The sequence below is a fragment of the Chryseobacterium gregarium DSM 19109 genome (assembly GCF_000430845.1).
GTDB lineage: Bacteria > Bacteroidota > Bacteroidia > Flavobacteriales > Weeksellaceae > Chryseobacterium > Chryseobacterium gregarium.
In genome coordinates this window covers 173,015-258,863 of record NZ_AUMU01000008.1, presented here as the reverse complement: position 1 = coordinate 258,863, position 85,849 = coordinate 173,015, and the positions used below count along the sequence as shown (strand labels likewise).

Here is an 85,849-nt window from a genome sequence, read left to right as displayed (position 1 = left end):
GCTCTGACTTTCGCTGATGAAACCTGGAAATATTGATTCAAACTGTTTTCCTTTGGCTGAATCCTTATGGCAGAACCCAACAGTTTTTTTGTTGATATAGTACATACTTCTCCCGGAATTATTTTTAAACCCAGATATGATCTCGGTGAAATGATGTAATCTTTTTTATTTAAAGCTATTTTCTGATCTTTATCTGAAGAGGCAAATATATAGAGGTACCCATTCTGATCAGTCAATTTTTCTTTTGGCAGATAATACAGGCTTAATTTATAATTCGCAGGATTAAAATTCTGATCCGGGCCATCAATATTTTCAAAAGGTTTTAACGAAAATGTATTGGCTCCTATTTCCTTTGCTTTCTTGTAGATCAGTGAAAATACTTCGGCATCTTCTTTTGAAAATCCCTGGACCTCTATTTCACCCAGATATTCTGCACCTTCCGCTTCTTGATTGATCTTATAGAGGAATTTGTCTGTATTGTCATGTGTTTTTTCAACTTTCGTAAGATATACATTCTGTGCATTCAAACAGTGAATCAGAAAAATGAAAATGAAAGTGATAAGATTCTTCATACTATATTATATTACTGCGTGAGTATACCGATACATTCTTCCAGACTGTTTTCCCAATATTTGGGTTCTATTTTATAAACTTCTTCAATTTTATCAAGACACATGGTGCTTCTCCTAGGCCTTTTTGCCGGAGTAGGATATTGTTCCGTCGTTAATTCATTTAATTTCACGGAAGATTTTGAAAATTCGGCGATTTTCTGCGCAAACTCAAACCAGGTAGTTTCCGGATAATTCGAGAAATGAAAGATCCCATAGGCTTTCTTTGGGTTCACGATGATTTCCATAATAGCTTCTGCCAAATCATTTGCATTGGTAGGCTGACCGAACTGGTCTGCCACGATTCCCATTTCTTCTTTTTGTGAAAACAGGTTCAACATGGTTTTAACAAAGTTTTTATTAAATTCAGAATACAGCCAGGACGTTCTCAGAATAATGGTTTCATCGTGAGCGTCTAAAGCTAATTCTTCCCCTTTTAATTTTGAGGCTCCGTATACTCCCATTGGATTTGTAAAATCATCTTCGGAATAGCATAAGTTGGTATTGCCATCGAAAACGTAATCGGTAGAAATATGGATCAGAGTTGTCTGATGTTCTTTACAGGCCGTGGCAAGATGAGCGACCCCTCCGGCATTGACTGCAAATGCCTTATCTTTTTCTGTTTCTGCAAGGTCTACCGCAGTATAGGCTGAAGCATTGATGCAAAAATCGGGTTTATGATCATCAAATAAGTCATTGACAAGGTTTGCATTGGTAATATCTAAAGTCTGCGAATCGGTAAAGATAAATTCATAATCAAGCTCAAAATCCGGAGCGATCTTTCTGATGCAGTTTCCTAATTGTCCGTTTCCTCCTGTTATTATTATTTTTTTCATTATGAATTTTTTGCGTTCTGTGACCTTAAAAACTTAACTCTGGACTGGAAATCTTTCTGTTCCAAATCTACATAAAATGTATTAAAGGTTTCTTTGATCTCTTCCGGATGCACTTCCGACTTTCTTGTTTTAACATTAAAATAAATTACCGTCACCCACAATACGGCATGAACGGTTTTCTCATCCAGGCTTTTCATTAAGATCTCCACTTTGGACGTCCTGTCCTGAATATCGATGGTCTTGCTGCTGATTACCACCGAGGTATTATATCTTACTTCTTTTATGTAGGCAATTTCGTTCTGAATGGCAATCCATGTGCATCCTGTAAGTTTGGTATATTCCTCATAGGTAAAGCCATAAAATGTTTCCACATGATCTTCTCTGGCATTGAACATATAGTCAAGATATTTCACATTGTTCAGATGGCCGATCGGATCGCAGTCACTGAATCTGACCTTTACCGTGGTTGATACTTCTTTTTCCATTCTGCAAAAATAAAAAAACCACCCCGATGAGAGGTGGTTAGTTGTATAAATGTTTGTTAATTTCTAAAATTATTGAACACCTAGTTCTTTTTTAACTGCCGGAGTAGCATCTGCCCCTCCTTTAAATACGAAAGCTGAAGAATTTGCATCCATGATATACTCATATCCGTTTGCTTTAGCCACTTTAGAAACAGCTTCGTTCAGCTTTTTCTCAATCGGTTCGTAAGCTGCATCCTGCTTAGCTACAAAATCTTTCTGCGCCTTGTCATTCATCTGCTGAATTTCTTCCTGCATTTTAGCCAATTCGCCTTCTCTTGCTTTATTTTCTTCAGCAGTTTTCTTAGGAGCTTCCTCAGAATACAGCTTTAGTTTAGCCTGACCGGCATCTGCTTTCTTTTTGATTTCGGCTTGTTTAGTATCTAAGTAAGCTTTAAGATCAGTATCTGCTTTTTTCTTTTCAGGCATTGCATTCAGAACACCTATAACATCTAAAGTAGCAATTTTTTGAGCTTTTGCCATACCTACTGATACAACTATCATTACCGCTGCAAATAATACACTTAATTTTTTCATAATGGGTAAATAAATAATTTAATTTGTTTTTAGATCTGTAAATTTAATAAAAGTTAAACTTTTATTTTTTGGTTTTTGTTTTTTCTTTCTTGTCGGTATCTTTTAATAGAATATCCAGTACTTTATCTGAGTAATCAAATCTTTTCTGAAGAAAAATCACATTGTTGCTCGTTTTATCGAGAACCATACCTAAACCGTTTTTTTCAGACATTGTTTTTATCGCTCCCCAAATCTGATCCTGAAAAGGCTGTACCAGATTGGTTCTCAGTTTTTTTATCTCTCCTGTCGCTCCGAAACGTAAGCTTGTAGTGGTCTTGATATTTTTTTCCAGATCCATCACTTCTTTTTCTCTCAGCTTCAGCTGATCACCGATTAAAAGAACTTTTTCACTTTCGAAAGCTGATCTCTTACGCTCGTATTCAGACTGTAAATTCTGAAGTTCAGACTGCCATGTATCTATCTGTGCGTTTAATCTTGCTTCAGCCTCTTTGTACTGCGGCATTTTATTCAATATATATTCAGTATCCACAACGCCGACTTTCTGGGCATTGCTTAAACCGAAAAGCAGGAATAATACGAATGATAAAACAATTCTAAAATTTTTCATACTACGAATTATAATGATTGGTTCATCAAGAAGTGGGTCTTCCATCCGGAAGGCTCAGTTCCAGTAACTGTTTTGTCGAATCCGTAAGCGAAGTCGAACCCAATAAGACCAAATGCTCCCATGTATACTCTTACCCCGACACCGATTGATCTTTTCAGCTGGAAAGGATTATAAGTTCCCCAGGAATTCCAGACATTCCCTCCTTCAGCAAACGTCAGTGCATAAATTTTTGCCGTCTGGTTCAATGAAATCGGGTATCTTAATTCCAACGTAAATCTGTTATAGATAGTACCTCCACCTGTAGGCGTAATATCTTCAGAAGTTCCTCCGTAAGTAGATGCATTTTCATAACCTCTCAACGGAATCAATTCTCTACCGTCATATCGTCCTCCGAAAAGTCCGGTACCTCCTACATAGAATCTTTCAAAAGGCGGAGCTCCCAATTTCTGGTTATATCCATCCATGAATCCCATTTCAGCAGAAGATCTTAAGACCAGTTTACCAACAATCTCGTTGTAAACATCTGCTTTGAACTTCACTTTATAGAATTCCATCCATTTGTATTTTTCCGTAGGGCTCATTGTAGAATAATCTTTATTACTAAACAATGAATACGGCGGTGTGAATTTTACCGAGAGGTCTAAGTTGGAACCTGTCGTCGGAAAAATCGGATCAATACCCGCAGAGTTTCTGCTTAAGCCTATGTTAACACTTAAGTTGTTTGCCGTACCGTAATATTCTGTTGTTCCTCCGAAATCGAAAGGATAATTTTTAAAATCGTACTTCTGAAACTGGAGCCCGGTATACAATGAGAAATAATCATCCGGCCATTTCAGCAATCTGTTTAATCCTACTGTTGCAGAGAAAATATTCAGCTTCTGAGAAGACCCGAACTGATCGGAATATTTTACTCTGGAATTGTTCAAACTTACAGAAAGCGCCGTAGGTCTTGTTCCGAACAGCCAAGGTTCAGTAAATGAAACCCCGTAGTTTTGGAAATATTGTCCGGCCTGTGCCTGAAGGGATAAAGTTTGTCCGTCACCCTGAGGAACCGGCTTAAAGTCTTTAAATTTCAGGAAGTTCTTTAATGAGAAATTGTTGAATGTCAGTCCTAATGTTCCGATAAAGCTGTTCCCTCCGTAACCGGCCTGCAACTGTACCTGGGAAGATCCTTTCTCTACCAGCTTCCAGTTGATGTCCACGGTATTATCCTGCTGGTTAGGCTGGATGTCCTGCCCTACCTGCTGTGGATCAAAGAACTGCATCCCTGCCAGATCAAAATAGGTTCTTTTAATATCGCTTTTAGCAAAAAGATTTCCCGGTTTGGTTCTCAAGGCTCTGAGGATTACATGGTCATGGGTGGTGGTATTCCCTTCCCATGTCACTTTGTTCCATGTTGCTTTTTCCCCTTCATTGATACGGATCTCAAGATTGATCTTGTCACCGTTTACCGATTTTTCCACCGGTGTTACATTGGAGAAAAGATAACCGTTGTTCATATACATCGACTTGATGTCTGAGTCATCTTCTTTTCCACCGTCTTCCCCTACTTTTTTATTGAATCCTACGGCATCGTAAATATCTCCTTTTTTATACCCTAATAATCTCTGAAGATAATCTGTAGGGTATACCGTGTTACCGGTAAAGGTAATGTCACCGATGTAATACTGCTTTCCTTCGTTAAGCTTTACATTGATTTCGTAGTTGTTTCTTTTATTCCTCCATACCGAGTCTGAAACAATAGCAGCATCCCTGTATCCTAAAGAGTTATAATAGTTGATCAGGTTTTGTTTATCTTCCTGATATTTGCCTTCAATAAATTTTGAAGATTTCAAAATACCTCCGATGCCGAATCTTTTCTGCTTGGTTTCCTTAAAAGCTTTATTTCTGAGCTTTCTGTCGGTTACCGCTTGATTTCCTTCGAATTCGATATGGTCTATTTTAATCCTTTTCCCTTTATCGACGTTAATCGTCCAGTCTACCAGATTAGGATCGCCTGCGTTTACTTTATCCTGAATGGTAATTTTAGCATCGGCAAATCCTTTTTTGATATAATCTTTAGGAATATTTGTTTTAAGACTCGAAACCAAGTTTTGAGTAATTTTAGTCCCCGGCTTCAGATTGTTGTCTTTCGCCAATTTCTCATTCTTCGATTTGCTGATCCCTTTCCCGGTGAATTTCACTTCACCAAGATCTTTGAGATCCTGCAGGTAAAACCGTAAAATAACCGTTTCGCCTTCAATACTCTGTACGTACACTTCCACCTCAGAAAAAGACTGGGTGTCCCAGAGTTTTTTAACAGCATTGCTGATTTTCTGTCCCGGGATATCTACCGTTTCACCTTTTGTTAATCCTGTAAACCTCAGAATCTGAGCCGGCGTATATTTTTTAACCCCATCTACAACGATGTCTTTCAGAGTGTAAGTTCCTGCCTGGTTTTCTGCGCGTACAGAATTGCTCACCTGTGTGCTGTCCTGTGGAGTTACCTGTCCATAAAAATGTGCAGAAGCAACAAACATAATGATGGGTAATAGTCTAAACTTCATTTTTTATCGTAGTCTTTCTTGTCTTAATTTACTGAATTTTTATTTGTTCACCGGTCATTCCGAATCTTCTTTCTTTGTTTTGATAATTCACAATACACTGGAAGAAAATATCTTTTGTAAAGTCCGGCCACAGAACATCTAAAAACTGCAGCTCTGCATAGGCGATCTGCCAAAGGAGGAAATTACTGATTCTGATTTCACCGCTGGTTCTTATTAAGAGGTCTACAGGCGGAAAATCTTTTGTATAGAGGTAACTTTCGAATAATTTCTCATCAATGCTTTCTACATCAACCCTACCTTCTTTTACGTCTTGGCTTATATTTTTTATGGCATTCAGTATTTCATTCTGCGAACCATAGCTGATCGCCAATACCAAATTGCCTTTTGTGTTTTCTTTTGTCAGTTCCATTACCCGGAGAAGCTGGTCTTTCACAAGTGGCGGTAGTTTTTCCAGATTCCCGATAACGTGCATCCTTAATCCTTTACTGAAGATTTCTTCTGCTTCCAGCAACAGTGTTTCTACAAGCAAATTCATTAAAGTACTCACTTCTTCTGCAGGGCGGCTCCAGTTTTCAGAGGAAAAGGTGTACAGCGTTAAATAGGGAATATTTACTTCATTGCATGCATTAATGGCATTTCTTACCGCATCAATGGCATTCCGGTGGCCGAAAGTTCTTTCTTCGCCACGTGACTTTGCCCATCTTCCATTACCATCCATGATGATTGCAACATGCTGCGGTAAATTTTCAGGATCTATTTTATCTTTTATCAACGACATATTAATCACAATAACACGGAGGTCTTCCGAATGAATAGGTAAGTCCTAAACTTACGGTGTTCATCCAGTCCTTAGACTTAAGATCTCCTATATTTCTTTCTCTTATAAATGCTGCTTCTCTTTCTTTGGATACTACATAATAAGCATCAGTCTGAAGCAATGATCCTCCGGTAGCAGGGTTTAAAATATCCCCGTTATAAGTAGCCACCACATCTTTGTTCAAAATCTGGTTGTAATCCAGCTGATCCGTCATTGTATATCTTAATGTGGCTTCAGCAAAGATAGCCCAGTTATAATTGAACTTATATTTCAAACCTACTCCAAAAGGAATATGCATGGTTGCTTTTGTTCCGGTGGAATATACCGGCGTTGTGGTAAAATCCAGTTCGTTAATCGGAGCCAGAGCCACACCGTCTGAATCTCTCCTGAAATCATTTACCAATGTCGCTTTCGGAGCATTAAACATTAAGGCACCCACCCCACCGAAAATATATGGACTTACCATGCTTTTCTGCTCATTGTTGACCGGGAAAAAATTATATTCGAAAATCAAACTCGCTTCATAAACATTATTTTTCCCGAATGAATTTCTGTTCTTTCTGTATTCTTCTTTTGCTACTTTATCATTAAACTGAATCTGGTTATATCCCAGATCCAATCTTACGGTCTGATGAGGATTAAAATTAAATCTGTATAAAATTCCCCCATAAAACGGAACTCCCCAATCCGACGCTTTACTTAAATCCAATGGCTTTTGTAAAAGATAATTCGTTCTCCCTATATCCCCAACTAGGTTACTCATACCTAGACGAACTCCAAGTTCGTTTCTTTGAGCTTTAACACTTACCACTGTTCCTAGAGCGGCAAGGAAGCTAAACAATAATTTTCTATTCATAAAAGAATATGGATTTATGGTTATTTTAAAATTTAATTTTTGCAAATATAAAACATTTTTATATTAAAGATAATCTTAATGCTTAGTTAAAAATAAACAAAAAAACATAATTTGTTATAAAGTAAACGACAAACTCGCTAAATTATTCTTTTTTTAATAGATTCAATATGACTGTTATCCCAATAAACCCCATTAAATAAGGGCTCAAAAGTATTATTTTTTATCGGATATCTGCTGACTTTATTTTTAATTCTTCCTAATAGTACTTCTACATACTATCTGGCGTTATGATGATTACCTTGACCATCATTCTACCATTATCCATAATATTGATATTGTGATTATTACATTCGATTTTCATATGAGCACTCCTTCCTTTTATGGTATTGTGAATATCTACTTCAGTATATATTTTACGGCGTACCACACAGATATTCACATCTAAATATTCATAAGCCTTGTAGAGGCCTCCCCAAATCTATACGTGGAGAACCTATAATGAAGTCATAGCTGTAAAGTCCTTTATAAATTTATATTTTGGTTCTTATAAGTTCAGAAGAACCGGTCTGAAAGCTGTCGATTGGATTTGAATTTTGTCTTACATTTTTGTAAACCGTGCCCCGAGCCAGCCTTTTTTGGCTTCCTCAAAATCTTTTCTGGAACAGGGAATACAGTTTTCAATATTTTCATCATCCCCGAAATACCAGAGATTGCTGAACGTATCACGTTTAAAAGCATACTGGCAGTCATCAACCAAAACATAAAACAGTTCATAATGCCTTTCTTTAGGATGGGATCTCTGGATATTGATTCCCTCCGTGAGATACCAGATCATCTGTGCGAGAAGCTGGTGATTCAGCTGGTTTCCTGAATAAATATTATAATTGAAGATCCCGACAGACTTCAGGTTTTCACTCAGCCCGATTTCTTTCATATAGGCGCAGATTTCCCTTCTGTTTAGGCCGTTTACCTGTGGATTCATGGAAAAAGGCTCACTGACACTTTCAACAGCATCACAATTTACGGTCACTAAATCAGCCTTTCTGAAAAAAGGTTCTGTTTTCTCCGTAGAATTCATCATTTCTGCCAACCGCACGATATCAAATTCAACTTCCTTGATCAGCCGTACAGAATCTGCTTCATTTAAATGTTTCTGATAGCCTAAATGATGGTAATTTTTAATAGAGAAATTCTTCGATCCTAAAATTTTGCCTAAAAAGGTGTATTCATTGATTATTTCTCCTTGGTTTAGGGAAATAATATTGCTGATCTGGGTATAATTAATGTGTTTGACCTGAAGATTAAGGGCTGAAAAAAGCGAAAAAGCAAAATCATTTGAACCTCCGATAATTACCGGGACTGCTCTTTTAAAATGACAGGCCGATAATACTTCCTGAAGGATATAGTGGGAATCCTGAACGGATTTCCCGGAAATTAGGTCTCCCAGGTCCACAATAGGAATATCAAAATCCATCTGTGACAATTTGTAAAATTCTTTCCTGATCCCGGTAAAATCCTGTACTTCCGCATTCCCGTCTGCCCCTCGGTAATCTGAAACGAAAAGAAGTACGATGCTGTCTTCCTTTATGTTTTTCGTTATCCGGTTGCCAATCTGCCAGGTTTCCGTTTTGAAATTTCTCGGGGATATAATAAAATCTTCAAAATTCATTCTCTTGTTGCAATCTTAATTTAGGGTCAAAAGTATTAAAATTAAATTATTTGCCCACCATAAAAAGCCATTAACACTATTTGTTAACGGCTTATATGATGATTTAATATTATTTCCTTTTTACGGTTTTAAAATCTCAAAAACAAAAGTAGTAGAAGTTTCAAATACTCCACCCTGTGTAGCCCCGAATAAAAATTGCGGTGTTTTCCCGTCTTTACTCATTAAAAGCATCGGGCGTTCCAGTCTTCCGAACCTGTTTAAATGTTTGGGAGGAGCAGGCTCACTGATGTAATGCTTCATTTCCAGATAAGCAATTTCCGGTTTCGTCCAGTGCATCCCATTCTTTGTGGTTAAATGCAGGCCGTATTCGTGATTATAGAATCCCATATCTCTGGCCACCATATGGAATTTCCCATGCTGCTCCCAGACAAAAGCATCTTCCAGCTGGGCATTATCAGGCAACGATGAAAAATCAATAACCGGGTTTGCAGACACTTTCCGGTAAGGTCCTGCCGGAGAATCTGCCTTTGCCAGTCCATATTTCCGGTTTCCTCTTATGGAACCTTTCTGGTTTTCATATTCTTCGGTGTTCCAGGATTTGTAAAACAGCCAGTATTTCCCGTCGTTTCCTTTTACAAAAGCCGGATTTGTTGTGCAATGATCATCCCAGGAGCCTTTTTCTCCGGGAAGAAGCAAGGGTTCTTCGGGTCTCTTCCACTCTCCGTCAAGGCTTTTTGAAGTGGCCAGTCCGATTCGTTTAGTATTGGTTTTCCCATTGGAATTCCCCATGAAGAACAGATAATACTGACCTTCCACTTTTTTGATTAAGGGATTGTGACAGGTCGTCGCATCCCAAAATTCGCCACCTCTCGGTGAAAGAATCACCTGTTTATGCTCAAATTGATGAAAAGGTGAATCCGCTTCCGCACGGCAGATTTCAGAACCGTTGAGCCACCCACCCATTCCTTTTTCTTTTTTCCACCGTGAATAGAAAAGATGAACTTTCCCGTCTTCACCCCAGATCGGGGAACTGCACCAAATGTAATAGCCCTCCAAAGAAAACTGCCGCCCGATTGGTTTTACATTGAAATACGGTTTGTCTTGTGAAGATAATAAAGTGGTAAATGAAGAACCAAGAATTACCGCACCCATTCCCAGGGCTGAAATTTTTAGAAAATCTTTGCGGGTGAATAGCCTGTCCTTACTCATATCATCTATTTGACAGCTAATTTATTGTAAGTAAACAGACAGAGTATCCTGTACTTTGGGGTTTGGTGCATGAGAAATAAGTATATTTGAATAGCTGATAATTACAGAACAAAAATTCGTAAAGCCTTTACTTTAATATAAATAGAATTTTGCCTTATTAATACATCAATTATTCAGTATATGAACAAGATCGCTGAAAAAATATTAAATAACAAATCTGATTATAAAAGAAATTTAGATTATTTAGATTTAAAGTATAATGGCATATTCTCTAAGAAATTAATGAAAGAGAAAAAATTCAAACTAAATTGAAATTGGAAAACCTGGATAAAATATGGGAGTTACTTGAAATGTGTTACTATGATCATATAGATCAAGTTAAACGATTATTGGAAGAAGGAGTTGATGTCAATGGAATTGGTCATAATGGTATGTCACCATTAGATGCAGCTAAGGCAGGAGAAAATGATGATATAGTTGAATATCTTTTAAGAATGGGAGCCAAAGAAAACTTAAATTCTTTGGATTAAATAATCCTCACCATCAAATAAAAAGCACAGACTAAAAATCTGTGCTTTTCTATATTAAAAAATAATTTACTTTTTTGCTGCTGGTTTTTTAGCCGGAGCTTTTTTAGCAGTTGTTGTTGCTTTTTTGGCGGCAGGTTTCTTAGCCGCCGGCTTTTTCTTCTCCGCAAAAGCTTTCGGATCCTGATCGGTGATCCATTTTTTAACCTCATCAAGAGAAATCTCTTTCAGTTCTTCCCCTTCATATTTGGTATCATCCGCTTTTTTCGGGATTTTAAACATGGCTTTACCGAATTTGATGAAGGGTCCCCATCTTCCGTTTTCAATGGAAATTTTTTCTTTTTCCCACTGCTGGATATAGCGGTTGGCTTCTTTTTCCAGTTTGGCATCAATCAATTCATTGATATCACCTTGGGAAAGATTTTCAAAATCATATTTCTTGGGAACATTCACGAAAATACTCTTGTATTTGATGAAAGGCCCGAACCGTCCTGTTCCTTTGGTTACCGGCTCGCCTTTATAGCTGGCAATCGGCGCATCGGCTATTTTCTTTTCACTGATAATTTCCTCCGCACGTTTCTGGTCTACAGACAGCGGATCTTCACCTTTCGGAATACTGATGTACGTTTCGCCCCATTTCACATAGGGACCGAATCTTCCGACTCCGACTGAAACCGGCTGTCCGTCTACCTCATTCAGGTCAAAAGGTAATTTGAACAGCTCCATAGCATCTTCAAAAGTGATCGTTGCAATATTCTGGCCGGTCATTAAAGAAGCAAAAATCGGCTTTTCCTCGTCATCCGTCTCCCCGACCTGGATCATTGGACCGAACCTTCCGATTCTGGCATGGACATTTTTACCGGTTTTAGGGTCCGTACCCAAAAGCCGCTCTCCTGTAGCGCGGTCTGCATTTTCTTCAACATCTTCAATCCGCGGATGGAATTTCGAATAGAAATCGTTCATCATCTGCTTCCATTTCTGGTCGCCGCTTGCAATTTCGTCGAAACTTTCTTCCACTCTGGCCGTAAAGCCGTAGTCCAGGATTTCTTTAAAATGATCGGTGAGGAAATCATTAACCACTTCACCGATATCCGTCGGAATGAATTTATTTTTGTCGCCCCCGAATTTTTCTTCAAGGACTTCTTTTTTAATATTGTTTTTTGTTAAAGAAATTTTAACCACCTCACGGGTCTGAGGTTCAATTTCTCTCTTATCAACATACTCACGGTTCTGAATCGTCTGAATGGTCGGCGCGTATGTTGACGGCCGGCCGATTCCCAGTTCTTCCAGTTTCCTTACCAGACCGGCTTCCGTATACCGTGCGCTCGGTCTTGTGAACTTTTCTGTTGCCGTAATTCTTTTATAGTCTAAAACTTCCCCTACTTTTACTTTCGGAAGCAGCTTTTCGTTGTTTTCTTCATCATCGTCTTCTGCTTTTACAATCCCGTAGGCTTTCAGGAACCCGTCAAAGATAATTACTTCCCCCTGTGCCTCGAAATTTTGGGGCAATTGGGCATTCCCGATTTCAATAACGGTTTTTTCAATTTTGGCATTGGCCATCTGGGATGCCAGCGTCCTTCTGTAGATCAGCTGGTACAATTTATTCAGCTGGGCATCACCCACACTTTTTACGCTGAAATCCGTCGGACGGATTGCTTCGTGAGCCTCCTGCGCAGATGAAGATTTCGTAGTATAGTTTCTCGGTGCGGAATATTCTGTCCCGTATTCTGAAGTAATCTGTTTTTTTGCACCTTCAATAGCTTCCTGAGAAAGGTTTACCGAGTCTGTTCTCATATAGGTAATGTACCCTTCTTCATATAACCTCTGTGCAATACGCATGGTATTGGTCACATTATAACCCAGTCTGGATGAAGCTTCCTGCTGTAAAGTCGATGTTGTAAACGGAGCGGAAGCAGAACGGGTTCCCGGTTTTGTCTCAACATTCAATACTTTGAATTCCGTTGCTTTTGCCTGTTCCAGGAATTTTTCAGCCTCTTCTTCTTTACTGAAGTCTTTTTTAAGTTTAGCGGCAATTTCCTGATGCGCCTGATTTAAAAAGACACCATCCAGTTTGAAACTCGCTTTCGGAACAAATTCGCGGATTTCTTTTTCTCTTTCAACAATTAACCTTACGGCAACCGACTGCACCCTTCCTGCCGATAATCCGGGTTTTATTTTTTTCCAGAGTACAGGGGACATTTCAAAACCTACGATCCTGTCCAGCACCCTTCTCGCCTGTTGGGCATTCACCAGGTTCTGGTCAATATCTCTCGGGTTGTCAATGGCTTTCAGAATGGCGTTTTTGGTAATCTCGTGGAAAACGATTCTTTTCCGGTTTTCCGGTTTCAATTTTAATTCATCTGATAAATGCCAGGCAATAGCCTCTCCTTCACGGTCTTCATCGGAAGCCAGCCATACCATTTCCGCTTTCTTCACAGCGGCTTTCAGTTCCGTTACCAATTTCTTTTTGTCTGCGGAAACTTCGTAATCCGGACTGAAGGTAGCCAGGTCTATTCCCATTCCTTTTTTAGGCAGATCCCTGATGTGTCCGAAACTGGATTTCACATCAAAATCTTTCCCTAAATACTTCTGAATAGTTTTTGCCTTGGCCGGTGACTCTACGATTACTAAATTTTTCGACATCCTAAAATTTTTGCAAAAGTATAGTTTTTTTATCAGATAGATTTTTTTATTACATGGATTTAGCAATTCCGGGCGCACAATAAATACTCTGTGCATGACTTTTGTGAAAATGAAATACCTTCATTCCCCTTTGTCATTCTATATAATATTGAGAAATAATAATGATAATATAAGAAACTGCTTTATTTATTATAGTCATTCAAATCTATATACAGAACCGTTTAATCTGATAATAAATTAAAAAGTCAGATGATTAGTATCATATTATGTAATTAATTAATATTCTCCTAATCATTAGTCATATCAAACGGATAAGATAAATTTTTGAACAAAATAGATAATGCCTTTCAGATACATAGTAATTTCAAATAATACAATCTTTAAAAGTGTTAAATTATTAAATAGAAGTCGTAAATGCTTATAAATATTAAACAGAATTCCCTTCAATTAACGCAAAAGTATGCTTAAAGTATTACTCAATACTATATTTTAGAAGCCATGAATCAAATGCAACTGATTTTCATCTAAATATTTTATTGATTTTCAGTTAAAACTTTTTGAACTCATCATGAAAAAATTAAATTTGCAGCTTGATTTACCATGAGATGCATCGTTTCTTTATTTATTTATATTATCTGATCTCCGGAAACAAGCTTCTCTCTGCATTTTTTGCAGCAGGGATAATAATTTTGTGTGTGTTTTTTGCTTCAAAAATCAATTTTGAAGAAGACATCAACCAGATCATTCCCAAAAGTGAAAAATCGGACCTTACTGCAAAGGTCCTGAAACAGCTTAATTTTTCAGATAAAATCATTGTCATTATCGAAAATAAGTCGGCGCAGAGCAATTTTCAGTTATCTGAAACGGCGGATGCATTTTTAAATCAGATAGAACCTTTGAAACCATATATCGGTTCGGTTCAGGGGAAAGTAAATGACAATGAAATTTCAGAAACCTTTGATTTTGTCAATCAGAATCTCCCTTTATTTTTAAATGAAGATGACTATCAGGAGATTGAAAGGAAACTTCAGGCCGACAGTATCGCCAAACAGGTAGAAAACAATTATATCTCTTTGTCTTCACCGACAAGCCTGGTAACGAAAGAATTTATCAAGAAAGACCCGCTGGGAATTACTTTCTTAGGTATTAAAAAGCTCAACGCTTTGAATATCAGTAAAGATTTCAAACTTGAAGACAGCTATATTGTTACCAAAGACGGGAAAAATCTCCTTCTTTTCATTGATCCGAAAAACAAAAGCAACGATACCAAAAACAATGAAGGTTTTGTCAATCAGCTAAATGAAATAAAAAACCATCTTAACCAGGAGTTCAAAGGAAAAACAGAGATCAGCTATTTCGGTTCGCCGGTGATTGCCGTGGCAAATGCCCAACAGATCAAAAAAGACATTCAGAATACGGTAATTATTTCAATGACGGTCCTTTTGATTCTTCTGATCTATTATTTCAGGAATATCTTTACGCCTATTATTGTTTTTCTTCCTACTGTTTTTTCCGTTTTGCTGGCTTTGATGATCCTGTACTTTATTAAGGATAAAATTTCAGCCATTTCACTCAGTGTAGGAGCCATCCTCATCGGCATTACCATTGATTATGCCCTGCATATCCTCACCCATTACAAGCACAATAACAATATTGAAGAGCTGTACAAAGAAATTACTCAACCCATTATATTAAGCAGCGCCACAACGGCTGTTTCATTTCTGTGCCTGGTTTTTGTACGCTCTGAAGCACTGAAAGACCTCGGACTTTTTGCAGCAATCACGGTGATCCTGTCAGCCGTCAGTGCTTTAATTATAGTCCCTCAGCTTTACAAGCCGAAAACGCATGAAAAGAAAACCGGCACCAATTTTATTGACAAAATCGGAGCTTACCCGTATGAGAAAAACAAACCGTTAATTATTAGCTGCTCCGTTATTATCATCGCATGTCTTTTCGGATTCAGGCACGTGGGCTTCAATGAAGATATCAGTGACTTGAATTATATCCCAAAGGATTTAAAAATAAGCGAAGCTAAACTGCAGAAGCTGTCGGATATCACTTCAAAATCTATTTACACGATTTCTTACGGAAATTCCGGAGAGGAAGCCCTGACAAGAAACTCCCAGCTGAGCCGCTTTCTGGAAAAAGAAAAAAAAGAAGGAAAGATTTTAAGCTACAATTCTTTGGGAAATGTTGTTTTATCAGAAAAAGACCAGCAAAAAAGAATCGAAGCCTGGCAAAGATTCTGGGATGCGAATAAAAAAAACCGGACCCTTTCCGAATTAATAAATAATGGCCATACGTTCGGGTTCAACAGTTCAGCGTTTGATCAGTTTACCGAAAATTTAAATAAACCCTACACGACTTTAAGCCTGAAAGACTATTCAACAGTAAAAGCCTTACAGATTTCAGAATTTTTAAGCCAGGAAAATGGTTTTTACACCGTTTCAAATGTCGTAAAAGTAGATGAAACCAAAAGAGATGCTTTCATCAGTGATGTTGAAAAGAATCATGATGCACTGGCAATTGACCGGCAGCAGATGAACGAAAATTTTTTAGGCCTTTTAAAAAGAGATTTTAATACACTGATCAACTATTCCCTTCTGGCCATTGTCCTAACGATCGTTGTGTTCTTCAGAAACTTCGAACTGACTGTTCTTACCATGTTTCCGATTGTCTTAACAGGAGTGGTAACCGCAGGAATCCTCTATTTTCTGGGATTGGAACTGAATATTTTCAGCACCGTGGTCTGTACGCTGGTTTTCGGGGTAGGGGATGATTTCAGTATCTTCCTGACACAGGCCATGCAGAAGGAACACACCACCGGGAAAAATGAGCTTCCCACCTATAGAACTTCTATCATTCTGGCAGTCTTCACCACGATTTTATCAATCGGCTCACTGATTTTCGCAAAACATCCGGCTTTGCATTCTTTGGCCCTGGTAGCCTTGATAGGCATGTTTTCCGTGATCATCATTACCTCTACCTTATATCCGTTCTGGTTCAGGCTGCTAATTACCAACAGAGCGAAGAAAGGGCTTTCCCCTATTACGTTCAGGCTGTTTTTACAGGCTGTGGTTTCTTTTTTATATTACGGCTTGGGCGGCCTGTTTTTTTCCCTGTTCATAAGCCCTTTCACCAGGAGTTCCGGAGGCGGAACCTTAAACTTTATAAAATTAATTTTAGCCCGGTTTTTAACTTCTGTCCTATTTACGAATCCATTTGTAAAGAAGAAGGTCATTAAAAATACGAAAGAAGATTTCACCAGGCCGGCTGTGATCATTGCCAACCACACTTCTTTTCTGGATACGTTAGCCATCTCTATGGTTACCCATAAAATAATTTACCTGGTCAATGACTGGGTATACCAATCACCGGTTTTCGGAAGAATAGTGAGAGCATTAGGATTTTATCCTGTTTCGCAGGGCATTGAAAACGGGATGGATCAACTCAGGGAAAAAATAGCCCAGGGATATTCTCTGGTTGTTTTTCCGGAGGCGGAACGTTCTTATACCAGCAACGTGAGGAGGTTCCATAAAGGTGCTTTCTATCTGGCTGAACAGTTTGGGCTTGATATTCTGCCGCTTTACATTCATGGGAATTCTGAGGTGTTGCCGAAAGGGGATTTTATCATTTATGACGGAGCCATTACCGTAAAAGTCGGTGACAGGATCAGCAAAGATGATGCTGGTTTCGGCAGGAATTATTCTGAAAGGACAAAGACCATCAATGCTTATTTCAGGGATGAATTTGCAAAGATGAGAACAGAGACTGAAGATGAGAATTATTTTAAGAAGAGTCTGTTCCTAAGCTTCCTGTATAAAGATGCAGAAGTTGTGAAAGAGGTAAAAAGGGATTTCAATGAAAACAAATCTGTTTACTTCGAACTGAATAAACACATTCCGAAGGATGCCAATATTTTGCATATAGCAGATGATCTCGGACAAAAAGACGTTTTGCTGACCCTTCAGCAGCCGGGAAGAACTGTTTTCAGCTTTATCAAGAATAATGAGAAGCGGCAGATTGCCGGACAGAACTATCTGGTGAAGAGAAGGAAAATCAATTATATAGAAGCGACGGATGAAATTATGAAAAGAATTGATGTCCTGCTGATTTCCGATCATCAGTTCAATATCAGCGGAATAGCGGAAATTCCTGAAACGGTCATCTTTTTTAATACACAAAATAACACAGTAAGCCCTGATGGTTACAGGCTTAAATTTGATTCGGGGCCTTTAAAAGTATTTAGTTCTGAATAATAAATATGAAAATCATATTTTTGTAACCGGATAAAAAGAATTAATGAAAAAGAATATACTTGTAGTCTATTATACACAGTCGGGACAATTAGAAGATATTGTAAAAAATATTGCCCGGCCGTTTGAAAATAAAGACAGCGAATATGAGGTAACTTATTACAATATCAGACTGAAGAAAGATTTTCCTTTCCCTTGGTCCGGCGATGTATTTTTCAACACCTTTCCGGAATCGTACCTGCAGATCCCGAGCGAGATCCTTCCGCCTGCGGATGAGGTACTGAACAAGAAGTTCGATCTGATTATTTTTGGATACCAGGTCTGGTATTTAACACCTTCTATCCCTGTTATTTCATTCCTGAAAAGTAAATATGCAGAAGGAATTCTGAAAGGCACGCCTGTGGTAACCGTTTCAGGAACAAGAAATATGTGGATGCTTTCTCAGGAAAAATTAAAAGTATATTTAAAAAACCTGAAAGCACCGTTAGTAGGGAACATCGCCCTGGTAGACAGACATGATAATTACACCAGTGTATTAACGATCCTCCGATGGATGACGACCGGGAAAAAAGAAAAATCAGGGGTCCTTCCGGCTGCAGGAGTTTCAGATGAAGAAATTGCCGGTTCGGTAAAATACGGAACGATTATAGAAAAACATTTTTCTGAAAATAATTTAGGAAATCTACAGCCCGAACTGGTAAAAAACGGAGCCGTGGAGATCAGGGCATTCCTGGTACGGGTGGAAAAAGTAGGAAACAAAATTTTCACCGTATGGTCTAACCTGATCATCAGGAAAAAAGAAAAGCGCCCATTGCTTATCAAATTCTTTAAGGTATATTTGATGGCTGCGATCTGGGTTATTTCACCAATCGTATTGGTTTTTCACTTGCTGACAACCCCTGTTTTTTGGTTTAAAAGAAAGAAACAAAGAGAATATTTACAAGGAATTAATTTAAAATAGAATGTACGACGTATTTATAACAAAAGCATCCACATACTTACCCAATGAACCGGTTTCAAATGACGAAATGGAAACGTATCTTGGTTATATAAATGGCGCAAAATCTAAAGCCAAGTCAATTATTTTAAGAAATAATAAAATTGTTACAAGGTATTACGCTTTAGACAAAGAAGGAAACCCTACTCACACCAATGCACAGATTGCCGCAAATGCCGTAGAGGGCCTTTTTGATGATCAGTTCAAGAAAGAAGATATGGAACTGCTTTCTGCAGGGACTTCTTCTCCGGATCAGATCCAGCCTTCACATGCGTCCATGATTCACGGCGAACTCAATATGAATAAATCTCTGGCTGTTAATACCGCATCCGGACTGTGTAATTCCGGGATGAATGCACTGAACTATGGTTTTCTGTCGGTAAAAGCCGGAGTTAACAAAAATGCAGTCTGTGTAGGTTCAGAAAGAATGTCTGCATGGATGACGGCTGATAAATTCAACCATGAAGCAGAAAACCTGTTGTTACTGGAAGAAAGGCCGATTATCGCTTTCAAGAGAGAATTTCTAAGATGGATGCTTTCCGACGGAGCCGGAGCTTTCCTGCTGGAAGATAAACCGAGGGAAAATGAAGTTTCTTTAAAAATAGAATTTATTGATTTTTATTCTTACGCCCACGAAATAGAAGCGTGTATGTATGCAGGAACCGAAAAGCAGGAAGACGGAAGCCTGAAATCATGGGCAGATTACCCTTCTGATGAATGGCTGAAACAGTCCATTTTTGCTTTAAAGCAGGATACCAAACTGCTGGATCAGTATATTTTAGTGAAAGGAGCTGAAAGTTTAAGATCTTCTTTTGACAAACATAACCTGGATCCTGATACGGTAGACCATGTATTGGCGCATATCTCTTCCGGGTATTTTAAAGAAGGGCTGAAAAATGAATTTGCCAATGTAGGGCTTGATTTCCCTTGGGAAAAATGGTTCTATAACTTATCTGAAGTAGGAAACATCGGAGCAGGCTCGATCTTTATTGCCTTAGAGCAGCTGATGAATTCCGGAAAACTGAAAAAAGGGGAAAAAGTACTTCTCTGTGTTCCGGAAAGCGGAAGGTTTTCCTATTCCTGTGCCCTGTTAACCGTTTGTTGATGAAAAACAAATTGCCTACTTCCGACCGTAACTTTGTGGAAAGCCTGATTCCTCAGCGATTCCCTTTTGTTATGGTCAGCAGCATTGCCGGTTACACTGAAGATCAGCTGATTTCAGGATTTCAAATAGAGCAGGAAAATATTTTTGTCCAAAACGGAGTTTTCCAGGCATCGGGGCTGATTGAGCATCAGGCACAAAGCGTAGCTTTACACACCGGCTATAAATATTACCTGCTTGGAAAAGAAGCTCCGACAGGTTATATCGGTGCCATCAAGTCTTTTGAAGCGCATGCATTACCGAAAGCCGGAGATATATTAAGAACCGAAGTGAAAATCCTGAATGAAATCATGGGCGTAACATTGGTAGATGCTGTTACCACATTGAATGATAAGGTTATTGCAAGTTCCCAGATGAAAACAGTGGTAAAATAAATCTTAAAAGTTTAATCCGGTGCTGATTGAACCTGTATGTTGTGAGATCAACGAGCTTTAGAAAAAACTTTTCGGTCTTTATGATTAAAAAATAAAAATGGAAATCAAGGAAGAAAACATCGTCAACATCCATAATTTTCTCCCGCATCGGGAACCGATGCTGATGACAGATTATATCCTGGAATTAACCCAAGAAAAAGTGGTGACTTCCTTTGAAATCTCAGAAGACAATATTTTTGTCCACCATAATGAGTTTGTTGAAGCGGGCTTAATTGAAAACCTAGCCCAGACCTGTTCTGCAATTCTGGGGCAAAGTTTCTTTGAAAATCCTGAAGCCGACACGAAGGTGATCGGTTTTATTACCAATATCAAAAAGATTGAAGTTTTTGCATTGCCTAAAGTAGGTGACAAGATTATTTCAAAAGCATCATTGATTTCTCAATTCGAAAATATATGTCACATTTTCTGTGAGACCTTTAATCATGATGAGCTGTTAATCCGGGCCGACATTAACCTGTTCATCCAAGAAGTAAAGCACTGATAAACAATGAAAAAACAAGATCTACCTCAGGATGAGAGCAATCTGAAGTCAGCCAACATGACAGAAGTTTTGTATGTGACTGATGAAAATGATAATTATACAACAGCTCAAAGCATCGGCTGGGACGCCAAAAAGGCAGCATTGGATGAGTCAATGGAGCTGATCAGTGAAAGAATCGAGGAAGCAAAACAAAATGTCGCCAACAATACAGTAAGTCCGATTATCTATTTCATGGAACTCAACAAAATGGACCTGCAGGTTCTGGCAGCTTATGTCGGAATGTGGCAATGGCGTGTCAAAAGGCATACAAAACCCAAAATATTTAATACACTAAGCGAATCCGTACTGAAAAAATATGCTGATACATTCGGAATTTCAGTAGATGAATTAAAAAACTTCAGCGGTAAATAAATAAAAGATGCTTTAAACCATTCTTAATTGTCATTTGTTCTGACAAAAGAATTCTCTGAAGCAGATTTTAAGATGATTAACCGTACAAGAAGATAAAGCTATGAATGAAATGAATAAAATTCATTCGGCTTATAAAACCAAGAGTTACGAATGAAAATTAATTTTGAACACCACCAGACCGCACATTGCGAAAACGGGGTTGCCTCTAATTTACTGCTCAACAAAGGCCTAAAGCTCAGCGAGCCTATGATTTTCGGAATCGGTTCCGGGCTGTTCTTTGTATACCTTCCTTTTTTAAAAGTAAATTTTGCTCCCGGATTCAGTTACCGCCCTATGCCGGGTGCTATTTTCAGCAAAGCGGCAAAGCGGCTGGGAATTAAAATAAAAAGGGTAAAATTCGCCAATCCCCAGGAGGCTCAGAAAGCCCTGGAAAAAAATCTGGAAAACAATATACCGACAGGACTTCAGGTCGGCGTTTTTAATCTTACGTATTTTCCTGAAGAATATAAATTCCATTTCAATGCCCATAATCTGGTAGTGTACGGAAAAGAAGACGGTAAATTTTTAATCAGTGACCCCGTCATGGATTATGTAACGACCCTTTCCGAAGCAGAACTAGAAAAAGTAAGATATGCCAAAGGGGCACTTCCGCCGAAAGGCCATATGTACTACCCTACCTATATTCCGGAACACGCAAACCTTGAGGAAGCCATTAAAAAGGGAATTAAAGATACCTGCAAGAATATGCTGGCTCCCGTTCCTATCATCGGGATAAAAGCGATGCGTTGGGTGGCCAGAAATATCCCGAAATGGGCTGAAAAGAGAGGGCCTAAAACAACCAACCATTATCTGGGACAGCTGATCAGGATGCAGGAAGAAATCGGGACCGGCGGCGGCGGCTTCAGATTTATTTATGGTGCATTTTTACAGGAAGCTGCAGTGATCCTCAAAAATGACCAGCTGAAAGAACTTTCTAAGGAAATCACGGCAATCGGTGATCTTTGGAGGGATTTTGCCGTAGATATTGCAAGAGTTTATAAAAACCGGAACTCAAAAAGCGACATCTACAATAAGCTTTCAAAATCAATGCTTCATATTGCGGATCTGGAAGAAGCTTTTTACAAAAAACTGAGAAAAGCAATCTGATTATGGAAGAACAAAGTATTGAGATTAAAAATTTATATAAAAAATATAAAAATGCAGAAGATTTTTCTGTCAATGACATCTCTCTGAAAATTGACAAAAATGAAATTTATGGAATCCTCGGGCCTAATGGAGCCGGGAAAACAACCTTAATTTCAATGCTTTCCGGATTGATAAAACCGACTTCAGGAAGTTTCACAATCAACAGGCTATCACCGCAGAAGGACGGTTTTAAACTAAGACAGATCATCGGTATTGTTCCGCAGGAGTATTCACTATACCCTACCCTCACCGCCAAGGAAAACCTGATGTTTTTCGGGAGCCTTTACGGGTTAGGCCATAAAAAATTAAGAAATGCGATTGATGAATCTTTAGAAATTATGGGTTTGTCAAAGTTCGCTGATAAAAAAATAGAACAGTTCTCCGGAGGAATGAAACGGCGGTGTAATTTAATTGCTGGAACCCTGCACAATCCAAAAGTTCTGTTTCTGGACGAACCCACTGTAGGCGTTGACGTTCAGTCTAAAAAAGTAATCATCGATTACCTTCAGGACCTGAACAAAAAAGGGACATGCATTATTTATACGTCACACCACCTTTCGGAAGCAGAGGAATTCTGTACCCGGATTGCCATTATTGACCACGGAAAAATCCATGCCACCGGAACACCGGAAGAACTGGTGACCCGGGTTTCCGCTGCAGAAAATCTGGAAGACGTTTTTATTTCATTAACCGGAAAAGAATTAAGAGATGTTGTTGTATAAATTGTGGAGAAGTTTCATTAAGGAAATCCTGTTGCTGAAAAGGGATATCGGCGGAATTGTCATTATTTTCGTGATGCCTTTACTGCTTATTGTAACCATTACTTTGATTCAGGATTCCACTTTTAAAAACCTGGAAGGCTCAAAAATCCCGATCATCTTTATTGATAAAGATCAATCTGAAGTTTCAAAAAGCATACGGCAGGAACTCGAAAACAGTAAAACATTTGAGCTGTTGACGGATTATAATGAAAAATCTGCCCAGAATGCCGTCTTTTCAGGAGATTACCAGATGGCCATTGTCATTCCTGAAAATTTAACGAAAGATTTAAATTTAAATATTGATTCCAAGGTACAGACTATTGTAAGCTCTTTCGGACTTGAACCTGATTCAGCTTCTGCAAAAAAAAATGTAGAGATAAAGGCCAAAGACATTCATTTATACTTTGATCCCGCAACCAATATCGGTTTCAAAAACAATGTGATGAATTCGGTGAATAAAATGGTTTTTGAAATCGAAAACAAAAAAATTTACAAAGCATTCCAGGACCAGCTCGGTACCACCGAAAATCTTGAAGAAAACAAAAATTTAATCAGTTTTAAAGAAATCACTCCTAAAAAAGGCAAAATGGATGTGATGCCGAATTCAGTTCAGCATAATGTTCCGGCCTGGGCACTGTTCGCTATCTTCTTTATCGTTGTCCCGTTATCGATTAATTTGGTTAAAGAAAAAAGCCAGGGGACAAGTGTGAGAGCGAGAATTAGTCCGACCCCTTATTTTGTGCATATTTTAGGGAAAACATTTACCTATCTGATCATTTGTGTCATCCAGTTTCTACTGATGGTTGCCGTAGGGATTTATCTTTTCCCTTACATGGATTTACCGCAGTTTGACGTAACCGGAAAGATGTTTCACCTGATTGTAGTCACTATTTTTGCAGGTTTGGCAGCAATCGGCTTTGGGGTTTTGTTAGGGACCATTGCTGACACCCAGGAACAGTCGGCCCCGTTTGGAGCGACTTCAGTGGTTGTTCTGGCGGCTATCGGCGGAATTTGGGTTCCTGTATTTTTAATGCCTGAATTCATGCAGAATATTGCAAAATTCTCTCCGATGAACTGGGGGCTGAACGCTTATTACGACATCATTTTAAGAAACAGCGGCATCAGCGGAATAGCTAAGGAACTGATTTTCTTATTTTTATTTTATATAGCCACGGTTGCTATTTCATTATTTTATGAAAGGAAACAAAATGCAGTCTAAAGAAAACATATTAAGTTGTACTGAAGAAGTCCGTGTACGCTTTAACGAGACAGATCCTCTGGGAATTGTCTGGCACGGGCATTACATCGTCTATTTCGAAGACGGAAGAGAAGCTTTTGGGAGACAGCACGGCCTGACGTATCTTGATATTCAGAAAGCCGGATATGTCACCCCGATTGTGAAAAGCACATGTGAACATTTTCTTCCTTTAAAATATGGAGAAACGTTCCGTGTGGTGACGACATTTGTGAATTCAACCGCCGCAAAATTGATTTACAGATACGAACTTTTTAATGAGGATAATCAATTGGTCTGTAGCGGGGAAACGATTCAGGTTTTCCTGGATTCTGAAAACAATCTATGCCTGTATAATCCTGATTTTTTTCAGACCTGGAAAAATACAATGGGATTGTCATGATGAAGGATATTTATATTACCGGTTACAATTGTGTCACGCCTTTGGGCTTTGATGTTCAGTCCAATTGGAATGCTCTTTTGGAAGGAAAATCAGGCGTGGCCTTACATAAAATCATAGAAAGCCAGGAAGCTTTTTACGCTTCGGTAATCGATACTGCAAGCCTTGAAAAAGAATTTGACAAAAACTTTACAAACCGGGATTTTACGAGGCTGGAAAAAATGTTCCTGCTGAGCCTGAAGCCGCTGGTTGAAAGATATTCTATTACAGAGGAAACGGCATTAATTTTATCAACAACAAAAGGGAATATCAGTTTATTAAAAAACCAGACCAATCTGCCGGAAGGTGCTTACCTTTCGAATTTGGCTCAAAAAATAGCTGATTTTTTCGGATTCAAAACAAAGCCTATTGTAATTTCCAATGCCTGCGTTTCAGGAGTGATGGCCATTGCCGTAGCTAAAAATATGATCCGGACCGGAAAGTATAAAGATGCTTTTATCATCGCCGGAGACGAGATTTCAGAATTTGTGGTTTCAGGGTTTAATTCCTTCCAGGCGATCGGCACCGGGCCCTGCAGACCCTATGACAAAAACCGTAATGGAATTAATTTGGGTGAAGCGACGGCTGCAATTCATATCACTTCTATTCCATCAGAAAACGAAAAACTTAGGTTTAAAGTTTTAGGAGACTCAGCAATTAATGATGCCAACCATATTTCCGGCCCTTCAAGAACCGGGGACGGATTATTTGCCAGTATTCAAAATGCAATGAAGGAAGCGAACGCTTCCGCAGAACAGATCGATTATATTTCAGCCCACGGAACGGCAACATTATATAACGACGAAATGGAAGCCGTTGCGTTTAACAGAATGAACCTGCAACATGCTCCGCTTAATAGTATGAAAGGGTATTACGGCCACTGCCTGGGTGCTTCCGGCTTACTGGAAAGCATCATTTCAATGGAAAGCGCTATTCACGGAACATTAATTCCGTCTAAAAACTTTGAAGAAATGGGTACTTCCCAACCTTTGAATATCATTAAAAACAACCAACCTGCAGAAATCAAATATATTTTGAAAACGGCTTCAGGTTTTGGCGGATGTAATGCGGCGGTAGTTTTGGAAAAATGTTAACGATGAAGAAAACAGACATTTGTACTATAGAAAATTCAAAAATAATTGTTAATGGACAAATTGTTTTTGAAACCCCAACCGAAACATTTTCAGAATTTGCGAAAGAAACTTATAAAAGTTTGGAACTAAATTATCCTAAATTTCATAAAATGGATCATTTGAGCAAGCTCGCTTTTCTGGCTTCCGAAATGATTCTGAAAAATGACAGCCACAATAAAACCGCATTGGTTTTTGCCAACAAATCATCCAGTTTAGATACCGATTTCAAATATCAGGAAAGCATCAATTCTCAGGAAAACTACTTTCCGAGCCCTGCTGTTTTTGTGTATACTTTACCTAATATCTGTGTGGGCGAAATCAGCATCAGGCATAAAATGCAGACGGAAAATGCTTTTTTTGTAATGGATAAATTCGATGAAGAATTTTTAAATGAATATGCAGCACAGATATTGCAGTCCGGAAAGGCTGAAAAGGTATTATGCGGCTGGGTAGAATTGTATCGGGAAAGTTACAAAGCTTTTGTATATTTGCTGACTATGTAATCTGACAATATAAAATGTACCCGTTTACCGATTTCTAAGTAATGCTAGAACCATTGTTATATGGCTAAACTGATACATTGATATCTTATAAATGAAATTTATTTTATGGAAAACCTAAGAGAAGAATTAAAGCACAAAATCATTGAAGTCCTTAATCTTGAAGATGTTGCAGTAGAAGAAATCAAAGATACGGATCCGTTATTCGGAGGTGGCCTTGGTTTGGATTCTATCGACGCCCTTGAATTGATTGTTCTTCTTGACAAAGAATACGGAATCAAACTGGCTGATCCTAAAAAAGGAAAGGAGATTTTCACTTCGATCGATACGATGGCGAAGTTTATTGAAGACAACAGAACGAAATAATTTAATCTAACAATGTAACAATATTGGTAAATTGCTAAACTGATACATTGCTACATTATAAAATAAGATGGGTCAAAAAATTGCCATAACAGGAATGGGCATTATTTCCTCCATTGGTAACAATGTAGAGGAGAATCTGAGTTCATTAATAAGCGGAAAACACGGGATCTCAGACATTGAACTGTTTGAAACCCGTCACGCAGGCCAAATTAAAACAGGCGAAATAAAATATTCCAATAAGGAGCTGGTGCAGAAGCTTCAGTTAGATGAAGACCATAATGCGACACGAACGGCTTTATTAGGAATGATGGCCGCAAAAGAAGCCGTGGAAAGTGCTGCGATTTCAGATATTAATCAATACAGAACCGGTCTGATTTCCTCTACCAGTGTTGGCGGAATGGATATTACCGAAAAATATTTCTATACCTACGAAGATTTTCCTGAGAAACAGAAGTATATTGATGCTCATGATGCAGGCAACTCGTCATTGATCATTGCTGACTACCTGGGATTAAAAGGGATGGTTTCCACCATCAGTACGGCTTGTTCTTCAGCGGCAAATGCCATTATGATGGGAGCAAAACTCATTAAAAACGGTGTTTTGGACCGGGTGATTGTCGGTGGTACAGATTCTCTTTCAAAATTTACACTGAATGGTTTTAATACCTTGATGATTCTTACGGATTCTTATAACACCCCTTTCGATAATGACAGAAAAGGCCTGAATCTAGGTGAAGCAGCCGCTTTTATCGTTTTGGAATCTGATGAAGTCGTGAAAAAAGAAAACAAAGAAGTATTAGGCTATCTTTCCGGATATGGAAATGCAAATGATGCACATCATCAGACCGCTTCTTCGGAAAATGGCCAGGGCGCATTTTTAGCGATGGAAAAAGCCCTGAAGGTCTCAGGCCTGGACAAAGAAAACATAGATTACATCAACGTACACGGAACGGCAACTCCGAATAATGATTTATCGGAAGGCATTGCGATGATCAGAATTTTCGGAGAGCACAAGGTTCCGGAATTCAGTTCTACCAAAGCGTTTACCGGCCATACGCTGGCAGCAGCAGCAGGAATTGAAGCGGTATATTCATTACTGGCCATCCGGAACAATATCATCTTTCCGAATCTGAATTTCAAAACAAAAATGCAGGAATTTGACCTGACCCCTGTCACTGAACTTAAAGAGAAGACCATCAACCACGTTTTATCCAATTCATTCGGTTTTGGAGGAAACTGTTCAACTTTAATTTTCTCAAAATCATGAGCGGAGTATACATCAACAGTGCCGCCTGTATCTCAGTTCAGGACACTTTAAATGATCATTTTTTCCAAAATTTAAAGCCCCAATATTCACCTCAGGTTTTAAAAGCCATAGAGCCAAATTATAAAGAATTCATTCCGCCGGCAATGATCAGGAGAATGTCTAAAACCGTGAAGATGAGCTCCGTTGCTTCCCATTATGCTTTGAAAGAAGCAGGAATCGACAATCCCGGTGCGATCATCGTAGGAACAGGAATAGGCTGCTCACAGGACTCTGAAAAATTCCTTAAAAATGTATTGAATAATAATGAAGAGTTTCTGACTCCCACATTCTTCATTCAGTCCACGCATAACACGGTTGCCGGACAAATTGCTTTAGGTCTTCAATGCCATGCCTACAATTTCACATATGTGAATCCCTCTTCTTCCCTGGAGTTTTCATTTTTAGATGCAAAGCTGCAGATCAATGACGGCGAGGCTTCAACGGTTCTGGCTGGTTCCACTGATGAACAAACCGACAGGACAATGGAGCTGTACCAATTAAACAAAACCATTAAGAAAGAAGAACATCTTCCCGTTGATTATTTACACTCAACAACAGATGGCGTCATTTGGGGCGAAGGTGCCAGCTTTTTTGTTTTGGGGAAAGACCGAACAGGACAATCTTATGCGCAGTTAAAGGATATTCAGATCATCAATCAATTGGATATAGAAGATGTCCAAGGGCTTATCACAGATTTTTTAACTAAAAATGATTTAACAAATAACGATATTGATTGTGTTATTTTAGGCTTTAGCGGAGACGTACGGTCTGATGTTTATTATACGAAAGCTCTGGATTTATTTGAAAATTCGGCATTATTGTATTACAAGCATTTGAGTGGAGAATTCAATACGGCAAGCGGCTTTTCAACGTTTATGGCCTGCCACATTCTTAAAAAACAGGAAATTCCGGAAGTGATGATGATTAATGCAGTGAAGAAAGAGGATATTAAAAACATTCTTCTGTACAATCATTTAGGCGGAAGTGATCACAGTTTGGTTTTGCTGGAAAAGGCTTAAGTTTTTAATGCCGTAATATAAGGCCTGAAATCTTGAAAGTATTTCGTCGAAGGCATTTCATTCATCAAAGCAACCAAACCCTGTAATTGTCATTCTGATGAAAGAAGAATTTCAACATTCATATTAGATTCTTCATTTCACTCCGATACTTTCAGAATGACAAAAAGGAATCTCAATTAAATTAAACAAGATGAAGCATTATCCGTTTATCATATTTTATATTTTCTGTAACCTTTTTATTTATGCGTTTCAGGGAAGCTTCTGGGTATATCTGTTTTGCTTTCTTATTTTCTGTCTGGTGGTAGTCTGGGGCTCTTTTTATATTCAGCTGGGATACTTTGTCAACAGCATTACCCATAAAAGAACAAAGCTCAGGGAAGTTGCGCTCACTTTTGATGACGGACCGACTGAACTGACTCCTAAATTTTTAGATCTGTTAAAAGAATACGAGGTAAAAGCTACTTTTTTCTGCATCGGAAAACAGATTGAACAGCATCCTGAAACCTTCCGGAGAATTATTGCTGAAGGCCACAGCATCGGAAATCATACATTTTCCCACTCCAGCAATACCGGGTTTTTATCCGCTTCAAAAATGATCAAAGAAATTGAGGCGTGTGATGAAATAATATTCAAAACCGGAAACATGAAGACGAATCTGTACAGGCCGCCGTTTGGGGTCACCAACCCTAATATTGCCAAAGCCATAAAAAAGACCGGTAAAGTAAGCATCGGCTGGAATATCCGCTCCCTAGATACCGTTACGGGAGATGAGAAAAAAATTTATCACAAAATAACCAAACGCTTAAAAAAAGGAAGCATCATCCTCCTTCATGATACTTCAGAAAAAACATATAACGTCCTGGTCAATTTATTGCTATTTTTGAAGGATAAAAAGTATTCAACCTTTACGGTTGATTCAATGATTAAATCTAAAAATAATGATTAAACGTATTGCATTCGCTGCATTTTTATTAATATCAGGCTTATTTCTTGCCCAGAACACAGCCATGTCCGCTGCTGAAGCTAAAGCATTCGTTGCAAGGGTTTCATCCGAAAGTAAAGAAATAAAGACCCTGCAAAGTGATTTCACCCAGACCAAAAAAATGGATTTTCTGGATAAAAGCATTGTAACCTACGGAAAGATGACCTTAAAAACTCCGAATATGCTGAGCTGGAAATACACAAAGCCGTATCAGTACAGCATTGTTTTCAGGGACAATAAAATTTTCATTAATGATCAGGGGAAAAAGTCATCGGTTGATGCAAAAAGCAAAACGTTTGAAAAGATCAATAAGTTAATTGTCGGAAGCTCAAACGGCCAGATGTTCAATGATCCGGAGTTTTCCGTAGCTTATTTTAAGAACGGGACTTCCAACATGGCGAAATTTACTCCGAAATCTTCTCAGTTGCTGAAATACATCAAGCAGATCGAACTTCATTTTCCAAAAAATCAGGCTACTGTTTCTCAGGTAAATATGACAGAAGCTTCAGGAGATACAACTAATATTGTTTTCAAAAACACCAAAATCAATGCGCCGGTTTCTGCTTCAGATTTCAGTTTATAGCCTGGTTTTCTTCCTGTTTGTTTCATGCAGAACCTATAAGCTTACAGATATAAAACCTGTTTCCACTTCTGAAAAAACAGTTGAGAATTTATACTTTTCCTCCCGTGAAGATTACGTTTATAAATGCCAAATGGATATTTATAAGAATCATGTCAGCGGAATACTGATCATCAAAAAACTTAATGAAAAGACCCATCGTGTAGTCTTGACTTCAGATTTCGGAAATACCATGATTGATTTTGAAATCTCCGGCAATGACTTTAAGCTCAATTATGTCCTTCCCGATCTGGACAAAAAAATCGTTATCAATTTTCTTAAGAATGATTTCCTACAGCTTTTAAAAAGAAAATACCCTGTCAGTGAAAGTTTTGAAAATGAGAATTTTAATGTTTACCTTTCGAAAACAGGTAAAGATGTCCATTATCTGTTCTTCAATAAAGAAAACGGCCTGCTAAAACAGATCATCTATACAAAAAATAAGAAGGAAAAAATCGATTTTACTTTTGAGGCAAAAAAACATATCTTCGCGGACAGTTTAAGTCTTGAGCATAAGGATTTCAACATTCAGATAAAACTATTTCAAATAACCGAAAATCAATAATCCAGCATGAAAAAAATTATTTCTTTACTTACGATCATTATTTCAGGATTGTCTTTTGCACAGGTAACTTTTAATCCCGGAATCAGGACCGGAGCTAATTTTTCGCATTTTACCAATCAGGAAGATTATGCCTATTACTGGGCAGATAATTCTTATTATCCCGAAGCCAGTGTCAATATGGATTTCAAAACAAAAACTGATTTTTATATCGGTCTGTTCGGGAACATCCGTTTTGCCAAATTTTATGCTTTGCAGCCGGAAATTAATTATTCAAGACAGGGAACCAAGCTTGAAACCAATGTCAATAACTGGGACGGAAGGATGCTTACAGCCAGTTATGTGGGTATTCAGCTGGTAAATAAATTTTATTTCAACAAATTCAATATCCATTTTGGGCCAACTCTGGAATTTTTGGTAGAGGAGAAAAATTTTGAGGCCGACAATGAAATCGATTTGGGGATAACAGCAGGTTTAGGATTCGATATTACTAAAAACTTTGGCATTGAAGCCCGGGTGAAAAAAGGATTTGTTCCGGTGTATTATTTTAATGCCAACCATTCCAACATCACTTTCCAGGCAGGTGTTTATTATATGTTTAACATGAAAAAATAGTTTTATGCAGTCCATTCTTACAGACTTTTACCATTTGAATTCATACGAAAAAACAGAAAGCGGAAATTTCATCGCAAATATTTCGCTGAACAAAGATCATGACATCTTTAAAGGCCATTTTCCGGGGAACCCTGTAACGCCGGGAGTCTGTATGATGCAGATCGTAAAGGAACTGACGGAAGAATGTACCGGTAAAAAATTGTTTTTAAAATCTGCTTCGAATGTAAAGTTCATGGCGATTATCAATCCTTACGAAACTCCTGAGCTGGAACTTCAACTGGATATTAATGAAGATGAAGATCATGTTAAGGTAAAAAATACCACCTCTTTTGGCGGGACTATTGCACTAAAGATGTCAGTTAACTATCAAAAAGTAACATCATGAAGCTTATTTTCTCATTATTTACGGCTTTCTTCCTTTTCTTTCAGTCGGGTATTGAATCCTTACGAAACAGTTATGCCAAAGCCAATTCATCAAATGCCAACACAGAGGCTTTCATTGCTATGGCAGAAAAAGCTTCCGGTTCCGATCCTGTAATACAAGGCTATAAAGCTGCTGCACAGATTATGGAAGCAAAAATTACCAAAACCAACAGGAAGGCGATGGTAAAATCCGGTGCAACAAACCTGGAAACTCTTATCAAGAGCAATCCAAACAATGCCGAGTTGAGGGTAATAAGAATGAGCGTTCAGGAAAATATCCCGAAAATTGTAGGATACCGCGGAAGCCTTAAAGAAGATAAAACCTATCTCCTTGCCAACTACGGAAAACAAAATACGACGCTGAAAAATTATATCAAAAGATTTGCTGCCCAGTCGAAGACGATTATGCCTGAAGAAAGAGCTGCACTAAAATAGAATAATGACCCGTGCTGAAGTACAACAGGTGATTTCTGAAAAGAAAATCTGTGTTTTAATTCCTACCTACAACAACGGAAAAACCCTGAACAGGGTAATTGACGGTATATTGGATTATACGGATCAAATCATTGTTGTGAACGACGGGTCAACGGATTCAACACCTCAGCTTTTAGCCCGTTATTCCCAGGTTACCATTGTGACCATACCGGAAAACAAGGGAAAAGGAAACGGTCTGAAAACCGGCTTCAGAAAGGCGAAGGAATTGGGATACCGCTATGCCATAACGATTGATTCGGACGGACAGCATTATCCTGATGACATTCCGGTTTTTGCAGAGGCTTTGCTGAATGAAAAAGAAGATGTTCTGCTTATCGGAAACAGAAACATGTCGCAAGAGGGAATTCCAAAAAAAAGCAGCTTCGGCAACAGATTCTCCAATTTCTGGTTCTGGTTTGAAACAGGAATCAAGCTTGAAGACACCCAATCCGGTTATCGGTTATACCCGCTTCACAAAATTCCGAAAAAATATTTTACTCCGAAATTTGAATTTGAGATTGAAATTATCGTAAGAACCGCATGGAGACATGTTCCGGTAAAAAATGTTCCGATCAAAGTTTTATATGATCCTGCGGAGCGGGTCTCCCATTTCAGGCCGTTCAAAGATTTTACGAGGATCAGCATTCTCAATACAATATTGGTCATCATCACTTTATTGTACATTATTCCGAGGAATTTCATTAATAATTTCAAAAAAAAAAGCTTTAAGAGGTTCATCAAAGAAGATGTATTGGAAAGCGACGGAAGCAACCGTACCAAAGCCTTTTCCATTGCGCTTGGCGTATTTATCGGCTTTTCTCCTTTCTGGGGATTCCATACGCTGCTGGTCATTTCTCTTTCGGTACTTTTCAAGCTGAATAAGGTTCTGGCTTTTGTAGCATCCAATGTAAGCCTGCCGCCTTTTATCCCTTTTATTATTGCGGCCTCGTTATTTTTAGGCTCTCCTTTCGTTGACGACAACAGCAATATTCTGAGCCAGGATCTGAATTTTGAACTGATAAAGAATAATCTGGTCCAGTACATTATCGGGAGTATGATTTTAGCAACTGTGATGTCTGCCGTTTCATGGATTGCCGTTCTTCTTTTCCTGAACAGGATCAACCCTGAAAATACTTAATCCATTAAATAAAAACTGCAAAGCCTTTCGGCTCTGCAGCATGATCATTCTTTTATCTATTAAACTATTTTTTCGTTATTTTCTGAGAATAGCTCTTACTGTTCTTATCAGTTACCACCAATACATAATTCCCTGAATTTAATTCCTTAATTGAAATTAAATCCCTTTCAACTTTGGTTTGCAGGATCATCCTTCCGCTCATTTCATAGATTTTAGCATTTACCGGAACAAAATCTTTTTGAACTTTAAAATGGATAATGTCATCGGTTGGATTCGGATACACCGTAAATGCCTCCTGAGTGTTCTGAACTTCTCTGGTATTCAGGAACGAGCCTTCAACCACATTTAAAGTTGTATTGGGAGTTACATTTAAAATAGTATCAACAGTACCTGAAGGCCATCTCACCACAACTTTTGTGATTGCCGCAGCCTGGCCGATTCCGAAATGGGCATTCAGCGTATTCATATTTCCGAATCCGGTACCACTCTGTACATCACGGATCTGTTTTCCCCATGCTCCGTAAATCTCGACTCTTGCGCCGATCCCATTTTTGTTGCTTTGAACTCCTTTTAACGTTACCTTCAGCCATTTATTTGTATTTCCGGCATTCATCAGAATGGTATTCCCGTTCTGAATATCCAGAAACCCGTCATTATTAAGATCGCCGACCGGACGTTTTGTTGAGTTTAAACTGTAAGATGTGGAATTCGGGATAAAGGTAAAATCACCATTTCCGAACATTATCGTATTTCCGGCACCCAAAACATCCAGAAATCCGTCATTATCAAAATCATAAGCAACATATTCCCTGCTCAAAGCATTGACCGTATCATAACCTGAACCTGTTGATTTATCTGTAAATGTTCCATCGCCGTTATTTTTCATTACCTTACTCAAGCCATTGTTGGTAGAATTGATTCCCACTACCGCATCCATCCATCCGTCGTTATTGAAATCTCCCCAGGCGGAAGACCAGGTCTGCACAGGATTTGCCATATTGGCTGCGGTGGCAACATTGGTAAAGGTCCCGTTTCCGTTGTTTCGGTGCAGCTCATCGATGTTCCCTCCGGGGCCGGAACCTCCGCCGCTACATTTTGCAATGAAAAGGTCCATATCCCCGTCATTATCATAATCAATCCAGATCGAACCGTAATTTCCGCCGGAAGGGAAATCTCCCATGCCGCCCTGGTTGTGGTTCATATTGGTGCCGTCATTCATATAATATCGGTTCGGAGCATTGTCATCACAGATGAAAGCATCCAGTTTCCCGTCATTATTGATATCGATAAAATTGGTTCTCTGGACTAAAAAAGATTGTGTTTTTCTGTCAGAAGTATACGCTGTCCCGTCTGCATTAGCTTTTACAAAAGCAATTCCGCTTCCTGAACCGTATACCAGGTCATTGAAACCATTATTATCATAATCTCCTGCGGCAATACTCCAAGATGGAGTTATGATGGTAGAAGGAACCGTATACGCAACATTATTAAACCCTCCACCGGGCTGCTGATAAGAAATGACCATCTGTGTTGTACTCACCACGGAAACAATATCATCGAGATAATCTCCGTTCATATCCACCACACAATTGTTAAAAGATCCGGCAGCATTGACGGGCTGGGAATTGAAAGACAGTCTACCCGGAACAACGGTTACTTCAGAAAGATTAATATTAAATCCCAAAGATGAATACTTATTGTCAAATACGATATAATAAGTCATTCCGGCAGATGAATCAAAAGTTACCTGAGAAAATTCTCCTGTATAATCATCATTGGCAGCAAGGCAGCTTAGGGCACCACAGCTTCCTGTAAATACCATCATACGGGTATCTGCATTCTGTCCTGCGGAAGACGTGGAAACCGTCACTGCTTTATTTGCCGTTGCAGTATATTTATACCATAAGCCTTTTGTACCCAAGGTGCCCAGCAGGCAGGCTATTGTAGGAGCATCTCCCGTAACAGCCGGAGCCACGACCGTTCCCGGAGCAAGGCTGACTGCGGTGGCGCAGGTTAATTGAGCGGTTCCCCATGTGATATTGAGCATAACCACGAAAAGTGATAATTTTTTTTTCATTTAAGCTACTGGTTATTAAGTTGTTATTTTTTACGGACAATTTTGATTTAAAGTATTGATCCACTGTTTTAAAAGTTCTACGCCTTCATCATGAACGATTCTTCTTCCCAATAAAGGCATCCTGTTGCTTTCCTCTGTAGAGTTGAGTCTGAAATGCATCACCGATTTGGCAGGGTTACCCGGCGTAACAATTCTCTCCAGCGAAGGGTCTATAGGCTCATCTGCCATGACACAAACACCCATTTTCGACAGGTTCGCTGTCTGGCTGAAGCTCAGGCGGATCGCCCGGTAATCACAGCGCGCATTTTCCTGGTGGCAGTGGGCACAATTGATATCAAGATAAGAACGCAGACGTATATCCACAGGTTTACCTGTATCTTTATAATTTACCGTAGAAACAATATTGGAAGGGTAACTTTGGAGATAGCCTTCATCAACGAGCTTCTGTAACTGATTTTTCAGACCGTTCGGATAATTGTATGCAACATTTAAGTTTTGCGGCTTTACCCCGATCGGAACAGGTTTGTTATCGAGTTTATGGCATGCCAGGCATTCGGTTTCCGAAGGAATTCTGTAGTCTATATTCATTACCTCGCTATTCTCTTTTCTGAAAGTGATATTCTTGGAACTCCCGCTGGTAAAATCAGTTCCGGTTACCAGTTCTGCCTCGGTCTGGTCATCATTCCATAAATATTCAGCGAAGATCCAGCCGCTTGATTTTTTAATCATTAATCGCGTCTCGATTATTTTTGTTGTATTGCCCGGCTGTATGGTATTATAATAAAAGTTTTTAATTAAAACCGTGCCTACAGGAAAATTTAATGATTGATCATCTCCGTTATAGCTTGCTTTCACTCCGTTCGGCATCCATATAAATCTTTTCTTCAATGCATAGTCCGTAAAAAGAGAACTTGCCGGTTCGTAAGGAAGTACTTTTGAATTGGGGGCCAGGTTTTTAAGCGCTCCCTTAAAAAATGCATAGGTTGATAATTTTGAATACGGAACCGCATCAATATTAAAATTTACGAACAAGCTTTCAGGTTCAACACTTTCAATTTTTTCATCATTTTTACAGGAATAAATAAACAGGAAACAAAGAATACACAAGAGGTAGATTTTTTTCATCCATTAACGATTTAAGAAAGCGAATATAATAATAAATTTACTTTAAATAAAAACAATCCATCAATAAAACAGCAATTCATTTAAAATAATATAAAATATAGCCATAATTAAAATACAATTTTCAAAAAAAGAATAAAAATACTAGCAAATTAGAAATTAAGATTGTTGGAAAAACACCAGCGTGCATACATTCAAAAATGTCCTTAAGCCATCTGATTATTTCAGTTTTTTTAAGGTCTTCTTTACATATTTTTCAATATTCTCTCTGTCCGGCACTGTAGTAATTTCCTTATTTAACGCTTTTTCAAATAAGGGCAGGGCTTTCAGGTAATCTTTTCTGCTGAAGTAAAACTTCCCCGCCAGAAAATAAACATACCAGAAATCGGGATTCAAGTCTATATAATGATTGATATATTCTTCTGAAAGCGTTTCTTCTTTATCATTAACTGCCTCTTCAATTTGAGAGCTCAATTTTTTATATTCTTCGTAATTTTTAAATTCCTGAGAATCTGCAAAAGGGTCTTTGGCAATATTGAGATCCGATTTTGAAAACCCACCGCTTTTTAATCTTTTGTCAGAAAAAATTTCATTCAGATCATAACAGACAAATTCACCGAGCTGGTAAGGGCTTGATGAAACCCAGACTAATTTTTTCTGAGGTGAAAAGATGACGGCGTGATGTGCCAACAGCTGATTGATCGCTTTCTCATTTCCATAGCCTATCTTCTCTCCTTTCAGGCCTGATGTATTTCTTAAAACTGAAGCCATTTTCTCAGGATCCAGCTTTTTATTTTCCTCTAAAAGTTCCTGAAGCTTTTCATAACGGTATTCCGAATGGCTTTCTGCTTTATGCTTCTGATTCCTTTTATCATATTTATAAGCGTCGGATTGAAAATGGTTCGTACAGAAAACCCTGCTTGTGTTTTCAACTTTATAGACTCCGAAATTATCCGGGGAAACTTCAATAATCACCGCATTTTTATCATGTGCACTTCCCACCAGGATGGACTCGGATACAAAAACTTTTCTCTTTCGGGCAATGGCAACCGCTTCATCAATTGTTGCAGCATATTGCAGAATTTCCCTTGTTACCAAAGAAATCGGGGTCCTGGCGGTTAACGGGATCTTTGATTTTCCGGCATTGATCGTCACCGTAATGCCTTCTTTATTCATTCCTGAAACCACACCGATCATTCCCGGCCAGCTTACCGACAGATAAGGGATTCCGTCTTCGGGTTCTACAAATTCAATGACTTTATTTCTGGCAAAATCATCACCTACATAAAAATCGAAATTACGCCCAATCAGCAAATCACCGTCTTCCGTATTTTCGTTCCATACCGCAAGTGACGTACAGCCTACCACCATCAGGTCCTGCATGGCATGACCGATATCGTGGGCCCCGTGAAGATATAAAGTCCGGAGGTATTCCGGAGCAATAAAATTGTACCGATCTGAGGAATACCGCGACAGTCCGTATAATTCTACCTGAAAATCTTCACGGACATTTAAATACATTTTCCGGTTATACCATTTCAGGAAGCCTCTCAGTACTTTCTGCTTAAACTTCGACGGCACAAAACCCTCCACTTTTGAGAAAAAGATTTCCTCCTGTTGCTGCATTAAATTCTGTGTCAGGGCACCGTTATTGTAACCCAGCTGCAAAGGGTTTCCCTTAATGTACAGCTCCCAAAGCTGCTGTTTATTTTTTGTCAGGTAATTCTGATTAAAACGGAAAGTGGAATCATTGATTTTATCGACCTTCGGAACTTCCAATGAGTATTGTTTTACATCAGGAATATGCTGTATTGATTTTCTTATCCCACACGAGGTAAGATGAATGATGATCAATACATACAATAAAGCTTTTATTTTTCCGTACTGACGATTCTGACGACGGAAAGAAATTCCTTTTACAATCGGAGATTCCGGGCCTAGCTTATGGACGGTATCCACAGAACAGCGGTTTGTATCCAGAATGACAGGTTGACTTTTATTATTGTTCACGTTTATTTGCATTACTCATTTGTATTAATCGGTCATCCATCACTTCTTTTCCTAAGATTTCAGCGCAGGTATTGAAAGCACCGATGGTGCATCCCAAAATGCCGTGCATGTTGACTGACTGACCCGTCAGGAACAGATTATCAATCTTTGTCCGCGGTGAAACCATTGTTTTTAAAGGATTTTCCGAGCTTTTGATGTAACCGTACATATTTCCTTCAAAGCTTCCGATATAATCCCGGTAAGACAAAGGTGAAGAAGTATAAACGCTTTTAACAGACTTCCGTAAATCCGGGATTTTCTTCTCTAAAGCATCCATCATTTTATCTGCTTTTTCCGCTTTAAATTTTTCGTACAATGCTCCCCTTTGCTGTTCATCCGTTACCGTATTGAAGGTTTCTTCCCATTCTTTAACCTCATCAAAATCCATATAAGAAATAGCTGTCAGGCTTTCCGCAAACCCGGGATGAAGTTTTGAGGGTGCAGAAGACAGCATATAGGTTTCCGGCCAGGCATCTTTGCTGTATCGGTAGGCATTCCAAACCAGTTCATCTGTTGAGAAATGATATATATTATAATTAAAATTCGGAATGGTATGAGGCGTTAATACAAAATAAACGCTGAAACATGAAGAGACGGGCTCCCAACTCAGAATCCTGTTCAGAAAGGATTTCTTCAGGCGATCCTCACCAATCATCCGGATCATGGAGCGGATTTCAATATTGGAAATAAACTGTTTCGCAGAATAGTTTTTCCCTGTTTTCGTTTCAACTCCTGTTATGTGATGATGCGCATCAAAAATCAATTGGGAAACTTCAGAATGCTTGTGAATTTCCGCACCGTACTGACGGAGTTTTCTGATCAGCAATTTAGAAATCTGGCTTCCGCCTCTCAAGCATTTATAAGCACTCTGAATATAAGAGTTTACCGTCAGCGCATGCACGTAAAACGGGACATTTTCAGAATTGCCTGCGTATAGAAAATTGGACCCCAGCAGCACTGCCTGCAGTTTTTTATCTGAAGTAAGCGAGTCAATAAACCTTTTGGTATTCAGATGGAGAATTTCTTCTTTATAATGGTCTTTCCCTATTACATTATATCTTGGGAACTGACTGCAGACCCTTTGTATTTCTTCACAGTAATTCTTTAAATTATCTTTTTCTTCAGGAAAATATTGCGATAACTGCTCAACAAAATTTTCATAGCCCTGGGCGTGGGGATATTCAATCTCATCATCTCCGAAAGTAATTTTATCATATCCGTCCTCATCCATTTTCTGAAGCTCCAGTTTATCCATGATTTCCAGATAGGAAAAAAACCGGTGGAGGTTCTGGCCTTCCGAAAGCCCGCCCAGATAATGAACACCGGTATCGAAAATAAGCTTGTCCCGGGAAAAGGTTTGCAGATTTCCGCCGTACTGGTTGTTTTTCTCCAGGACGCAGACTTTCAGGCCTTCTTTCGCCAAAATAAGAGCCGAAACAAGCCCGCCCAATCCGCTGCCGATTACCAGTATATCAAATTCTTTTTTCAAGGAGCAGTGTGTTTTCTTTTAAAATTGAGAATTAAAATTATATCGTCCTTTTATACTATTTGGAACGTACCGACAGCACTCAGGTTTCAGTAAAATGATAAAAACTATTTGGATGGCAGTAAAATACATCTGTAAATCTGACCGTTCATTTTAAATCAATCCTGATGTTATAAGTTTAAATATTAGTTTTTCTGCAAGTAAAAGTAGGAAATTTAATCAATATCATCCCAAAAATCAAAGTAATTGAACCATTGAAGAGGATATTTCCTGATCATGGATCCAAGATTTTGGGTATAGGAATGGAGAAGTCCCTGCGCATCCCGCTTTTTAACACTCTGTGCTACTCTTGCATATAAGTGATAATGAAGATTTTTTTCCTTCATCACATATACATAGACTACGGGAACGCCTAGCCTGGAAGCAATAAGAAAAGGGCCGGCAGGAAATTTCGCGCTTTCACCAAGCAAATCTCCTTCAAGATACTTTGAGCCTTCAAAATAGCGGTCACCGGTGAAACAGATCAGTTCATTGTTAGACAGTGCCTCATTGATATCGAAAATATGGGACATGTCATCTTTCACATAAATGAATTTGATATTGCTTTTCTTAACCGAAACGCTTTCCAGATATTCTTTGATCACCGTAACTTCCTGGTCTGTAGTCACCAGATTGATCTGGCAGTCAAAATCGATATCTGCAAAAAAGTGTTCCGCTATTTCAAAATTTCCGATGTGGGCACTGATCAGGACACCGCCTTTTTTTTCAGCCAATAGGTTTCTGAGGTTTTCAATACCGTCAAACTCATAGGTATATTTTTCTCTCAGCCCAGCAGAAATGGCCGTTTTATCGATCAGGACTTTACCGAAAGTAAAATAGCTCCTGAATACTGAGATTTTTGTTTTCCAATATGAATAGCCCAGCCGTCTTTTAAAATAATAGGAAATGTACTGATTGCTTTTTTTCTCGAATAGGAAATAGTAGGCAGCCACAAAGTAAAGCACTATATATGAACTCCGGATCCCGATATTTCTAATGCACCATACGAATATCTTATATCCTAAGATAGTGCCTTTAGATTTCCCTTTCCATTTGTTCATAGTATCAATGAGCAATGTATCAATTTAACAGTCTGACAAGTGATCTTGACTTAAAAAGTATTGGTCAACTGTTAAATTGGTATACTGTTATATTTAATTTAAAGTAAATTTTTGTCGATAGTTATGCGTTTTTTTCAGCGAGTTTGTTTTCGATCGTTGAATAAAAGTCTTCGAAAGTAATGATCTGTTTGAAATCCGCCTCGCCCAATTTTACTCCGAAATTAGATTCGATCACCACGACCAGATCAATATAATCCAAGCTGTCTAAGCCCAGTGTCTTTTTAAAATTAGCTTCATTGCTGATTTCATCGCCATCGACTTCAAATTCATTAATCAAAAAGTCGTTGACAACCGCAACAATTTTTTCCCTTTCCATGTTTTTATTTAAATTTTTTAACGATTAATGCGGAATTGGTTCCCCCAAATCCGAAAGAATTCGACAAAAATACATCAATTTTTTGACTTTTTGTTTCAGCGACCAGATTTATCTTTTGAGCCTCATCATCAGGATTTTCCAGATTGATATTTGGTGCCACGAAATTGTTCTGCATCATCAGAATGGAATAGATCACTTCACTGGCTCCTGCCATCCAGCATTCATGGCCGGTCATCGATTTGGTGGAGCTTACCGGAACCCCGCTGCCGAAGATTTCGTAAATCGCCCTGGCTTCATTGGCATCGCCAATCGGCGTGGAGGTTGCATGTGCATTAATATAATCGATATCTTCAGCCGTTAAGCCGGACTGCTTCAAAGCACGATCCATAGCCAAAGCAGGACCGTCCACATTGGGAGTAGAGATATGGCCTCCGTTTGAAGAAAATCCGTAACCGACAATTTCGGCAATAATATTTGCTTCCCTCTTTTGTGCTGACTCCAGGCTCTCAACAATTAGTGATGCCGCCCCGCCGCTTGGAATCAGACCGTCCCGTTCTGAATCGAAAGGCCTTGAAGCTTTCTGAGGTTCATCTTCCCTTACGGAAAAAACGCCCAGACCGTCAAAGCTTGCCATTGAATATTTATTGGTTTCCTGAGCCCCACCACAGACAATGATATCCTGGAAGCCATTTTTGATCATCATATAAGCCAGTCCCAAAGAATGAGAACCGCTGGCGCATGCCGCACTGATGGTGAGATTAATCCCTCTCAGTTTAAAAATGGTGGAGAGATTCATGGTAACGGTAGAGTTCATGGATTTAAAAATAGCGCCGGACCCTATTAAAGTCGTATCTTTTTTTTCTCTTGCTATGTCAATAGATTCTACCACCGCCTGGGAAACGCTGTCGTTTCCGTATAAAATTCCGACTTCGTTATGATCCAGGAAATCCTGATCAATATTTGCCTGTTTTAGGGCATCCAGGGTAGCAATATAAGCATATTCGCTTTCTTCGCCCATGCTTATGCGCTGCCTTCTGTTCAGAAGATTTTTTAAGTCCGGTTTCGGAACTACGCCGCTAAGCCCTGACCTGAAACCGAATTCCTTTCTTTCATTCACTAAAACAATTCCGGATTTCCCCTGATAGAGAGATTCTTTTACTTCCTGCAAAGAAGTTCCGATGCAGGAATAAATTCCCATTCCGGTAATGACAACCCTGTTTTCCATGTTAAATAAATGTAACAATTTATCAATTTAACAGTGTAACAATTTTAAATATGTGACAATTATAACCTCTGTCATTCTGAATGAAATGAAGAATCCATTGGTACATTGTTAAATCATTACATTGTTAGATTATTACGAATAGATTCCTCCGTTGATATTAATCACTTCTCCCGTAATGTACGAAGATTTTCCTGAAGCTAAGAATGCTACGAGATCCGCTACTTCTTCAGCTTCTCCGAACCTGTTCGCAGGAATCATTGCTTTTAATTCATTTTCATTGAATTCCTGGGTCATATCGGTCCTGATGAAGCCGGGTGCCACGGCGTTCACCGTAATGTTTCTTTTGGCTACTTCCTGTGCCAGCGCTTTTGTAGCGCCTACCAATGCGCCTTTTGCCGCAGAATAATTGGTCTGGCCCGCTGTCCCTTTCACTCCGGAAACAGAAACCATATTGATAATTCTGCCGTATTTGTTACGCAACAGTTTTTGAATAAAAAAATTGGTCACATTGAAAAACCCGTTTAAGCTGGTATTGATCACCGAGTTCCAGTCTTCGATCGGCATCCACATAAATAAGCCGTCCCGTGTAATTCCGGCATTATTTACAATCACTTCAACAATATCCTCAAGGTGAGCCTCCTGCCATTCTGTTAGAACATTTTGGGTTTCCTCCGCATTTCCTACATCAAATTTAAGAATTTCCCCGGTAGATCCCAACTCTTCGACCTGAGCCAAGGTTTCTCTTGCTGCAGCTTCATTTGAAGTGTAGTTGATTAAGATATGATATTTTTTTTCTTCTGCCAGTTTTATACAGATGGCTCTTCCGATACCTCTTGAGCCTCCTGTTATGATTGCACATTTCATGTGTTCTGTCTGTTTTTAGTTTTTACTTTTCCCTAACCTTAGTTAAGACCATTCATTATATGAAATGGTTACAAAGCTTTTAAATAATTTTTTACTTCTTCCAGATAAGGATACATCACCATATCATCCGAAAAAGCCGGAATAATCTTCCTGATTTCATCATACAATTCCTTTGTTGCCGATGAAATTTTATCCTGGTACCCCAGATATTCAATAGCCTGAACAACAGTAATCGCCTCTACCGTTAATACATCAAAAGCATTTTCAATTACTTTTCGGCAGATTACGGCAGCATTGGTTCCCATGCTTACAATATCCTGGTTGTCATTATTGTTGGGAATACTGTGAACATACATCGGATTGGAAAGCATCTGGCTTTCGGCCGTAGTAGAAGTCGCAGTGAACTGTACGCCCTGCATTCCGAAATTGAACCCCAATTTACCTAAATTGACAAAAGGAGGGAAAATTTCATTGATCTTGGCATTTAAAAGATAATTCAACTGCCTTTCTGCCAGCATGGTTAATTTCGTTACCACGATTTTCAGCTTGTCCATTTCCAGAGAAACATAATCTCCGTGGAAATTCCCGCCATGGTAAACATGCCGGTCTTCAACGTTGATGATCGGGTTGTCATTCGCTGAATTGATTTCATTCTCAAGCACTTTCTCTGTATATTCCAGCGTATCCAGAACAGGCCCCAGAATCTGCGGAACACACCGCAAAGAATAATATTCCTGAACTTTTTCTTTAAATACTTTTTCCTGCTCTTCAAAACGGGTATATAGATGATCGGCCCTTTTTCTGATCAGCTGGCTGTCAGATAAATGTTCGCGCATCTTTGCCGCAATTTTCTGCTGTCCTTCATGAAGCTTGGTACCGTTGAGCACTTCAGAAAAATGATCATCATAAGCCTGAACGATTTCATTGATGGCACAGGACAATTTAACAGAAATATCCGTCAGCTGATTGGCTTTATGAGCATTGACTATACCGATCCCCGACATTACGGATGTTCCGTTCATTAATGCAAGCCCCTCACGGATTTCTACCTGAATCGGCTGCAGGTTTTCCACTTCAAAAACCGCTTTCGCAGATTTTCTTTCTCCTTTATAAAATACTTCTCCTTCACCGATTAACACCAAAGCCAAATGGGCCAGCTGAACCAGATCCCCGCTGGCTCCTACCCCGCCGTGTTCAAAGATCAACGGCGCAATATCCCTGTTGATTAATTCTTTAAGCAGAACAACCACTGACGGATGTACCCCTGAATTCCCAAGGGACAATGTATTTAACCTTGCCAGCATAGAAGCCTTTACTTCAGCTGCAGGAAGAGGGTTTCCCATTCCGGAGGAATGGCTCCTTATCAGGTTATACTGAAGCTGATGCGTATCTTCGTCACTGATTTTGAACTGAGCCATGGGCCCGAAACCTGTATTTACACCATATATCACTTTATTTTTCGAAAATTCCTTTAAAAACTGAAAACTTTTATCCACCCGGTCCAAAAGCATTTCATGCAGTTCTATTTTCTCATTTTCAATGATGACCCTTTTGAAGTCGCTCAGTTCTAAAAAGTTATTTATTCTCATTAATTAAAAGTAATAGTAAGATAATTTTGTAATTATTAATTAATTGTCATTAATTTTGCGGCAAAGATAGAAGTTATTATTAAAATAAAAAACCAAAGATGAGCAAAGAATTTGTTGATGTTCTCGTAATCGGGGCTGGGCCTTCCGGATGCGTATCTTCTTCATACTTAAAGAAGAACAATATCAACGTGAAAGTTGTCGAAAAAACAAAATTCCCGAGATTGGTGGTAGGTGAAAGCTTAATTCCGAGAGTGATGGACCATTTTGAAGAAGCCGGACTTTTTCCTGCTTTGGATAAGATGGGCTTTGAGAAAAAGCTGGGAGCACGTTTTTTGCGCGGCAATGAAGTCTGCATTTTTGATTTCAGCAATAAATTCGGAGAAGGCTGGGACTGGACCTGGCAGGTTCCGAGAGCTGATTTTGATAATACACTCGCTCAGGAAGTGATTAAAAAGGGCATTGATCTTGAGTTTGAAACTGAAGTTACCGATATCCGGTTTAACGGAACAGATTCCGTCACTACCGTAAAAAATAAAAATGGGGAAACGAAGGAAATCCATGCCAAATTCGTCATTGATTCGAGCGGTTACGGAAGGGTTTTACCGAGATTACTGGATTTAGAAAAACCTTCAAAACTGTCTCCGCATTCAGCAATTTTTGCCCACCTAGAAGATATCAACAGAGAAGAAGGAACAGAAGGAACTTTAATCTCCTTTGATATTATCGAAACTGAAGTCTGGCTTTGGGTCATTCCTTTTTCTAACGGAAATACAAGTGTGGGAATCGTCGGCCCCACTGAATATATTGAAAAACTGTCTGAAAACGGTGACACGGCAGAAGCCTTGAGAAAAGCCATTTCCCTTTCCGATTATTATGTAAAACGTTTCGGAGATGTGGATTTTCTTTTTGAGCCGAAACACCTGAAAGATTATTCATGCTCAGTAAAAAGTTTATTCGGGGACGGATTTGCACTCACAGGCAACGCTTCTGAATTCCTGGACCCTGTTTTCTCTTCGGGAATGGCTTTTGCCACGGAATCCGGGATGCTGGCTGCAAAACTGGCTTTACGGCAGCTGAACGGTGAGAAAGTAGACTGGCAGACGGAGTACTCTGATTATATTTTATACGGTGTTGATGTATTTACCACCTATGTAAAAGAATGGTATACCGGAAATTTACAGGAACTGTTTTTCCATCAGCCGGAAAACCCGGATGTCAAAAGAAAAATATGTGCTGTACTGGCAGGTTATGTCTGGGATAAAAAGAATACATTCGTACGGATACATGACACTGCAATAAAGAATCTTGCCGATTTCATCAGAACGGAAAAAATGCAATTATAAAAAAGCGGTCTGAAATTTTCAGACCGCTTTTTTTTACTTTAAAGCTTTTTTGATTTCTTTTCCAAGATATTTTCCGATAGATTCATATGCCCCGGCAATTCTGCCATATTCCATAACAAACTCTTTATTATTTACATACTTATCAAATTTATTAAGCCTTACTTCAGCTAAGGTAACCGATGGATTATCCGTCTCTACCAATTTTATCTTACCGGTTATTTCTGCTGTCATGCCAATCATTCCTGCATGCCATCCGGGGAAAACCCATTCTGTTTCCAGCAGGAGTGTGTATTTTGATGGACTGTCTTTTTTAAAACTGATGTTTTTATAGGATTTATTTAAGCCTTTTGCAAAATAATTAATGTACTCCTCATTTTTATATCTCTGCCATTCTCCATTCCATTTTTGCCATCCTTCTTCCCCTCTCTTAGGATTTGCTAAAAGATCTTTCCTTCTGTTTTCAAGATACTGCGCTTCTGTGAAATTTTCTTTCATAAGCAGTACATTTTCAAAATTCAGCGCTACGTTTACTTCAGTCTGGTCCTTCAAAGCACTAAAACTCCCGGCAATAAGCGTCATTTTCTGCTCCTGAGCATTGATCATCATAACAATACTGAACAACAGCATTGAAAATAGTTTTTTCATAGTTTATAATTTTAAATTTAAGCGTGCAAATATATTAAAAAACAGTTCTTTTGAACTGCTGTATTCTGTTTTATACAAACTTCCCACAAATTATCTCAGATCTATAAACGTGATCGGTTTTCTGCTGTTCGGATTAAATACGGCTTTAGATAAGATATCAAAATCGATCATTTCAATTTTCGGGCTTACCCTTAATTTTGCCCTGAAATGATCCCGGACTTCATTGACAAAATTTTCAGATCTGCTGTCTGTGCTTATTTTAATGACAATTTCATCCAACCCGATTTCATTCGACTGAATAACGATCTGATAGCACAAAATCGTATTAAAATCATTCAGAATATCATTCATTGCAGGCGGATACAAGGTCGTGCCTTTATATTTGATCATCTGCTGTTTTCTTCCGACAACCGGCCCCAGCCGCATCGTGTTTCTTCCACATCGGCAAGGTTCATTATGCGCTCTTACGATATCGCCTGTTTTGAATCGCAATAAAGGAAGGGCTTCTACACCTAAAGTGGTAATCGTCAGTTCCCCGTTTTCACCTTCCTTAACAAGATTCCCATTGTCATCAAGAATTTCCGTAATGATAAGTTCAGGGTGCTGATGGCCACCGATCTGATATTCACATTCTGTGAAAGCAGTACTCATTTCCGTAGACGCATAAGTCGAAAACAATTTAATATCCCACTTTTCCTTGATTTTTTGCGAAAGAATATTATCCGTAAAATCCTGGTTTTTGATACTTTCCCCGATGCAAACAGCACCGTAGACGCTGGAATTCTGGTAATCCAGTCCATGTTTCTCGGCATAATCAATCATTTTCAGCAAAAATGACGGAACGGTAATCAAATATTTAGGTTTATATCTGAATATAGAATCCCACTGCAGTTCGGGGATTCCGGGGCCCATCCTGACAACACTCGCGCCCATTTTTCTTAATCCTAAAAAATAAGCCAGACCGGCCATAAACCGTTTATCGATCGTGGTAATCATTTGCACCACATCTCCTTTCCGGATTCCGGCACAGGCGAAAGAAACAGCTTCGTTATAAGCCAGCCTTTCGAGATCGTTATCTGACAATCCGAAGGTTACCGGATCGCCCAAGGTTCCCGAAGTGGTACTGTAATCGACAATTTTATCAGACGGGATGCAGAAAAAATCATTATTATTCTGCTGAATATCATTCTTGGTCGTCGTCGGAATCTTCTGCAGATCTTCCAATGTCCGGATATCAGCAACAGCAATATTGTTTTCTTTGAACAGCTTCTGATAAAAAGGCGAATGGGTTTCAAGATAAATCAGAAACTCCTGAAGTTTTTGCTCCTGAAACTTTTTTATTTCGTGAATATCGGACTGTTCGATGGACGGATGGAATTCCAATGGTTTTTATTTTAAGGGACAAATTTATTTAATTAAAATTAAAAGATCAGGTTTCGTGTATGATTTTGTTTGGAAGGTAATTTCCCACAGATTTTCACAGATGATTGTGCTTTAAAAGAATTTATTATGCAGGGAATAAGGTCCTGAAAATCGCTTATTCAACATCAACAATTCACAAATAGCCTATTTTGAAATTTCCATTCCTGAAACAAATTTTTAATCCAAACCGTCAAAATAAAACATATCTTATAAACCGGTAAATTTTAGTAAATTTGCCAACTTAATGAATCAACGATATTGATAGATTACCATGAGCCAATTTAAAGAATACAAAAACCTTAACCTTATTGACGTAGCCGAGAATGTAGCCGAATTCTGGAAACAGAATAAAACGTTTAATAAAAGTGTTGAGATTCGTGATGGGCAGCCTGAGTTTGTTTTTTATGAAGGTCCGCCTTCCGCAAACGGTATGCCCGGAATTCACCACGTTATGGCCAGAGCATTAAAGGATATTTTCTGTCGTTACCAGACCCAGAACGGGAAGCAGGTTTTCCGTAAAGCGGGCTGGGATACCCACGGGCTTCCTGTAGAGCTGGGTGTGGAAAAAGAATTAGGAATTACGAAAGAAGATATTGGCAAAAAGATTTCTATTGAAGATTACAATAAAGCCTGCCGTGAAGCGGTAATGCGTTACACTGACGTCTGGAATAACCTGACCGAGAAAATCGGGTATTGGGTAGACCTTGAAGATCCGTATATCACGTACAAGTCAAAATATATGGAGACCGTCTGGTGGCTTCTGAAACAGCTGTACGATAAAGGATTACTGTACAAAGGGTACACGATCCAGCCGTATTCTCCCAAAGCGGGAACCGGACTTTCTTCACACGAAGTCAACCAGCCCGGAGCGTACCGTGATGTTTCTGACACAACCATTGTTGCTCAGTTCAAGACATTACCGGAAACACTGCCTTCATTTTTACAAGGGTTTGGCGACGTCCATTTCTTAGCCTGGACGACCACCCCGTGGACCTTGCCATCCAACACGGCTTTAACCGTCGGTCCGAAAATCGATTATGTTTTAGTAAAAACGTTCAACCAGTATACTTTTGAACCGATTAATATTGTTTTGGCTAAACCTTTGGTCGGAAAACAGTTTGGAAAAAAATTCACTGAAGGAACAGATGAAGATTTCGCCAATTATACATCAGAAAGCAAAGTCATTCCTTACCGAATCCTTGCAGAATTCAAAGGTGCTGATCTTGTTGGAATCAGATACGAGCAGTTACTGCCGTATGCTTTACCTTATCAAAACCCGGAACATGCATTCAGGGTAATTTCAGGGGATTTCGTGACTACAGAAGACGGAACAGGAATTGTTCACACCGCACCGACTTTTGGTGCTGATGATGCGAAAGTAGCGAAAGAAGCTACTCCTGAAGTTCCGCCCATGCTGGTATTAAACGAAAATGGCAACCCGGTTCCATTGGTAGATTTACAGGGAAAATTCACCACTCATATGGGAGATTTTGCCGGTAAATATGTTAAAAACGAATATTACGATGCCGGAACAGCGCCTGAAAAGTCTGTGGATGTTGAAATTGCGATCCGTTTAAAAGAAGAGAACAAGGCTTTCAAAGTAGAGAAATATGTCCACAGTTATCCGCACAGCTGGAGGACTGATGAACCGTTATTATATTATCCGCTGGATTCATGGTTTGTGAAAATGACCGCTGTAAAAGAAAATCTGGTCAATTTAAACAAAGAGATTAACTGGAAGCCAAAATCTACAGGAGAAGGCCGTTTCGCCAACTGGCTGGAAAATGTAAACGACTGGAATCTTTCCCGTTCAAGATACTGGGGAATCCCGTTGCCGATCTGGAGGACAGAGGATCTGAAAGAAGAAGTCATCATCGGTTCTGTAGAAGAATTATACAACGAGATCGAAAAATCTGTTAAAACAGGATTCATGAAAGAAAATCCGTTCAAAGATTTCATTATCGGGGATATGTCTGAGCAGAATTATGCTTTGGTAGATTTACACAAAAATATAATCGACAAAGTAATCCTGGTTTCGGATTCAGGAAGGGAAATGAAACGTGAAAGTGATCTGATCGATGTTTGGTTTGATTCAGGTTCCATGCCATATGCGCAGCTGCATTATCCTTTTGAGAACAAAGAGTTAATTGATAACCATAAGGCTTTTCCGGCAGATTTTATCGCGGAAGGAGTTGACCAGACCCGTGGATGGTTTTATACACTCCACGCGATCGGTACCGCGGTTTTTGATTCGGTGGCTTATAAAAACGTGATGAGTAACGGACTTGTTCTGGATAAAAATGGTTTGAAGATGTCGAAATCCAAAGGAAATGGGATTGATCCGTTTGAAACATTAGCCGTGTACGGCCCGGATGCCACACGCTGGTATATGGTTTCCAATGCAAATCCATGGGAAAACCTGAAATTCGATATTGAAGGAATTGATGAGGTAAGAAGAAAATTCTTCGGAACGCTTTATAATACTTATTCATTCTTTGCTCTGTATGCGAATGTTGACGGATTCAGCTATTCTGAAAAAGAGGTGGAGAACCGTCCGGAAATCGACCGCTGGATTCTTTCCGAACTGAATCTGCTGATCAAAGAAGTCAAAGCATTCTATGAAGATTACGAACCGACAAGAGTGGCAAGAGCCATCAACACATTTGTCAATGATAACTTAAGCAACTGGTACGTAAGATTGTGCAGAAGACGTTTCTGGAAAGGAGATTATTCTGAAGATAAAATCTCTGCTTACCAGACTTTATACACCTGCCTGGAAACGGTTGCCAAATTGTCTGCCCCTATCGCTCCATTCTTTATGGATCAGCTGTATCAGGATTTAAATAAAGTGACCGGGAAAGAAAGTCATGAATCTATTCACTTAACGGATTTCCCGGTGGCTGATGAAACCTTAATCGACCAGCATCTGGTTGAAAAAACGCATCTGGCCCAGAATATCACCAGTATGGTTTTCTCCTTAAGAAAGAAAGAAAACATAAAAGTACGCCAGCCCTTACAGAAAGTACTGATCCCTGTTTTAGATTCCAAAACAGAAGAACAGATTTTAGCCGTTTCAGAATTAATTAAACAGGAAGTTAATGTTAAGGAACTGCAGCTGATCAATGCTGAAGAAGCGTCGCATTTAATTATTAAGCAGATAAAACCAAACTTTAAAACTCTGGGTTCAAGGCTTGGCAAAGACATGAAAACGGTTGGCAGTGAAATCACTAAACTTTCTGCAGAGCAGATTTCATCGTTGGAAAAAGAAGGAAGTGTGGTGATCCAGGGATATGACATTACCATGAACGATGTGGAAATCTCAACAAAAGACATCCCGGGATGGACGGTAACATCTGACGGTAAAACGACTGTGGCACTAGATTTGACGCTGACAGATGAGTTAAAATCTGAAGGGATTGCAAGAGAATTTATCAACAGAATTCAGAACCTTAGAAAAGAAAAAGATTTTGAATTAACCGATCGGATAATGATTTCTGTTGAGGAAAATTCCCCTTTCCTGAATGACATTAAGAAAAATGAAGAATATATTTCATCCGAGGTCTTGTCAAATAAAATAGAAATTGTATCTTCACTTTCAAATTTTAACAAAATCGAGATTGATGAGGTTAATTTTAAGATAAATGTTGAAAAAATTAACATATAGTTGGTATTTTTAACGCCCCATTTCATAATTTTATTAAAAAATAGAAACGAATATGTCAGACGAAAGAGTAAGATACAACGACACTGATTTACAGGAATTTAAGGCTATTATTAAAGAAAAAATAGAAAAAGCGGAAAATGATCTGAAACTGATCAGAGAAAGTTTCATCAATGACCAGAATAACGGAACTGATGATACCTCTCCTACCTTTAAAGCATTTGAAGAAGGAGCCGAAACGTTGAGCAAAGAGCAGAATTCTATTTTAGCAGGAAGACAGGAGAAATTTGTACGTGATCTGAAAAATGCTTTAATAAGAATTGAAAATAAAACATACGGTGTCTGCAGAGTAACCGGTAAGCTGATTCCTAAAGAAAGATTACTGGCTGTCCCTCATGCCACACTGAGCATTGAAGCGAAAAACATGCAGAAATAACCTTTAGGTTACTTACAATAGATTGGGTTTATATCGTATTTTTTCATGGAATACTTTATAAACCTGATTTTTAATATATACCCATGATCGAATTTTTGGTTTTAGCGGTTATTATTGTTGCAGTACTGGCATTTTTTAACAGGGAACAGCTGAAAAACAGATTCTTCCCGGATAAAAAGAAAAATTATACCCTGGATGACCGGTTTAATGAGAATAAACGGGAACGGGAAAAAGAAATTGACAAGCTCCTCAGCAAAATGGGCAAAAACGGAATACATGATTTGTCTTCAAAAGACCGCAAAAGGCTTGATGAACTGTCTAAACAATAAAAACTTAAAGTAAAATACAATGGAATCAATAATAGTCCACACCAAAAATGCAATGGAATTGAATGCTTTGAAAAGTGTTTTAAAAGACATGAACATTGAGTTCGAGAAATTCCATACCAAGATGCATCATAACAACAAGACGATTAAGAAAGTGATCGATAAGAAAAACGAAAAAATAGGGAAACCTTATAAACCAAAAGGACTGTAATAAAGTCGCATGGCGGTTTCATATGACCATTAAATAATCCAGCTATTCTTATGAAAAAGATATTATTTGTAACCTTTCTTATCTTATTGATTGATCAGGCTTCAAAAATTTACATCAAAACCCATTTCAGCCTTGGAGAAAGCGTGTCTGTTTTACCTGGCTTCAGGTTTACCTTTGTAGAAAATCCGGGGATGGCTTACGGCCTTCATTTCGGCGGGGTTATCGGAAAGTATTTTCTGGTAATCGTCAGGATTTTCCTGATCGGGGGAATGGTTTATTTATTTAAGAAATGGCTTGAAAAGGGCGAATCCAATTATCTGCTGATCCCTATGGCAATGATCTTTGCAGGAGCCATCGGCAACCTGATTGACGGAATGTTTTACGGACTGATTTTCGACAGCGGAACTGTTTACGATTCGAGTATTGACCGGTGGATTGACTATGCCGGAATTTCAAAATTGACCTCTTTCGGGCAGGGTTATTCTACTTTTATGAGAGGCTGCGTGGTTGATATGTTTCATTTCCCATTGGTAGACTGGAACGTTCCTGAAAGCTGGCCTTTAATAGGAGGAAAACACATCGAATTTTTCAAATATATTTTTAATGTAGCAGATTCTGCCATTACTGTTGGAGCCGTATTACTGCTGGCTTTCAGAAAAAAGGCTTTTCCGAACGGACTGGAATTTTAGAATATAGGCAAGATGAAAAAATTCATTAAAAAAATTCTTACCTTTTTCCTGCTTCTTTTTGTAGCAGGAATTATTTTTATCGCCTGGGCCAATTACAGCATAAAGAAAGACAGCGAAGATTTTATGTCTGATCAGACCGCTGCTGTTTCTGAAACGAAAACGGCTCTGTTGCTGGGAACAAGCAAAACCCTGACTAACGGCCAGCCCAATGCCTATTTTGACAACAGGATCCGGGCAACATGGGATCTGTATAAAAGCGGCAAAATACACTACATTATCGTCAGTGGCGACAACAGCAGAAAAGATTACAACGAGCCTGAAGATATGCAGCAGGCCCTGATCAGAAAAGGCATTCCTGAAGACCGAATTTTTATGGATTTTGCCGGGTTCAGGACACTGGATTCCGTGGTAAGGGCTAAAGAAATTTTCGGCCAGCAGAATATTATTATTATTTCGCAGAAGTTTCATAACGAAAGGGCTGTATTTTTAGCCCGGCAAAATGGTATGGATGCTTTTGGGTTTAATGCAGAGGATGTGAATAAATATGCCGGTTTTAAAACCAATATACGGGAATATCTGGCTAAATCAAAAGCTTATCTTAATCTTCTTCTGGGAGTTGAACCAAAATTCGGAGGTAAAAAGATTTTGATCCCTTAGTCATCTCTTTTTCGCTGACCCAACAGACTACATTGATATTTAATGTGGCTTTTTAATTTAATAAGGAGTCCTGTCAAGAGATTAAATAAAGCTTAGTACAGCAAATTTCTTTAATTATGCTAACGAGAATTGTAAATTTAATAATCAGATATTTACGGTTGAATCCAAAATAAAATACAAACCTCTGTACAAATCATCGGAATCTGCAGGGGAAATTCATAAATTTGAAGTTCATTAATTTTTTAAAATAAATTTAAACAATGTCAAGAATTCTTACCGGCATTCAAGCCACCGGAACACCACACCTCGGAAACTTGTTGGGTGCAATTATTCCTGCGATAGAATTATCAAAACAGGAAGGAAACGAATCATTTTTATTTATCGCAAATCTTCATTCTTTAACCCAGATTAAAGACGCGAAAGAACTGAAACAGAATACGTATGAAATTGCTGCGGCTTGGCTTGCCTGTGGCTTAGATACTGAAAAAACATTTTTTTACAGACAGGGTGACATTCCTGAAACCTGTGAACTTTCTTGGCATTTATCCTGTTTTTTTCCGTATCAGAGACTAACTTTAGCCCATTCATTCAAAGATAAGGCTGACCGGCTTCAGGATGTCAATGCGGGGCTGTTTACCTACCCGATCCTTATGGCTGCAGATATTTTACTGTATGATGCCGAAATTGTTCCCGTGGGGAAAGACCAGCTTCAGCACCTGGAAATTGCACGTGATGTGGCTTCCAGATTCAATAACCAGATGGGGGAAGTTTTTGTTCTGCCCCAGTCTGAGCTTCAGGAGGACACCAAATATGTTCCGGGAACTGACGGCCATAAAATGTCGAAATCCAGGGGAAACATCATCAATATCTTCCTGCCTGAAAAAGAGCTGAAAAAACAGGTCATGAGCATTGAAACGGATTCCAAGTCTCTGGAAGATCCTAAAGATCCGGAAACGGATAAAATATTTGCGATCTATCAATTGATTGCAACGCCGGAACAGACCGAAGAACTGCGCAGTAAATATTTAGCCGGAAATTTCGGGTACGGCCATGCGAAAAAAGAACTTCTGGATCTGATTCTTGTAAGGTTTAAAAAGGAAAGAGAATTATTCTCATATTACATGAACAACCTGGATGAACTGGAAGCAAAACTCCGGGAAGGAGCTGCAAAAACAAGGGTCATCGCTACGGAAACGATCAAGAGAGTGAGGGAAAGTCTGGGAATTTAGTTTTTATTGACCAGCCTTTGTAACTAAATAATTTCGGTGGTCTCGTTAACACGAGACCGCCGAAACTTTTATAAATATTCTTTAATCTGTAAAAGATGTTTAATCATCTTCAGCCCTTCCTGTTGTGGATTTTCATTAAAAACATCAAAGAAAATCACATCCATTCCGAAGTTCTGGGCACCTGTTACATCTGCGATCCAATCATCGCCGATTAAAATACTGTTTTCTTTTTCTGCATCAGAAAGTCCGAGGGAATATTCAAAAATAGCAGGATTGGGTTTTCGTACTCCGACAGCGTCTGCGCTGGTAATCGTCTGGAAATAATGGTCTATTCCGGATAAGATGCACTTCCTTTCAGTTACTTCCTTAAAGCCGTTGGAAATAATATGCAAAGTATAATTCTTAGATTTTAAATACCCTAAAATATATTCCGCTCCTTCTACCAGCTCATTGTGATTAAGGATTTTATCTAAAAAATGTTCTTCAAAATACATCGCTAAACTTTCATCATCTATCTTAAAATGTCTGAAAGTATCATAAAAGCGGTGCTTTCTCAGGTATTCTTTATCAATAATTCCATCCCTTATATCTTCCCAGAGCTTCTCATTGATTTCATGATAGACGGAATGGAATTCCTCAAAATCAATATGATAGCGCAAATCAATCTCTTCTTTCCGGAAAAGATCTTTAATGGTCAGATAAGCGTTTCTGCGGTGATCCCAGAGCGTATTGTCAAGATCAAAAAAAATGTGCTGAATTTTCATACAGCACAAAATTAATACTTTTAATTTTTGGAAATCGGATAATTCTTACTCTTGGCCGTTATGACCTCAAGGTTCTTTGAAAAATTGAGTAAAAACTCAATGGTTTGTTTCTTAGGTTTCAAAGTAGTTACTTTTAAGGAATCATTTTTTCTCATAGGCGAGTATATGTTTTTCCTTAAAACGGGAATTTTCCGAAATTATTATCTACCGTGTCAGGACAATATGATTTTCGTCCATGATTTTTCTCAGGTTAATCAAAGCATAGCGTACCCGGCCCAGTGTGGTATTGATACTCATATTGGTGTGGTCTGCTATTTCTTTAAAACTCAATCCGTCAAAAAATCTCAGCTGGATTACTTCCTGCTGGTTTTTAGGAAGATACTGCAGCATTTTCAACAGATCGTCCTGGATCTGATTGGTTACTAGCTGATCTTCAATATTCTCCGAAGGTTCTTTCAGCAGATCAAAAATAGAATATTCATCGGTTTCAAAAGTAGTTTCCGAAACTTTAATATTTTTTGATTTTGACCTGTAATGGTCGATAATAAGATTATAAGCGATTCTTTTGGTCCAAAGGATAAATTTTCCTTCTTCATTATAGCGTCCTTCTTTCAGCATAACGATAATTTTCATGAATGTATCCTGAAAAACATCATTGGCTAAATCTTCATCATTAATTTTGTAAAAAATGAATGTAAAAAGTTCTCTCTGATGGCGATGGATAAGGGTTGACAACGCCTCCTCGTCTCCTTTCTGGTAAAGGGAAATTAATAAACTATCCGATTTTGATTTCATAACTTCTTCTCAATAAAAATATTTTCGCTGACAATCAGTTTTCAGATATATTATCTGACATCAGCTGTAAATACAAAACAATTCTTCAGAGTAAAGTATAATCAATAGGCGGATACAATTTTCTATGGTGTAAATATAATAAAAATTTAATAACTGTTAACCAATTATTAAATTTTTAAGAGAAAAACTTAATGAAAATCAGTTAAACATGTCATGAATGAAGGCAGTGGGAACATTTAGTGTAAAATTAATATTCAGCCCTTTCAGTTCTTTACCGTTAATACCGCTGTTCCCTACCGGAAAAGCATATCCTCCGGTTAAATCCAGAAGGCCGAAAAGCGTCACGCCTACTTTTGGAGCAATATATTTATTGGTAGCTTCCGCGCCCATCAGGAAATAATAAGAATGATAAAAATCTACATTTTTTTGGAAATTCAATAAAACATCGGCTGAGACTTTAGGCATGATGGCAAATTTGGAATTCGCCGAACCCATCAGCGCCGAACCTCCTATCCGATAAATGACATTATCATTATTCAGGAAAAGTAATTTTCCACCCACATCACCAAAGCTCTGGTTCTGGTAGGTATAGCCTACGCTTATCATTTTGTGCATGGTTAACTGGGCCTTGGTAAAAGTTCCGAGAAAAAATAAGGTAAGGACTGTCAGGGCAAATCTTGCGTTCTTCATCTTCTATTTATTATGTATCTATGTAAAATTAAAAAAAACTGCCTTACCGGAAAGATAAAGCAGTTATTATTTATTGTGATGAGAGAAATTAAATTCCGAAAGCGGCTTTAATTTCATCTACTTTATCCAGTTTCTCCCATGTGAAAAACTCAAGGCCTTTCAATGTAAGCTCTTTTTTCTGACCTCTGTTGAAGGTTTTATCCGCTGTATAGCTTTCTCTTCCCATATGTCCATAAGAAGCTGTTTCCTGATAGATCGGGTTTCTCAGTTTAAGATTCTGCTCAATGGCATACGGTCTTAAATCAAAAATGGCAGAAACTTTCTTGGCAATTTCCCCGTCATGAAGATCTACTTTTGAAGTTCCGTAGGTATTAATATACAAACCGCAGGGCTCAGCCACTCCGATGGCATAGGAAACCTGTACCAATACTTCATCAGCTACTCCCGCAGCCACTAAATTTTTAGCGATATGCCTTGTAGCATACGCGGCACTACGGTCTACTTTTGAAGGGTCTTTTCCGGAAAATGCACCGCCACCGTGAGCTCCTTTACCGCCGTAGGTATCTACAATGATCTTTCTTCCTGTAAGGCCTGTATCACCGTGAGGGCCTCCGATAACGAATTTACCGGTCGGATTGATATGATAGGTGATCTGATCGTTGAATAATCCTTTAATTTCCTCACTTTGCTTAGCAGCGACTCTCGGAATCAGGATATTTTTAATGTCTTCACGGATCTTGTTCAGCATTTCTTCTTCCATACCGAAATCATCATGCTGTGTAGAAACTACGATCGAATCGATTCTTACCGGCTTATGGTCATCAGAATATTCGATGGTCACCTGACTTTTCGCATCAGGACGAAGGTAGGTAATCTCTGAATTTTCTCTTCTGATGGCAGAAAGTTCTTTAAGAATAGTATGGGCCAGGTCTAACGCAAGTGGCATATAGTTGGCTGTTTCATTGGTGGCATACCCGAACATCATTCCCTGGTCGCCGGCACCCTGAGCATTTGCTTTCGCTTCAAAAGATTCATCTGTTACCGCTCTGTCAACACCCTGATTGATGTCCGGAGACTGCTCGTGGATGGCAGAAATAACACCGCATGAATCACCGTTGAACATATACTCTCCTTTTGTATATCCGATTCCGTTGATGACTTCTCTCGCAATCATCTGAACGTCCAGATACGCATTAGATTTCACCTCACCGGCCAACACCACCTGCCCTGTTGTAACAAGCGTTTCACATGCTACTTTCGAAGATTGGTCATATGCTAAAAAATGATCGATTAATGCATCGGAAATCTGATCGGCAATTTTATCCGGATGTCCTTCTGAAACGGATTCAGACGTAAATAAATAAGACATATTATTCTATTTGTTTTAGATTAGAATTCACGAAGAAAGTAAGAATATATTGCCGGAAGGTCTAAAAAGAAATACTGTTTTAGCATTTTTTTATAGAGGTTGCAATCAGGTCAAATTTCCTCGTTCGTAAACAGAGGCAAATTTAAGTACTATTTTTTTAATACTCAAATTTTTGCCTGCTAATTATATTTTTCTTCAGATTAAGGGTTTATCAGCCTGTATCCGGAAATGACTATTGTGGTTTTATGCTTACGAATTCTTTCGGATTTTCATTATAGTTTAGTTTTTTCTCTAGTGAAGTCCTGATGGAATGGGCTAATTCATCAATAATTTTCTGTTTAAAAGTCGGCTTATAATAAATAATGCTGATTTCTCTGTACGGAAAAGGTTTTTTGAATCTGAAAACATTTTTCTTTTGTGTCTCAGAAAGCTGGCTCAATGCAAGTTCAGGGAGAATACTGATCCCGCCTACTTTATCGACCATATGGACCAATGTCTGAATATTAGAAGCTAAAAAGTCGAGATTTTTCGGCTTCAGCGTATTTTCTTTCAGGTGGCAGATATTTTCAAACTGGTTTCTCAGACAGTTCCCTTCTTCAAGAAGCCATACTTTTTCTACATTTAGGTCTTCAGGAACCACATAAGAATTCTTCTTGTTGGCCTCCGTATCCGAACTGTAGATCATCAGCTCTTCATTAAATAAGAAGTCCTGATAGAATTCGTCAGCAGAATCATAAGGTGTAGAAATAATCCCGGCATCCAGTTCGCCTGCCTTTAAAGCCCTGATAATATTATCCGTCGTCATTTCCTTTACATTCATCTGGATTTTAGGATTATCTTCCAGGAATTTGAAAATTTCAGTCGGTAAGATGAAAGAGGAAACCGTAGGAATAATCCCGATATTAATGGTGCCCCCTAAAATATTATTTAAAAGATTGGCTTTATTCCTCAATTCATTGACCGCCTCTATAATGACCTTTGCCTGATCGATAATCTGAAGCCCGACATCGGTAGTACGGATCGGATGGGTTGTCCTGTCAAACACCTTTACATCCAGTTCATCCTCAAACTTCTGTATCATTGCACTTAATGTAGGCTGGGTAATGAAGCAGGCCTGAGCAGCTTTACCAAAATGTTTATACTTATCTACAGCGATAAGATATTCCAATTGCTGAATGTTCATTTGATTAATATTATCTATTACAAAGATATGATGTTTTTGCTTTCAGCAATTAAAATTTCAGGTAAATTTGACAATTGTTACCTTTACATTATCAAATATAATTAACCCATCATTGATACAGTCATAAGCCTATGGATTCTAAAAAATTAACACTAAGTAACGGGGCGCCTTACTTCGAACATCAGGATTCTCAGACCGTTGGCCCCAGAGGCCCTGTCCTGCTGCAGGATTTTATTTTACAGGAAAATCTAGCCCACTTTGTAAGAGAAAGGATCCCCGAGAGAGTGGTTCATGCCCACGGAAGCGGGGCTTATGGAACATTTACCGTAACTCACGATATCAGCCAGTATACCAAAGCCAAAATATTTTCAAAAGTCGGCAATTCCTGCAGAATGTTCGCCCGTTTTTCCACAGTGGGCGGAGAGAAAGGAAGTGCAGATACCGCAAGGGATCCGAGAGGTTTTGCCCTGAAATTTTATACCGAAGACGGGAACTGGGACCTGGTAGGAAACAATACGCCGGTTTTCTTTATTAAAGATGCCAAAAAATTCCCCGACTTTATCCATACCCAAAAAAGAGTGCCGAAGACCAATCTGAAAAGCGCGGCAATGATGTGGGATTTCTGGAGCCTGAACCCCGAATCCCTTCATCAGGTCCTTATTTTGATGTCAGACAGAGGGACGCCTTACGGCTACAGGCATATGCATGGCTTCGGATCCCATACGTTTTCAATGATCAATGACCAAAATGAAAGGGTCTGGGTAAAATTCCATTTTAAAACAAAACAGGGAGTTAAGAACTTTACTGATGAAGAAGCCACGAAAATGGCAGGCGAGAACCCGGATTTTGCACAGGAAGACCTTTGCAATGCTATTGAAGAAGGAAATTTCCCCAAATGGACGATGTACATCCAGGTAATGACAGAAGAGCAGGCAAGGGATTTCAGATGGAACCCTTTTGATATTACAAAAGTATGGTTCCAGGGAGATTTCCCGTTAATTGAAGTAGGAGAAATGGAACTGAATGAAGTCCCTGTCAATTATTTTGCCCATGTAGAGCAATCCATTTTTTCACCCAGCAACCTGGTCAACGGGATCAGTTTCTCCCCGGACAAGATGCTGCAGGGAAGATTATTCTCCTATCCCGATGCGCACAGATACAGAGTCGGCGTAAATGCCCACCTTCTGGAAGTTAACCGATGTCCTTTTGCCGTCAATAATTATCAGAGGGACGGTTTTATGGCAGATTCAAGCCATTATCAGGACAAGCCGAATTATCACCCGAACAGTTTTGATGATATTAAACCGGATCCTTCCTATAAAAATTTCGAATATGAACTGGACAGTGCCCATGTCGCCAGCTACAACAGAAATGAAAATGACGACGACCATTATACTCAGCCCGGCCTGCTGTATTCCAAGGCAATGGATCCTGAACAGAGACAGCATCTTGTCGATAATATCGTAGGAAGCTTAAACAAAATTACGGGCCCTAAAAAAGATGAGATCATCAACCGGCAGCTTTGCCATTTCTTCAGAGCCAACATTGAGCTTGGCATGAAAGTGGCTACCCAGCTCAATGTAGTCATCGATGCCAATATGATGAATCATTCAAAATAATTACATCTAATTATAAATTCAGTTAAAAAGGAAAAAAGGTCAGTATTTTTTCCTTTTTTTTGTAAAAAATTTATAATTTGCACCGAATATTATTTCAAAGTGGAAAATGAGTTACCAAAATATATTATTAAATAAGGAAGATAATACCGCAATCATCACCATAAACCGTCCTGAAAGCCTAAATGCGTTAAATGCCCAAACCATTAAAGAACTGAGTTCAGTTTTTGACGAATTAAATCTTGACCTGTCCTGCAGGGCAATTATACTGACCGGAAGCGGAGAAAAATCTTTCGTTGCGGGAGCAGACATTAAAGAATTCAGTGATTTCGCACAGGAAAAGGCAGAGGAACTTGCCAGAAACGGCCAGAACAGTTTATTTAATAAGATAGAAAACATGACCAAGCCTGTGATTGCAGCCATGAACGGCTTTGCATTAGGGGGCGGTCTTGAGCTCGCTATGGCCTGCCATATCAGATATGCATCGGAAAATGCCCGACTGGGGCTGCCGGAAGTAACTTTGGGATTAATTCCGGGTTATGGAGGAACCCAGAGGCTTCCCAAGCTTATAGGAAAAGGGATGGCCAATGAAATGATCTTCTCTGCCAAAATGATTCCGGCTGCGAAAGCAAAAGAAATCGGGCTGGTGAATGAGGTTTATCCTATTGAAGAATTAATAATCAAAACAAAGGAATTGGCCAGCGTCATTGCCCGTAATTCACCTATGGCAATTTCAAAAGCGATTCACGCTGTTAACCTGTCGGATACAGACCAGGGTTTTGAAACCGAAATCAGAAGTTTCGGAGAACTCTTTGATCTGGCCGATAAAAAAGAAGGCGTCTCTGCATTTTTAGAGAAAAGAAAGCCTAACTTTTAATTTTACCTTAATACAAATTATTTCGAAAAAACCAATGCTGCTGTATGAATAAGTTTGATAAGGCTTATCTTAAGATGGCCCAGGAATGGGCAAAACTTTCCTACTGTAAACGAAAGCAGGTAGGGGCTCTTATCGTAAAAGATAGGATGATTATTTCAGATGGTTATAATGGTACTCCTTCAGGGTTTGAAAACTGCTGTGAAGACAATGAAGGCAAAACACACTGGTATGTCCTGCATGCAGAAGCAAATGCTATTTTAAAACTGGCCGCTTCCACACAATCTGCAAAAGATGCCACCCTGTATTTAACACTCTCACCATGCAAAGAATGCAGTAAGCTCATTCTTCAGGCAGGGATTGCCAGACTTGTATACATCAATGAATATTCGGATGATGACGGGATATCATTTTTAAGAAACCATAATATTGAAATAGAGCAGATTTCGGATTGTGAACTAAAAAAATAACACAGCAACCATGACATGGGATGAAAAAATTAAGGATTTTGAAATCTTTCTTCGCTTCGAAAGAAATTTTTCAGAAAACACACTTGACGCCTACATTAGGGACATCAGAAAATTAAAGGAATACGCAGAAGAAGATCTGGAAAACATGGGCCCTGACACCATCGGATACGAAAATCTGCAGGAATACATTTTCAATCTTTCCAAACAAAAGTTCAGTGAACGGTCTCAGGCCAGATGGATCTCTTCCATCAAAGCATTTTTCAGATACCTGATGGAAGATGAGTTCCGTGAAGACAATCCAGCTGCCTTGCTGGAGGGGCCCAAACTCGGACTCTATCTTCCTGATACTTTAAGCCTTCCAGACATCAATAAAATCATCAATGCTATTGAGATGAATACCGATCTCGGGAGAAGAAACCACTGTATTATTGAGGTGCTGTATGGCTGCGGCCTCCGGGTTTCGGAACTTATTGAGCTTAAAATTTCAAACATTAATTTTAAAGAACATTATATTAAAGTGTCCGGAAAAGGAGACAAAACCCGTTTTGTCCCTTTGGCAGGTTATACCGCAGAACTGATACAGCGATACATCAACGATACCCGCTCCAAAGGTAAAGTGAATAAAAAACATGAAGACACACTTTTCCTCAACAGCCGGGGAACCTCCATGTCCAGGGTTATCGTATTTTTAATTATAAAGGAATTAACGGACAAAGCAGGCGTAAGCAAGAAAATATCCCCTCATACATTCAGGCATTCTTTTGCGACGCATTTGCTTCAGAACGGCGCAGACCTACGGTACATCCAGGAAATGCTGGGCCATTCCAGCATTACCACCACTGAAATTTATACCCATCTGAAGACCGAGGAACTCCGGGATGTAATTTTGAGCTATCATCCGAGAAATATTAATATATCACTCAATGAAAATACTGGAATACTGCCCTAATTGCGGCGAAAAATCCTTACACTGGGACGGCGAAAAGAAATGGAGCTGTCCCATTTGTAATTTCAACCTGTACAACAATGTTGCCGGGGCCGTAGCCGTGGTGATCAGGCATGATGACGAAGTTTATCTTACCAGAAGGGTAAGAGACCCGAAAAAAGGAAAACTTGATCTTGCAGGCGGATTTGTAGATCCTAAGGAAAGCGCTGAAGAAGCCTGTAAAAGGGAACTTTTTGAAGAACTGCAACTGACCGTTGATATTTCAAGGCTGCGGTACCTCACAAGCCTTCCGAATGTATATCAGTATAAAGAGATTGATTATCATACCATTGATCTTTTTTACGAATATCATGTTCCGGAAAAATTTGAAGTCAATCTTGAAGCCTCTGAAATTTCAGAAGCCGTCTGGATTCCTTTGAAAGACCTAAATCTTGAAGACCTTGCTTTTGATTCCCAGAAAAGATTTTTCGAAGCTTATCTGAAGGATATTTAACCACTAGACGATCATTACTGACTCTATTAAAAACACCGGTTGCTATAACCGGTGTTTTATTTTTTTATTTCAGGTTAATACAATTTGGATTTTAAAAGCCCTTCAAAATATTGTATTAACAGGGTTCTTTCAGCATCAGAAAGATTCGCTTCTTTATGATACACAATATATCCCGGCATCGGCATGGTTCTGTTCTTCAGCGTCTGAACCGCTTTATCCATCATGCTTTCTTTAAGCTCCTGGTTATAGGTTTTCCAGACAGAGAAGTTCATATGCTCCCGGCCTTCATTGACATGGCTTTTTATCGACCAGGACACCGGCGCAACATAGGCGTATTCCGGGTAAACGGTTTCATTGGAATGGCAGTCATAGCATGCTCCCCTGATTAACTGTGCAATTTTATCAGGTGTTTTGTTAACATCGATAAAATTTACCTTGTGATCCACAGGCTTGTTCACTTTGTCTGTAGAAATAAACTGTATCAGCCCAAAACCCAGCAGAGTCCAGAAAAGTATTTTTTTAAACGTTTTCATCTATTTTACCTGGTAGGCGTCAGCAAGGTATTATTGCTCTTTACATCCAGTTCTTTCGCATCTTTGGGCGGAGTATTGGCATCTGTTTTCGGCACACTTAATTTTGACGTATCCAGTACCCTCGTATCTTTCAGATCCCATTCTTCATTGCTGTCCCAAAGCGGCCTTACGATAATGACCTTATAATAAATATAGGAATCTTCTGCAAAAACGTCATTCCGGAAATCGGCTTCATCCCAGTATTTATTTTCATTATTGTCAGCCAGGACTTTCACAATATATTCACCGGGCCTGAGAATGTCAAACTTCACTTCGCTACCTTTTGTATATTTCTGATACAAAATCTTATCTGAACTGTCTACCAGCTGAATCCAATAGCTTGAAACAGGCGCATTCTGCAGTTTGAATGTCACACTTCCGTAATTTTCAACTTTATCCGCTTCAAAATCAAAACGCTTGGACTGATAATTTTTAGCATAGAAAGACGACACAGTTTCTTTCGGAACTGTCAGCTGGTATTTTTTACCCGGAACAAAATCGGCTTTCATTAAAATTTGATATGGATTGGTTTCTGAAATTCTCGCAGTGAAAGGTACTGTATTCAAAGTATCACCGGTCATTTTGAGGATCCATTTATCAGTATTGATTTTATCAAGATAATAATTTGAAACAAGTTTAAAATCCTGTTTCGGGGCAAGCATTCCGCCTCCGTTATCGCTGGCAAGATCCATTGCGTTTTTCGTATTGTACTTATAGAACAACGATGCATTGTACAGGCTGTCTTTCTTCCCGATTCCTGCATTATATCCGAATTTAAGGTTTTCAGTTGCCGTCTGCCCTACGTCACTTTTTACTGCATCAAACCAGATCCTTACCGTATCGGATTTCGGGACGTGCGTAACTTTATACTCTTTAATTTTTTCATTTAATGGTTGAACTTTAACATCTTCCGGTTTTCCTTCAAATGTCATCAGCACCCCACCCGGACTTTCTTTCATTTCCAGGTATTTCACCGGTTTCCTGGAAGGATATAATTTTAAATTCAATCCGGACACTGATTTTTCCACCACTACCGGATCTTTCTGGAAGCCTACTTTTTCTTTACCGGGATCATATATTGAATTTCCGTTTTCATCTTCAAAGGCGATAATCTTATATGGCCCTGGAGACAGGTAATTCAGCTCATAATATCCGTCATCATCCACCTTGGTCATATAGTAAGGTTTCTGTTTGTAATCGATGGTATCTTTTGCCCGGTATAATCCGACCACAAATTTATTTTCACCGGCTTTTTTAATGGATAGAGCATCTTTCACCTCTCCGCTAATATAAAGATCATCCAGCTTTTCACCTGTAGAAAAGGCAAAGTTGAAATAGCGTAAAATATTTGTCTCGTTATTGTCTGCAATAGAATTTCCAAAATTAAAGTTATATGTTGTATTTGCCTGCAGGGTATCAGTCCACTGAATCAGGATAAATTTATTGGCAATATTGGCAGGAATAATCCGTTTGATATTATTGATCGGGGGAGAAATATTCAGGTTTTTATTGATGTCCTTTAAGGTGATGTATTCATCAAAGTCTAGACGCAGTTCTTTGATGTCCCTCGGAACATTAATCCTTGTGGTATCGATATTGGAGCCTAAAAATTTAGGAGCCAGCGTATCTTTCGAACCCCCTACTGGCGACCCGACTCTTGCGCAGGACTGCAAAAGGAAACCGATAACGAATAATAAAAGAAATCTTTTCATGAATAGGTTTACGCAAAAATAAACATTATTCTCCATAAACTTCACTATGTCCTTTCAATGTATCTTTGCCGTCGCTCATCACGCTGTGCAGCTTGTCTATCTGAGGAGGAAAATCTTCGAACAGACCGGATAGGGCAAGTGCCGAATACACCTTATTGGAGTATTTATTTCCGATGGCCACAATCGTGACTTTTGATTTTAATAAATGGGCAAAAACAGAGTTGGTTCCATGCCACCAGCCGTTATGGTAGGTCAGCTTTTCACCGTTATCAAAAATTTTCATTCTGAAACCCAAGCCGTAATTATTCATGCCGGCTTTTTCATTACTGTACGGCATGAAGACCATCTGCATAAATTCGGGTTTTAAAAAATCTTTGGAAAACATGGCTTTTGAGAAGTTATACAAATCTCTCGGCGTAGTATACACATTTTTATCTCCGTAAATCAGATCCAGTTTGTCCAGAGGATATAATTTATTCCCTCCGTAATAAAATGACTGGGAAGCGGTAGGAATATCTTTTTCCTGAAAAATAAACGTATGGTCCATTTTCAGAGGATCGAAAACCATCTCTTTCATCGCCTGTGGAAAGGGCATCATGGTTACTTTTTCAATCAGTAAAGCCAGCATGGCAAAGTTGGTATTGCAATACATAAAACCAGTGTCGGTATCTCTTGCCAGTTCAGGCTTATATTTAATGATCATGTGCAATACATCCTCATTGGTGATAAATGGCTTAGAAAGTTCTACCGGAGCCGGCTGAATCTTCGGAATAAAATATTCATATTTCGGAAGGCCACTTCTCTGGTCCAGTAAGGTATGTACGGTAACATTCGGGTATGGAAAACCCGGGAAATATTGTGTTAAATGATCTGACAGCTTAATTTTCCCCGCTTCCACCAGTTTCATCATGGCCATTGCCGTCAATGTTTTGGAAACGGAAGCCACATGGAGCGGTGTATTTTTATCAATCGGTTTCTGATGGTCTTCTCTGGCGAAACCTCTGTAGTTTTCATACAGGATATCGTCTCCTTTGGCCACCAGGATGCTGCCGCTCAGATCACTTCCTTCCCAAACTTTTTTGTAATACTGATCAATATAACGGACCAATGATGCTTTATCCGGAATCTGACTGTCATCTTTGGTAAATACTTTACTTAAATCTACATTCCCGTAATTCGGAAGGTTGGTTGTATGTTCTGCAACGGTATTTCTATTTTCAGATTTTTTTTTACAGGAAAAAAAGAATAAAAAAGCAGTGATCAGCAATAAAAAATAGCGATTATTCATGAGTACAAAAATGAGCGGCAATTTAATGAAACTCAAAATAAATACTAAGTCCTGGAAGTAAATTATGAATTATTTAACACTATTAAAAGCAATTTTTTTAAGAATCTAGACTTACATTAAGCAAGGTACTTGATATTGAACAACATCTTAACAACTAAGATCAGATACATATTTTTTTAAAATTTTAAAGCCTAATAAAAAACATAATTTTTGAGTAAAGCATATCTGAAAAACCCACAGAGAAGCAACAATGCGGAGCTTGGCGATTATTTGCTTTTTTTTTTTACTTAATATCTTATTCTTAGGAAATATGTATTTTTGCACCCAATAAAAATAAAAAAATGTTAAAAAAAATTTACTTTTTCGCTTTCTGCTTTTTAACCATTACTGTTATAAAGGCACAAGCTCCACTTGTACTTAAATTTTTTGTGAGTGATGCGAGCAATCCAAAAATAAGATTAAACACTCAGGGTGCCTACAGCTACTCGTATGTAAAGAGTAATAATTCTGCTATTACCGGTAATGGAACTACAATCACAGATTTAACGGAAATAAGCGTTCCCTCAATAGGAACATATACCATTTCTATTATACCTACTGGCATTTTCAGGCTTAAGTCTGGAACTGATGCTGATAAAGTTGTTGAACTAACACAATGGGGCCAAATTACCTGGGATAATAATTTATCAGGAATGTTTTCAGGATATGCCAATATTCAAATTACAGCAACGGATATTCCTGATTTTTCAGGAGTTACTAACCTCAGCTCTTTTTTTTCAGGTTGCACAAACTTATCAATTGTAAACAATATTAATAACTGGAATGTGAGCAATGTAACTAATATGAGCAGTTTATTTTTAAATGCGAAGGCTTTTAATAAACCAATTGGCAATTGGAATACATCAAACGTTACAAACATGAGTGAGATGTTTTATTATGCTGATGTATTCAATCAGGATATTGCCAATTGGAATGTTTCAAATGTAACCAACATGAGTTTCATGTTTAATCGCGCTAAGGCATTCAACCAGAATATTAATAATTGGAATGTTTCAAATGTTCAGAATATGTCAGCGATGTTCGAAGCCTCTCAGTCTTTTAATCAACCATTAAACAACTGGAATACTTCAAATGTCACCAACATGTCTCAGATGTTCTCTTATCCTAGTTTTAATCAAGATATCTCGTCATGGGACGTTTCAAATGTTACAAATATGTCTTATATGTTTTGGTCTAATAGTAATTTCAACAAAAATTTAGGCAATTGGACACTTTCGCCAATAGTAAATTTGACAGAAATTTTTGGTTCTAGCGGCTTAGATTGTGGAAATTATGGTGCAACCTTAAAAGGATGGGCTGAAAACCCTGATTCGCCACTTGGTCGACTTGTCGGAGCAGTCGGAAGGACTTATGGTAACGGAGGCCAGATATTCCGAAATCAATTAATTAATAATAAAGGATGGACGTTTACTGGAGACAACTATTCTCCTAACTGCCCAGAACCTTTTTTATCTGTTGAAGAAATAATTTCAGGCAAAACAAAAATGACAGTATATCCCAATCCTGCCTCTGAAAAGATTTTTGTAAAATCTGAATATTCAATCAAATGGTTACAAGTTTTAGATATTTCCGGAAAAACATTGATCAAAGTTGATCAAACCAATCAGATTGACGTGCAACAACTTCCAAACGGCATATATTTCATTAAGATATCAACAGCCGATGGATCTGAGAGCATCCATAAACTCATAAAAAAATAAATAGATAAGTTTCAATATCTTAAGTCTACTCATTAATGCTACACGAACCTTTGTGTAGCATTTCTTTTACAGTAATGTTCGAAAGTCAGTAAGAAGACTTTAAAAATGCAAATCATTTATTATCAATATTAAATTTTAAATCATTCAACGTAAAAGTTCGAAGCAACCGTATTGAAAGACTTTACTTTATATTGAGAATTCATTTAAAATATTAACTCGGAGAACATCCTCATTAAAAGCTAGCTAGTTTATTTTTCATCCTTAAAATTATTTTTGGAAGTTGTAATCAATCTTATCTACAAAACCCCGCCACAATTTTATCTACAATCACCTGCGCCAGCTTTTCCTTGCTCTGATGGGTCCACCCTGCAATATGTGGCGTAACGATTGCTTTTTCAGATTCCAGGAGATATTTCAGATCTTCATTTTCCGTTTCCAGGTTTTCGAAGGATGATTTCTCATATTCCAGTACATCCAGGCAGGCCCCTTTGACTTTGCCGAAACGCATCGCTTCAACTAAGCTTTTCGTTTCAATATTTTTTCCTCTGGCTGTATTGATGAAATAAAAGTCATTCTTCATTTCAGCAATGAAAGGTCCGTCAATCAGATAGTAAGATAATTCCGTTAACGGAATGTGCAGGCTTAAAACTTCGGCCCTGTCTTTTAATTCCTCCAGAGAAACCTGTGTGGCATATTCATCAGAAAGATTCGGCAGGATATCATGAAAAATAACGGTACAGCCAAACCCTGAAAGCCTTTTTGCCGTTGCTTTACCCATGTTCCCGTAACCAATCAGCCCGACTGTTTTTCCCAAAAGCTCATCTCCCCTGTTCTCTTCGCGCAGCCAGATCCCGTTTTTCACTTCCTGTGAGGCAATGAACAGCCTGTTCATGAGAACCAGCAGCATTCCGACCACATGCTCTGCTACAGAATCACGGTTGCCTTCAGGAGAATTAATTAATTGAATTCCCAGCTTTTCAGCCACCGGAATATCAATGTTTTCCATTCCCGCTCCCACTCTTGCGATGAATTTCAGACTTTTCCCTTTCTCTAAAAAGTTTTTATCCAAAGGAATTCTGCTTCTGATAATTACGCCGTCATAATTTTCAATTTTATCATACACCTCATTATAGGAAGAGGTAAAATCTTCTTCCAGAATAAAGTTTTTTTCCAAAAGCTGTTCGGCAATAAGCGGGTGATTTTTATCTAAAAGCAAGATTTTCATAGAAGACATTATTCTTTATATTTGTTGAGGCAAAGGTAAGGGCAAAGATTTAGAAACGGCTTTCCCATGATAAAAATTTTCAGTGTAACTGTATGAAATTGTATACATTTATTTTCAGTCTGTCGGTCATATTATTATTGGCTTATGCTGTCTTTTTAGGAATTAAATTCGCATCAGTTCCGGAAATTATTCCGATTCATTATTCTTCTGAAGGTCCGGACGGATTTGGAAGTAAAATGTTTCTGTGGCTTGAAGCAGGAATCAATGCAGTTATTTTAATTTTAACCGGACTTCCATTATTCTATCCCCAGAAAATTTTTAAAAAAAACAATAATCACCTGGAACCTTCAGCAGAGACGGCAATAAAAAACCGACAAATATTTCTGTCGGTCTTATCTTTAGCGGTCACATTACTTTTATGTGGTCTCTCTTTAAAAGAGATTATTTAGGTTCCTGGAAAAGCTTCTTTAATTCCACAGATTCCAGCGGCTTCATTCTTCCGGAGAGAATCAGTGACAATTCTTTCCTTCTTAAAGCGGCGGCAAATCTTTCTTTTTCCACTTCCGTTTCAGGCTTCATATCAGGAATCGGGATAGGCCTGTTGAATTCGTCTACTGCCACAAAAGTATAAATCCCTTTATTGGTCTGAATTTTTTTATGATTGATCGGGTCATCCAGCCAGACGTCTACATAAATTTCCATGGAAGTTGAAAAGGCGCGGGAAACTTTAGATTCCATCACCACAATTCCGCCTTCCGGGATCGGATGATCAAATGAAACATGGTTGACGGATGCAGTGACTACCCTTCTCTCACAGTGTCTCGTAGCGGAAATAGATGCGCATCGGTCCATTCTTGCCAGCAATTCGCCTCCGAAAAGGTTTCTCAGCTGGTTGGTATCATTGGGAAGCACAATATTCGTCATGATGGTCAGGGATTCTGACGCTTTCTTTATTTTTGTCATTTTTTCTTAGTGTTGTTTTGGGTGGCCGGAATTCTGCCGGCTTTTTCTACGGCAGGCTTTACTGCTTTCTGTAGTGAATCCTTTTTCAGAGAATCTGTAACTGCCGGAGTGTGTACCCGTACTTTTACCGTATCTTTTTCTGTTATATGGTTTTTTGTCTGTACAGGAATACGTGTTGTATCAAAAGATTTTTTCCCGAAAAGAAGCTCCTGCCGGGTATAAGCCACATACAGGATCGCTGTAACCGGAATAATAATCAGAAAAGCCCAAAGGATTGATCTATTGAAGCGGTAATCTTTTTTAGCCTTTACAGGAACCCCAGGTTTCACGTCTTTATCGTTAATATCCGATATTTTGATTTCTTCAAGCCCATAGAAATCAGGATGGTCAGACTGCAGCCTGTTGCCTTTGAAATGAGTTTTACCGTCTTCCATAAATATAGTCCCCAATCCTTGGAGATCCAAAGTCTGCTCTGCCTGGAGTTTCTTTTTCCAAAAATCAGTCTGGATCTGGAGATCTGTTGCAGATGCTTCTACGGTCATCTGTTTCTGGCCTCCGATAAAGGCTGCGAGATCATCAGATTTCACTTCATAATCCGGTTTGTAAGCAATGGTGCTTGCCGGAGGAAGAATACTCCCATTTTCGGAATTGATAATGGCTTTGGAATTTTCAAGAGAAAAAATGCCAAAACAGGGAACGGTAACCGTCCCAAACTGTTTTAAATATTCTAAAATGTAAGCTGAGGTATTCATCTGGACGCAAATTTATGATTTTTTGATGACTTTTCGGAAGATTTGTTTTTTATGAACAAGACTTAAAACGGTTTTAATTTTCATTGATTTACATAGACAGACTGCAGCATATCCCCATAAAAAAGGCTGCCGGAGCAGCCTCAATCTAACTTTACTTTTACTATAATGATTTAAATATAGCCTAACTGATTACTGGATTTTCCAGCTGATCCCGAACATAAAATTTGTTCCCGCCTGAGAAAAATAGTAGGGAGTTCCGTCATAAACGGCTCCGTTATTGACATACTTTCTGTTGAAAAGGTTGTTAACCAACAATTTCAGAGCAATATCATTATTCTTAATTTTAAACTGATACTGCGCGTTAAAATCCATTAAAAGATAATCTTTCAGCTGAAGATTCTGATCTTCTGAATTGTCCAGGTACTGCTTTCCGACATATTGATTGATCAGGGCAAACTGGAAATTTTGATTCGGATTGAATTTTAAGCCTAAATTCGCAATTACATCCGGCGAGAATGAAATCTGCGTGTTGCCGAGATCTTTTATCCCTTTTTCATTTTCCGTTTTAAAGTCCATGTTCCTGTTGTTACTGAAACTTACATTTCCGGTCAGCTCCCATTGTTTGGAAAGCTTAGCAAGAGCGCCCAGTTCGATTCCGCTTCTGTAGCTTTTCCCTGAATTGGTCCTGATGAAAGCACCGACATTGTTCAGCTCGCCATTCAGCACCAGCTGATTAACGTAATACATGTAGTAAAGGTTAGCCGTAAACGAAACCATACCGAACTGCCTTTCAAAACCGGCCTCAAAATCATGGAGTTTTTCTGCTTTTACGGTATTGTCAGCCAGCAAATCATCCCTGTTGGGCTCGCGCTGTGCATGGGCATAAGAAATGAAAACCTTTCCTTTCGGGATCCTGTAATTGATTCCGGCTTTTGGATTGAAGAACAGCCAGTTTTTATTCAGATCAGCCCCTTCGCCGTCTCCGGACTGTATAATTCTGGTGTCGTAATCGATATTTCTCAACTGTAAATCTCCGAAGAACTCAAAACGGTCAACCTTTAATAAAGCCTTGGCAAAACCGGCCACTTCATTTTTTACAGAACGGTTTCTGTAATATTCATGCTCATCAATCTGCGGTAAGAAAACCCCGCTTACATTTCCGAAATGCCGTCCGTAATACTGATTGGCAACCGCTCCGAAATTAACATCTACCATCCCAAGTTTTCCGTATAGTGTTGAAACAATTCCGTAAAAATCATTGTTCAGCCATTTTTTCCTGATGAAATCCGAATACTCCTCGCCTTCCATATCAGCCAGATTATATCTCACAAAAGGATCACCCTGCTTATAATTTTCGTAATATCCTTTTCCTTTTGTATAATGTACAGTCGTTTCTAAGTTCCAGCGGTCATTGAATTTCTGTTCCCAAAACAGCTGGTAATGGTTTTGTCGGTAGTTGTCCGTTTCATTATCGTAAAAACTGACAATATTTTCCCAGCTGGCATCGTAAATTGCACCGGAATAATTAAATTTCGGATCAGTTTCCCAGGTTTTTCTATCGATGCCGTTCCAGGCCTGGTATGTCTTTTCCTTTCCCCCGAAAGCCATCAGGCGGACCCTGGTATTTCCTTCTTCATATAAAGCTGTAAAATTATAGGAATGTAATTTTGAAAAAGCCCTGTCGATGTATCCGTCAGAACTGATATGGGTATACCTTCCCATCACAGACAATCTGTTGCCCCAGAATTTTCCGGAACCTATTTCTGCAGAATACTTATAGGTATTGAATGACCCGTAGCTGTCATCCGTCTTAAGGTAAAATTTTTCCTCCGGGTCTTTTGAAATGACATTGATGCTGGCACCAAATGCAGAAACCCCGTTATTGGAAGTTCCTACTCCCCTCTGAATTACAATCTGTGACGCAGAACTCGTAAGATCAGGAACATTCACAAAGAAAGTCCCCTGGCTTTCTGAATCATTGTAAGGAACACCGTTCATCATGACGTTAATCCCGCTTCCTGAAACCCCACGGATCCTGAATCCTGTATAACCGACTCCATTTCCGGCATCGGAAGTAGATATAACGGAAGTTTGATTTTTAAGGAGAATCGGCAAGTCCTGGCCTAAATTACGGCTGTCGAGATCTTTGGCAACATTGATGATTTCTTTGGCAACAGGAAGTCTTCTGGTAAAATTAACGGCTTCAATTTCCTTTATTTTAAGAGAATCGGAACTCTGCGCCTGTACAAAAGCGAATGAGCCCACAGTAAGCCCTAAAAAAAATAATCCTTTCATTCTATAAATTTTAAAATTTAATGAATAAAAGGGGCGGATTATTTATAATTGATAAGCGATAAATTATAATTGATTATCAATTGTCATTTACCAATTATATTAATGTTTCCCTAAACGGCATTACCCGTTCCAGGTTCATTGGGTTTAATCTCAGCTTATTACAGCACCCCTTTATTTCAGCCGCGAAATTACAAAATTTTTATGAGATAGAGCTATTTAAGTCCTTAAGTTCAGGCTCAGAATAATTTGTTAAATCATTATTCACAAAAATTTAGTCTTTATTTATTATGGAAATATGGCTGAGACCTAATAGGTTTTATCATGGTCATCTACATAATAGTAATTTTTCCCGTCTTTTGAAACATCAAACATCTTTCCCAGTTTCCAGCTGAAGTTGCGCTTAATATCCTCATATTCAAAAGGTATAATTATTTTGTTATTGACATCAATCACTCCGAACATATTATTTTTAGAAGCAATAATCATGGGATTGGCAACATCATCCCCTTCCAGGATATACAGGTACTCATACTGCGGATAAATCTGGAACTGTCTGTAATCCTCAGCGTTCCTGAATGTAGATTTTTCTATGATGCCATAGAAGCCATTGAGAACATACGCCTGAAAAAGCTGCTGAATGTATTCCTTATGAAAACATTTACCCAAATCCGCCTGTTTAAACTGATACACTCTTTTCCCCGCCTGATCTATTCTGTACGATATCTGATTCTTTTCTACGGTAGCATAAGCTGAAGTTCCGAATTTTCTTATTTTTTCATTGGGAGAATTGAGGAGATTACAGTCTTCATAAAAAAATACAGCAATGTGATATTCAGGCTGGATGACAAATTTGCCTTTCTGATTGACATAGCCGAAATTCCCGTTTTTCTTTTTAGGGATCAAAGCGGGCAGATCTTTATTAATAACGGGAAAGCCAATGCTCTTTGTATTCCGGGCAGATGCATTGACAATAGCCGTTTTCAATGGATTCTTAATCGGCAGTGTTTTTACTGACCCGGCCTGAGAAAAAATAAAAACGGAAACAAATATCCCTACCAACTGAACTGCTTTTTTCATATTCGTCATTTGGCTGCAAAAATACATCCAAAATAGAAATTATAAAACACATATTTATAAAGAATCTAAATAATTTAACTCATATAAAATATTAAAAATTCGTAAATTTGGGAACATTTTTAATTGTTTGATAACTTTAAAACGTTTTTGAGATATGACATTTGATATCGATATGATCAAAAAAGTGTACGAGCGTTACCCTGAAAGGATTGCAGCAGCAAGACAGATCGTGGGCAAACCTCTTACATTATCAGAAAAAATATTATACACTCACCTTTGGGAAGGAAATGCTACGAAAGCACATGAAAGAGGAAATTCTTATGTAGACTTCGCACCGGACAGAGTGGCCATGCAGGACGCCACTGCACAAATGGCACTCTTGCAGTTCATGCAGGCCGGGAAAGCTAAAGTAGCCGTTCCTTCAACAGCTCACGCAGATCACCTGATCCAGGCAAGAGTAGGTGCAGAATCAGATTTACAGGAAGGGATCAATAAAAACTCTGAGGTTTTCAATTTCCTCAGTTCCGTTTGTGATAAATACGGAATCGGCTTCTGGAAGCCGGGTGCCGGGATCATTCACCAGGTAGTATTGGAAAACTATGCTTTCCCTGGAGGGATGATGATCGGTACCGACTCTCACACGGTTAATGCAGGAGGTTTAGGGATGGTAGCGATTGGTGTAGGAGGTGCTGATGCAGTAGACGTGATGGCAGGAATGGCATGGGAGCTTAAAATGCCCAAGCTGATCGGTGTGAAATTAACCGGTAAAATGTCAGGATGGACTTCTGCAAAAGACGTTATCCTTAAAGTAGCAGGGATTCTTACCGTAAAAGGAGGAACCGGATGCATCGTAGAATATTTCGGAGAAGGGGCAGAATCCCTTTCCGCAACCGGTAAAGGAACCATCTGTAACATGGGTGCCGAGATCGGGGCTACGACTTCCACTTTCGGATATGATGATTCCATGAGAAGATACCTGGCGGCTACGGGAAGACAGGATGTAGTGGACGCAGCTGATAAAATCGCCGAACATTTAACAGGTGATGCTGAAGTATATGCTAATCCTGAACAATATTTCGACCAGTTAATCGAAATCAATCTTTCTGAACTGGCGCCTCACTTAAACGGACCTTTCACGCCGGATTTGGCAACGCCTGTTTCTGAATTCAGAGCTAAAGCGGAAGCTAACGGATGGCCGTTAGAAGTCGAATGGGCTTTGATCGGGTCTTGTACCAACTCTTCTTACGAAGATTTATCAAGAGCAGCTTCCATCGTAGAAGATGCCGTAGCAAAAGGAGTAAAACCTAAAGCGATCCTGGGGATTAATCCAGGTTCAGAACAGGTAAAATATACTGCTGAAAGAGACGGGTTCCTGGACTCTTTCAGAAAATTTGAAAACGCAAGAATCTTCACCAATGCCTGCGGACCTTGTATCGGGCAGTGGGACAGAGAAGGTTCTGAAAAAGGAGAGAAAAACTCAATCATCCACTCTTTCAACAGAAACTTTGCGAAAAGAGCAGACGGAAACCCGAATACCCACGCTTTTGTAGCGTCTCCGGAAATGGTAGCCGCTGTTGCCATCTCAGGAAGACTGGATTTCAATCCGATCACCGATACCTTAACAGCTGAAAACGGTGAACAGATCAGACTTGACGAGCCTAAAGGTTCAGAATTACCGGCCAGAGGATTTGCTGTTGAAGATGCGGGCTATCAGGCACCCTCTGCGGACGGCTCTGCAGTGGAGGTTAAAGTAAGCCCGACTTCAGACAGACTTCAGTTGTTGGAAGAATTCCCTGCATGGGACGGTAAAAACATTCAAGGGGCTAAGGTATTGATCAAAGCTTTCGGAAAATGTACAACCGACCACATTTCTATGGCAGGACCATGGTTGAAATACAGAGGTCACTTAGACAACATTTCAAACAACATGTTAATCGGAGCTGTAAATGCTTACAACATGGAAACCAACCACGTTAAAAATGAATTAACGGGTGAATATGGTGAGGTCCCTGCTGTACAGAGAGCATACAAAGCTGCAGGAATACCTACGATTGTTGTCGGAGACCAAAACTACGGTGAAGGTTCTTCAAGAGAGCACGCAGCTATGGAACCGAGACATCTTGGTGTAAAAGCCGTACTGGTAAAATCATTCGCAAGAATCCACGAAACCAACCTTAAAAAACAAGGGATGCTGGGATTGACATTTGCCAATGAAGCCGACTATGATAAAATCCAGGAAGATGACACAGTGAACTTCTTAGATTTGGATCAGTTCGCTCCGGGAAAACAACTTTCTTTAGAGTTTGTTCATGCAGACGGAACAAAAGATGTTATTACGGCAAATCACACCTATAATGATCAGCAGATTGACTGGTTTAAGGCAGGTTCCGCTCTTAACCTAATCAAGAGACAGGAAAATTAATTTCAGATTAATTATATCACGAAAAAGCAACTTCAATAGAAGTTGCTTTTTTTATTTGAATTTGCTTAAAAAATTTGTTCTGTAGCTGTCTCCTATCGGGATCTCATGATCGGACAGCAATAGTATCTTTTTCGCGGCAATGCTTTTAATATGATCTAAATTAATGATAAATGATTTATGAATACGGGCAAAGGATAATTCAGAAAGTTGCTGTTCAAGAGATTTTAAAGTATCTAAAACAATATACTCCTGATTGGCTGTTTTAATATTCACATAATCTTTGATGCTTTCAATATAAAGAATATCCTTAAAATTGATCCGGTGCTGCTGTCCTGAAGATTTCACGAAGAAATGAGATGCTGCTTTTTCTTCATTAAAAACAAAACGTTCCTGCGCTTTCAAAGCACTTCTGTAAAAACGTTCAAAAGAAACCGGCTTTAAAAGATAATCGACGATATTATGTTCGTAGCCTTCCAGAGCATATTCAGAGTAGGCTGTGGTTAAAATATATTTCAGATTATCTCCAACAATTTTCATAAAATTAATCCCGGTCAATTCCGGCATCTGAATATCGAGAAAAACCAGATCAGCTTCATTATTCTGAATAAAGTCTAAAGCTTCAATAGGATTTTCAGAAGAAAAAGCCAATTCAAAAAAAGGAATTTTCTGTACATAACTTTCCAAAAGCGAAACCGCTAAGGGTTCATCATCTACAACAATACATTTAATTTTATTCATTCCGCAAATCAATTTTTAAATCTACGATAAATTCTGTTTCAGATTCACTGATATTAAATTCATGTTTTTTCGGATATAGAATTTCCAGCCTTTTTTTCACGTTGCCGATTCCGATACCCGATCCAGAATCTTTCACCTTTTCTTTTTTAAAATTCAAAAGATAAAAATGAAGAATCCTATGTTCATCCGAAATCTCCAGTACAAATCCTTTGTCTCTGAAATCCCCGTGCTTGAAAGCATTTTCTACGAATGGCACTAAAATCATCGGAGAAATATCAAGTTTAGGATAATTAATATTTTTTTTGATAGTCAATAATTCAGGTTTTTTAATTCTTAATTTTTCCAAGGCGGTTAAACTGTCAATATATCCAATTTCTTTATCTAAAGTGATCGTATTTTCACCTAGATCTTTTGTACTGTATCTCAACAATTGGCTCAGTTCTCCAAGTGCGGGCAAAGCTTTTTCTGAATTTTGATACACCAGAGAATAGATATTATTTAAAGAATTAAAAATAAAATGCGGATTGATCTGGGTTTTTAAAGCCTGTAATTCCGCTGTTTTTCTGGCCTCGATTAATTCTGCTTTCTCTTTTTCAATATCAACAAAATATTTAAAAAACCAAAAGGTAGTACTGATAAAAATAGTAGTACTGCTGTAGAAAATATTATCGAAAAAGTAATATCCGAAATTGGTTCCTTCCTTATAATTTCTCAATCCTACCATAGCAGGCAATAAGATTTCTTCTACAGAATACCGGACAAATACAAAACACGAAACACTCAACAAAAATGCAATCACAGATTTATACCATCTTCCTGCATCAAAAAAATTAGGCGCTACCAGAAAATAGTTTATATAAAAGCAGATAAAACTTGTAAGAAGGAAAGTAATATTAAAAATAATTCTTTCCGTATGAAATATAAAATAGGGAATAAGAACCGAGCCTATGATATAAATACCCCAGAAGAAAATATGCAGATAAATCAGTTTGTTCGCTTTCATAAAGCAAAAATAGATTATCTGTTAAATTATGAACTCTAATTTCCGATGAACCACCCCTTTTCTCCGATGAATATCTTTTAACCCCTATAAATAGAGGACTCATCTAAACGCTATTTCATAGATTTTCACATAAATCTACCTTTGAATCATCAAAATAAAATAACTAACAAATAAAATAATTATGAAAACATTTATTTACAGCTTACTGGTATGCGTCTGCACTTTTGTTTCTGCACAGAAAAAGCCATCGGAGTATTTCAATAATCCTAAGACAAAAGTTCTCGTTGTCGGGTCATTCCATTTTGACTACCCTAATCTTGATGCTCATAAAACTGAAAAAGGGGATCAGGTTGATGTCCTGTCAACAAAAACGGCGAAGGAAGTGACAGAGCTTATTAACTATATCAAGAAATTTAAGCCAACAAAAATAGCCATTGAGGCATGGCCGGACTGGAATGCCAATCAGAAATTAAAAGAATACAAAGATGGGAAGCATCAGGACCAAAGGGACGAACGCTACCAGATTGCCATGCGAATCGCAAAAGAGCTTAATCTTAATGAATTATACAGCATTGATGCCAATTCTATTTTGGATGATCTTGGAGAAAAATTCGGGAAGACAGACTCAATGTATTTTAAAAATATGAGTGCGGACTATGATTTTTTAAGTGATGATCCAATTTCAAAGCAATACAATGCTTTTTTCAAAACTTCTGAACGCAAAAACTTCAAATCTATTTTAGAGCTTTTTAAATTTATGAACAGCAAAGAATACCATAAATATGAATATGGTGCTTATTTGAGCGGGGATTTTAAGCTGAGGGCACACGACGGGGCAGATATGCTTGCATTATACTGGTACGACAGAAATCTGAGAATGTTCCGTAATATCCAGAATATTCCTCGTAATACCGAAGACAGAATTCTTGTTATTGCAGGAAATGGCCATGCATCAGTGTTAAGACAGCTGTTCACTTCTTCCCCTGAATTTGATTATGTAGAATTCAACAGTCTTAGATAAAGAGAAAAAGCTTTTTTGTAACAAAATTTCGTTTTCTGCGTCTAACTGAATAGCAGTAAATAATATTATGAAGAAAATTATATTCTTTCTATTCGTATCAGGCTCAATATTTATCGATGCACAGGAGAAAACCAACAGCCAGGTAAAAGAAAAGGAGATCGAAGGAGTAGTAATCACTAAAACGAAAAAAGCCGTTGAACAGAAGGCCGACCGTACCATCTTCGATTTTTCGGAACAGCCTCAGCTGAATAACGGAAATGTTCTGGAAGGAATTAAAAAACTTCCGGGATTGGTTTCCACTGATATTGCAGGCATGATGTATCAGGGAAAAGTTCTCGATGTTTATCTGAACGGACGGCCTTTAAATATTACGTCAAACGAGCTGAATTCTTTTTTGGAAGGCATGCCTGCCAATTCGGTTGACAGAATCGAAGTTATCACCCAGCCCGGCGCGGAATTTCCCGCCACTTCCGGGGGCGCGATTATGAATATTATTACGAATAAAAATGCCAATAAATATTTAACGGCAACCTATTCCGGAAACTATTCTTTTACAAATTATAATAAATTCAGAAGCCGGACAAGCAATTCCATGAATTTAAATGCCAGAAATAAATATTTCGGATGGCAGCTGAATTTCGGGCAGAATTACCGTGAAAGTATGATGGATACCAATCAGAACAATTTATTATTAAGCAACACTGATAGGGTTGGCCGTGGATATTTTGCAAAATCAGGCCTGACCTTTGATCTGGGACAGGACAGATTATTATTGAATTACGATATGTATTATAATAATAATGACAATTATACTTTAAGTAACGGTGAGGGAATTGAAACGATTAAAATCCCTAATACAAATCCACAAAAATATCAATATAGAGATTTTATTTTTGATGCTTCTGATGCTGCTCATACTAATAATATAAGACAGGAAGCAGTGGTTACTTACCAAAAACGTTTCTCAGACAAAGCTCAAAAACTGGATTTCCAGTTTGGATTTACAAAATCTGACAGCAAATTTGATCAGGACAATATTTTCAGAACGGGAAAATATACTGATAATAATCAGCCAATTTCAATTATTGGAGGAAATGTTCTCAACAACAAATCGGATATGAAAATTGCCAACTTTAAAGTCGATTATTCCCAGCCTTTAAAAATACTGGACGGCGGAAAAGTGAGTGTAGGGGGTTTGTATGAAAATCAGAACTTTGATACGGAAAGCAGAGGTCTGGTCAATCTTGACTATAAAAGACAGACGACCTCAACCTATCTGGAATTCCAGGCTAAGCTTAAAAAGTTTGATTTTATTTTGGGAACCCGTGCAGAAAATTATGATATTTCAGGGGTTACCAGAGTTCTTGACAGTACGAAAACTGTTGTTCAGAAGGATTTGATTCCTTTTAATAAATTTAAATTATTCCCGAATGCAAGCGTTCAGTATAATCTGATGAATCAAGTGTACATTGCTGCGAACTACAATAAAAAGATAAGTTTACCGAGTATTTCAGCCTTAAACCCGAACAACACGACGTTTCAGGGCCCCAATACCCAGGTGACCGGAAACCCGAATCTGCAGCCAACGATTTTTGATAATTATGAATTGAAAATTTCAGCATTTGACTATGCATTTATCGGATACAATGTGAGCTCTGCAAAGAATCAGGTGGCACAGATCATCAGAAAAGACGGAAAAAACCTTTACAATGAGCAGGTAAATATTTCCAATATGAAGATTCATAATTTTAATCTTGGGCTGCCGGTTCCGTTTATGATTTTCAGCAAACCGCTGAGCGAAATCATGAAGTTTGACTTTAATCCTGATAAAATTAATTTCATGTATCTGTACGCCGGCTATCAGAAACACGATATTGAAAATCTGAACAATAAAGGCTTCTGGATCTTCAATGTCATGGCTCAGGTAATTCTGCCCAAAGACATTAAACTGACAGCGAATTACAGCTACTTAACGCCAAAAGCCGGATATTTCTACTTTACAGCAGAAAAACCGTTTAACAATAATGTCGATATTACATTAACAAAAAAATTCATGGACAACCGCCTGACCGTTTCTGTCTTTGCCAATGATATTTTCAACGGACAGGTCATGCAGGTACGTTCGAACCCGCCGGGAGGAGGCGAAAGTGTCATTCTGAGAAATAAATATGACAGCCGGAATTTCGGACTTTCTCTTAATTACAAAATTCCGACAAGAAACAAGCTGGCCAAAGAAGACCCTAATATTCTGAACAGCATCAAAAAAGAAGATACCGGTGGCGTAATGCAACAGGTACAATAAACAGAAGGCAGTGAAATTTCACTGCCTTTTTATTTTTTAAATTAATTTCAGAAATCAATTGTCTGAAACCGCCAGTTCAAAGTATCGATCAATGTGATTTGATTTAATGGCAAAGGTAAACCGGTTATTATTTTTAAAGCCAAATTGGCCATCATGCTCCCCACAATTCCCGGTAAGGCACCTAAAACACCCAGGCTGTCACAATCAGGAAGGTTTTCTTCAAAAGGCGGTTCCGGAAATAGGTCTCTCAGGTTTTTGCTCCCATTACAGTTAAAAATAGCCACCTGCCCAGAAAAGCCTAAGATACTTCCATAGACCAAAGGCTTGCCCAGCTTCACACAGGTATCATTAATCAGATATCTCGTTGAAAAATTATCAGAACCATCGATGATGATATCAAACAGGGAAAGAATTTCTTCGGCATTTTCAGTGGTAATTTTTTTTTCGATTCCAATGAAATGAACCTGATGATTAAGGTTTTTTACAAACTGTTCAGCACTTTTTACTTTAGCAATACCAACTGAATTTTCATTGTGGATGATCTGCCGGTTTAAATTATGCAACTCTACCTCATCAAAATCCGCTACGCCCAAAGTCCCTGTTCCCGCCGCTGCCAGATATTGAATGACCGGACTTCCCAATCCCCCGGCTCCAATGACCAAAACTTTGGATTCCATGATCTTCCGCTGGCCTTCCAAACCGATTTCCTCAACGAAAATCTGGCGGCTGTATCGTGCAAAGATGTCTTCTTTTTTCATTCATCGCCATTTAAATTCCGCTGTATACCGCATCCCAGTCTTTCATCACAGGATCATAACCTGCTTTCCGGATTACATTTTTAATCTCCTCCATGCTCCTTTCATCACTGATTTCAAACTGTTCCAAAGATTCCTTATCAACCGCATATCCTCCCGGATTTGTTTTAGAAGCAGCACTCATCGCCGTTGCCCCTAATGAAATAATATTATTTCTGAATTTTTCGCTCTCTCTTGTGGAAATTGATATTTCCAGATCTTCGTTCCAAATTCGGTAAGCGCAAATTAATTGCAGTAAATCTTGATCACACATTACAAAATTCGGTTCGATAATTCCTTCCGCGGGTCTTAATCTCGGAAATGAAACTGAAAATTTACTTTTCC

80 protein-coding genes (1 of these 80 only partly in view) are annotated in these 85,849 nt (G+C 38.7%); 41 read left to right on the top strand and 39 right to left on the bottom strand.

Annotated features, from left to right (window positions below; translation table 11 throughout):
* The 10 genes from H561_RS0110960 to H561_RS0110915 all read right to left on the bottom strand — a co-directional run.
* On the bottom strand, window positions 1-572 hold a 572-nt coding region (locus H561_RS0110960), incomplete at its 3' end, for a hypothetical protein (RefSeq protein ID WP_027387047.1).
* 11 nt (window positions 573-583) lie between these two features.
* The gene (gene rfbD, locus H561_RS0110955; RefSeq protein ID WP_027387046.1) at window positions 584-1,444 is read right to left on the bottom strand and encodes a dTDP-4-dehydrorhamnose reductase; all 861 of its coding nucleotides are present in this window, start codon (window positions 1,442-1,444) and stop codon (window positions 584-586) included.
* Window positions 1,444-1,929 carry an acyl-CoA thioesterase gene (locus H561_RS0110950; protein WP_027387045.1) on the bottom strand — a complete coding sequence of 162 codons (486 nt, stop codon included), beginning with the start codon at window positions 1,927-1,929 and terminating at the stop codon, window positions 1,444-1,446. Before H561_RS0110950 ends, rfbD begins: the two co-directional genes overlap by 1 nt.
* A gap of 69 nt (window positions 1,930-1,998) precedes the next feature.
* Entirely contained in the window at window positions 1,999-2,502 is a 504-nt protein-coding gene (locus tag H561_RS0110945) for an OmpH family outer membrane protein (protein ID WP_027387044.1), read from the bottom strand.
* A 61-nt stretch (window positions 2,503-2,563) separates the two neighbouring features.
* Window positions 2,564-3,109, bottom strand: coding sequence for an OmpH family outer membrane protein (locus H561_RS0110940; protein WP_034761981.1), 546 nt, complete (start codon window positions 3,107-3,109; stop codon window positions 2,564-2,566).
* An 8-nt stretch (window positions 3,110-3,117) separates the two neighbouring features.
* Window positions 3,118-5,655: an outer membrane protein assembly factor BamA gene (gene bamA / locus H561_RS0110935; RefSeq protein ID WP_027387043.1), complete on the bottom strand. Its 2,538-nt coding sequence runs from the start codon at window positions 5,653-5,655 to the stop codon at window positions 3,118-3,120.
* 28 nt (window positions 5,656-5,683) lie between these two features.
* Window positions 5,684-6,433, bottom strand: coding sequence for an isoprenyl transferase (locus H561_RS0110930; RefSeq protein ID WP_027387042.1), 750 nt, complete (start codon window positions 6,431-6,433; stop codon window positions 5,684-5,686).
* 1 nt (window position 6,434) lies between these two features.
* The gene (locus H561_RS0110925; RefSeq protein WP_027387041.1) at window positions 6,435-7,328 is read right to left on the bottom strand and encodes a DUF6089 family protein; all 894 of its coding nucleotides are present in this window, start codon (window positions 7,326-7,328) and stop codon (window positions 6,435-6,437) included.
* Between the two features lie 598 nt (window positions 7,329-7,926).
* On the bottom strand, window positions 7,927-8,997 hold the full coding sequence (locus H561_RS0110920) for a formimidoylglutamase (RefSeq protein ID WP_027387040.1): 1,071 nt from the start codon (window positions 8,995-8,997) through the stop codon (window positions 7,927-7,929).
* Window positions 8,998-9,117: 120 nt separating this feature from the next.
* Window positions 9,118-10,206 (bottom strand): glycoside hydrolase family protein, encoded by a 1,089-nt coding sequence (locus H561_RS0110915; RefSeq protein ID WP_027387039.1) that lies wholly within the window; start codon window positions 10,204-10,206, stop codon window positions 9,118-9,120.
* Window positions 10,207-10,520: 314 nt separating this feature from the next.
* On the opposite strand from H561_RS0110915, the gene H561_RS0110905 reads away from it, so the two are divergent.
* A complete protein-coding gene (locus H561_RS0110905; protein WP_034761976.1) occupies window positions 10,521-10,736 on the top strand; it encodes an ankyrin repeat domain-containing protein in 216 nt (71 codons plus the stop codon).
* 66 nt (window positions 10,737-10,802) lie between these two features.
* Here the strand turns inward: H561_RS0110905 and topA are convergent, their stop codons facing one another.
* A complete protein-coding gene (topA, locus tag H561_RS0110900) occupies window positions 10,803-13,376 on the bottom strand; it encodes a type I DNA topoisomerase (protein ID WP_027387037.1) in 2,574 nt (857 codons plus the stop codon).
* A gap of 695 nt (window positions 13,377-14,071) precedes the next feature.
* Between topA and H561_RS0110895 the strand changes: the two genes are divergently transcribed.
* The 22 genes from H561_RS0110895 to H561_RS0110790 all read left to right on the top strand — a co-directional run bounded on the left by H561_RS0110895 (window position 14,072) and on the right by H561_RS0110790 (window position 33,873).
* Window positions 14,072-17,635, top strand: a complete 3,564-nt coding sequence (locus H561_RS0110895) for an MMPL family transporter (protein ID WP_228372257.1) — start codon at window positions 14,072-14,074, stop codon at window positions 17,633-17,635.
* Between the two features lie 43 nt (window positions 17,636-17,678).
* Entirely contained in the window at window positions 17,679-18,593 is a 915-nt protein-coding gene (locus H561_RS0110890) for a hypothetical protein (RefSeq protein WP_027387035.1), read from the top strand.
* A gap of 1 nt (window position 18,594) precedes the next feature.
* Window positions 18,595-19,734 (top strand): beta-ketoacyl-ACP synthase III, encoded by a 1,140-nt coding sequence (locus tag H561_RS0110885; RefSeq protein ID WP_027387034.1) that lies wholly within the window; start codon window positions 18,595-18,597, stop codon window positions 19,732-19,734.
* Window positions 19,734-20,165, top strand: coding sequence for a hypothetical protein (locus H561_RS0110880; RefSeq protein WP_027387033.1), 432 nt, complete (start codon window positions 19,734-19,736; stop codon window positions 20,163-20,165). Before H561_RS0110885 ends, H561_RS0110880 begins: the two co-directional genes overlap by 1 nt.
* 97 nt (window positions 20,166-20,262) lie before the next feature.
* Entirely contained in the window at window positions 20,263-20,706 is a 444-nt protein-coding gene (locus H561_RS0110875) for an ABC transporter permease (protein WP_027387032.1), read from the top strand.
* A 6-nt stretch (window positions 20,707-20,712) separates the two neighbouring features.
* Window positions 20,713-21,117 carry a hypothetical protein gene (locus H561_RS0110870; protein ID WP_027387031.1) on the top strand — a complete coding sequence of 135 codons (405 nt, stop codon included), beginning with the start codon at window positions 20,713-20,715 and terminating at the stop codon, window positions 21,115-21,117.
* 150 nt (window positions 21,118-21,267) lie between these two features.
* The gene (locus tag H561_RS0110865) at window positions 21,268-22,263 is read left to right on the top strand and encodes a BtrH N-terminal domain-containing protein (RefSeq protein WP_027387030.1); all 996 of its coding nucleotides are present in this window, start codon (window positions 21,268-21,270) and stop codon (window positions 22,261-22,263) included.
* A 2-nt stretch (window positions 22,264-22,265) separates the two neighbouring features.
* Window positions 22,266-23,024, top strand: a complete 759-nt coding sequence (locus H561_RS0110860; protein ID WP_027387029.1) for an ABC transporter ATP-binding protein — start codon at window positions 22,266-22,268, stop codon at window positions 23,022-23,024.
* Window positions 23,011-24,282, top strand: a complete 1,272-nt coding sequence (locus H561_RS0110855) for an ABC transporter permease (protein WP_027387028.1) — start codon at window positions 23,011-23,013, stop codon at window positions 24,280-24,282. The genes H561_RS0110860 and H561_RS0110855 overlap by 14 nt, the downstream gene beginning before the upstream one ends.
* Complete coding sequence (locus H561_RS0110850) at window positions 24,257-24,700, top strand: acyl-CoA thioesterase (RefSeq protein WP_027387027.1); 444 nt, start codon at window positions 24,257-24,259, stop codon at window positions 24,698-24,700. Before H561_RS0110855 ends, H561_RS0110850 begins: the two co-directional genes overlap by 26 nt.
* Entirely contained in the window at window positions 24,697-25,830 is a 1,134-nt protein-coding gene (locus H561_RS0110845) for a beta-ketoacyl synthase N-terminal-like domain-containing protein (protein WP_027387026.1), read from the top strand. The genes H561_RS0110850 and H561_RS0110845 overlap by 4 nt, the downstream gene beginning before the upstream one ends.
* Before the next feature lie 2 nt (window positions 25,831-25,832).
* Window positions 25,833-26,372, top strand: a complete 540-nt coding sequence (locus H561_RS0110840) for a 3-oxoacyl-ACP synthase (RefSeq protein WP_081411657.1) — start codon at window positions 25,833-25,835, stop codon at window positions 26,370-26,372.
* Between the two features lie 105 nt (window positions 26,373-26,477).
* Window positions 26,478-26,735 carry a phosphopantetheine-binding protein gene (locus H561_RS0110835; RefSeq protein WP_027387024.1) on the top strand — a complete coding sequence of 86 codons (258 nt, stop codon included), beginning with the start codon at window positions 26,478-26,480 and terminating at the stop codon, window positions 26,733-26,735.
* A 67-nt stretch (window positions 26,736-26,802) separates the two neighbouring features.
* A complete protein-coding gene (locus tag H561_RS0110830; RefSeq protein WP_027387023.1) occupies window positions 26,803-28,002 on the top strand; it encodes a beta-ketoacyl-[acyl-carrier-protein] synthase family protein in 1,200 nt (399 codons plus the stop codon).
* Window positions 27,999-29,060, top strand: a complete 1,062-nt coding sequence (locus H561_RS0110825) for a beta-ketoacyl synthase N-terminal-like domain-containing protein (RefSeq protein ID WP_027387022.1) — start codon at window positions 27,999-28,001, stop codon at window positions 29,058-29,060. Before H561_RS0110830 ends, H561_RS0110825 begins: the two co-directional genes overlap by 4 nt.
* A gap of 190 nt (window positions 29,061-29,250) precedes the next feature.
* Window positions 29,251-30,006, top strand: a complete 756-nt coding sequence (locus H561_RS0110820; protein WP_027387021.1) for a polysaccharide deacetylase family protein — start codon at window positions 29,251-29,253, stop codon at window positions 30,004-30,006.
* Window positions 29,999-30,625: a LolA family protein gene (locus H561_RS0110815; RefSeq protein WP_034761971.1), complete on the top strand. Its 627-nt coding sequence runs from the start codon at window positions 29,999-30,001 to the stop codon at window positions 30,623-30,625. The genes H561_RS0110820 and H561_RS0110815 overlap by 8 nt, the downstream gene beginning before the upstream one ends.
* Window positions 30,626-30,755: 130 nt before the next feature.
* Window positions 30,756-31,226: a hypothetical protein gene (locus H561_RS0110810; RefSeq protein ID WP_228372256.1), complete on the top strand. Its 471-nt coding sequence runs from the start codon at window positions 30,756-30,758 to the stop codon at window positions 31,224-31,226.
* 6 nt (window positions 31,227-31,232) lie between these two features.
* The gene (locus H561_RS0110805) at window positions 31,233-31,838 is read left to right on the top strand and encodes an outer membrane beta-barrel protein (RefSeq protein ID WP_027387018.1); all 606 of its coding nucleotides are present in this window, start codon (window positions 31,233-31,235) and stop codon (window positions 31,836-31,838) included.
* Between the two features lie 4 nt (window positions 31,839-31,842).
* The gene (locus H561_RS0110800) at window positions 31,843-32,223 is read left to right on the top strand and encodes a 3-hydroxyacyl-ACP dehydratase (protein WP_081411656.1); all 381 of its coding nucleotides are present in this window, start codon (window positions 31,843-31,845) and stop codon (window positions 32,221-32,223) included.
* Window positions 32,220-32,696, top strand: coding sequence for a hypothetical protein (locus H561_RS0110795; protein ID WP_027387016.1), 477 nt, complete (start codon window positions 32,220-32,222; stop codon window positions 32,694-32,696). Before H561_RS0110800 ends, H561_RS0110795 begins: the two co-directional genes overlap by 4 nt.
* Before the next feature lie 4 nt (window positions 32,697-32,700).
* Window positions 32,701-33,873, top strand: a complete 1,173-nt coding sequence (locus H561_RS0110790; RefSeq protein WP_027387015.1) for a DUF2062 domain-containing protein — start codon at window positions 32,701-32,703, stop codon at window positions 33,871-33,873.
* A gap of 64 nt (window positions 33,874-33,937) precedes the next feature.
* Here the strand turns inward: H561_RS0110790 and H561_RS0110785 are convergent, their stop codons facing one another.
* The 9 genes from H561_RS0110785 to H561_RS0110745 form a co-directional block, all read right to left on the bottom strand.
* Entirely contained in the window at window positions 33,938-35,950 is a 2,013-nt protein-coding gene (locus H561_RS0110785; protein ID WP_027387014.1) for an FG-GAP-like repeat-containing protein, read from the bottom strand.
* A 30-nt stretch (window positions 35,951-35,980) separates the two neighbouring features.
* The gene (locus H561_RS0110780) at window positions 35,981-37,075 is read right to left on the bottom strand and encodes a hypothetical protein (RefSeq protein ID WP_027387013.1); all 1,095 of its coding nucleotides are present in this window, start codon (window positions 37,073-37,075) and stop codon (window positions 35,981-35,983) included.
* Window positions 37,076-37,291: 216 nt separating this feature from the next.
* Window positions 37,292-39,094, bottom strand: a complete 1,803-nt coding sequence (locus H561_RS0110775) for a C45 family peptidase (protein ID WP_081411655.1) — start codon at window positions 39,092-39,094, stop codon at window positions 37,292-37,294.
* Window positions 39,072-40,610, bottom strand: coding sequence for a phytoene desaturase family protein (locus H561_RS0110770; protein WP_027387011.1), 1,539 nt, complete (start codon window positions 40,608-40,610; stop codon window positions 39,072-39,074). The genes H561_RS0110775 and H561_RS0110770 overlap by 23 nt, the downstream gene beginning before the upstream one ends.
* Window positions 40,611-40,822: 212 nt before the next feature.
* Window positions 40,823-41,707 carry an LpxL/LpxP family acyltransferase gene (locus H561_RS0110765; RefSeq protein ID WP_027387010.1) on the bottom strand — a complete coding sequence of 295 codons (885 nt, stop codon included), beginning with the start codon at window positions 41,705-41,707 and terminating at the stop codon, window positions 40,823-40,825.
* Between the two features lie 121 nt (window positions 41,708-41,828).
* On the bottom strand, window positions 41,829-42,083 hold the full coding sequence (locus H561_RS0110760; RefSeq protein ID WP_027387009.1) for an acyl carrier protein: 255 nt from the start codon (window positions 42,081-42,083) through the stop codon (window positions 41,829-41,831).
* Between the two features lie 4 nt (window positions 42,084-42,087).
* The gene (locus H561_RS0110755) at window positions 42,088-43,308 is read right to left on the bottom strand and encodes a beta-ketoacyl-[acyl-carrier-protein] synthase family protein (protein WP_027387008.1); all 1,221 of its coding nucleotides are present in this window, start codon (window positions 43,306-43,308) and stop codon (window positions 42,088-42,090) included.
* A gap of 132 nt (window positions 43,309-43,440) precedes the next feature.
* Complete coding sequence (gene fabG / locus H561_RS0110750) at window positions 43,441-44,172, bottom strand: 3-oxoacyl-ACP reductase FabG (protein ID WP_027387007.1); 732 nt, start codon at window positions 44,170-44,172, stop codon at window positions 43,441-43,443.
* A 68-nt stretch (window positions 44,173-44,240) separates the two neighbouring features.
* Window positions 44,241-45,761 (bottom strand): HAL/PAL/TAL family ammonia-lyase, encoded by a 1,521-nt coding sequence (locus H561_RS0110745; protein WP_027387006.1) that lies wholly within the window; start codon window positions 45,759-45,761, stop codon window positions 44,241-44,243.
* 98 nt (window positions 45,762-45,859) lie between these two features.
* Between H561_RS0110745 and H561_RS0110740 the strand changes: the two genes are divergently transcribed.
* Window positions 45,860-47,104, top strand: coding sequence for an NAD(P)/FAD-dependent oxidoreductase (locus tag H561_RS0110740; protein ID WP_027387005.1), 1,245 nt, complete (start codon window positions 45,860-45,862; stop codon window positions 47,102-47,104).
* Window positions 47,105-47,137: 33 nt separating this feature from the next.
* Here H561_RS0110740 and H561_RS0110735 read toward each other — a convergent pair whose 3' ends face one another.
* Window positions 47,138-47,749: a hypothetical protein gene (locus tag H561_RS0110735; protein WP_027387004.1), complete on the bottom strand. Its 612-nt coding sequence runs from the start codon at window positions 47,747-47,749 to the stop codon at window positions 47,138-47,140.
* Between the two features lie 90 nt (window positions 47,750-47,839).
* On the bottom strand, window positions 47,840-49,132 hold the full coding sequence (locus tag H561_RS0110730) for a phenylacetate--CoA ligase family protein (RefSeq protein ID WP_034761966.1): 1,293 nt from the start codon (window positions 49,130-49,132) through the stop codon (window positions 47,840-47,842).
* A 310-nt stretch (window positions 49,133-49,442) separates the two neighbouring features.
* Here H561_RS0110730 and ileS point away from each other — a divergent pair, with 310 nt between their 5' ends.
* The 7 genes from ileS to trpS all read left to right on the top strand — a co-directional run bounded on the left by ileS (window position 49,443) and on the right by trpS (window position 56,380).
* Complete coding sequence (ileS, locus tag H561_RS0110725) at window positions 49,443-52,835, top strand: isoleucine--tRNA ligase (RefSeq protein ID WP_027387002.1); 3,393 nt, start codon at window positions 49,443-49,445, stop codon at window positions 52,833-52,835.
* A gap of 52 nt (window positions 52,836-52,887) precedes the next feature.
* Window positions 52,888-53,268 carry a TraR/DksA family transcriptional regulator gene (locus tag H561_RS0110720; RefSeq protein ID WP_027387001.1) on the top strand — a complete coding sequence of 127 codons (381 nt, stop codon included), beginning with the start codon at window positions 52,888-52,890 and terminating at the stop codon, window positions 53,266-53,268.
* A gap of 83 nt (window positions 53,269-53,351) precedes the next feature.
* Window positions 53,352-53,597, top strand: coding sequence for a DUF6576 domain-containing protein (locus H561_RS0110715; protein WP_027387000.1), 246 nt, complete (start codon window positions 53,352-53,354; stop codon window positions 53,595-53,597).
* Window positions 53,598-53,616: 19 nt separating this feature from the next.
* Window positions 53,617-53,805 carry a DUF2683 family protein gene (locus H561_RS0110710; RefSeq protein WP_027386999.1) on the top strand — a complete coding sequence of 63 codons (189 nt, stop codon included), beginning with the start codon at window positions 53,617-53,619 and terminating at the stop codon, window positions 53,803-53,805.
* 50 nt (window positions 53,806-53,855) lie between these two features.
* Window positions 53,856-54,494: a lipoprotein signal peptidase gene (locus H561_RS0110705; protein ID WP_027386998.1), complete on the top strand. Its 639-nt coding sequence runs from the start codon at window positions 53,856-53,858 to the stop codon at window positions 54,492-54,494.
* Window positions 54,495-54,506: 12 nt separating this feature from the next.
* Window positions 54,507-55,151: a SanA/YdcF family protein gene (locus H561_RS0110700; protein WP_027386997.1), complete on the top strand. Its 645-nt coding sequence runs from the start codon at window positions 54,507-54,509 to the stop codon at window positions 55,149-55,151.
* A gap of 260 nt (window positions 55,152-55,411) precedes the next feature.
* Window positions 55,412-56,380: a tryptophan--tRNA ligase gene (trpS, locus tag H561_RS0110695; protein WP_027386996.1), complete on the top strand. Its 969-nt coding sequence runs from the start codon at window positions 55,412-55,414 to the stop codon at window positions 56,378-56,380.
* Between the two features lie 68 nt (window positions 56,381-56,448).
* Here the strand turns inward: trpS and H561_RS0110690 are convergent, their stop codons facing one another.
* The 5 genes from H561_RS0110690 to H561_RS0110665 form a co-directional block, all read right to left on the bottom strand.
* Window positions 56,449-57,144: a YjjG family noncanonical pyrimidine nucleotidase gene (locus tag H561_RS0110690; RefSeq protein ID WP_027386995.1), complete on the bottom strand. Its 696-nt coding sequence runs from the start codon at window positions 57,142-57,144 to the stop codon at window positions 56,449-56,451.
* A 204-nt stretch (window positions 57,145-57,348) separates the two neighbouring features.
* Window positions 57,349-57,939, bottom strand: a complete 591-nt coding sequence (locus tag H561_RS0110680; protein WP_027386994.1) for an RNA polymerase sigma factor — start codon at window positions 57,937-57,939, stop codon at window positions 57,349-57,351.
* Between the two features lie 198 nt (window positions 57,940-58,137).
* Complete coding sequence (locus H561_RS0110675; protein ID WP_027386993.1) at window positions 58,138-58,629, bottom strand: hypothetical protein; 492 nt, start codon at window positions 58,627-58,629, stop codon at window positions 58,138-58,140.
* Between the two features lie 88 nt (window positions 58,630-58,717).
* Window positions 58,718-59,998, bottom strand: coding sequence for a methionine adenosyltransferase (metK, locus tag H561_RS0110670; RefSeq protein ID WP_027386992.1), 1,281 nt, complete (start codon window positions 59,996-59,998; stop codon window positions 58,718-58,720).
* 232 nt (window positions 59,999-60,230) lie between these two features.
* Window positions 60,231-61,181, bottom strand: a complete 951-nt coding sequence (locus H561_RS0110665; RefSeq protein ID WP_027386991.1) for a LysR substrate-binding domain-containing protein — start codon at window positions 61,179-61,181, stop codon at window positions 60,231-60,233.
* Between the two features lie 131 nt (window positions 61,182-61,312).
* Here H561_RS0110665 and H561_RS0110660 point away from each other — a divergent pair, with 131 nt between their 5' ends.
* The 5 genes from H561_RS0110660 to H561_RS0110640 all read left to right on the top strand — a co-directional run bounded on the left by H561_RS0110660 (window position 61,313) and on the right by H561_RS0110640 (window position 65,580).
* Window positions 61,313-62,800, top strand: a complete 1,488-nt coding sequence (locus H561_RS0110660) for a catalase (protein ID WP_027386990.1) — start codon at window positions 61,313-61,315, stop codon at window positions 62,798-62,800.
* 106 nt (window positions 62,801-62,906) lie between these two features.
* Window positions 62,907-63,674: an enoyl-CoA hydratase-related protein gene (locus tag H561_RS0110655; protein WP_027386989.1), complete on the top strand. Its 768-nt coding sequence runs from the start codon at window positions 62,907-62,909 to the stop codon at window positions 63,672-63,674.
* A gap of 44 nt (window positions 63,675-63,718) precedes the next feature.
* Entirely contained in the window at window positions 63,719-64,141 is a 423-nt protein-coding gene (locus H561_RS0110650) for a deoxycytidylate deaminase (RefSeq protein ID WP_027386988.1), read from the top strand.
* A 10-nt stretch (window positions 64,142-64,151) separates the two neighbouring features.
* Window positions 64,152-65,090, top strand: a complete 939-nt coding sequence (xerD, locus tag H561_RS0110645; protein ID WP_027386987.1) for a site-specific tyrosine recombinase XerD — start codon at window positions 64,152-64,154, stop codon at window positions 65,088-65,090.
* On the top strand, window positions 65,065-65,580 hold the full coding sequence (locus H561_RS0110640; RefSeq protein ID WP_027386986.1) for an NUDIX hydrolase: 516 nt from the start codon (window positions 65,065-65,067) through the stop codon (window positions 65,578-65,580). The genes xerD and H561_RS0110640 overlap by 26 nt, the downstream gene beginning before the upstream one ends.
* A gap of 74 nt (window positions 65,581-65,654) precedes the next feature.
* Here the strand turns inward: H561_RS0110640 and H561_RS0110635 are convergent, their stop codons facing one another.
* From H561_RS0110635 to H561_RS0110625, 3 genes are read right to left on the bottom strand one after another with little or no spacing between them, the layout of a single operon-like run.
* A complete protein-coding gene (locus H561_RS0110635) occupies window positions 65,655-66,113 on the bottom strand; it encodes a heme-binding domain-containing protein (protein ID WP_027386985.1) in 459 nt (152 codons plus the stop codon).
* A gap of 5 nt (window positions 66,114-66,118) precedes the next feature.
* Entirely contained in the window at window positions 66,119-67,864 is a 1,746-nt protein-coding gene (locus H561_RS0110630) for an Ig-like domain-containing protein (RefSeq protein ID WP_027386984.1), read from the bottom strand.
* A 25-nt stretch (window positions 67,865-67,889) separates the two neighbouring features.
* Window positions 67,890-69,152 carry a serine hydrolase domain-containing protein gene (locus tag H561_RS0110625; protein ID WP_027386983.1) on the bottom strand — a complete coding sequence of 421 codons (1,263 nt, stop codon included), beginning with the start codon at window positions 69,150-69,152 and terminating at the stop codon, window positions 67,890-67,892.
* 341 nt (window positions 69,153-69,493) lie between these two features.
* Between H561_RS0110625 and H561_RS23300 the strand changes: the two genes are divergently transcribed.
* Window positions 69,494-70,912, top strand: a complete 1,419-nt coding sequence (locus tag H561_RS23300; RefSeq protein WP_051349357.1) for a BspA family leucine-rich repeat surface protein — start codon at window positions 69,494-69,496, stop codon at window positions 70,910-70,912.
* Window positions 70,913-71,204: 292 nt separating this feature from the next.
* Here H561_RS23300 and H561_RS0110615 read toward each other — a convergent pair whose 3' ends face one another.
* A complete protein-coding gene (locus H561_RS0110615) occupies window positions 71,205-72,137 on the bottom strand; it encodes a 2-hydroxyacid dehydrogenase (protein ID WP_027386982.1) in 933 nt (310 codons plus the stop codon).
* 92 nt (window positions 72,138-72,229) lie between these two features.
* On the opposite strand from H561_RS0110615, the gene H561_RS0110610 reads away from it, so the two are divergent.
* Window positions 72,230-72,586 carry a DUF1648 domain-containing protein gene (locus H561_RS0110610; protein ID WP_027386981.1) on the top strand — a complete coding sequence of 119 codons (357 nt, stop codon included), beginning with the start codon at window positions 72,230-72,232 and terminating at the stop codon, window positions 72,584-72,586.
* Here the strand turns inward: H561_RS0110610 and H561_RS0110605 are convergent.
* The 4 genes from H561_RS0110605 to H561_RS0110590 form a co-directional block, all read right to left on the bottom strand.
* Entirely contained in the window at window positions 72,579-73,100 is a 522-nt protein-coding gene (locus H561_RS0110605) for an acyl-CoA thioesterase (RefSeq protein ID WP_027386980.1), read from the bottom strand. The genes H561_RS0110610 and H561_RS0110605 overlap by 8 nt on opposite strands.
* The gene (locus H561_RS0110600) at window positions 73,097-73,852 is read right to left on the bottom strand and encodes a hypothetical protein (RefSeq protein ID WP_027386979.1); all 756 of its coding nucleotides are present in this window, start codon (window positions 73,850-73,852) and stop codon (window positions 73,097-73,099) included. Before H561_RS0110600 ends, H561_RS0110605 begins: the two co-directional genes overlap by 4 nt.
* A 189-nt stretch (window positions 73,853-74,041) precedes the next feature.
* Window positions 74,042-76,147, bottom strand: coding sequence for a TonB-dependent receptor (locus tag H561_RS0110595; protein ID WP_027386978.1), 2,106 nt, complete (start codon window positions 76,145-76,147; stop codon window positions 74,042-74,044).
* A 306-nt stretch (window positions 76,148-76,453) separates the two neighbouring features.
* On the bottom strand, window positions 76,454-77,224 hold the full coding sequence (locus H561_RS0110590) for a WG repeat-containing protein (RefSeq protein WP_034761961.1): 771 nt from the start codon (window positions 77,222-77,224) through the stop codon (window positions 76,454-76,456).
* 154 nt (window positions 77,225-77,378) lie between these two features.
* Here H561_RS0110590 and H561_RS0110585 point away from each other — a divergent pair, with 154 nt between their 5' ends.
* Window positions 77,379-79,646, top strand: coding sequence for an aconitate hydratase (locus H561_RS0110585; RefSeq protein ID WP_027386976.1), 2,268 nt, complete (start codon window positions 77,379-77,381; stop codon window positions 79,644-79,646).
* Between the two features lie 51 nt (window positions 79,647-79,697).
* Here the strand turns inward: H561_RS0110585 and H561_RS0110580 are convergent, their stop codons facing one another.
* Together H561_RS0110580 and H561_RS0110575 are read right to left on the bottom strand one after the other, a co-directional pair.
* Window positions 79,698-80,384, bottom strand: a complete 687-nt coding sequence (locus H561_RS0110580; protein WP_027386975.1) for a LytR/AlgR family response regulator transcription factor — start codon at window positions 80,382-80,384, stop codon at window positions 79,698-79,700.
* Window positions 80,377-81,387, bottom strand: a complete 1,011-nt coding sequence (locus H561_RS0110575) for a sensor histidine kinase (RefSeq protein WP_027386974.1) — start codon at window positions 81,385-81,387, stop codon at window positions 80,377-80,379. The genes H561_RS0110580 and H561_RS0110575 overlap by 8 nt, the downstream gene beginning before the upstream one ends.
* Before the next feature lie 181 nt (window positions 81,388-81,568).
* Between H561_RS0110575 and H561_RS0110570 the strand changes: the two genes are divergently transcribed.
* A complete protein-coding gene (locus H561_RS0110570; RefSeq protein WP_027386973.1) occupies window positions 81,569-82,408 on the top strand; it encodes a DUF5694 domain-containing protein in 840 nt (279 codons plus the stop codon).
* 67 nt (window positions 82,409-82,475) lie between these two features.
* The gene (locus H561_RS0110565) at window positions 82,476-84,710 is read left to right on the top strand and encodes an outer membrane beta-barrel family protein (protein WP_027386972.1); all 2,235 of its coding nucleotides are present in this window, start codon (window positions 82,476-82,478) and stop codon (window positions 84,708-84,710) included.
* Window positions 84,711-84,757: 47 nt separating this feature from the next.
* Here H561_RS0110565 and H561_RS0110560 read toward each other — a convergent pair whose 3' ends face one another.
* Together H561_RS0110560 and thiH are read right to left on the bottom strand one after the other, a co-directional pair.
* A complete protein-coding gene (locus H561_RS0110560; RefSeq protein WP_027386971.1) occupies window positions 84,758-85,468 on the bottom strand; it encodes a HesA/MoeB/ThiF family protein in 711 nt (236 codons plus the stop codon).
* A 10-nt stretch (window positions 85,469-85,478) separates the two neighbouring features.
* Window positions 85,479-85,849, bottom strand: the end of a protein-coding gene (gene thiH / locus H561_RS0110555; RefSeq protein ID WP_027386970.1) for a 2-iminoacetate synthase ThiH. Its footprint extends 748 nt past the window's final position; only the last 371 of its 1,119 coding nucleotides appear in the window; its start codon lies beyond the right edge, outside the window; its stop codon occupies window positions 85,479-85,481.

Coding starts and splice junctions, on each gene's coding strand:
- rfbD (WP_027387046.1), bottom strand. CDS start 1,444: ATGAAAAAAATAATAATAACAGGAGGAAACGGACAATTAGGAAACTGC.
- H561_RS0110950 (WP_027387045.1), bottom strand. CDS start 1,929: ATGGAAAAAGAAGTATCAACCACGGTAAAGGTCAGATTCAGTGACTGC.
- H561_RS0110945 (WP_027387044.1), bottom strand. CDS start 2,502: ATGAAAAAATTAAGTGTATTATTTGCAGCGGTAATGATAGTTGTATCA.
- H561_RS0110940 (WP_034761981.1), bottom strand. CDS start 3,109: ATGAAAAATTTTAGAATTGTTTTATCATTCGTATTATTCCTGCTTTTC.
- bamA (WP_027387043.1), bottom strand. CDS start 5,655: ATGAAGTTTAGACTATTACCCATCATTATGTTTGTTGCTTCTGCACAT.
- H561_RS0110930 (WP_027387042.1), bottom strand. CDS start 6,433: ATGTCGTTGATAAAAGATAAAATAGATCCTGAAAATTTACCGCAGCAT.
- H561_RS0110925 (WP_027387041.1), bottom strand. CDS start 7,328: ATGAATAGAAAATTATTGTTTAGCTTCCTTGCCGCTCTAGGAACAGTG.
- H561_RS0110920 (WP_027387040.1), bottom strand. CDS start 8,997: ATGAATTTTGAAGATTTTATTATATCCCCGAGAAATTTCAAAACGGAA.
- H561_RS0110915 (WP_027387039.1), bottom strand. CDS start 10,206: ATGAGTAAGGACAGGCTATTCACCCGCAAAGATTTTCTAAAAATTTCA.
- topA (WP_027387037.1), bottom strand. CDS start 13,376: ATGTCGAAAAATTTAGTAATCGTAGAGTCACCGGCCAAGGCAAAAACT.
- H561_RS0110890 (WP_027387035.1), top strand. CDS start 17,679: ATGAAAAAGAATATACTTGTAGTCTATTATACACAGTCGGGACAATTA.
- H561_RS0110885 (WP_027387034.1), top strand. CDS start 18,595: ATGTACGACGTATTTATAACAAAAGCATCCACATACTTACCCAATGAA.
- H561_RS0110880 (WP_027387033.1), top strand. CDS start 19,734: ATGAAAAACAAATTGCCTACTTCCGACCGTAACTTTGTGGAAAGCCTG.
- H561_RS0110875 (WP_027387032.1), top strand. CDS start 20,263: ATGGAAATCAAGGAAGAAAACATCGTCAACATCCATAATTTTCTCCCG.
- H561_RS0110870 (WP_027387031.1), top strand. CDS start 20,713: ATGAAAAAACAAGATCTACCTCAGGATGAGAGCAATCTGAAGTCAGCC.
- H561_RS0110865 (WP_027387030.1), top strand. CDS start 21,268: ATGAAAATTAATTTTGAACACCACCAGACCGCACATTGCGAAAACGGG.
- H561_RS0110860 (WP_027387029.1), top strand. CDS start 22,266: ATGGAAGAACAAAGTATTGAGATTAAAAATTTATATAAAAAATATAAA.
- H561_RS0110855 (WP_027387028.1), top strand. CDS start 23,011: ATGTTGTTGTATAAATTGTGGAGAAGTTTCATTAAGGAAATCCTGTTG.
- H561_RS0110850 (WP_027387027.1), top strand. CDS start 24,257: ATGAAAGGAAACAAAATGCAGTCTAAAGAAAACATATTAAGTTGTACT.
- H561_RS0110845 (WP_027387026.1), top strand. CDS start 24,697: ATGATGAAGGATATTTATATTACCGGTTACAATTGTGTCACGCCTTTG.
- H561_RS0110840 (WP_081411657.1), top strand. CDS start 25,833: ATGAAGAAAACAGACATTTGTACTATAGAAAATTCAAAAATAATTGTT.
- H561_RS0110835 (WP_027387024.1), top strand. CDS start 26,478: ATGGAAAACCTAAGAGAAGAATTAAAGCACAAAATCATTGAAGTCCTT.
- H561_RS0110830 (WP_027387023.1), top strand. CDS start 26,803: ATGGGTCAAAAAATTGCCATAACAGGAATGGGCATTATTTCCTCCATT.
- H561_RS0110825 (WP_027387022.1), top strand. CDS start 27,999: ATGAGCGGAGTATACATCAACAGTGCCGCCTGTATCTCAGTTCAGGAC.
- H561_RS0110820 (WP_027387021.1), top strand. CDS start 29,251: ATGAAGCATTATCCGTTTATCATATTTTATATTTTCTGTAACCTTTTT.
- H561_RS0110815 (WP_034761971.1), top strand. CDS start 29,999: ATGATTAAACGTATTGCATTCGCTGCATTTTTATTAATATCAGGCTTA.
- H561_RS0110810 (WP_228372256.1), top strand. CDS start 30,756: ATGGATATTTATAAGAATCATGTCAGCGGAATACTGATCATCAAAAAA.
- H561_RS0110805 (WP_027387018.1), top strand. CDS start 31,233: ATGAAAAAAATTATTTCTTTACTTACGATCATTATTTCAGGATTGTCT.
- H561_RS0110800 (WP_081411656.1), top strand. CDS start 31,843: ATGCAGTCCATTCTTACAGACTTTTACCATTTGAATTCATACGAAAAA.
- H561_RS0110795 (WP_027387016.1), top strand. CDS start 32,220: ATGAAGCTTATTTTCTCATTATTTACGGCTTTCTTCCTTTTCTTTCAG.
- H561_RS0110790 (WP_027387015.1), top strand. CDS start 32,701: ATGACCCGTGCTGAAGTACAACAGGTGATTTCTGAAAAGAAAATCTGT.
- H561_RS0110785 (WP_027387014.1), bottom strand. CDS start 35,950: ATGAAAAAAAAATTATCACTTTTCGTGGTTATGCTCAATATCACATGG.
- H561_RS0110780 (WP_027387013.1), bottom strand. CDS start 37,075: ATGAAAAAAATCTACCTCTTGTGTATTCTTTGTTTCCTGTTTATTTAT.
- H561_RS0110775 (WP_081411655.1), bottom strand. CDS start 39,094: ATGCAAATAAACGTGAACAATAATAAAAGTCAACCTGTCATTCTGGAT.
- H561_RS0110765 (WP_027387010.1), bottom strand. CDS start 41,707: ATGAACAAATGGAAAGGGAAATCTAAAGGCACTATCTTAGGATATAAG.
- H561_RS0110760 (WP_027387009.1), bottom strand. CDS start 42,083: ATGGAAAGGGAAAAAATTGTTGCGGTTGTCAACGACTTTTTGATTAAT.
- H561_RS0110755 (WP_027387008.1), bottom strand. CDS start 43,308: ATGGAAAACAGGGTTGTCATTACCGGAATGGGAATTTATTCCTGCATC.
- fabG (WP_027387007.1), bottom strand. CDS start 44,172: ATGAAATGTGCAATCATAACAGGAGGCTCAAGAGGTATCGGAAGAGCC.
- H561_RS0110745 (WP_027387006.1), bottom strand. CDS start 45,761: ATGAGAATAAATAACTTTTTAGAACTGAGCGACTTCAAAAGGGTCATC.
- H561_RS0110740 (WP_027387005.1), top strand. CDS start 45,860: ATGAGCAAAGAATTTGTTGATGTTCTCGTAATCGGGGCTGGGCCTTCC.
- H561_RS0110735 (WP_027387004.1), bottom strand. CDS start 47,749: ATGAAAAAACTATTTTCAATGCTGTTGTTCAGTATTGTTATGATGATC.
- ileS (WP_027387002.1), top strand. CDS start 49,443: ATGAGCCAATTTAAAGAATACAAAAACCTTAACCTTATTGACGTAGCC.
- H561_RS0110720 (WP_027387001.1), top strand. CDS start 52,888: ATGTCAGACGAAAGAGTAAGATACAACGACACTGATTTACAGGAATTT.
- H561_RS0110715 (WP_027387000.1), top strand. CDS start 53,352: ATGATCGAATTTTTGGTTTTAGCGGTTATTATTGTTGCAGTACTGGCA.
- H561_RS0110710 (WP_027386999.1), top strand. CDS start 53,617: ATGGAATCAATAATAGTCCACACCAAAAATGCAATGGAATTGAATGCT.
- H561_RS0110705 (WP_027386998.1), top strand. CDS start 53,856: ATGAAAAAGATATTATTTGTAACCTTTCTTATCTTATTGATTGATCAG.
- H561_RS0110700 (WP_027386997.1), top strand. CDS start 54,507: ATGAAAAAATTCATTAAAAAAATTCTTACCTTTTTCCTGCTTCTTTTT.
- trpS (WP_027386996.1), top strand. CDS start 55,412: ATGTCAAGAATTCTTACCGGCATTCAAGCCACCGGAACACCACACCTC.
- H561_RS0110690 (WP_027386995.1), bottom strand. CDS start 57,144: ATGAAAATTCAGCACATTTTTTTTGATCTTGACAATACGCTCTGGGAT.
- H561_RS0110680 (WP_027386994.1), bottom strand. CDS start 57,939: ATGAAATCAAAATCGGATAGTTTATTAATTTCCCTTTACCAGAAAGGA.
- H561_RS0110675 (WP_027386993.1), bottom strand. CDS start 58,629: ATGAAGAACGCAAGATTTGCCCTGACAGTCCTTACCTTATTTTTTCTC.
- metK (WP_027386992.1), bottom strand. CDS start 59,998: ATGTCTTATTTATTTACGTCTGAATCCGTTTCAGAAGGACATCCGGAT.
- H561_RS0110665 (WP_027386991.1), bottom strand. CDS start 61,181: ATGAACATTCAGCAATTGGAATATCTTATCGCTGTAGATAAGTATAAA.
- H561_RS0110660 (WP_027386990.1), top strand. CDS start 61,313: ATGGATTCTAAAAAATTAACACTAAGTAACGGGGCGCCTTACTTCGAA.
- H561_RS0110655 (WP_027386989.1), top strand. CDS start 62,907: ATGAGTTACCAAAATATATTATTAAATAAGGAAGATAATACCGCAATC.
- H561_RS0110650 (WP_027386988.1), top strand. CDS start 63,719: ATGAATAAGTTTGATAAGGCTTATCTTAAGATGGCCCAGGAATGGGCA.
- xerD (WP_027386987.1), top strand. CDS start 64,152: ATGACATGGGATGAAAAAATTAAGGATTTTGAAATCTTTCTTCGCTTC.
- H561_RS0110640 (WP_027386986.1), top strand. CDS start 65,065: ATGAAAATACTGGAATACTGCCCTAATTGCGGCGAAAAATCCTTACAC.
- H561_RS0110635 (WP_027386985.1), bottom strand. CDS start 66,113: ATGAAAACGTTTAAAAAAATACTTTTCTGGACTCTGCTGGGTTTTGGG.
- H561_RS0110630 (WP_027386984.1), bottom strand. CDS start 67,864: ATGAAAAGATTTCTTTTATTATTCGTTATCGGTTTCCTTTTGCAGTCC.
- H561_RS0110625 (WP_027386983.1), bottom strand. CDS start 69,152: ATGAATAATCGCTATTTTTTATTGCTGATCACTGCTTTTTTATTCTTT.
- H561_RS23300 (WP_051349357.1), top strand. CDS start 69,494: ATGTTAAAAAAAATTTACTTTTTCGCTTTCTGCTTTTTAACCATTACT.
- H561_RS0110615 (WP_027386982.1), bottom strand. CDS start 72,137: ATGAAAATCTTGCTTTTAGATAAAAATCACCCGCTTATTGCCGAACAG.
- H561_RS0110610 (WP_027386981.1), top strand. CDS start 72,230: ATGAAATTGTATACATTTATTTTCAGTCTGTCGGTCATATTATTATTG.
- H561_RS0110605 (WP_027386980.1), bottom strand. CDS start 73,100: ATGACAAAAATAAAGAAAGCGTCAGAATCCCTGACCATCATGACGAAT.
- H561_RS0110600 (WP_027386979.1), bottom strand. CDS start 73,852: ATGAATACCTCAGCTTACATTTTAGAATATTTAAAACAGTTTGGGACG.
- H561_RS0110595 (WP_027386978.1), bottom strand. CDS start 76,147: ATGAAAGGATTATTTTTTTTAGGGCTTACTGTGGGCTCATTCGCTTTT.
- H561_RS0110590 (WP_034761961.1), bottom strand. CDS start 77,224: ATGAAAAAAGCAGTTCAGTTGGTAGGGATATTTGTTTCCGTTTTTATT.
- H561_RS0110585 (WP_027386976.1), top strand. CDS start 77,379: ATGACATTTGATATCGATATGATCAAAAAAGTGTACGAGCGTTACCCT.
- H561_RS0110580 (WP_027386975.1), bottom strand. CDS start 80,384: ATGAATAAAATTAAATGTATTGTTGTAGATGATGAACCCTTAGCGGTT.
- H561_RS0110575 (WP_027386974.1), bottom strand. CDS start 81,387: ATGAAAGCGAACAAACTGATTTATCTGCATATTTTCTTCTGGGGTATT.
- H561_RS0110570 (WP_027386973.1), top strand. CDS start 81,569: ATGAAAACATTTATTTACAGCTTACTGGTATGCGTCTGCACTTTTGTT.
- H561_RS0110565 (WP_027386972.1), top strand. CDS start 82,476: ATGAAGAAAATTATATTCTTTCTATTCGTATCAGGCTCAATATTTATC.
- H561_RS0110560 (WP_027386971.1), bottom strand. CDS start 85,468: ATGAAAAAAGAAGACATCTTTGCACGATACAGCCGCCAGATTTTCGTT.